The organism is Pseudoalteromonas sp. N1230-9 (assembly GCF_032716425.1).
Lineage (GTDB): Bacteria > Pseudomonadota > Gammaproteobacteria > Enterobacterales > Alteromonadaceae > Pseudoalteromonas.
The window spans coordinates 2,874,115-2,989,457 of record NZ_CP090419.1; the positions used below are offsets into that span (position 1 = coordinate 2,874,115).

A 115,343-nucleotide genomic window follows, 5' to 3' on the forward strand; every position below is an offset into this window, starting at 1 on the left:
AAAACCGAGATGCAAATTTTTGCTCGTAAAGATATTAAAAAGTTAGGTATTGCACCGCTTACAAGTATGTTTTATCACGGTGAAAACAGTACCAAGTTCTTTGATGACTACCGTCCAGAAGTTCATGACTCAGATGGCTTGTTAATGCAATCAGCACAAGGTCAATGGGTATGGCGTGCACTTAATAATCCGAAAAAACTGAGCGTAACCTCTTTTAGTTATGATAGCCCGAAAGGCTTTGGACTCGCGCAGCGTGACCGTGACTTTAACAATTACTTAGACACAGAGGCGCACTACCACAATCGCCCTAGCATGTGGATTGAACCTATCAATGATTGGGGCAAAGGACGTGTAGAGCTTGTTGAAATTCCGACAGACACCGAAACTAACGACAACATTGTTAGCTACTGGGTACCAGAGCAAGCTATGAAGGCTGGCGATAATTTAAGCTTCAGCTATAAGCTATCAACCTTCAATGCAACCCTTGCAACGCAAGATAAAGCGAGTGTGCTAAGAACCCGCATAGGTAGCGCGGCATTACCTGGTGAGAAGAATCCACCGCCTAAAAGTCATCGTCAATTCACCGTCGACTTTAGTGGCGAAAATATTAACCAATTGTCTGCAAACTTCGCACTGATGGCTGATTTAAATATTTCAGCTGGCCAAATCAGCGATAAAACAGTGCAGCAATTACCAAATAATCAAGGATGGCGCGTAGCATTTAAGGTGGCGCCTGAGGGAGATAAGCCCGTTGATATGCGCTTATCGCTAAAACTACGTGACAAAGAAATTAGCGAGGTATGGAGCTATGTCTGGTATCCAAATGACGTCCAATAGTAAAAAACTAACTGCAACTGCAATGCCGTTTAAAAAGACACGTGCTTGGCTTTTTACGTGCCTAGCACTGGCCATAACAGCGTATGGCGTGTGGATCATGTTCGATATTTTAAATTCAAACGGCATGACATTACTTGAGTACGCATTATTAGCATTATTCTCTGTAACCTTTGCATGGATTGTTACTGCCTTTTGTAGCGGTTGTATGGGCTTTATTTTACAGCTTCTACGCATTGACCCATTAACATTGAAACGTCAAAAACCAATCGACGTAAATGCTGATGCTATTGCCCAAACGAAAACAGCCATTGTTATGCCTGTTTATAATGAGGATACAGAGCGTGTTATTGCAGGCTTTGAAGTGAGCCTTCGCTCGCTTGAAAAAACAGGTCAAATGCCACATTTCGATTTTTATTTACTCAGCGATACACAAGATCCAGACATTGCCCGCAATGAACTAAAAGCATGGAATGCATTTACAACGCGCTTGGGTGATTTAGCGAAACACACATTTTATCGTCGCCGTGAAGATAACAAGCATCGTAAAGTAGGTAACTTAACTGACTTTTGTGAGCGTTGGGGTAGCCAATACGAACATATGATAGTACTTGATGCTGACAGCATCATGACGGGTCAATGTATGCTTGAGCTAACATCAAGCATGATCAATAACCCTAACACAGGCCTTATCCAAACGATTCCGATTCCGGTTCGCCAAGATACTTTTTTCGGTCGCTTTTTACAGTTTGCATCAATCTTATATAGCCCAATGCTCGCGACGGGGTCTGCTTTTTGGCAAACAAATCAAGCTAATTACTGGGGACACAATGCGATTATTCGCGTAGAAGCCTTTACACAATGCTGTGGTCTTCCAGTGTTAAAAGGTAATGCGCCTTTTGGCGGTGAGATTTTAAGCCATGACTTTGTGGAGGCGTCACTGTTACACCGCAGTGGCTGGGATGTGCTATTACTAAGCGACGTTGAAGGTAGTTACGAAGAAGTACCCAGTAATATTTTAGACTACGCAATTCGTGATAGACGCTGGGTACAAGGTAATATTCAACACTTAGGCCTGCTCCCTAAGTCGGGCTTGAAGCTGATGAGTAAAATGCACTTTTTATTTGGTGCTACGGCCTATATTTCATCATTAATTTGGCTATCAATGTTGGCATTAAGCACCTTAGATGCGGTAACACGTGCTGTAAACAGTGATGTGTATTTCAACCATGCGTACCAGCTTTTCCCAACATGGCAAATAGCAAAAACTGAATTAATTGACTCGTTATTATTCATCACAATTGGTTTGCTGTTACTGCCAAAGCTACTTGGTATCATTGTCACACTCGTACACCGCAATAAAGCATTTGGTGGCACGATGAAACTCATTGCTGGCGCACTCATTGAAACTGTATTTGCTATTATCATCGCGCCACTTATGATGGTGTTTCATAGTTACTTTGTAGTGTGTGTATTTCTTGGCAAAAAAGTAAGCTGGGATGCACAACCACGTGAGGGACGTATGGTTCCGTGGAAAGAAGCAATTGGCTATACATTATTCTCTACGATTACTGCGTTTATTTGGGGTGGTGTTGCGTATTACTACACACCGACTTTCTTTTGGTGGTTATCGCCTATTTTAGTCGGTCTAATTTTAGCTGCACCAATTGTTCGATACTCAAGCAGTATAGGTCTTGGTGTTAAAATGCGCAAAATGGGGATTTTCCTTTGCCCTAGCGAGGTAATTGATGATGATACTCTCGCAGCACTGCGTGTTCATCAGCAAGAGATTGCCTTACCTGAGGACTCACAGGCAAGTTTTGATGTGCCAGCTTTACCTGACGAGTCACCAACGGTCATGCCTATTCAAAGCTTTAAGGCACCTTCAGGTAAAAAGCGTAAGCAAGTTCGCCGCGCACAACAGCGGCTCAAAGCAAAGCTACTCGCTAAGCTCTAAACTGAAGACGAAAAAAAACCGCTCACTGAGCGGTTTTTTACTATGTCTGTTGGTTGTTACAGAAGGCCTAGCTTTTTAAGTTCAGCCATTGCCATTTTGCCTGAAAGTGGCACATAACCATCTTTCTCAACAATTTTTTGACCATCTACAGAAAGAACCATTTTTAAGAACTCTGCATCAATGGGTGCAAGTGGCTTGTTAGGGTGCTTGTTCACATAAACATACAAGAAACGAGATAATGGGTATTTACCAGTAGCAACGTTTTCTAGGGTTGCGTCAACAAAGTTAGACCCTTTTTTCGCAAGGGGTACTGTACGTACACCCGATGTTTTATAACCGATACCTGAGTAACCAATCGCGTTTAGTGACGATGAAATTGATTGTACTACAGAGGCAGAACCTGGTTGCTCATTCACATTGTTACGGAAATCACCTTTACACAGTGCTTTCTTTTTAAAGTAACCGTAAGTACCTGATACTGAGTTACGACCATAAAGCTGGATGTCTTTAGCAGCCCAGTCACCCGTTAAACCGACATCACTCCAACGGTTTGCTTGTGCGTCAGCGCCACATTTACGAGTAGAAGAGAAAATCGCATCAACTTGGTCAATACGTAAACCTTCAATAGGGTTATCTTTGTGTACAAAAACAGCAAGGGCATCGATTGCTACGCGTACTTCAGTAGGCTTATAACCGTAACGCTTTTCGAATGCTTCAATTTCTTTTGACTTCATACGGCGGCTCATTGGGCCAAAGTTTGCTGTACCTTCAGTCAGTGCTGGAGGCGCAGTTGAAGAACCCGCAGCCTGAATTTGAATGTTTACGTTTGGATAGAAGCGCTTGTACTCTTCAGCCCAGAACGTCATCATGTTTGCAAGTGTGTCAGAGCCTACAGATGAGAAGTTACCCGAAATACCACTTGTCTTAGTGTATTCAGGCATATCTTTGTCAACTGCAGCTGCTTGAGCTGATACAAATGTTGTTACAGCCACACCCATTGCGGCAACGAGGTTTTTGAATTTCATAGGGGTTACTCCGATTTGTTCGTCCCATTTCCTAACTGCCACCTACTTTAATTACACAAGATGACAGTTAGATTACCCTAAAATGACACTTTTATGACTTTGAATTATTTTCTGAAGAGCCTAGCAAACGAACAACTTTATCGCTGCCAAATGCAAACGAAAACGTTGAACCTTCACCGAGTTTACTTTTAATATCTAGGTGACTATCGTGACGTGTAAGCACGTGTTTTGTAATGGCTAAACCTAAGCCTGAGCCACCAGTCGTACGACTACGCGCCTTATCAACACGATAAAACCGTTCGGTTAAACGATTAATGTGTTCACTGGCAATACCATCACCATTATCCGTCACACTAAACGCAGCCAGATTATTTTTAAGCTGCCAATTAACCACTATTTTCCCACCAGGCTTGGTATAGTGAATAGCATTAAAAACTAAGTTTGAGAATGCGCTGCGTAGCTCATCCTCAGCACCTTTAATATCCAGAGTTTCATCCACATTAAATATGAGCTCATGGCCTTTGTCTTGATTAAGTGACTTAGCTTCAGTTTGAATATAGGTAAATAACTGCGGCACATTCACAGGCTTGTCGTTATCTTGACGGCGCGCCCCTTCAATACGCGACAGTGAAAGTAATTGATTGACCAAACTATCCATACGCTTACATTGTTCAAGCATGGTTGTTTGTGCTTTTTCCCACATAGCCGGTGGCGGTAATGTGTCAGCATCAAGCATTTCCAAATAACCAGTCACAACAGTGAGTGGTGTACGCAATTCGTGAGACACATTAGCCACAAAATCTTTACGCATCTGCTCAAGTTGCTTTAAGCGGGTGACATCACGTACCACCATCATCAGCTGTGAACTTGCATAGGGCATAACACGAAACTCTAGCGTTTGATCATAGCTATGGCCACCATCCAGTTCGAGCGGTTCATCAAAACACGCTTTATGCATGTACTTTGCAAATTTAGGATCGCGAATAAGATTATCTAAACGTTGTCCGTGATCGGTTGGCCACTGCAAACCTAATACCTTAAGTGCCAATTGATTACACCAGATAATGCTAAGGTCTTTTTGTAACACCACCACCGCATCTGGAACGGCTTCTGCCCCGTCACGAAAACGACGAATTAAATCAGCCAGCTCATTACGTTTTTTACGATTACGATGTTGTAAATGATAGATCCCTTCAAAGACCTGCTCCCACGCTCCCTCCCCTTCAGGTGGGTTAAAACTACGTTGATTTAGGAGCCAATCGCTAAGGCGATATAATTGATGATAGTGCCAAATTAGTAGTGCAAAAGAGCCTAAAAATAAAAGCAAAAAAGGCGCACCAACTAGTACGCCAACTAATAACAAGGGTAAGAAATACATAAACAGGCGTTTTGCTAACGCCTGTTTATTGACTACTCGATACATACACTCACTTAACCTTAAGTATGTAAATTAGCTAACTGTTGTCGGCTAAGGCACTATAATTTACTAGAAAAACGATAGCCTGCACCGCGAACGGTTTGCACCAAACGGTCATGTCCAAGTGGTGCAATCGCTTTGCGTAAACGACGAATGTGCACATCAACAGTACGGTCCTCTACATATACATTTGTTCCCCATACATGATCAAGTAATTGCTCACGGCTGTAAACACGTTCTGGATGAGTCATAAAAAAGTGAAGTAGTCTAAACTCAGTCGGGCCCATATCTAATTCACTCCCTTGTGATGTAACGCGGTGTGAAATAGGGTCAAGACGTAAGCCATGCACTTCAATGGCTTCTTCTAAAGAAGTAGGAGACACTCGGCGAATAACCGCTTTGATACGCGCCATGAGCTCTTTTGGAGAAAATGGTTTAGTTACATAATCGTCAGCACCCACTTCAAGACCACGCACTTTATCTTCTTCTTCTCCACGTGCTGTCAGCATAATAATAGGGATTTGACGCGTATATTCGTTTTGCTTGAATTTTTTAGCAATTTGAATACCACTCCCACCTGGTAACATCCAATCTAATAAAACCATATCGGGGTATGGCTCAACCATCGCTTCAATGGCAGAGTCGTAATCTTCTGCTTCAATTGCTTGAAAACCATTTTGCTCTAAAACAAAAACCAGCATCTCTCTGATAGGTGCTTCGTCATCGACGACTAGTACTTTACGTGACATTCCAATTTATCTCTTTCGTTAGCGAACTGGTTTCATTATTATGACTAAGTATGACATTTTTATGAAAGTCTAACGAGTAATTCAAAAAGTACCAAAAAATCAAAGTATAAATCTGTATTTTTTAACTTTAAATGAGCTTTAATAACTAAAAGTCATACCTTAATGTGACAGCTAGATGGTCTTGATCGGCGTTATTATCTAGTGAGAATTGCGTATACCACATGTACATCCTTGCCTGTTTTGACAAACTTCGTTCAATACCAATAGACGTACCGGTGCCTGAATCTTTTAACTTACCAAACTCGCCTTCCGCATCTTGATATTGCGCTAATAACTTATATTTATTTAGCTTATAGGAAGCGCTAAATAGAAAGCCATCTTCACTATCAGAGTCTGATATTTTTTCACTTTGTTGGTACATTCCACCTAACGTGAAATCACCTAACTTACCTTGTGCAGTAAACCGTGTGGTGTCATAACCAGCCACTTTGCTGTCGTGGGCTACACTAACGAAAAAAGGTGTCTTTTTAAATTTACTGTCGCCATACATGAGTGCTGCTGATACGCCCGTTTCATCTTTTTGCTTTGAGTTATCTTCGGCAATATAGGTGACCACAAATTGCATATTTCCAACAACAGGCGAGTTGTAATGAAGTACATCTCCAAGGCGGTTTTCACCATTAAAAAGGGCTTTTACATCACCATTAAAATCATTCATTAAATCGATTTTTCCCTGTGATACTTTTAGCGCGGTATCGTGACGCCCTGCGACTATTTGTCCATAACGCCCTTGCAAGCCGACATACTGGTTACGTGCTGTAATATTTTCTTCTGTTTTGCCATCACTATCTTGATCAGCGGCATTTACAGCAAACTCAAACTTATAGATAGCTTTAAAACCATCACTAATATCACCGCTTCCCTTAATTCCTATGCGAGAGCTGTAACTCTCAACGGAAGTGTCACTCCCCTCCCCTGTGTCACTATTTGCAATACCTAAATGGGCTCGGCCATAAATATCAATCGCCTCGGCTGCACTATCAAAAGAAAATAAGCATATAGCAAAGCTCGACAACATAATGACTGGTTTGTTCATAGGACGATCCTTAATTTAAGCAGTAACTTAAAAATCGAACATAAACTGTTATTGGTCAAGATATAAGCAAATATTTAATATAAATATTTCAGATCACTGATCTACTAACTGAAACAGATCAGAATCAGGTTTTTACTAAGTTGATCAGTTTCAGATCAATTTTATACTTACATATCAGGCTAACTTATTGATTTAATGTTAAGGCTCTTAGTATTTCGTTTAAAAGCTGAGCAGAGAACAGGCTAAGATCAGTATTGAACTAGTAAAATAATGATCTGTGTAGTTTAAGGTTAGTAAAACGCTGATCCTAACAAGCTTGAGTAAGTAAATCGCTGATCCAACTTGATCAAAGACAATAAAAAGCCGGCATAGAAGCCGGCTTTATTCATTTAGTATCAATTACTTAATTTTTGGATCAAGCTCACCTGATAAATACTTAAGGTGCATATCATCTAAAGAAATAGCTTTGATCTTACTTGCTTGTCCAGCAGTACCGAATGACTCATAACGCGCTACACAGATCTCTGTCATAGCTTTGGTTGCTTCAGCTAAGTATTTACGTGGATCAAAGTTAGCAGGGTTTAAAGCTAAGTGACGACGAATCGCACCTGTTGATGCTAAACGAAGGTCGGTATCAATATTAACTTTACGAACACCGTATTTAATACCTTCGATGATCTGCTCTACTGGTACGCCATAGGTTTCAGGAATTTCGCCACCGTATTGGTTAATAACTTCTAACCACTCTTGTGGCACTGAAGACGATCCATGCATTACTAAGTGAGTATTTGGGATACGCGCGTGAATTTCTTTAATACGATCAATCGCTAAAATATCGTCTGTAGGCGGACGAGTAAATTTATACGCACCATGTGATGTACCACATGCAATAGCAAGTGCATCTACATGTGTTTTACGAACGAAGTCAGCCGCTTCTTCAGGATCAGTTAGCATTTGCTCTGTAGAAAGTTTACCTTCTGCACCTACGCCATCTTCTTCACCTGCTTCACCTGTTTCAAGTGAGCCTAAAACACCTAGCTCGCCTTCCACAGACACACCGCAAGCATGTGCCATTTCGACTGTTTGACGTGTTACATCAACGTTGTATTCGTAGCTTGAAGGTGTTTTACCATCAGACATTAATGAGCCATCCATCATCACTGATGAAAAACCTAACTGAATTGAGCGCTGACAAACACCTGGTGAAGTACCGTGATCTTGGTGCATTACAACTGGAATATGAGGCCATTCTTCAACGGCTGCTAAAATCATATGACGAATGAAAGGGGCACCGGCATAAGCACGTGCGCCAGCAGAACCTTGTACAATTACTGGGCTGTTTGTTTTATCAGCCGCTTCCATAATTGCACGCATTTGCTCTTGGTTGTTAACGTTAAACGCAGGAACGCCGTAACCATTTTCAGCTGCATGATCAAGAAGTTGTCGCATACTGATTAAAGCCATTTGGTATTCTCCAAATTGTATCGACAGTAGTTTCCTACTATCTAGTTTGAACGGATATGTTAGTTTTTGATGCATCACTGCATCACGAAAAGCCACAGCATTTACTATCGCTGACCGTTATAGCTGAAAATAAAATGAAGGTGAGAGGTATTTTATTAACAGCTAACCAGCATAACCAGACGACTGATTATGCTGGCTTCGCACTAATTACTTAGCACGTTCTTCAAGCATAGCAACCGCTGGCAGCTTTTTCCCTTCTAAAAACTCAAGGAATGCACCACCACCAGTTGAAATATAAGATACTTTATCGGCAATGCCGTATTTATCAATTGCTGCAAGCGTATCACCGCCACCCGCAATTGAGAACGCATTTGAATTCGCAATCGCATCAGCAATAGCACGAGTGCCGTTACCAAATTGGTCAAATTCAAATACACCAACAGGGCCATTCCACACAACAGTGCCAGCTTTAGCAATAATATCTGCAAGCTGCTTTGCTGTATCAGGACCAATATCAAAAATCATATCTTCGTCTGTTACTTCATTAACATCTTTTAATGTTGCAACCGCTGACTCTGAAAACTCATTACCAACAACAACATCAGTTGGTACCGGAATTTCACCGTTATTTGCTTTTGCCGCTGCACTTAATTTGTTTGCTTCATCAATTAAATCAGCTTCAAATAAAGATTTACCTACAGGATGTCCTGCTGCTGCGATGAAGGTATTAGCGATACCGCCACCCGTTACAAGCTGGTCAACGACTGTAGATAATGAATCAAGTACAGTTAACTTAGTCGATACTTTAGAACCACCTACAATCGCCACTAAAGGACGTGCTGGGTTATCAAGCGCTTTACCTAGAGCGTCTAGCTCTGCCGCAAGTAGTGGACCTGCACATGCAACATCAGCAAATAAACCCACACCGTGAGTAGATGCTTGTGCACGGTGAGCCGTACCAAATGCATCCATTACGTATACATCACATAATGCAGCGAGCTTTTTAGACAGTACTTCGTCATTTTTCTTTTCGCCCACGTTAAAACGCACGTTTTCGAAAACAACCACTTCATTATCAGCAACGTCTACGCCTTCTAAGTAGTCTTTTTCAAGACGCACAGTTTGCTCAAGGGCATCATTTAAATAATCGACCACTGGGGCAAGTGAAAATGCTTCATCATATTCCCCTTCCGTAGGGCGGCCAAGGTGTGACATCACCATTACTTTAGCGCCTTTTTCTAACGCTAATTTGATAGTAGGTAATGCTGCACGGATACGTGCATCAGAGGTCACTTTACCTTCTTTAACAGGCACATTTAAATCTTCACGAATTAACACGCGTTTGCCGTTTAAATCTAAATCTGCCATTTTAATGACCGACATGGACTTCTCCTTAGTTAACGATACTAATATTATATTTATAAATTATTGACTTATAGCCACCATCGCACGCGCAGTGTCGAGCATACGATTTGCAAAACCCCACTCATTATCGCACCACACCAACAACTTTATCAGTCGTTTATGACTAACACGTGTCTGTGTGCCATCTATGATACAAGAATGTGGGTCATGATTAAAATCTACCGACACCAAAGGCTCTTCAGTGTAACTTAAAATACCTTCAAGACGGTCTTTAGCTGCCAGTTTAAGTGCTTGATTAACAGCCGCTAAATCAACATCAGAATTAACGGTAACACTCAAATCCATAGCCGTCACATTGATTGTAGGCACACGCACTGCAATGGCTTCAAAGCGACTATGAAACTTAGGTAGTATACGCTCAATACCGCGAGCAAGTTTTGTATCTACCGGAATAATAGACTGGCTAGCTGCGCGTGTACGACGTAAATCATGATGATATGCATCAATCACTTGTTGGTCATGCATCGACGCATGAATGGTCGTAATTGCCCCAGATTCAATTGAAAATGCGTCATCTAATACTTTGATAACTGGCACAATACAGTTAGTCGTGCATGAGCCATTAGAAACGATAGTATGCTCTGCTTTTAATTCATCGTCATTAATGCCATATACTATGGTGGCATCAACATCGGCATCAGCTGGTTGCGAAAATAATACTTTTTTTGCACCGGCATTTATGTGTAGCTCAGCATGCTCTCGTGAGTGATATACTCCTGTGCATTCAAGCACTACATCAATATCAAGGGTTTGCCAAGGCAACTCAGCGGGGTTTTCTTCAGCAAACAGTGCTATAGAGTCATTAGCTACTGTTAGCGTATCTTCACCTAGATTAACAGGAAATGAAAAACGACCATGAGATGTATCGTATTTAAGGAGATGGGCAATGCCCTTTGGGTCGGCTAGTTCATTTATAGCGACAATTTTAATCTGATCTTCAAGCCCTGATTCGTACAAAGCACGGACGATGTTGCGCCCAATCCGACCAAAACCGTTAATTGCAAGTTTGATTGCCATGAAGAAGAAAATCCACTCTAGTTGCTTGCAGATAAAGGCAGCTGCCTTTTAGATGGCGGTATTGTAATCGACCTTTGAAGTTTTTATAAGAGGTCAGCAAAAATAAAAATTGCTTAGCATGTTTTAGATGGCGCTGTTTTGGTAATCGACCTTACACATTATTATAAGAGGTCAAGTGAAATAAAAGTTGCTTAGCATGTTTTAGATGGCGCAGTTTTGGTAATCGACCTTACACATTTTTATAAGAGGTCAGCCAAAATAAAAATTGCTTAGCATGTTTTAGATGGCGCAGTTTTGGTAATCGACCTTAGACATTTTTATAAGAGGGCAAGGCAAATAAAACTACTTTAACAACCCTAGATGGCTCAATTTTGGTAATCGACCTGAAGAGTTTTTATAAGAGGTCAGCAAAAATAAAAGTTGCTTAGCATGTTTTAGATGGCGCAGTTTTGGTAATCGACCTTTGAAGTTTTTATAAGAGGGCGAGGTAAATAAAACTACTTTAACAACCCTAGATGGCACAATTTTGGTAATCGACCTGAAGAGTTTATAAGAGGGCCAAGTAAAAAGAATTTCTTCGTTAGTAAATTACCACTCACCTTAACTCTAATTAAAAAGTAAGTTAGTTGCCCAACCCTCACTCTAGCGCTAACATTTGTACACACAAAAGTCAGGAGTCTAGCATGGATACCAGAATTCAATTTCGAGTTGATGAAGAAACTAAACGACTTGCTCAGCAAATGGCACAAAGCCAAGGTAAAACACTTAGTGATGCTTGTAGAGAGCTCACAGAGCAATTAGCTGAACAGCAAAGAAAATCGCTGTCTCACGACGCTTGGTTAACAGAGCAAGTAAATCAAGCTTTCGATAAATATGAGGCTGGTGAAAGTACTTTTATCGACAACAAAACTGCTAAATCCCGCATGGCTGAGCGTAAAGCAAAAATACGCAATAGAGGCAATCTATGATCCTATGGGAAGATGAATCTTTAAATGATCGTGAAAAAATCTTCGACTATCTTTATCACTTTAACCCAAGTGCTGCAGACAAAACCGATGAGCTCTTCGAAGCTAAGGTAGAAAATTTATTAGCTAAGCCTTTGATGGGCGTAGAGCGTACAGGCATCAAAGGGCGACTGCTCATTATCCTTGAAATCTCGATGATTATTTCCTATTGGGTCGAGGATGGCATAATACGTGTCATGCGTGTTCTACATAAAAAACAAAAATTCCCTCAAGATTAACCCTTTTCAAGTAACGCCTTCTAATCAAACCAACTCCCCTACTTTTAATGGTTTACCCCGGCTGATTTGATGGCATTGGGCTAAGAATAACTCGGCAGTCGCCATGGCATCAGTAAGGGCATGGTGCGAGCTGTAATGCGGTAAATTGTAACGTTTGCGACATTCGCTAAGTGTTAAATCATCATGGCCAATTTCATGGCCTTGTTTATGGAGGCGCTTTTTTTCAATCACAAAGGTATCAAGAATCAGACGCGCTTTTGCCTTTAAACCAAACTTACGACAGGCTTGCTTTAAGAACCCCCAATCCAGCGCCGCATTATGAAATACTAAAATACAGTCATCAAAGTACTGATGTAAGTTAGTCACAATCACTTCTAGGCTTTCACCTGTATCTATATCTTGCTTAGCAATACCGTGATAAATCGGGCTTTGCTCTAAACTTTGCACGTCTTTATTTATTAAGTGCTGAGCGCCGCTGAGTTTAATACATTGATCTTCTATCATCACCCACGCCACAGAGACGATTTCATGCTTGCGAGGGTCAAGACCTGTTAACTCCATATCGATCACAATGTAGCGTTCTTTATAGGCATTAGACGCCAATAATTGCTTGCGTGCTAAATACCGACTTAACCAGCGTTTTACCATTGTGCTCTCCTATAAACTTCCGCGAGCAAATTTAAAGGCAGCAGCTTGCTGTGCTTGTTTAATCAAGTAAAACGCTTCTTTTAATTGGTGACGCTCTAGGGAGTTTAAGGCATTCGGGTTAATGCAGTTACTCGGTAGGCCTTCTTCATTTATTTGCGTGCCTAGGCGCAGCTGCGTTAAAAAACGCCAGCAATCTTTTAGGTTATACAAGTCATTTTTGTTGAGTAATGCAAACTTCATTAAGGCATCGATTCGCTCTTGCGTATTAGCCCGCTGAATACCCGCTTTAAGAGAATATAAGCGCACTATGTCGTTGATGATCACCACACCACGTTTTTTTAAATCAAGGTATTTATGCTGCTTGTCATCTTTTTCTAGCTTAAATTGATTAAACAATCCGATTGGTACAGGTGTATTTTTAATATCACTGGCCATAGCCGCATAGAATAAGTCATTTTTAGAAATACGTTTTAATTGTTCACAGAAGCTTGCATATAAGGTTGTTGAGCCTTCAATAAACCGTAAATCAAAAAATATTTTGCAATTGAGCATGGCCTCTGGCGTGGGTGAGGTAATCCATTTATAGAATTTTTCAGTCCATGCACTTATACCCATTCTGCACTGTGGGTTGCTCGCCATAATATTACCTGGGCAACGTTTAATACCGCACTCAGTCAATTGCTCGCATACAAATTCGCCCATACGCCTGAAGTAATCTTGCTGCTGTTCAGTTAAACCATCTGGCAACAATAAGCCATTGTCTTGATCTGAATGCAGGGTTTGTTCTTCGCGGGCCTGCGAGCCAAAACAAATAAAGCTAAAGCTGGTTGGCGCAGCACCATTATCTTCTTGGAACAAACGAATTAAGCGCGAGGTCAAGGCATCGGTTAAACCACTTAATAATTTACCAATCAGTGAAATATCATCGATATTATTCGAAAAACCTTTTAATAAGCTCGGAATTTCTTGCGAGTAGCGTTTTAAGTCAACCACACTATGCGCTTTATAAATACGACCAATCAATTGCACAGGGTCACTTTTTTGCTGGCGCAATAAATCAGTGCTGGTTAGCATACCCAATGGTTTATGGTGCTCATCAAGCACAGGTAAATGATGGATATTGTATTTGAGCATCAAGTGTAACGCTGAAAACACCCGATTATTCTCAAAGATAAACTTTGGTTTAGCAGTCATAATACTGCTGACAGACTCTTGTGGGTCAACCTCATCGGCTAATACGCGATTACGCAAGTCTCTGTCTGTAACGACCCCCACTAAACGCTCATTTTCTGTGAGCATAATCGACGAGACGCCCTGTTTTTTCATTTTCTTAGCGATTTGTCGAATGCTTGCATCAGGCGCTGAGATGACTGCTTTTCGGTTCATCAACTCCGCTATTTTCTTTTCAGACCAACTCTCATTTTGACTCTTATAGTGAGATGAAAGCAGGCGATTCTTGTGAGCTCGCACAAAGTATTGCTCAAATACTTTGTATTCACGACGCAAATAGTCAAATGCCGCTTGGCCTAACATGTAGACAATGCCTTCCTTTTGCACAGAAATACTATTTTGAATGGCCTCGCCTGTTAGCAATGAGGGAAAGCCAAAGTAATCGCCAGCTGCCAACTTAGCAATCACATCGCCTTTTGCATCAACCAAATCGTAATCACCAGAGCGAATCAAAAACAACTTTGGATTTTCTGAGCTTAACCACTGATTTTGATTCTCACGGGTAAGGTAAATAATATCGAGATGGTTAACAAAGTACTCGCAGGCAGCCATATCAAGCTGATTAAAGGGGGTTTGCTGCATCACAAATTGGGCGACTTCCTGTTGCTCGGTATTCATGGTCATTCTCGCTATTTGATGGGGCAATATCTACACTACTCCCGTTTTAAATAAATAAAAAGCCCGACTTAAGTCGGGCTTTTAACCTTCAAGAGTGTGTTTTTATAAATGGCATTTTTAGTGCGCGTGTGCTGCGCTCGAACCTTTCGGGTTACGAATACCTTCAACCATTTCTTGGATTTCAACTGGCGTTTCAGCCGTTAGTTTAAGTACGATACCTGCCACTACAAAGTTAACAATCATACCAACTAGACCAATCCCCTCAGGAGAGATACCAAATAACCAGTGTGCAGGCGCATTTAACTCAGGGCTTACGAACTTGAAGTAGATAATATAAGCCGCAGTGAAAGTAATCCCTGTCACCATACCCGCAATTGCACCTTCTTTATTCATCTTCTTAGAGAAGATACCCATGATTATAGCTGGGAAGAAGCTCGCCGCTGCTAAGCCGAATGCAAAGGCAACAACCGAGGCCACAAATCCTGGCGGGTTAATACCAAAGTAAGCTGAAATCACAATCGCTATCATTGCCGCTAATCGCGCTGCAAGGAGCTCTTGTTTGTCACTAATATCGGGTTTTAAGGTACGTTTTAATAAGTCATGGGATACCGAGGTCGAGATTACCAATAGTAAGCCTGCAGTTGTTGATAGCGCTGCTGCGATACCACCCGCTGCAACTAATGCAATCACCCATGCAGGTAAGTCTGCAATTTCAGGGTTTGCAAGTACCATGATGTCGCGGTCAACATTCACTTCATTAGCGCTGTTTGGATCATCAATCTTACCTGCTGAGTAGAACATTTTGCCATCACCATTTTTATCATTAAAGGTAATAAGGCCTGTTCTTTCCCAGTTTTTAACCCATGCTGGCGCTTCAGCATACTCTGTACCGCTTCCATCTTTACCATTAATTGTATCAATCATGTTTACACGGGCAAACGATGCAACAGCAGGTGCAGTTGTATAAACAATAGCAATGAAAACAAGCGTCCATGCCGCTGAGATACGCGTGTCTTTCACACGAGGAACAGTAAAGAAACGAACAATTACGTGAGGTAGACCCGCAGTACCAACCATTAACGCACCTGTGATTGCGAATACATCAATCATGCTCTTCGAGCCTTCGGTATATTGCGCAAAGCCGAGTTCAGTACTGAGCCCATCAAGTTTATCAAGTACAAACTGTCCAGAGCCATCGCTAAGCGTTGCACCAAACCCTGTTTGTGGGAAGAAGTGACCCGTCATCATCATTGAAATGAAGATTGCTGGAACAAGGTAAGCAAATACCAGTACACAATACTGCGCTACTTGCGTATATGTAATGCCTTTCATCCCGCCTAATACAGCGTAGAAAAAAACAATCACCATGCCAATGTAAACACCGGTCTCAATATCAACTTCTAAAAAGCGAGAGAAAACCACACCTACACCACGCATTTGACCTGCAATGTATGTGAAGCAAATAAAGATGGCGCATAATATTGCCACAATACGTGCTGCTTGTGAGTAATAACGATCACCAATGAAATCTGGCACTGTAAACTTGCCAAACTTACGAAGGTAAGGCGCAAGACATAAAGCAAGAAGTACATAACCGCCTGTCCAACCCATTAGATATACACCACCATCATAACCCGCAAACGAGATGATACCCGCCATTGAGATAAACGATGCTGCACTCATCCAGTCAGCGGCCGTTGCCATACCATTGGCCAGTGGTGGAACACCGCCACCAGCAACATAGAATTCATTTGTTGACCCTGCACGGGCCCAGATTGCAATGCCGATGTAAAGCGCGAAGCTTAAACCGACAATAATAAACGTGAGTGTTTGAACATCCATTGCTTAGCTCCTATTCGTCTACGCCGTATTTTTTATCTAACGTATTCATTTTGAAAACGTAAACAAAAATCAAAGCAACAAAGGTGTAAATTGCGCCTTGCTGGGAGAACCAGAAGCCGAGTTTAAACCCAAAAAAACGTACTTCGTTCAGTACATCTACCAATAAAATGCCAAAACCAAATGAGACGACAAACCACACTGCTAACAGTTTAAATAGCAGTGAAATATTTTCCGCCCAATAAGCTTTTGCTTGTTCTTCATCTTTAAAAGCCATTTTTATCCCCTTATACATTACCAATGTAATGAGTGGTATTAGTTGTCATAAACTAAGTTAGCAAGGGTTCAGCAATATGGAATTGATACCATAGTCGTAACAACTTGTTTACGTTTACGTAAACTGCAAAATCGCATTTGTAAACAATCAGTAAAAAGCAATATTTAACAAAGAGTTAACCTGTAATTATAAATCTGCAAAATACTGAAAATAGCAAAAACGAATGATCTGCGACATTAGTCTAATAAAAATACAAAAAAACACTAAAGACAATATTTTTCAATAAGTTAAATATAAAACTTTGTATATAGAAAAAATCAACACATCGAAATTATTCATAATTCTGATAAGGTAGAGTTATTACAATAATTACTGAATTTAGACATGACAGCTGCGCTTATTTTTGTTGCACTCGCCTACATTGGCGTGTTGTTCTGGCTAGCTAACTGGGGGGATAAAACCACTCCATTAGCAAAACGTATTAGCCACCACCCATTTGTATACTCATTCTCTTTAGGGATTTACTGTACATCTTGGACTTACTACGGCTCAGTGGGCACAGCTGCTACCAGTAGTTGGAACTACCTCCCTATTTTAATCGGTCCTGCGCTGCTGTTTTTCTTCGGTCAGGGCTTTTTACGTAAACTCGTCTTAGTAAGTAAAAAACAAAATATCACCACTATTGCCGACTTTATTTCAGCCCGCTATGGCAAACGTCAAACTACTGCAATTATGGTTACTATCATAGCCTTACTTGCGACTATTCCTTACATCGCTTTACAACTCAAAGCACTTAGTAGCAGCTTTTTATTATTACAAAATGACAGCCGTATTTCGGGTTCTATGCTGGCACTGTCGGCGACCTTGATCATGGCAATGTTTGCTATCTTTTTTGGCACACGAAAAGTGGATGTAACCGAATATCGCTCAGGGCTGATGCTCGCAGTTGCATTTGAATCTATGGTGAAATTACTGGCTTTAGTTGCCGTTGCGGGGCTTGCTTTATACACATTATTTAATTTAAGTACGGTGCAAGCCGAGCAATTAACAGGCTCTATCTGGCAGCATTGGCATAACTTTGATTTTCTGAGCTTCAATTTTATTGGCCAGTCTTTAATGGCCGCAGCCGCTATAATCTGTTTGCCAAGGCAATTTCATGTAACCGTCGTTGATAACCAAGACAAACGTCACCTTTATACCGCTCGTTGGGCGTTTCCACTTTACTTACTCTTAACGGCGGCAATGATTTTTCCGATTGCGACAGCGGCTATTCATCCAGGCATTGGTAGTGGCTTTTCACCCGATAGCTTTGTATTAGCACTGCCTTTAATACATGAAAATGCGTTTTTAACCACCTTTGTGTTTATTGGCGGTTTATCTGCTGCAACAGCGATGATAGTGGTCGCTACACTGACCTTAAGTACCATGATCTCAAACGATGTGGTTTTACCTTTAATGTTGCGCCGTAAGTTTAAACGTAACCTCATAACAAGTAGTTATAAATCACAGATTTTACTTGTGAGACGCTTCACTATTGCTGGCATTTTGATCTTATCTTATTTCTACCAGCAATGGTTTGGCCATGGTAAAGCGCTGGCAAGTATGGGGTTGGTTGCCTTTTCACTGGTTTCACAATTACTGCCTGCTATCGTCGGCGGTCTATACTGGCGTAAAGGTCATGCTTATGGTGTTTATGCTGGTTTACTTGCAGGTGTTATTTGCTGGATTCTATTTTTAATGCTGCCTATTTTAGATGCGGGTAACAGCCTAGATGCCGAGTTACAGCAAACACTTATAACCCGAGGTACGCTAATCGCATTATTTGCAAATATCGGCTGCTACATTAGCTTTTCACTGGGTGCCGATGAGCGCTTAATAGATAAGATTCAAGCCGCTGCATTTGTAAACCCGAAAGAGCAAGCGGTATTTGCAAGACGCTTAAATAAGAACGTTAAAGCCACGGTGTACGACTTTAAAGTACTATTACAAACCTTCTTAGGTATTCAGCGCAGTCAACAGGTACTTGCGCACTTTGCATTAAGCAATAAACTTGATGACAATAATGCTCACCCAGAGCCAGAGTTTATTGCCTATTGTGAGCGCGCTTTAACAGGCGTACTAGGCGCATCGTCTGCACAAGCACTTATTCATACTGTCGCCTCAGGGAAGCGCATGGCGTTTGAAGAGGTCGTCAATTTCTTTGACGAAACAACGCAAGCACTGCAATTTAATCAAAACCTGTTGTTCACCTCGCTTGAAAATCTCAGTCATGGCATTTCAGTTGTTGATAAAGAACTCAACTTGGTTGCTTGGAATAAGCGCTACGCAGAAATGTTTCACTACCCCGAAGGCTTTTTGGAAGTAGGCCAAGCGATTGAAGAGGTGATCCGTTATAACGCAGAACGCGGAGAGTGCGGCCCTGGCGAAATAGAACGGCATGTAGAAAAACGTGTACAACACCTTAAAAATGGCAGCCCACACCACTTTATTCGTCATCGTCGTAATGGCCAAGTCTTTGAGATGATAGGTAACCCACTGCCTGATGGCGGGTTTGTGACCAGTTTTTCAGATATAACAGCGCATATTGAAACCCAAAACGCTCTTGAGGAAGTCAATATGGATCTTGAAAACCGTATCGAAGCACGAACGCAAGAAATTCGAACGATTAACAAAGATCTGCAAGCGCAAATTGACAGTCGTGTGCAAACTGAGCAAGCACTCACTTTGGCTAAAAAAGAAGCTGAGCAAGCTAATGATAGTAAAACTCGCTTTTTGGCACTGGCCAGTCACGATATTTTACAACCGCTTAATGCTGCTAGACTTTATTTAGCAGCCATTGATGATAAAACACTCTCGAGTAATAACTTAAATAATTTTGAAAAACTCGGTGCAAGTTTAGATTCAACCGTCCACCTAATGTCTGCATTACTTGAAATAGCTAAGTTAGAACAAGGTGCGATGACGCCAACTCCACGCCATTTTAGTATTGACGATATTCTTGCTCCGCTTAAAAATGAGTACGCAATTATGTCGAGCGAAAAAGGTTTGAAACTCACAGTACGCTCTACAGGGATCATTGTACATAGCGACATAACTTACCTACGCCGTATTATTCAAAATCTTGTTTCCAATGCCGTGAAATACACCGATAAAGGAAGAGTATTAATTGCGTGCCGTAAACGAAAACATCATCTTCGTATTGAAGTATGGGATACAGGCCCTGGCATATCACAGTTGGAACAAGCAAAAATTTTCAAGGACTTTTATCGTATTGAAGCAGGTGACAATAAAGGGGTCGGTCTTGGCTTAGGCGTGGTAAAAAGAATGGCAGACTTACTGTCTTTACGCTTAGATGTAAGCTCAAACCTAGGCAAAGGAAGCCGCTTTAGTATTGAAGTCCCTTATGGAGAGAAACAATTTATACAACAAAAACAAACACCGAAAAAAGGCATGGAAAACCGCTCTGCTATGAATATTGTCGCGGTAGATGATGACCCTGAAAACCTTAATGCAATGGCAAGCCTTCTACAAAAGTGGCAAGCTAATTATCAGTTATTCGATAACGTAAACGCGATTATGGCATATGCTAAAGATCATCGTGCCCCAGATGTAATCCTGATGGATTATCAGCTTGGTCACGACTGTGACGGCATTACGTTAATTAAAACATTACGTGAAATTTGGCAAAGCCCTGTTCCGGCAATCTTAATTACCGCTGTACGTGATGAAGCACTTAAACAACAAGCAAAAGCTGAGAACATCCACTATCTCAGCAAACCGGTAAAACCAGCGAAGTTAAAAGCACTGCTTAATCACAGTGCATAACCTACTCTCTATTTAAGGCAAAGCGTGTGGCTTTGCCTTAAATTTTTGAAACAGCCAACTTAGTGCAACCAATGAAATACCTAAGCCAATAAATGACACCGCTCTTAGCAGCCCCGTTAGATTTGCCATGTCAATCAAGAATACCTTCAACACCACTAAAGCCAGTAAACCTAGCCCAAGCTTTTGCAGATCAACTATAGAGCGCAAGTGCCCCGCAATCACCACTAATGCACCTATCAATAACCATATTAACGAATATGTGTATAGTTCGGCGTCTGAGGTCGACTGCGCTAAATTAATAAGCTCACCTTGCCAGCTGTGACGTATTTCAGCATTAATATAAAGTGCAAGAAAAGCACCTGCGAGGCAAATTAATGGCTTAACCAATTTAGTATTAATAGGCTTTATTAACTTTGCAACCCATAAGGTTATTAATGCAGGCACAAACCAGAGCAGTAATAACCAGTTAATAATTGGCCACTGACCTATGTCTATAGGCTCAAAGAAAGGATTCAACGCAGTGAGTAGTTTTAATGCGAATAAACCAGCTAGTGTTAAAAGTACAATCGCACTAGCCTGATAAAGCCTTACCAAATGTTGAGTAAACCTCGAACGCAATAAATACACACAGCCTAACACGCCCCAGTTACAGGCAAGTAGAATGTGTTCATACACCGATAAATTATCAAAATCAGGATAACGTCCCACTAATTGATAACTTGTTTCAGTCGTTATAAACAAAGCGATACAATGTAAAGTTGCGCCTTCTAACCATACTCGAAGAGGCTGTTGATGCCAAAACCTTGCGGCCCAGTAAAACAAACATGCACTGACAGGGTAAACAATGAGACTCCAGTGAACACCAAACAGGTTTGTGTCATTATAATCCACTAACCAAGGGGCTACGCTCAAGCGCGCGAGTAAACCTGCAACTAATGCTTTTAATGGCCAACTTGGCATTGTGATGCTGTGCTTGTTCACATAAAAACTAATCAATAACACTTGCACCGTTAATGCGAGAGTTAAACTACTTCCTTCAAGTAGCATAGTTAGCGCTAAACTAATATTAGCATTAGCACCAAGCCAGTAGCAGAATACCTGTAAAGGATGGTTATTATTTACTGAGAGTTTAAATAACAGCGCACTGACCGCTAACAACACAACACACCATAACGGATAAGCGCTCATTAAAGCATGGTCAGGGGTAATTAAATATAAACTTGCTACAATTACAAAGGTTGATAGTGAAGCTATTAATGTAAACCCTAAACGTTTTGGATACTTGCTTGAAAAGTACCACCCATAACTTAAAAACAACGCACTGAAAAACAGCCCTGCTCCGTAGTTTTGCCTAAAGACAAAAAGCTGCTCTGAAAAATCAACGGTGTTATTTTGTGCAATCAATAGCATTACAACACATGCCAAAGCGAGTAGTAGCCAGTTATCCCATACACTATTTTTTAAAATCAAAAATAGTAATAAAACAACAAATAACAAAGTGCTAAGCTGCCAGACAAGCAATGCATTGGTAGTGCTCATTAATAAAAGCACAGGGGACATAATTGCCAGCAGTAAGGGAGTATCTGGCAGTTGCCTTAGCATTTTTGTAAAGCGATAAGGGCGGTGCTCTACCTGCCTTAGCTTTAACCCTAAACGCGGTATCGCAATCAATAGTAGAATACTCAAAGCTGCATACAGATTAATAAACCATAAAAATTGGCTTGATGCAGTGACAGCCGCTAACCAAAACCAACCTAAGTGGCCAGCCCATAGCAAATACCATAACCAATGGCGTTTCACATAATGAGCCACTAAAGAGGCTGATACAGTAACAAAACCAACATAGGTCAGTAAGGCAATAAAGTCGTTACTTCCTGTACTTACCCAGACCGGTACACTATAGGCGCCAATTATGCCAATAACCGCGAGCAGTGGGCCAAACCTTAATGCCATCCAACTGGCAGCCAGAGATACAAAGGTCAAAATACCAAAAGCAGGTAAAGGCTGTAATAATCCGTAATGTGAATAAGCAAGTAAAGTTAAAGCAAAACAGCTTATAAAGCCGCCACTAGCAAGTGCCGCAGGTATATAGTTACTAAACCCTTCAAAAACAATCCCTTTTCGATGCAACACCTCGGCGACTGTAATTAAACTTACACCAAACACAGCCCCTAAAATAACCCGCATAGACTCTGATAATAAACCTGCTTCAAGTGAATAACGAGCAAGGAAAATCCCACCAAACGCCAGCGCTATAGCTCCTACCCAAGTTAACCAATTGGCTTTAAATTGAGCAATAATTGGCGAAAGATAATCTGGCTTGGGCTGTTTTGAAACGCTGAGTTTAACATTATGAGAATCAACTTTAGGCTGTTCAAGAGTGGTTGAATCGGGCTCTGTGTTAGTGGGTGAAGGCTGTGCATGCTCTCTTAATTGCGATTCAACATGAGCTGATACTTTAGCTTCATCAGCAAGATGCGGCTGATACGACTTTGACGTGATCGTCTTCCTTAACGCTATCACTTCTTTTCTTAAATTTGAAAGCTGAAACAGGGCAACAATACCCGCCACTGATCCAAACAGAATTACTGCAACCAGTAACACTATTAACGCAATACCTTCATCCATACATCATCCTTGTTTCCATAAAGCAAACGCTCTAATTATTTATACAATAAACATTTGCCGTGAGTAAAGCAACGAAGGTACTGCGTCAAACCTGTTAAGATTGTTCGGTGACAGTTCGCTCTAATGTCATTTTAAAGCCTGAATCTGCGGCATCATCATGCTCTATAATCAAAATGTAATTGCCTTCTTTGGTAAAATCCATATCACTTTGTTGGAGTAAAACAATTTGTTGCCCATTATCTTCAAATACAACATAGGTGGTGTAAATCTCATTATCTACGACTTGTTCTTCTTGATCATATTGATCGATACCATCAATAACATTACTCGTGTCTTCAACTGTTTCCCCATTGAGCGTGAAATACACGTCAACCTCATCGATATTCTGCCCTGCGTAACTGTCAATCAAATTCACGACTGTCACAGCATGGCTGTAACTACTTGGAGTTAAGTTCTCTTCAAGTGTCATCATACGCGGGCCGTACTCTTTATCTTTATAAAATACGCCCACAGCACTTTGCTCGCGTTCCAGAGTCAGTAAAAAGTTATCAACGATTTTATCTCCGGCCTCATCTAGCATAGCGATACTGTAGCTATTAGGTGACATATTGATGTAGTTTGAATACTGATCACTTGCAACAACCTCTGTGTTGTTGGTTGTTGTTCCGCGCGTTATCTTAAATTGTGTTTGTGGGTAGTCATCAATTGTATTTATAAAACGCAGCTGACCTTCGGCGTCTTGGTGATTAAGCTGAGTAACAGAGTTACTTGCTGTTACAACATCAAGGGTTATACCATCCTCTTCAGTCGCATAACTTGGGCGTATCATCGCAACATAGCTGGCTTCATCATTAAAATACACAGTAGGCGAGGCAAAAATGACATCTGTACTGCCACTCAAGGTAACATAAAGTGTGTAGTAGCCCTCCTCTAAAGTCGAAAGTTCCGGTACTGTAAGATATGGCGAGGTACTAATGAGCTCTGCTGTATCGAATAGACCATCGTCCGTTGCAATATAAACATCGTATAAATTATCTTCACCCACAATATTGAAAAAGCCGAGATTAAAGTCGTCTTCATCGGCAGATGTTGGAATACTCAGTTCAGTAAAAGTTGGCTCTGCAAAATCACCATTCATAACAACTAACTGAGTATAGTCATTTTTAATATTAATCGTGTCTTCATTAATTGTGATGTAACTATCATTCGCATCAATATATTCAAAGCTCAACTCATATTCACCAGAGCTGTAATTATGACGGGTTGATACATCTCCAAAATTAGTCCCCGATCGCTCGGTATCATCTACAAATAAGCGAGTATAAGGGCTGTTATATGAGCCATTATAAAGTTGTACATAACCACTATCACTGCCACTACTATCGTCACTTGAGCATGCAGTAAGTACACAGATGAGACTAGAGGCCATTATTGTTTTAAGCAAAGTGCTTTTCATGAAGTTTTTCCTTATTATTTTAATGCTCCCTTTGGACTAGAAAAAATCAGGAAAATTTCATATTTTACAAACTATTACCTTGATTTACAGTTACTTACCAAACTGTTAAAAAACGTATAGAAAGATGTGCAAAGCTACGTATTTAATAAAAATTATGGACAAAAAATCACACTTATAAAATAACTACTTCACTTTTCCACAAACAACCAATAATCATTACACTTTGTAATACAGCAAAGAGAGTTCGGCTTTTCTTAAATTAATTATTAGATAGTTAAAATTGCGCTATGCAGCACTTAAAAATTAGCAAATAATAAAGGCCACACAAACGGGATTAGAATGAGGACTATGAACACGATTTTAACCACGCAATGCGATGATGATGTTGGCTTAATTGCCAAAATCACAGGCCTTTGTCATGAGCATAATTTAAACATCACACGTAATAATGAGTTTGTTGATAAAGACGCCAAGCGCTTTTTTATGCGTACTGAGTTAAGTGGCACTGTATCAGATAACTTTTTACCTAGCCTTGCAACCTTACTTCCAGATGGTGCTGAGCTTGCACTGCATAGCAGCGAGAAAACCAAAGTTGTACTGCTTGCCACTAAAGAAGCACATTGTTTGGGTGGTGTTTTACTCAAACAATTTGAAAAAGCTTTGAATATTGAAGTATTGGCCGTTATCGCAAACTATCCAGACTTAGCCCCTTTGGCAGCCGGTTTTGATGTACCATTTCATGTTGTTTCTCATGAGGGGTTGAGCCGTGCAGAGCACGATCAGCAAGTGGGTGACCTAATTGCCAGCTACCAACCTGATATTATTGGCCTTGCTAAGTATATGCGAATTTTAAGCCCTGAGTTTGTCGCTCGCTTTGAAGGGAAAATAATCAATATCCACCACTCATTTTTACCGGCATTTATCGGTGCAAAACCCTATCATCAGGCTTTTGAGCGTGGCGTAAAAATCATTGGTGCAACAGCTCACTTTGTTAATAATGAACTCGATGAAGGGCCAATTATTTTGCAAGATATAACCCATGTTAGTCATGCTGATACCGCAGAAATGATGGCAAAAATGGGGAAAGATGTTGAAAAAACAGTTTTTTGCAAAGCCTTACAGTTAGCCTCTGAGCACAAACTGTTTATTAACGGTAATCGCACCGTGGTATTTGCTTAAGTTATTTTAATGAAGAGGCTAACCGCCTCTTTATTATTTTTATTATCTAATTACGAGTTCGACTCAATAGGATCAAGTTGAAGTTTTGAGGCAATAAGGACCGCTTGAGTACGGTTATATACTCCAAGTTTTCTGAAAATAGCGGTGATATGTGCTTTTACCGTGGCCTCAGAAATATGTAATTCATAAGCGATTTGTTTGTTTAATAAGCCTTCGTGTAAGTACTGCAACACTTTATATTGTTGTGGCGTTAACGATGCCACCTGAGCGGCTATTTCTTTGTCTTCGCCATCAACCGCGGCGACTTTATCTTTAAGCTCTGTGGGTAACCATACATCCCCTTCAAGAATATGGTTAATAGCTATGGCAATATCATCTGATGACGATGATTTAGGTATAAACCCCATCGCACCATATCCCATCACTTTAGAAACAATATTAATGTCTTCACTACCTGACACCACAGCTATGGGTAAGCTTGGATAGTCTTCGCGAATACGAATAAGGCCGTATAAATCGCCATTACCTGGCATGTGAAGGTCTAGCAGTAGAATATCAAGATCTTCTTGTTCGCTAAGCACTTGCAATGTGGTATCAAAGTTTTCCGATTCAAACACTTCTAAATCAGCGAACTTAGCACTCAATGCCCCTTTCAGCGCTTCACGAAATAACGGATGATCGTCCGCTATTAAAAACTGACTCATGGTTCACTCCTAATAAATTCGGCTGACACCTATTTCTAAGTGACAGCCGATATACTACGTTTAGAATCAACTTCTAATCAAGTTTTTAACGCATTTTTAACGATTTAATCTGTTCTCGATTAACTCATCAACCACACTCGGATCGGCCAGTGTTGAAGTATCACCTAACTGTTGATGCTCATTTGCCGCGATTTTACGTAGAATTCGACGCATGATTTTACCAGAACGTGTTTTCGGTAAGCCTGGCGACCATTGGATCATATCTGGTGATGCAATTGGGCTTAGTTCTTTACGAACCCAGTTACGCACCTCTGCTGTTAACTCATCACTGACAGTCACGCCTTCATTTGGTGTAATATACACGTAAATGCCCTGACCTTTAATGTCATGTGGATAGCCAACAACAGCCGCTTCGGCAACTGCTTCGTGAGCAACTAATGCACTTTCGATTTCAGCTGTACCTAGACGGTGGCCTGATACGTTAAGCACGTCATCAACACGACCAGTGATCCAGTAGTAACCATCTTCGTCTCGACGACAACCATCACCTGTAAAATACACACCTGGGTATGCTGAGAAATAAGTTTGCTCAAAACGTTCATGATCGCCATAAACTGTTCGCGCTTGTGAAGGCCAGCTATCTAAAATAACTAAGTTACCATCAACTGCACCTTCAAGCGTATTACCTTCGGCATCATACAATGCAGGGGCAATCCCAAAGAATGGGCGAGTTGCCGAACCTGGCTTCATATCTGTTGCACCCGGTAATGGCGTGATCATAATGCCGCCAGTTTCGGTCTGCCACCACGTATCTACGATTGGGCAATTTTCATTACCAATATGCTCGTAGTACCACGCCCACGCTTCAGGGTTAATTGGCTCACCAACAGATCCCATAATACGTAAACTGGTACGTTTTGATGTGGCCGTTGGCTCGTCGCCTTTCGCCATCAGAGCACGGATAGCCGTTGGTGCAGTGTATAGAATAGTAACATTGTGTTTATCAATTACTTCACCCATACGGCCCGCTGTTGGGTAAGTCGGCACACCTTCAAAAACAACCTGTGTGCAACCGTTAACTAATGGACCATATGCAATGTAGCTATGACCTGTGATCCAGCCCACATCGGCACTACACCAAAATATATCATCTTCTTTTAAGTCAAATACGTACTCGTGGGTCATTGATGCATACACAAGGTAACCGCCTGTGGTATGAACAACCCCTTTAGGTTGACCCGTTGAACCTGAAGTGTAAAGAATGAAAAGTGGATCTTCTGCATTCATTGGCTCAGGTTCACACTCTGGTGGTAAATCTGCTACTAGGTCATGCCACCAAACATCATGGCTATTCCACTCAACGTCGCCACCTGTTAATTGATGCACGATGACATGCTCAACACTGGTTACCGAGTCTTGCGATACAGCTTCATCAACGTTTGCTTTAAGTGGTACACAATTACCTGCACGACGACCTTCATCAGATGTAATTACAACCTTAGCGCCTGAGTCGTTAATTCGATCAGCAATTGCTGACGGAGAGAAACCACCAAATACAACAGAGTGAATGGCACCAATACGCGCACATGCTTGCATTGCATAAATAGCTTGTGGAGTCATTGGCATATAAATCGCGACGCGATCACCTTTAGAAACACCTAACTTTTTAAGGCCATTGGCGAGTTTTGCTACTTCATCATGCAGCTTTTGATAGCTAATGTTTTCGCTTTGTTCAGGGTTATCACCTTCCCAAATAAGAGCCGTTTTGTTTGCATTTTTGGCAAGGTGACGGTCGATACAGTTGTAAGAGGCGTTCAATTGTCCGTCTTCATACCAACGAATATTAATGTGACCTTTATCAAATGACGTGTTCTTCACTTTATTATAAGGGGTCGACCAATCAAGACGTTTACCGTGCTCTCGCCAGAATCCTTCTGGGTCATCAATAGATTGCTTATACAGTGTATTATATTTATCGTTATCAACGAGTGCTGCATTCTTGATATGCGCTGGAACTGGATAGATACTTTGTGACATTGTTGTCGTCTCCATGTTAATTACTTGCCAAAGGCTTACTTCAAGGATCACTCAGCAAAGCGACTTAAAATATTAGACCTTAGTTGTATATCTCACCAATAAACAAAAAACTTCGTAATCACCTTCTATAATCAAGTCCAATGTACTAATACATCTGACTAACTACCTTAATTTAAACAAACTTTGTTGCTCATTAGTATTAGTACCACCTTAGTCTAATAGACCAATAGATAATTGAGAGAAATCACTTCTTAAACAACAGTGATACAACAACATACAAGTAGCTTTGACAGGAATACACATTATGACAACAACAAAAGTAACAGCCCTGAAGACATTAACTGCATCAGCAGTACTTTGTGCGCTGACAGGCACAGCACACGCAGCCACCATAGGTAATACTGATATCACCTATGGCGGTTATGTAAAACTCGATGCAATGTGGAGTGATTACTCATCAGGTATCCCTGATGGTTCAAGCGTTGGTCGCGATTTTTACGTGCCAAGTACGACTCCTGTTGGACCTGATACAGACAATGATGCTGTCTTTGATATGCATGCTCGCCAATCTCGCTTCAACTTTGGTACCGCAACCAAATTAGATAACGGAAAAACGATAAATACAAAAATTGAGATCGACTTTTTAGCATCTGCACCAGGTGGTAATGAGCGCGTTACTAATTCATATGCACCACGTATCCGACAAGCCTATGTCACGTATGACGGTTGGTTATTCGGTCAAGCATGGTCGAACTTCCAAAACGTAGGAGCTCTTCCAGAAACCCTTGATTTTGTTGGCCCAGCAGAAGGTACTGTGTTTGCTCGCCAAGCTCAGGCAAGATACACAACGGGTAGTTGGTCTTTTTCAATCGAAAACCCTGAAAGTACCATTACCACTCAAGGTGGTGCTCGCGTAGCAACCGATGATGCCGCAATGCCTGATTTTACAGCCCGTTATACTCACAAAGCGGACTGGGGTGAGTTAGTTGTGACAGGTCTTGCACGCCAATTAACCTATAAAAAGAATGGTATTGATGCCGATGAGTCTTCATTTGGTATTAGCGCGTCTGGTAAAGTAAACTTTGGTCAAAACAACCTTAAATTTATGCTTACACAGGGTTCAGGCTTAGGTCGCTACGTGGGGTTAAATGTTGCTCATGGTGCCGTGCTTGATGGTGATGATCTTGATGCCATTGATTCAACATCAGGCTTTATTGCCTATCAGCAACATTGGAATAGCCAATGGCGTTCAACTTTCCTTTATTCATTCTTCTCTGCTGACAATAATAGTGACTTATTTGCAATCTCTGGCGACCCTACAGAAACGAGTCAAAGCTATAGTGCAAACATCTTATACTCACCTGTTAAAAAGCTTACGTTTGGTGTTGAATATAAACATGCTGAGCGTGAACTAGAAAGTGGCACAGATGGCGATATGGATCGTTTGCAGTTCTCTGCAAAATACGTTTTTTAATCCCTAATCAGTTTTACTTCCTGAAGCGGCCTCGGCCGCTTTTTTTGTTTATTTTAAGCCAACACCGACAAACCTAATTGCAAACCATTTTCATTTAGATTACATTACGCATTAATTTACAATCTGAATTGAACTATTTGGGAATTTGCATGTCATCAACTAAATTTTTGCGCCTTTCACAATTGAGCTTAGTGACTTCAGCACTATTAAGTGGTCACGCTTTCGCTGCACAAGAAAAAGAACAACCTATTGAAAAAATAGCTGTTTATGGTCAGCACCATAAAAACTACATCACTGAAGAAGCGCAATCTGCAACAAAACTTGGGCTAACAATAAAAGAAACTCCCCAGTCTATCTCTGTTGTATCTCGTGCATTAATGAATGACTTTTCACTTGATGATCTGAACTCAGTTCTTGAAAGTACACCAGGTGTCACTGTTGAGCAAATTGAAACTGATCGTACCTACTTTAAAGCACGTGGTTTTGAGATAACAAACTTTCAGGTTAACGGCATGGGTATGCCACAAGACAACGGCTCTATCCAGGGAACTTTAGATACTTCAATTTTCGATAGCGTTGAAATTGTCCGCGGCGCCAATGGTTTAATGACAGGTGCAGGTAACCCGTCTGCAACTGTTAATATGGTTTTAAAACGCCCAACTTATCAAACACAAGTCAATGCATCTGTATCGTACGGCTCTTGGGATAGCAAACGCTTAGAGCTTGATGCATCAACTGCACTAAATGAAAATCACGCTGTGCGTGCTGTATTTACCAAACATAAAGCAGAGTCTTATCTTGACCGCTATGAGCAAGATAAAACAATTTACTACCTTGCTTACGAAGGCCAATTGACAGATAGCACGGTAGTAACAGCTAACTATGTTAACCAGAAAAAAGATGCAGATAGCCCATTATGGGGTGCACTCCCTCTTTATTATAGCGATGGCTCAGCAACTAACTTTGATGAATCAACCAGTACAGCATCTGACTGGTCTTACTGGAACAACACAACAGAGCAGTTGTTCTTATCAATTGAACAAGCAATTACGAATACTTGGTTCTTAAAAGCAAGCTATGCCCACTTAGAAAATGAGCAAGATTCAGAGCTTTTTTATGTCTATAAAACACCTGATAGAGAAACAGGTTTAGGCTTAATTGGTTACGCAAGCGAGTATGACCATAAAGATAAGCACGATATTTTAGATATCTATGCAACAGGTAAGTTTAATTTATTTGGCATGGAGCACGACCTATCGTTTGGTGTAAATCAAGCGGATATGGATAACGATGATATGTCTCTTTATGATAATGAAAATGGCTTCCCTCGCATGCCTGAACTAGGGGGTTGGGATGGCACAGCACCCACACCGACATTTGATGATGGTTTAACAGGTGCTGATATTACAAGCCGTCAGCGTTCTGCTTATATTTCTACACGAATTCGTGCCACAGACTCACTGAGTTTCTTAGCGGGTGTTAGCCATGTAAACTGGGAAACTGAGGGCGAGTCATATGGAAAAGCGAAAGATAAAGACAGTGATCAAACTGTACCTTATTACGGTGTAGTGTATGACATTAACGAACGTTTCTCTACATATGCAAGCTACACAGAAACTTTTGTACCACAAACAGAGCGTGATATTAACGGAGATTACCTAGATCCAATCACAGGTAAAAGCAGCGAAATCGGCTTGAAAGCACAATTACTTGATGACAACTTATTCGTCACCTTTGCGTATTTCGATGCTAAGCAAGAAGGCCTAGCTATCGCTGTTCCTGGTTCTCAACCAGATGACACACGCTACTATGGTGCAGATGGTATCAATAGTGACGGTTTTGAAATAGAAATGAGTGGCCGACTCAGCGACACGCTTAGTGCTAGCTTTAGCTATAGTAACTTAAATATCGATGGTGATGAATTAGTAAAAGATTACACACCAGAGAATCAAGTTAAACTTGCTTTAACCCAGAAAGTACCTCAAATAGATGGCCTAACCTTTGGTTTAAATTACCAATGGCAGGATGACACGCAACGTGTGCAACCGACACAACCTTCAGGTGTGGTGCCGGTTACAAAACAAGATGCCTATGGCTTACTAAACCTGATGGCAACCTATGACATTAATGATAATGTGAGTGTTAACTTTAATATCAACAACGTAACCAATGAGAAATACCTTCACAGCTTGTTCTGGGAGCAAGGTTACTACGGTGCACCACGCGGTTATGCTATGTCATTAAACTGGCAGCTATAATCTAACTTTAGCGTTTTTAATAATCCTATTAAACGCGCTATAAAATCGCAGCTACGCTCCCGTAGCTGCGGGTTTACCCCGCGACAACCCAAAAAAGCCCAAGCTAAAGCGCGATACAAAATCGCGACTACGCCATCTTGTAGCAGCGGGTTTACCTCGCAACAATCCAAACACAACTAAACCTTAAGCGCGATACAAAGTCGCGACTACGCCACCTTGTAGCAGCGGGTTAACCCCGCGACAACCCAAAAGTAACTCAAGCTAAAGCGAGATATAAAATCGCAACTACGCCACCTTGTAGCAGAGGGTAACCCCGCGACCAATCAAATAAACAACACGCGACCACAGACTATTTCAACCATAAAAAAACCGCTACACAGGGTAGCGGCTTTCTTTTGTTAAGTGCGGGTCAAATCACGCTTAACGATACTCTTTAAAACGATTTATAGCTCATCTTCTGCGATTAAGCCTGCATCTTCACCATCTTCTGGTTGTACAGTGGCTTGCAGTAATAGCATCTCGCGTAGTTTGCCTTCGATTTCATCTGCGATCTCAGGGTTATCTTTTAAGAACTTAATTGAGTTAGCTTTACCTTGGCCGACTTTATTACCATTATAGCTGTACCAAGCACCTGACTTTTCAACAAGTTTATGCTTAACACCTAAATCAATTAGCTCGCCATGTTTAGAGATACCTTCACCGTACATAATGATGAATTCAGCCTGTTTAAATGGCGGCGCAACTTTATTCTTAACGATTTTCACGCGGGTTTCATTACCAACAACTTCGTCACCTTCTTTCACTGAACCGATGCGACGAATATCTAAACGTACTGAAGCGTAAAACTTAAGTGCATTACCACCCGTAGTTGTTTCTGGGTTACCAAACATAACACCAATTTTCATACGGATTTGGTTGATGAAAATACACAGTGTATTTGAGCGTTTAATATTACCCGTTAACTTACGAAGTGCTTGCGACATTAAGCGAGCTTGTAAGCCCATGTGTGAATCACCCATGTCGCCTTCAATTTCAGCTTTTGGTGTCAGTGCAGCAACCGAGTCAACAATCACTACATCTACAGCACTTGAACGTACTAACATGTCACAAATTTCTAATGCTTGTTCACCCGTATCTGGTTGAGAAACAAGTAACTCATCAATGTTTACACCTAGTTTTTGTGCGTATACAGGATCAAGTGCATGCTCAGCATCAACGAACGCACATGTTTTACCTTGCTTTTGAGCTTGAGCGATAACTTGTAAAGTAAGCGTTGTTTTACCTGATGATTCAGGACCATATACTTCAACGATACGGCCTGTCGGTAAACCACCTATACCTAACGCAATATCAATACCAAGTGAACCTGTCGAGATAGCTTCAATATCAAGGGCTTTATTATCACCCAATTTCATAATTGAACCTTTACCAAATTGACGTTCAATTTGTGATAAAGCAGCGTCCAACGCTTTTTGTTTGTTATCGTTCATTCTGTTCTCCAAATCCGGCTAATGCAGACAGTATACTGTATGAAATCACAGTATCAAGCTAATTTTCTGATTTTATCAATTCAATTACTTTTTCTATAGCATAAACAATAGCTTGCTCTCTAACATTTGCTCTATTCCCAGAAAAAACCTGCTTGCTCGAATAGTTTTTCCCTGCAAAATGAATACAAAACCACACTAATCCCACGGGCTTATCCAGTGTTGCACCTCCAGGGCCTGCAATGCCAGAAACAGCAATCGCAATATCAGCTTTTGCTGCTTTTGCAGCTCCCGGTGCCATTTCAAGGACCGTTTGTTCACTTACGGCACCGTAGGTGTTTAATGTTTGCTCGTTAACACCAAGTAGTTCATGCTTTGCCTGATTGCTGTAGGTAACAAAAGCACGGTCAATATAATTAGAACTTCCAGGCGTATCTGTAAGCGCATAACTCACCCCCCCACCCGTACATGATTCAGCGGTAGTGATCCATAAGCGTTTATCCGTTAAAATAGCTCCTAATTTCGCAGCAAGTGTTTTAATCTCTTGATGTAATTCCATATTCAGCCTTTGGGTAAGTACATGTCGTTTGATCTTTATGCACCGCACACTATAAAACAACAAACCCCTATGATGCAGCAGTATCTTAAAATAAAAGCAGAGCATCGAGATATTTTGTTGTTTTATCGAATGGGTGACTTTTATGAACTGTTTTTTGATGATGCCAAACGTGCCGCACAATTACTTGATATTTCTCAAACTCACCGCGGCAAAGCCGGTGGTGCTCCAATCCCAATGGCCGGTGTCCCTTATCACGCTGTAGAAAACTACCTAGCCCGCTTAGTGCAAATGGGCGAATCCGTTGCTATTTGTGAACAAATAGGCGACCCTGCGACAAGTAAAGGCCCTGTAGAGCGCAAAGTTGTGCGCATTGTTACGCCTGGCACAATTTCTGATGAAGCCTTACTGCAAGAACGTCAAGACAACTTATTAACGAGTGTGTGGCAAAGCAACAAGGGTGTTTACGGAATAGCTTACCTTGATATCAATTCAGGGCGCTTTAATATTCTTGAAGTCAATACTGATGAAGCATTTAGCTCAACATTACAACGTTTAGCGCCTGCTGAGCTGCTTTATAGTGAAACATTTGCAAATGTACACCTAATTGAGCATATAAAAGGCGCGCGTCGACGCCCTGAGTGGGAATTTGATTTAGATACTGCCCAACACTTATTGTGCGACCAATTTGGTACTAAGGATTTAGTAGGGTTTGGAGTCGATAAAGCTCATAACGCACTCATTGCTGCTGGGTGTTTAATGCAATATGTTAAGGATACTCAGCGCATTGCCCTGCCCCATATTCGTGCCATTACTCTTGAACAAAATGAGCACGCAGTGATCCTCGACGCTGCAACTCGTAAAAATTTAGAGCTCACGGTGAATCTTTCTGGCGGCTACGAAAACACCCTCGCGCAAGTGCTTGATAGAACAGCAACAGCAATGGGTTCTCGCTTACTAAAACGCCGTATTCACACTCCAGTGCGCAGCAAAACTGAGCTTAACTCTCGTCTCAATGCGATAAGTGCGATTATTGATGCACAACTATGCGGTGAGCTACAAGAGTCATTAAAGCAAATTGGTGATATTGAACGTGTTATTGCTCGCTTAGCACTTTGCACTGCAAGACCCCGTGATTTAACGCGCTTGCGCAGCGCTTTGCAAGCTTTGGCACCACTGCACGAACTACTAATGGATGCCAACAATCCACGTATTAGTCAGATCATCGCAAACTCGCAACAATTGCCTGAACTGCAGGATTTACTAGAACGTGCTGTTATAGAAACTCCGCCTGTACTTATTCGTGATGGTGGCGTTATTGCCCCAGGTTATAATAGTGAACTTGATGAATGGCGTGCACTGAGCCAAGGTGCGACTGATATTCTTGAAAAACTTGAAGAGCGTGAACGTGAACGCACAGGTATTAGTACGCTTAAAATTGGCTATAACAAAGTACATGGTTTTTTTATTGAAGTTAGCCGTGCCAATTCACATTTAGTGCCTGCGGATTATATTCGTCGCCAAACGCTTAAAAACAATGAACGTTACATCATTCCAGAGCTAAAGGAGCACGAAGATAAAGTACTGGGTAGCCAATCAAAAGCATTAGCCCTTGAAAAGCAACTTTACGAGCAGTTATTTGAATTTATTGCCCCGCATATCGAGCAGCTACAAACCATGGCTGCTGTGTTAGCTGATTTAGATGTATTAAATAACTTAGCAGAACGTGCACAAGCACTTAATTACGCTAAACCAACACTTTGCGATAACGACAATATTAGCATTAAGCAAGGCCGCCACCCTGTTGTTGAGCAGGTCATGAAAGACCCGTTTATTGCCAACCCAGTAGAGCTCAATAATGACCGTAAAATGCTAATCATTACTGGTCCAAATATGGGTGGTAAATCAACTTACATGCGCCAAACCGCGCTTATCGTACTAATGGCACATATAGGCTCTTACGTACCGGCAGATAGCGCCGAAATCGGTAACATTGACCGTATATTCACACGTATTGGCGCAAGTGATGATCTGGCATCTGGGCGCTCGACCTTTATGGTTGAGATGACAGAAACAGCCACAATTTTGAATAATGCTACCGCACAATCGTTGGTGCTGATGGATGAAATTGGTCGTGGTACGTCAACCTATGATGGCTTGTCACTCGCTTATGCTACTGCAGACTATTTAGCCTCAAAGATTGCAGCTAAAACCCTATTTGCAACTCATTACTTTGAATTAACAGAACTTGCTGAACAGCAACAAGGACTGGTTAATGTGCATTTAGATGCCATTGAGCACAACGACACCATTGCCTTTATGCACACAGTACTTGAAGGGGCTGCAAGTAAGAGCTTTGGCTTGCAAGTTGCTGCACTTGCCGGTGTGCCAAAAGCGGTGATTCAACAAGCAAAACAAAAGCTAAAAATGCTCGAAAATCATCAGCCGGTCACAGCTCCTGTGCAGCAACAGCAAGCACTGGCTTTTGATAATGAGCCATCAGAGCTTGAATTAACTTTACAGCAGCTTGATCCTGACAGCCTCACACCAAGGCAAGCACATCAGCTGTTATATCAGTTAAAAGATTTACTTTAATTACACAATAAAAAAGCTGACGTTACGTCAGCTTTTTTGTGTGTTCTGAACCCGTAGGTTCTATACCCTTGATCAGGTATGCATTGTTGTCAAATTAAGTGAATTGGTCGAACAGGCTATCAGTGCTTAAACCTTCGTGTTGCAAAATATCTTTTAAGCGACGTAATGCTTCCACTTGAATTTGTCTTACACGCTCACGTGTTAAGCCAATTTCACGACCAACATCTTCAAGCGTTGATGGTTCGTAGCCAAGCAAACCAAAGCGGCGTGCTAATACTTCACGTTGTTTTGGGTTTAATTCACCAAGCCAATCAACTATATGCTTGTTGATATCATTATTTTGTACTTCGCCCTCAGGGCCAGAGCCTTTTTCGTCAGCAATAATATCGAGTAAGGCTTTATCGTTCTCACCACCAATTGGTGTATCAACTGAGGTGATTTTTTCGTTTAGACGCAGCATTTTTGTTACGTCTTCAACAGGTTTATCTAAACACTCTGCAATTTCTTCTGCTGTTGGTTCATGGTCTAGCTTTTGCGTTAATTCTCGTGCGGTTCTTAAATAAACGTTCAGCTCTTTAACAACATGAATTGGTAAGCGAATAGTACGGGTTTGATTCATGATGGCACGTTCAATAGTTTGACGAATCCACCAGGTTGCGTAAGTTGAAAAACGGAAACCACGTTCTGGGTCAAATTTTTCAACGGCTCGGATAAGACCAAGATTACCTTCTTCTATTAGATCAAGTAATGCAAGGCCACGATTGTTATAGCGACGAGCAATTTTCACCACTAAGCGTAAGTTACTTTCGATCATTCGTTTACGAGAGGCTTCACAGCCTTTCAACGCCTTACGAGCAAAGTATACTTCTTCTTCTGCACTGAGCAGAGGAGAGAAACCAATTTCACCGAGATATAGTTGCGTTGCATCTAAATTCTTGGCGACTTCATCCTTTGCAAAAATATCTTCTTCGTTATCCACTTCCTCTAGTAAATCAGAAGATTCTTCTTCGACTACTGTATCGTCAAATTTATCGTCAATCGTTTCTGTTGTTTTCTCAAGTTTTGCTGTGTGACCCATAAGCGTCCTCCCGAGCAAATATGTGATTGAGCTAAATCACTTTATCAATACCCGTGGCTAAGGTAGATATTTAGCAGGGTTGACTGCTTTTCCTCGATAACGAATTTCAAATCTCAAAGCCGTTACTGAAGAGTCGGAACTGCCAATTTCTGCTATTTTCTGACCCGCCTTTACTTCCTGTTTTTCCTTTACGAGCAACTTGGAGTTGTGTGCGTAAGCACTTAGGTAATCATCATTATGTTTCAAAATAATTAAATTACCGTATCCCCTTAATGCGTTGCCAGCATAAACCACCGTTCCGTGTGCAGCAGCTAAAACAGATGCCCCTTTTTTATTAGCGATTTGTAAACCTTTATAACCATTTTCTTTAGTAGAAAAACGGCGAGTGACCTTACCTTGAGCGGGCCAACTCCATATTACTTTCGTACTAGATTTACTACTTCTTACACTAACTTTTTTGTTGGCTTGTTTTTGAACATACTCTCGTTGTTTTGGCTGATCAAGCTCTTTTTTTAATTTTTTGTTATCTTTTTGTTTCGAAACAGTAGACTTTTTACTCCATTTCGTATATTTTTTCGTCTTTTTTGGTTTTTCCGCTGCTTTTTTGAGCAAAATGCGTTGTCCAGGGTAAATTGTATAAGGTGCTGGAATACGGTTTATTTTTGCCAGAGAACGGAAATCTTTCTGAGCGCTAAACGCAATTGAGTACAACGTATCGCCTTTTTGTACTCGATAACTTGAACCCGTGATAATCACTTTACGGGTAGTGAGATTAATTTGATTATCTAAACTACTGACCGGCGCGGGCGCATTGCGAGAGGAGCAACCAAAGAGCAAAATATTAAGAAACAAAGCAACATAGACTGTTAAATGCTTTCTCACCGTAAAATGCTCCTTGAAATGCTAATTAAAGGTTTTAAGTGCTATCGTAATAAAAAGTATGCAACCACAACTAAAATAACTAAACCCCAGCCAAGTGCTTCAACATATTGACGTAATTTTTGCTCCATTTTAACCCCACCCCATTTCATTAAAGCGGAAACCAAGAAGAATCGTGCACCACGACCAATGGCTGAGGCAATTAAAAAGGGCAAAAAGGCCATCTGCATTAAACCAGCTCCTATCGTAAATACCTTATAGGGGATAGGCGAAAATCCAGCGATAAATACAACCCAAACTCCATAGGTTTCAAACCAACTAAGTGCTAAGTCAAACTTTGCTTGCCAACCCATTTGAGCAATAAAAGGCTCTACAACAGGCTCAAATAGCCAATAACCTAAAAGATAACCTAAAACACCACCAATGACAGACGCAATGGTAGTAAAGCTTGCAAAACGCCATGCTTTGCTTGGTTGTGCAAGCGACATTGGCGCCAGCATGACATCGGGTGGCACCGGAAAAAAAACAGATTCGGCAAAGCTCATCCCTGCTAAATAGCGCTCTGCGTGGCGGTGCTTCGCCCACACAAGTGCCATATCATATAACTTAGTAAATAACTTCAAAGTATGACGTCCTATTCAATGTCACCAGGTACCAAAGGTACAAATCGTACTGGTGCAACTACATGTTCACTAAATGTATCGCCATTTCTGACAACCATCATTAATTGCTGGTCTTGCTCGCCCACAGGGGCAATCATGACTCCGCCATCAGCTAACTGTGCTAATAACCCTTTTGGCATTGTTGCAGCCGCAGCTGTCACAATGATGCCTGAAAATGGTGCTTGAGACTGCCAACCTTGCCAGCCGTCACCATGTTTCATTGTTACATTATATAAATCGAGTTTGTGTAAACGCCGTTTTGCTTGCCATTGCAGTGCTTTAATTCGCTCAACAGAGCAAACTTTGCTAAATGTTTTGGCAAGTATTGCTGTTTGATAACCAGAGCCAGTGCCTATTTCAAGCACTTTGTCTTTAACGCCAGCCAAACGTAATAGCTCGGTCATCCGTGCAACAATATACGGTTGTGAGATAGTCTGCCCTTGGCCAATGGGTAATGCGGTATTCTGATACGCTTTGTGCTGCAATACATCATCAACAAATAAGTGTCTGGGTGTTGTTGCTATTGCTTCAAGTACGATAGAGTCCTCTACCCCTTCTCGCTTTAATAATTCAGCCAACGCTAATGCACTGCGATTATAATTAGTCAGCACTATTAATCTCCATATTTGCCAACCAGCTATCAACTGCTTGCAAGCTTTCTTTCGCTGTCATATCAACACTTAATGGTGTCACCGATGCATAACCATTGTTGATGGCATAAAAGTCAGTGCCTTCACCTGCATCGCTTTCAGCGCCTAGCGTGCCATACCAATATATATCACGGCCCCAAGGGTCTTGCTGCTTAGTCATGGTTTCAGCTTTATGGCGAGAACCCAAACGCGTCACCTTCACACCTTTTAATTCTGTTAGAGGAATATCGGGAACGTTCAGATTAATTATTTGATCTTTTGGTAATGGATGAGAAGCCAGCTCTTTAATAATGCTCACGGCAACGGCCGCTGCTGTTTCAAAATGGTTGCCTTCTTTAGAACATAACGAAACAGCAATGGCTGGTAATCCTAAATGACGTCCTTCAGTTGCTGCTGCTACCGTACCAGAATAAAGCGTATCATCACCTAAATTAGCACCATGATTAATACCAGCTACAACTAAGTCAGGCAGCTCGTCAGTGAGCTCATTTACACCTAAATGAACACAATCTGTCGGTGTGCCATTAATCGAAATAAACCCATTATCTAATGTAGTCGCTCGTAATGGATTCATTAATGTGAGTGAATTACTTGCGCCACTGCAATTGCGATCAGGCGCAACTAACGTTACCTCTGCGATTTGAATCAAAGCTTGGTGCAAAACTGCAATCCCTTTAGCATTGACCCCATCATCATTACTTAATAAGATTTTCATTTACGCATCCTTTTGTTTTTGTTCTCTCGGGCTTGCATCTTGATAGTCCACCAGCTCCCGTAACAGAGCGGTTGCAAAACAGCCTTTAGGTAGACCAAAGCTGAGCTTCAATGTGCTCTCATCTATGGTTTCTACTGCTAATGAATCAGGTATTAAGCGTAACATTCTACGCTCATTCTTTAGACCTAATTCAGCAAGTCCATCAATCCACGACTGATAAGGTGTAAGCCATTTTTTTTCAGTCTCGGTCAGGCCTTTTTCACCTTTACCTACCATAGGCGCCGACATGACAATATCACCAGACGCTAAGCGTGCAATATTGTCATCGCTTATGTTGTCTTCAAAAAAGGCATTACTGCCGCTAAGCATAAACACTTCGCGATGCATTGTTTTAGCAAGGCCATGCTCAGCAACACGCATACTCACTATTTCGTTAAACACATAAGAACGCGCAGCTGAAATCACTAAGCCACGCAGTTTTTTATCGCGAATGCGCTCTCCCGCAAACATTCGTTTAGCCATCTCAAGGTTATGACCGCCATGACCAAAGCGCTGCTCACCAAAATAATTAGGTACGCCTGCACGCACAGCATTGATACGACACAAAATATCCAGCGGCTCAGTCACATTACGTAACGTAATAGTAAAGCGATTGCCTTTATGACAGCCGGTTCTGAGCTTACGGTTATGGCGCTGTTGCGATATTACAAAAAACTGTTCGTTATTCAGTTCACTAAATTCTATGTGCTTTTTAATTGGTACTGGCACGCTAAACCACTGGGTACAAACACCGTGGCGATCTTTTAGACCCGCATAGCTTACATCGCGCGGTGATACACCTGCTTTTTCGGCAATGCGTTTAGCAATAAACTGAGTATTTTCGCCTTTTTTTACAACCTGTAAGCAAACATGTTCACCAGAACCTGTAAACTCAATACCCAAGTCTTCATCAACCATAAAATCTTCAGCAAACGTTTTAAAGTCAGCCTTAGAAAGAGGTTTACCGTAAAGGTAGTTTAACTCGCTCATGAATTGTGTTTACTCATAATAACGACTGCGTGGCTTGAGATGCCCTCTTTGCGTCCTTCAAAACCTAACTTTTCGGTGGTTGTCGCTTTCACGTTAACCTGTGAAATGTCAGCCTCTAAATCTGCGGCTAAGTTTTCACGCATTGCTTGTATATGTGGCAGCATTTTTGGCGCTTGTGCAACAATCGTAACATCGGCATTGCCAAGTACGTACCCCTGCTGTTTAGCAAGCCCAACCACATGGCGTAATAAAATACGACTGTCGATGTTTTCGTATTCACTGGCTGTATCAGGAAAGTGCTTACCAATGTCACCCATAGCCAAAGAACCTAATATCGCATCACACAATGCATGAATAGCCACATCACCGTCTGAATGTGCTAAGAACCCTTGTGGGTAATCAATTTTTTCACCACAAATAACCAGCGGGCCTTCGCCGCCAAATTTATGAACATCGAAGCCATGGCCAATTCGAATCATGGGGTACTCTCATTTTGTTGTTTATTTAGTAGGAACTCAGCTAAATCTAAGTCTTCTGGCGTGGTGATCTTAATATTGTCACTACGACCTAGCACCAATTTAACAGGCTGCTTAGCCCACTCCATTGCAGATGCTTCATCCGTGATGGTTACACCATTTTTAAGCGCATTTGTAAGGGCATCTGTCAGCGCTTGATAAGGGAAGAACTGGGGGGTAAGTGCCTGCCATAAATCATCACGCGGCACTGTTTGCTTACAATGCGTCTCACCACGCTTTATGGTGTCCTTTACTTTAGAGGCTAAAATACCGCCTTCATTCGTAGCAACACAGTCTGCAATTAAGCGCTCGATATCAGTTAAACATACCAGCGGCCTTGCAGCATCATGCACCAAAACCCAATCAGGAGGATTATCAGCAAGTGATAACAAGGCATTCAACACTGAGTCAGCGCGCTCTTTCCCCCCCGTTACTCGCTCTATACGGTTATCCATGTGCGGTAAATCAGCAAAATAGCCGTCACCATCGCTGATTGCGACTTTAATAGTGCGAAGGAGGTTAAGTTCAGCAAGCTTGCTAAGGGTATGTTCTAAAATCGTTTTGCCAGCAAGTTCAATATATTGCTTAGGCGTGGAATGTTGCATGCGGCTACCAACCCCTGCGGCAGGGACGATAGCGGTAATTATTTGCTTATCTTTCATTATTTTGTTGTCTAGGTAACACTCGAATAAATGTTTCACCTGGTTTAATCATTCCTAACTCATTCCTTGCACGTTCTTCAATTCCCTCTTGGCCGAGCTTTAAATCTTTTATATCAGCTTTAAGTACTTTATTTCGCTTCAAAAGCTTGGCATTGGTATCTTGATGAGACGTAACCGCTTGCTTAAGGCGAGTGTAATCCTGTACCCCATTATGGCCAAACCATAAACGGTACTGAATAAATAGCGCCAAACATAACAAGGCGAATTGAAAAACCCGCATTGAACACTCCTTCGCGGTTAAATTAAGTCTTTGGGCGCTTTAGGTTGCGCCAATTTATATTGCTTGCTAATAGCATTTCTCTTAAAGATAAACGCTTAGGTGTTACTCGTTTATTAAACTGCCATTGGTGACCACAGCACGCCGCTATCATTATCGTTTTTGAAGGCTTTAATAATTGAGCGTGCGTGTCTTCCAATGACTCACCCGAATGATTAAACCAGCCAAGCTCATTGCAATGTACCTTATTGTCGCTTACTTGATCTAAGCTGTCTATGCGAACTGTGGTACATTGACCGTCATTAATTAACACGGGAACAATTAACCCGCGCTTAGCGTATTGACTAAAAAAACGCGCTGACTCATTTTTACTATGCACAGGAGGCTGCGTTTTTTGCTTCTCGAGCCAACTACCATTTTGTGAATCAAGTTGTAGAGGCGCATCCCCACTCACAATTCGTATAGCAAGCCGTTCAATATAAAAAGGTAAACTGGCTAATAATCGTCTTAATCTTGCCGCATCTGGCTCTTCAACTAAACGTGGAATTTCACGCGCATAAAAAGCATTACACAACTGAGCATACAAAGCCCGCTCGGCATCAGTTTGCCAAATTTCGGCTTGTTGTAACGATTTGCTCTGAGAGTTTGAAGTTGACAATGCGCGCTCTTATAAAACAATTGCTTGACTGTTTTATAGCATAGAGCGTTAATTGAGCGCTACTTTACTGCGCCTTTTTTACCCAGTTTGGCATTACCTGACTCTAAAAACTGCACAACAGCATCGCGTTTTTTGCCCATTAACAAACTGCCATCAGCTAAAAACATAAAGTTTTGCCAACAACGTTTAAAGACAGCAAAACTAGTTTCGATGATATTGTCGCGTGCCATGCAAAAATACACTGTCGTGTTTGCTTCCCAATCAAGGTGCGCCAAAATAGCCTCGGGGAGTTGCTCTTCGCCGGCTTCCCATGCGTTTTCCCAATTAAGTGTCTCGATAAAGCTCTCTTCTTTGCCGCACCAATCTGTTTTATCAAAAAAATCTGGGTGGTCATGCTCGCGGCTGACCATGGTAGTCCAAAGCACTGCAGCGCGTTCACTTGTCATTGGCTTAATTTGCAGTGCATCATCTGCGCTGATAGGCATGTCTTTATGGCGAAAAACCCATGCTTTCTTGTATTCATCTAACGAAATATAATTCATAGTGTTGGCGATTTATTTAGCATTAAAAAGTGCAAAACGTAATTATACAAGAGATCAAAACATGACTACAGCAATAAAACCTCATCCTCTCAAATCAGGTATATATCAACACTACAAAGGCCCAAAATACAAAGTTGAGTATGTTGCCACCCACAGTGAAACCGAAGAGCAACTTGTTATTTACCAAGCACTGTATGGTGAGTTTAGTATGTGGGCACGCCCACTTAGTATGTTTTTAGAAACCGTTGAAATCGATGGCAAAACTGTGCCGCGTTTTGCATACCTTTCAGACACAGAATAACTATGGCATCATAACGTTATTAATCTCTGCTCAGACCAGATAAGGTGACATCGTGCTTTTTAATTCAACCGATAACTACATTGCAAGTTCTGCATTAAAACAAGCCGTTAACGCGGCCATATTGCTCGAAAAACCGCTGTTGATAAAAGGCGAGCCAGGCACGGGTAAAACCATGCTGGCCGAGGAGCTTGCAAAAAGCTTAGACACCCCCCTCATTCAATGGCACATCAAATCAACCACCAAAGCGCAGCAAGGCCTTTATGAGTATGATGCGGTATCACGTCTACGCGACAGTCAGTTAGGCGATGAACGAGTTCACGATATCGGCAATTACATTGTTAAAGGAAAACTATGGCAAGCCTTTACCTATGGTGAGCAACATAATAAACGCCCAGTGCTACTGATTGATGAAATCGATAAAGCCGATATCGAATTTCCCAACGACTTGTTATTAGAGCTCGATAAAATGGAGTTTCATGTTTATGAAACCGGTGAGCGCGTTATTGCTAAGCAACGTCCGATTGTGATCATCACGTCGAATAACGAAAAAGAGCTACCAGATGCTTTTTTACGTCGTTGTTTTTTCCACTACATTGATTTTCCGAGTAGTGAAGAAATGGCGCAAATTATCGATGTGCATCACCCGCATGTTAAACAAGACCTAGTACGCCAAGCACTTGAGGTGTTCTTTAATCTACGTGAAGTTAATGGCATTAAGAAAAAACCATCAACAAGTGAATTACTTGATTGGTTAAAATTGCTGATGGCTGAAGATATTGACGCTAAAACACTGCACGACAAGAGCCAAAAAGGTGGCCTAATGCCCATGTTTGGCGCGCTATTAAAGAACGAGCAAGACATTAGCTTAATCGAAAAACTTGCGTTTATGAGCCGCCGTTAAGATGTTAATTGCGTTTTTCTTTAAGCTTCGCGAATACCGCTTACCAGTAAGTTTGCGAGAGCTACTTGATTTGATCAATGCGCTCAAGCAAGGAGTTATTTTTGCCGATGTAGACGCGTTTTATTACTTAGCGCGTACCATCATGGTGAAAGATGAAACCCATTTTGACCGCTTTGATAAAGCCTTTGCTGATTACTTTAGCGGAGTCGCCGACCTTGATCTGCTCGAAAGCTTAAAACAGCAACATGCATTGCCTGATGATTGGCTACGCAAAGAGTTTGAAAAGCACTTAAGCGACGAAGAAAAAGCGCAATTACATGCCATGGGTGGCCTTGACAAACTTATGGAAACCCTCAAGCAACGCCTTGAAGAACAGCAAAAACGCCATGCAGGCGGCAACAAGTGGGTTGGCACAGGTGGCACTTCGCCGTTTGGCGCCTATGGTTATAACCCTGAAGGTGTGCGCATTGGTCAAGACGGTAACCGACATCGCCGTGCGGTAAAAGTATGGGATAAACGTAGCTACCGTAACCTCGATAGTGACCGTGAAATCGGCTCGCGCACCATAAAACTTGCCCTCAAAAAGCTGCGTAAATTTGCCCGCACTGGCGCTAGCGATACACTGGATTTAACCGAAACCATCCGCGCAACCGCAAAGCAAGGCGGCATGCTCGATGTAAAAATGGCACCTGAACGCCACAATGCGGTAAAAGTGTTGATGCTGTTTGATATAGGTGGCTCAATGGATGATTACATTCATACTTGCGAAGAGTTATTTAGCGCCGCCCACAGCGAGTTTAAACACCTTGAATTTTACTATTTTCATAACTGTTTGTATGAGCATGTTTGGCAAGACAATGAACGTCGTCACTCTAACGTAATTGATACCATGACCTTGATTAACAAGTTCACCAGCGACTACAAGGTGATTTTTGTTGGCGATGCCACCATGGGTCCCTACGAAATCGCCTACCCCGGTGGCAGCGTTGAGCATTGGAATGAAGAGCCAGGCAGTGCTTGGCTAAACCGTATCACCAACCATTTTGATAAAGTCGCTTGGCTCAACCCACAACCCGTTGAACACTGGCGCTATTATCAATCGATAGATTTTATAAAGCAGTTAATGGATAACCGTATGTATCCACTCACGCTAGATGGGATTAGTAATGCAATTAGGGAATTGAGTTAATAAGCCTCAAGTACCTCTTGAGGCTTATTATTAGTTATTTTGCGTAATACTTACCACTAACTAACTTTTTGAACATTTGCTCATAAGGCTGAGCTTTTCTCTGAGTTGAAAACTGACGATTTTGCGCTGAAGTATACAAAATTAAGTCATCTTCAAACTTATTCACTTCGACAATTTCAACAGCCCCTGTTTCACTTACAACCAAATCAAATACATGCCACAAATCCTCGACACCACTACTCGGAGGTGTAAACACACGGCGTTGGTTGTTTATAACAAGCTCTACTTTTGCTGTGGTGCTGTCAATCTCTGGTGTATTTGAATAATTGTGTACTTTATAGGTGTAAGTTCCAGGTAGCGGAAATTCTGGGATTGAAATAACCTCAGGGCCATAACTTGTTATGTCATCAACGTCTAAAAACATAATAATATCGTTTACAGTCGCTGTATCACTACCAAAATAAATATGGAACTGTTCACCTTCTGTCGCTGTTGGGCCCCATAAATGAGAATCTAGATCCGATGGAGTCGCCCCCCAGTTAAGCTTAATTTTGGTAAATACTTCATCTAACACAATACATTCATCAAGAGTTAAATCGGTTAAATTCGTTTCGACAGAGAATGTGCGGCTCAAACCACCTGAAGTTGATGAAATTAAGACGGTACTGTCCATCTTAACAGGAATCGAAAAGTCTCCGTTAATGTCTGTTACAGCAGATGATGACCCGATGTAATCACGTCCTTGGGAGTTCACTAAAGCACCCGCGATTCGATTTTGGTTATTATCTTCTAAGCAACCATGAATAAATACCGTTTCATAAATTCGGTCGGCATTCCAAGTAGTAAAGTGCGAAACGGAACCTGTGTAGAAATTACCTTCTGCGCTGTTAACAAGTTGGGCTTCACCTTCTTTAACCCATAAACCTGTCTGCTCATTGTAATAGTAAAGTGGCACGGTACTCGCTAGCTCTCCTACAGCAGGAATATTGATAATAGCTTGGCTATTTTCAGCAAGATTTAGGGTTTCACCATTTTCATCTTCAAATGTGACAGTTATAGCTCCAAATGATTCGATTGGTTTTATTTCTCCATTCTCATCCGTTGTGAGCATTTCACCCGGCATCAAATACACATCAACCGCAGGATTAATAATCGTTAACTCTGCGCTCACTGGCCCTGTTACTAGCGAGTTGTCAGCTCTAACTAAACTATTCGCTGGTAGTTCAACCAACACAGCATCTTCTACTTGTAAGTTGCTGGCAATGGTGGGATCAAATGTTACTTGCGCATGTATAGGTTGCAATAAAATATCAGTGGGTAAAGATAAACGTGTTTCGTTTAATAGTGCAGCCATTTCTGCATAACCATTAGCATCACTTGTTATAACCATATGGTTAGTAATTGTTATATCTTGGACTGAAAAAGATACCTCACCGTTACCATCGGTAGTTCCTGTTGCCAATATCCCATTACCGTTTGTTATCGATGCGGTTGCGTTAGAGATAGCATCTTCTGTGTAGTAGTCTTTAATTCGCGCAGTAACATCTACAAAATATTGAGCATCAAGATTGAAAGACGCGGTTGCAGCACTTGCATTATCTTCACCGCCATCATTTATTTTAATATTTACGTTATAGGCTGTTGTTTCAGTATTATTGGCTTGATAGCTTAATAAGCCAGTGTCAGAAACAGCCATGCCTTCAGGACCAGACAATAATGTGAAACTTATTCCACCTTCAATAGTATCATCAGGATCTGTTACATTAAGCTGGTAATTAAATAACTCACCATTTTTGATAATCTGATCTTCGATATCAGCAACCATAGGGGCATCATTGACTGGTGTCACCGTAATTTCGAATGTTTGAGTCACCTTATCGTTGTGATTATCACTAACACTTACGATCACCTCACCTGAAGTTAAAACGCCTTCTGTAGGCAGCCACTCAATCTTACCCGTTTGAGATATGGTCATGCCTGTAGGTGCTGTATCTAATGCAAAACTTAACTCAGAGTCGTCGTCTTGAACTAAAACCGTGTAGCTATAGTTTTCGTCTTCAGTCGCTGTAGTTACTGCTTCTGAAGTGATGGTTGGGATAGTATTACCAGATGATGTGTCTTTATCATCATTTGAGTCTGATGAGCCACATGCTGTCAAAAAAGCAAAAGCGGGTACGATAACAAAAGGTTTGAGCTTGAATATCCTTTTCATAGGAATTTCCTTATACAATTACAAATCGAAACACATGTTAACCAAAAAGTACCACTTTTGGCAACACATAAGAAACACCTAATTCTCAAGCTATTTTATTATTGAGTAGTCAAATCTTGAACTTTATAGTTGTGTAGCCTTAAACCACAATATTCCTTACGCATAGTTAAATGCCAAGTAATCTACATTACCTTCCAAACCAAAAACACTAGCGCAAAGCCCACCAAATAAGCTAAGCCTAACCAGCTCAATATGCGAAGTAAGGTTGAGTGATGAATACTGGCTTCTGAGCGAACTAAACTAAAGTTCAGCCACGCAAAGACAGGGGTCGTGACAAAAGCGAGGGTCATTGCAAAGGTAAGCATTGGCCCAAGGGCTGATTTAAAAAATAAAATCACTGCCATGCCAGCAAATGCTTGTAATAATAGCCACATATTCAAGCTATGTTTTGACTGTTTAACGGGTAGCAATTTATGCGACTCATTTAATGTTCTGGCGTAGCCGTCAAGCACGGTCAGCGTGGTACCAAACATACATAAAAAAGCGATACCTGAAACCAGCGGCCTTGCCCACTCCCCCATGGTGAGTGCATACATATCAATCAACTGTTTGGCAAACGCCACGCCACCTAATTGAACTGCCTGCACGTGACCATATTGCACCAACACACCTAATGAAAAAAACACTAACGCCAGTGCTGCGGTAAGCCAGTAACCCAAATTAAAATCAAACAAGCCTTGTTGTTTTGTCACCGCTTGTTGATGTTGCTTCTCTTTTAGCCATAACGAGCTAATCGCTGAAATTTCGATAGGTGCTGGCATCCAGCCCATAAGTGCTACCATAAAGCCAAGCATGGCAAGTTCATACGGCGATGGGCCCACATAGTCAGCAGGCGCCACTGCTGCATGGTTTATAGCACCATTGTTAATAGCTACAATCAACGCAGCCACGGTTGTTACAGTAAGCAGCCCCATAATAAGCTTTGAAACATTATCGAGCGCCTTAAAGTGCCCCAATAGCAAAATAAGCAAACACACAGCCAAAATTAGCCAGCACAGCAGTGTAACTGAAATACTTATAGGTAACGCGTAGTGCAATAAGCTGGCCGTTAATAGTAATACCCCTGCGGTATTCACCACAGCCGCAACAATATTCAGCGCAATAAAACTATAAAAGTAGCCTGGCCCTTTTTGCTTATAACCCTCAACTAAACTTTGTTTAGTGGCTAAGGTGTATTCCATACCAAATCGAAAAAATGGGTACTTTAATACATTTACTACAATGATTAGCCAAAATAGCTGCCAACCAAATAATGATCCCGCTTGTGTTGACGCCACTAAATGCGAGCCACCAATTGCCGCTGTAGCCATTAAAATACCCGGCCCTAATGCATTTAATTTAGATTGCCAATTTGATACTGCTGATTGCATAAGTTGTGTGTGTTTTATTCTTAGTAACAAGCAACTTACAGCGTTTTAGATGAGATTGGAAGTTGGATAAGGTAGAAAGTAAAAACCAAAAAAGCCAATCGCTGTGAAGCGGTTGGCTTTTCAATTTTAGTATAGGCTAGCCATTTCAGGCTAGCACATTGTAATTAGCTCAGATCCATTTCTTGAATGATTTCGTGGGCGATTTCCGGCGTGGTACTGACCGGTTTTTCATGTAATTTGGCTTTCATTTGCCCTTTTCGATGTTTAAGTGATGCATCGAGTTTTTTAGCCGCGCTTGCGATAGCCGGATACATCACGTCATCTTCTCCTTTAACCGATAAACGCGTACCTTCATAAGTGGTACTGATCTCAGCTTGATACTTGTGATGTTCTTTTGAAAGAATAATATCGAGTGATATTAATGATGGAAAATGGCTAGCAATTTTCGAGAATTTCTCGTTGATGTGAGCTCTAACAGCCTCAGTAACGTCAACATGATGACCAGAAATATTAATCTTCATAGGGTATCCTTTTTTCTTGTTACCTCACAGTTAGTATTGGGGGCGAATTGAATTAACACAAGCGAAAATTACAGATAATTAGTAATTGATTGTAACCACAGATGATTTAGATCATGCGTTGCAGATAAAATATGCAAAAGCCCGCATCGCACGGGCTTTTCACAGAGGTTAACAACTGCTCACTAAGCGTACGAACAACAGTAATCTGCAAACTCACTCACTTTTACTAAAAAGGTGACATTCGCATCAACCGTGAATGACTCCCCTGCTTGCATTGTTTGCCATTCGCTCTCATCAGGTAATAGCACTTGCCAACTGCCGCCGTTAAGTTCCATTAACTCTTTTTTACTCGTAGCAAACTCAAACTCACCCGGTTGCATAAAGCCTAAGGTTTTCGTGCTGCCATCAGCAAATACCACTGTACGGCTAGACACTTTACCATCAAAATACACATTGGCTTTTTTCAGCACACTTACATTATCAAACTGAGACATCCTCACTCCTGTTGTGTTTTGTTATTAAGCTACAGACAGTGCCAGTTGTCGGTTTAGCATTCAAGGGGAGCTGAGTGAGAAATAATCAAGTCCGGTTAGCCGTAGTTAGCCATAAGCCGATCTTGCAAGCAAGGTCGTGCTTTAGCGCGTCAATTGTACGGGAGATTTAAAATGTCGTTTGTGAGTCATAGCGCTCAAAGCAGCGGTGCGTAACATCCGACGGTCCCCTAATTATTAAGTTATTTCATATCGTTGCTTTAATAGCGGCCTTCTGGATAAAAATCGTTCTATCTCAAACCCAGACCAAGTTTCAATATTTATTCCACGTCTATCAGAGATTCCATCAAGACGATCAAAAAGTGTAGAGTCAATGTAGCAATTACACATCAAACCATAACCATCCGCTCTATACTGATCTATAACGTCAGATACCGAGCCTACATTTGAAGTATTAATTGATTTTTCTCGCCCAGATAATTTGCATTGGAATATATATTTCTTTGGCTTCTCTCCAAAAGTAGATTTAGTAAATACAACTATAGGTTATACTAGCGCTAAGTGCCAAGCCAGCTGTTAATTTTGCCAATTAAGTATACAAAATTAAGCAACTTGCTATATGCACGCTACTCATTAAGTCTTCGTTCTTTTTCTGCTTCTGGTAATTTATCCCACAGAATTTCGTAGTAAAACTTTCTAATTAGAGGATAATTAGCCTGAGCAAATTCTTTTACTTTATCAGGATCAGAATACTTTGTTGATTGATGAAATAACTCGTTAGCCTTTTCCATGAGTTCAAATAACTCTATGAAATCATTTTGGGATAATCTAATGGAAGGTAAATCATCTAAAATTTCAAATTCAGCGTCTTTTGAATCAAAAATTTCCAACCAAATTGTACAGCCATCACTGTCGCAACACTCAAGCTCAAAAGCTCCATCATAAACATCCACAATAGTAGCAACATCACCAACGCTGGGAGAGCGTGTACCCATGTGACTTTCATTAAATGTGAACTCTCGATTCAACTTTTTAATTCTAACAATTGAATACTGTTTCATCAGTGACCTTAGTGCAATTCACAATTAATGAGCTAAAAAGGGCGAAGCAATAGCCCAACGCTTTTAACTCTATTAAATTGCTTGTTATATTTTGATACAAAAGGCTTTTAGCCTGAAAAAGTTAATGATGAATTAAAACAAAATACTGGTTCTAGATCTATATAAGGTTCAGGAGCCCAACAAGTGCTTCTAAACTTTTCATAAACATCTCTGAAGGGAGATATGATTAATTCACTTTCATCCATCATTATTTTAGAAAAATCTTTCGATTTGATAACAATATAGATATATTCAAATTCGTCACTTTTCTCATAAAATACGGAATCCCAAAAGTAGCCTTTTTGCTCCATTTCACTTTTTGGAAACTCGATGTTTTCACGCATATAAGTGATTAAAGTATCTAAATCACTTCGAGAATTGGGATTCAACTTGATTTTTAACAGCTTAGATTCCACTCATACCTCACGAAAAACATAAAAGCTTAATAATTAAAATGCGTATAACACCTTTCAACCTTGAATCTCTAAACGCAGTTTCAATTAGTTTAAAATTAAACAACTCTATAAACTTAACCCTTGATTAATTAGAGCGCAACAAGAGTTCTAGCTTTTTCGCGCGAAATAAATTTCACGCCTACGGCCAAGTAAAAAGCCATAAAAAAGCCCGCGCTGTGGTTATACAGCGCGGGCTTTTAAGTTTAGCGGTTAAAGCTTAGAACAAAGCGTTTGCTTTGTTTACGATGTTTTCAACAGTGAAACCAAAGTGCTTGAATAACTCGCCTGCAGGTGCAGACTCACCGAATGTCGTCATACCAACTACTGCGCCATTTAGACCTACGTATTTGTACCAGTAGTCTGCAATGCCCGCTTCAATTGCTACGCGGCGTGTTACGCTTGCTGGTAGTACGCTTTCTTTATAAGCAGCGTCTTGCTCATCAAATAAATCAGTTGAAGGCATAGAGACCACACGTACTTTCTTACCTTGTGAACGAAGTTCTGCAGCGGCATCTTGTGCAAGCTGTACTTCAGAACCTGTTGCAATAAGGATAAGCTCTGGCTCACCGTCACAGCTCAGCACGTAACCACCTTTTTTCACGTCGCTTAACTGCTGTGCAGTACGCGTTTGTTGCTCAAGGCCTTGACGAGTGAAAATCAGTGATGTTGGGCCGTCTTTACGCTCAATCGCTTGTTGCCATGCAATCGCAGACTCAACTTGGTCACATGGGCGCCAATTAACTAGGTTTGGCGTTAAACGCATGCTAGCAATTTGCTCTACCGGTTGGTGCGTCGGACCATCTTCACCTAGACCGATTGAATCGTGCGTATAAACGAAGATGCTTGGCTGCTTCATCAATGCGGCCATACGAACTGCGTTACGTGCATATTCCATAAACATTAAGAATGTAGCACCGTAAGGAATAAAGCCTTTGTGCAGTGCAATACCGTTCATAATTGCCGACATACCAAATTCACGTACACCGTAGAAAATGTAGTTACCACTTGCATCGTTTGCTTCTAAGCCTTTTGAGCCATCCCAAAGTGTTAAGTTAGAACCCGCAAGGTCAGCAGAGCCGCCCATGAATTCTGGTAATAATGGGCCAAATGCGTTTAATGCATTTTGTGATGCTTTACGTGTTGCTGGGTTTGCTGGGTTTGCTTGTAACTCTTCGATGTAAGCTTGTGACTTTTCAGCCCAATCAGCTGGTAATTCACCGTTGGTACGACGTTTAAACTCAGCAGCAAGTTCAGGGTGCGCACTTGCGTAAGCGGCAAATTTTTCGTCCCAGCTTGCTTCTAGTTGCTTACCTTTTTCTTTGCCATCCCACTCGCTGTAAATATCAGCAGGGATTTCAAATGCCTCGCCAGTCCAACCTAAGAACTCACGAGATGCTTTAATTTCATCTTCACCGAGTGGTGCACCATGGCAGTCATGGCTACCTGATTTATTCGGTGAACCGTAGCCAATCACTGTTTTACAACAAATAAGTGATGGTTTATCGGTGATGCTACGCGCTTCTTCGATAGCGGCGCGAATTGCATCAGGGTTGTGCCCATCTACATCGCTAACTACGTGCCAGCCGTATGCTTTGAAGCGCGCTGGTGTGTCATCGCTGAACCAACCTTCTACTTCACCATCAATTGAGATGCCGTTGTCATCCCAAAACGCAACAAGTTTACCTAGGCCTAATGTACCCGCTAATGAACAAGCTTCGTGTGAAATACCTTCCATTAAACAGCCATCGCCCATGAACGCATAGGTGAAGTGGTCAACAATATCGTGACCTTCACGGTTAAACTGTGCAGCAAGTGCTTTTTCGGCAATCGCCATACCAACCGCATTTGTGATCCCTTGACCTAATGGGCCCGTAGTGGTCTCAATACCTGGTGCATACCCATACTCTGGGTGGCCTGGTGTTTTTGAGTGCATTTGACGGAAGTTTTTAATTTCTTCTAACGGCAGATCATAACCACTTAAATGTAGAAGAGAATAGATCAGCATTGAACCGTGACCATTTGAAAGAATAAATCGATCGCGGTCTGCCCACTCTGGATTCGTTGGGTTGTGCTTTAGATAATCGCGCCATAGTACTTCTGCGATATCTGCCATGCCCATAGGGGCGCCAGGGTGACCAGATTTGGCCTGTTGTACTGCGTCCATTGATAAGACGCGAATAGCATTTGCAAGTTCTTTGCGTGATGGCATGAATTCTCCTACCTTTATGTATTTGCGCTGGTTGTGTGTAAGGCACCATTCTTACTTAATGTAAGGGTACAGTGCAATTAAAAATCCGTATTAAATGCACCTATTATTACTGTTTATTAAGAACGAAATGTTATTAGTAATTTTAAATAGACGTCTAGGCGTAAAATTACTATGCAAACATATTTGTTTTAGATAAAATACGCCCCTTAATTTTTTAGCGCTATTACCGACGTATGTGAAGCGCAATATTTGTGAGCAGAAATACAATGGCAAAACATTTATTTACTTCTGAATCAGTTTCTGAAGGTCATCCGGATAAAATCGCGGACCAAATCTCTGACGCGGTTCTAGATGCTATTTTAGAGCAAGATTCTCATGCCCGTGTTGCATGTGAGACTTACGTTAAAACCGGTATGGTGATGGTGGGTGGTGAAATCACGACTAGCGCTTGGGTTGATATCGAAGAAATCACACGTAAAACAGTACGTGAAATCGGTTACACACACTCAGATATGGGATTCGATGCTGACTCGTGTGCAATCCTAAACACAATCGGTAAACAATCTCCAGATATCAACCAAGGTGTTGACCGTGCTCGCCCTGAAGAGCAAGGCGCTGGTGACCAAGGTTTAATGTTTGGTTATGCATGTAACGAAACTGACGTGTTAATGCCTGCACCTATCACGTATTCACACCGTTTAGTTCAGCGCCAGGCTGAAGTTCGTAAAAGCGGTGAGCTTAACTGGTTACGCCCAGATGCAAAATCTCAAGTAACGTTTGCATACGAAAATGGCAAGCCTGTTGGTATTGATGCTGTTGTTCTTTCAACTCAACACTGTGATTCAATCTCACAAAACGACTTAGTTGAAGCAGTAATGGAAACGATCATCAAGCCAGTTCTTCCTGCTGAGCTTATCTCAAGCGCGACTAAGTTTTTCATCAACCCAACTGGCCGTTTCGTAATCGGTGGCCCAATGGGTGACTGTGGTCTGACAGGTCGTAAAATCATCGTTGATACATACGGTGGTATGGCTCGTCACGGTGGTGGTGCTTTCTCTGGTAAAGATCCATCAAAAGTTGACCGCTCAGCTGCATACGCTGCACGTTACGTTGCTAAAAACGTAGTTGCTGCTGGCCTTGCTGACAAGTGTGAACTACAAGTTTCTTACGCTATCGGTGTTGCAGAGCCAACATCTATCAGCATCGAGACATTTGGTACAGGTAAATTAGAAGAAGCGCGTCTAATCGAATTAGTACGTGAGCACTTCGACCTTCGCCCATATGGCTTAATCCAAATGCTTGACCTTGAGCGTCCTATTTATCAACCGACAGCGGCTTACGGTCACTTCGGTCGTGAAGAGTTCCCTTGGGAGCGCACAGACAAAGCAGACGCACTTCGCGCAGCTGCTGGTCTGTAATAGGTTATATAAGATGAAAAAGCGCCTTTTGGCGCTTTTTTTGTTTAAAACTGCATCATTATCTTTTCATAAATTGCCACTGCCCAAACCAGTAGCAAAATAATTAATGCCAACGTCACTGCCGCTGAGGCCATATCTTTAGCTCGCCCCGACAATACATGGTACTCAATACCGACTCTATCAGTCAGCGCCTCTATTGCTGAGTTGAGTAGCTCAACTATCAACAATAATAAGTAAGGAATAAATAGCATCAGCCAATGGCTTAATGATTGGGCAAGCAACACTGATAACGGAAATAATACCAGGCCTAAATAGGTTTCAGTGCGAAATGCAGATTCTTCTTTAAATGCAGCTTTAAAGCCTTTGATTGAGCATTTGGTGGCTTTTAAAACACGCCCTACCCCAATACCATTTGGTTTGTTCACCAAGGGAATTTTTGGCTCTTTCATTTTCTTCCTACGACTAAATAGACTAATAAAAGGTATTATGCCTTCAAGAAGCACACTTCCCAGGCACGCTTGGTGTGTTTAGGCGCGTAAACCTATTATAGCTGAGCTCCTTACGTAGTGACTGTAAGGTCTCAAACACACTTTTTAATGATACCTTGTTACTCAACCAATGTGGAATAGAACCCGCAGGGTCTGCATAAGCTTGATGACTAACCAGTAAGTCATTTTGCTGATGTGTTAAGCGCCAAAAAGCGGTTAAATCTTTAATACGCACTACACCATTTACTGCCGGTTTTGCATGGGGCTGACTAATAATTTTAAGCTCAGTTTTGTGCTCACTCAGACGGTGGTAACACGAATAGCTAACCAAATCGCGATCTGAAACAGGCCAAGGCGAATTAAAGTGTGTGTACACAAGCGTTTCAGAAGGGCTTAAACGCTCCATTAAGGTGACACTTTTCACATTTTCGAGCCAATCAGGCGCATTGTCAGTATCGCTCAATAGCACCATAAAGTCATGGGCTTTCGCATTTTTTACCAGCACCGAGGCACTTATTTCTATAATACCGTTTTGATGCGTTTTGTAAGTGACGCTTATGCCATCTTGCTGTTTGTAAGTTTGCCATTCGGTTGAGTTAGCAAATGCCGATATACTCAACATCGCTAACCCTATCCATAGGCAAACAGGCACAGGCTTACAACCAATATGGATCAGTATTGAAAGACGCGTGACGGCTTTGCTCCATTGCACTGACCAAAAAGTCAGATTTCTGATCTAACCAAGCCTGAATTTTAGCAAGCTCTTGATCATCTTGACCTGCGCATAGCTGTTTTAAATAATCAAGTGTACTAAGCTCATAAATACCGTGGGAGATATCTAACCATGGAATTCGAAACTCATTTCTATCATCAGTATTAAATAGGGCACCCAAGCAGTTACCACTTAATAGTGAATTTTCAAGGCGAGTTCTAAGTGATAAATAGTCTTTATCTGTAAACACTTGCTGCTCAGGAATAAGCTCGTGCATATCGTGCCAGTCTTTGGCAAATAAACGCTTAGCGATTTCAGCAACCGGTTTTTCTGCGGCTTGAAACTCCGCTTGGCCCCATGATTTACGCCACTGTTTTTCAATTAGCCATGTTGTAAGTTGCAACAACAAACGATTGTATCGCTTGCTGTGAAACAGTTCTTGTACATCTTCAATACTTGGCTGTAATTCTTTTAAATCGTTGATGACTTGAGTCAGCTCAGGGGCGCTATTAATCTTTTTGTAATAGGCATGTCGCTTCGAGGTATAGGTTTTTAGCTGTATAGCATTTTCAACCCAAGCAAGCTCACTTAAAAGCCATTTTAGCTCTACTCGTAATGAGTCCGTATCATCTTTACTGACAATATCATCAAATAACCAAAATGCATGACGGATAAGTCGAATACCATCCGTGACTCGCTTTAAGGTTTTTAAGCTTGGTTTAATGAAGTAACACGCTTCATGTTTTTGTACAAAACGAATAGCATAGTTAATGCTTGCCACTAATGCTTGTTCTTGTGTCGCGCCACTGTTTAGCGGTACAAAGCCTATCGATTTACTCGCTTTCAAAGGCGTGTTATCAGCAAGGCGGTAACCACGCGCAGCCTTTGAATAAAGTCCTAAGCGCACATGACTTTCACTGACCAGCTTATCTGCTAAAGCAAATAACTCTTGGCGGCTACCTTCTAATAACTCAATTTCAAGCTCAGAAATAAGTTCAACCTGACCAGAGGCCGCTATTTCCCCTTTATCTAACACCACTTCGATTTTAGCGCCGCTATCGGTTTCAATTAACCACGTGCGACGAATAAAGTTAGTGCTAAAAATAGGGTAAAGGTTATCGGCTATCGCATTAACTTGCATTGCGTGAGGCCAGATTGACGCATCAAAGGCCAATAAATCAGGACGATTACCTTCAAGAGGCAAGTTATATTCAGGGCGTTGATGCAACCCCCCCACCACTTCACCGGCTAACTTAATAGTTTGCTCACAGTCGGTATCGCTGCAGCGTGTACGTAAGCCTATATCAAGTGCACGTAACTCACGACTCGGCGTGTCGTAATAGGCATTTTGTAGGCTGCGTGACGGTTTGTTGGTAACGGTTTTTGCAAATTGGGTAATTAATGCGGGGATCAGTGGAACAACGGCATCTGACACCAAAAACTTCAGTTCTATCTCAGTATCCATTCGCTTTGCGGAGTACATTTAAAATAAATAAGTGGTCAAAATAAACAAAGCAGCTACTTAATGCAAATTTTTTCCTGATTTTTGCGATTAAGCTCATACACGGATTACAATATCAGCCTTGCTATTAATAGTTGAAATCCCTACTATCTCTATACATAAAGAAATTATAAATTTAGCCACTTCTCGGCAAGATCACATTAACAAGGTAGATTGATGTTAAAACAGTGTATTTTTGGGTTGCTCCTTGCGGCCACCTCTTTTATTAGCTACGCAGAAGAAGCGCCAAGCAGCAACAACGAAAACACCGCCTACATAGTCGATAACCTGTACACTTTTATGCATTCAGGTCCGAGCAAAAACTACCGTATTTTGGGCTCTGTTGATGCAGGTACACAAGTAGAATTATTATCAGGTGAAGATAATGGCTACTTTAAAATTCGTGATGATAAAGAGCGTGAAGGTTGGGTAGAAGCAAAGTTCATCACTGAAAACGCTGGTATTCATCAACAGTTTCAAGCGCTGAATAACGACATGACATTAATGCAAGAGCAGTTACGTCAAGCCGAAATAGAATTACCACAGCTACAAGAGCAAAACCGCTCTCTTAACGAACAAAACCAAGCCCTGACAGCACAAATCGATAAGCTTAAAAATACTATCGAGTCTGAGCGTAATGCTAAACAAGCAGCCAGTGCTAAAGAAAAGCGCCAATTACTTACATATGGCGGCGCAATTGCATTTATCGGCTTATTGTTGGGTATTATTTTAACGATTATGTTGTCTCGCCGTAAACGCTATGACGGCTGGGCTTAGTTCTAAACTTCCCATTTTAGATTAAAAAGAAACCCTGCTTAGCAGGGTTTCTTTTTTTAGACTTAACCACTTTTACTACCAACATTGCTTTAGGGAGATTTTTGCTTAAGTGTATTAAGCACTTCTCGCTTAAGCACTAAAAAGCCCCCTTTATATCCTAAAATAAGTAGCAATAACATCAGCCCCCCTGGTACTAGTACGGCAATAAGTAAGGGGCCTAAAATAAAGCTATAAAAGAAAATACCTGGTAAAAATAATACATAGCCAATAAAGCGTTTTAATATGTCCATGGTGCTAACCTTTTATTAATTGAGCACGCTCATTTTAAACTTGAGCGCGCTCAATTTACAATAGTCTTGATTGAGATTTTTTAAATTTCTGGTTAAATAGCATAAAAATTGGAGTGTGCAGTGACTAAGAAAGAGCAAACAAAACAGCAGATACTAACAGCCTCATGGCAGTTGTTTTCAGAGCAGGGTTATCATCAAACGAGTACGCGAGATATTGCAAAGGCAGCCAATGTTGCCAATGGCACCGTATTTAGTCACTTTGCGACTAAGGTTGCGATACTCAAGTACAGCTTTGAAAATGAACTGACAGACATTCTAAGCACCGCAGAGAGTTTAGATACCAGTACAACAGCCACAGATAGAATGTACCACTACGCTCGCTTTCTCTATGCTTTTTACTTGGCGAAAAAAGAATTTAGTCGAGAGTTGTTCAAAGAAATTATGTGGCAACAAAATGAACTTGAACCACAACTAAATGCTTTTAAGAAACGCTTGATAAATGATAATGACGCTACCCCTACAGATGCAGATATCATTATTGACCTTTACTTTATGACGCTGATGGAAGGACTCAGTCATGCTGATAGTTCTGTCGATTCAATGCTTGCGACTCTGAAAAGAAAACTCGCTAAAATTAATATCAATTAGGCTGGTAATGGGAAGGCTTATGAGACTCCAACATTCGCTGTTTACTCTTATACTGAAGTCTCTTTTTAAAATACAAAAAAGGAAACCACGTAGGTTTCCTTACATTAAATATCGAATCGAAGCCCTGTGTCCTGTTTAATTTTTTCAATCACCATATAAGTATGATGTGTGCCAACCCCAGGTATATCGACTAAATCCCCTAAGACTTGGCGATATTCGTCCATATCAGAGACACGCACTTTCAATAGATAGTCATATCCTCCTGCAACCATGTCACATTCAACGACCTGAGGAATATTTAAAATATACTCTCTGAAAACTTTAAAAACAGAGGTGTTAGAAGTAACCAAAGACACCTGCACATGCGCTAATAAGCTTTGATTAAGCTTAGCTTCGTTAAGCTTGGCATAGTAGCCTTCAATATAGCCCTCTTGTTCTAATCGTTTAACACGATCAAGACACGGGCTCGGGCTCAAATTAACCTGTTTTGCGAGGTTTACGTTTGAGATTCTGCCATTTTTTTGCAGAGCGTCTAAAATTGCTAAATCAATGCGATCTAACATGCGTAATCGATTCGGGCTGGTCATAACAGAATTTTATGCGGCTAAGTTCAAGGTATGCCCTGTAAATTATCGTAAATTGAAAAATTTAACCAGCATATTCTGCTGGAATTTAATTAGAATGCACGAATTATATCAATGGTAAGAAATGCTTTTTTGGCGTTTCTAGACTCCACATACCAGAGGGTTACATATGCTATTTAATGGCGATTTGACAACTGAGTGTCCAATAAGACAAAAAATCCGTGATTTCTACCGTATTGACGAAAATGCGGTTATTGATCATATCTTACCGCTGGCTGAAGTAGGCGTAAAAGCACGAAGCCGTGCATGGGAACGTGCCCGTCAAATGGTTTTAAATATCCGTCGCGATCAAGATGGTCAAAGCGGTGTTGACGCACTGTTAAACGAATTCTCACTTTCGACAGAAGAAGGTGTGGTTCTAATGTGTTTAGCTGAAGCACTTTTACGTGTACCAGACAAAGCGACTCAAGACTCACTTATTCGTGACAAACTAGCAAAAGGTGATTGGAGCTCGCATTTAGGTAGCAGCGATTCTTTATTTGTGAACGCATCATCTTGGGGCCTACTAGTAACCGGTAAAATGGTTAACTACAGCGACAAATCGAAAGAACAGCAATTTGGTGTACTTAAGAAAACCATTGGCCGTCTAGGTGAACCCGTTATTCGTAAATCTGTGAACTTCGCGATGAAGATCATGGGTAAGCAGTTCGTAATGGGTCGTACCATTGACGAAGCGATTGAGCGAGCTGCTGATAAAGAACAAAAAGGCTACGTATATTCGTACGATATGCTAGGTGAAGGCGCACGCACTATGAAAGATGCAGAGCGTTACTTCCAAAGCTACATGACTGCTATCCACGCAATTGGTAAAGCAGCAAATGGCCGTGGCCCTATCAAAAGCCCAGGTATCTCTGTGAAAATTTCTGCAATACACCCACGTTATGAGTTCACTCATCGTGAACGTGTGATGGCAGAAATCGTACCTAAGCTAAAAGAACTTGCACTTGCTGCGAAAAGCTACGACATCGGCTTCACTGTTGATGCTGAAGAAGCTGACCGTTTAGATATTTCATTAGATATTATCGAAGCCGTATTCAGCGATGATGAACTAGGTAACTGGAATGGCTTTGGTTTAGCTGTGCAAGCATACCAAAAGCGCGCTATTTTTGTAGTTGAATGGGTTGCTGACCTTGCGCGCCGCGTGGGCCGTAAGCTAATGGTTCGCCTCGTAAAAGGTGCTTATTGGGATACCGAAATCAAAACCACTCAGCAAGATGGTTTAGACCACTTCCCTGTGTTCACACGTAAAGCAACAACAGACGTATCTTACAAAGCATGTGCTATCAAACTACTAGAAGCCCGCGATGTACTTTACCCGCAATTTGCAACACACAATGCTTACACTGCGGCAACGATTTTAGAAGTTGCTAAAGGTGACCACGATGGATTTGAATTCCAACGTCTGCATGGCATGGGTGAGTCTTTGTTTGACCAAATTGTTGAACAAGAAAAAATTCAGTGTCGTGTATACGCACCGGTAGGCCAACACGAAGACTTACTTGCGTACTTAGTGCGTCGTTTATTAGAAAACGGTGCTAACTCATCATTCGTTAACGCAATTGTTGATACCTCTAAGCCGGTTGAGTCATTACTGCCAGATCCAGTTGAAACTTTGCAAGGTTTACGCAACAAGTTCAATACACAAATTAATATGCCAATTGATTTGTACGGTGACGAACGTGCAAACTCAAAAGGGATGGATTTAACTGATATTAATGTTATTACTCCATTCAAAGAGAACTTAGATGCATGGTTTGAAGAACACCGAATTGAATTAAGCGATGTACCTGAAGGTTCATTGCCAGTGAAAAACCCGGCAAACCACAAAGAAGTTATTGGTCATGTGAAACTTCAAACATCAGAAGATATGACATCACTTCTAGAAAATGCAGAAAAAGCATTTGAGTCATGGTCACAAACACCTGTAAAAGAACGTGCAAACCTGCTACGCCGTGTTGCTGACATTTTAGAGCGCCACCACGATGAGCTAGTTGCTATTTGTATTAAAGAAGCGGGTAAAGTTGCACAAGATGGTATTGACGAAGTACGCGAAGCCGTTGACTTCTGTCGTTACTACGCTGCACGTGCAGAAGAATTATCACAAGACGAGCGCTTTGAAGCCCGTGGTGTGATCTTATGTATCAGCCCATGGAACTTCCCACTGGCTATCTTCTTAGGTCAAGTTGCTGCTGCTATCGTGACTGGTAACACGGTTATTGCAAAACCAGCTGAGCAAACAAGTTTAATCGCTCTTCGTACGATTGAACTGATGCTGTCTGTCGGCTTACCTGAGCACGTAGTGCAACCTGTTATTGCCCGTGGTAGCGAAGTAGGTAAAACAATTGTACCTGACGAGCGTATTCAAGCGGTTATGTTTACAGGTTCAACTGAAACAGGCACATTAATCTCACAAACACTGGCTGCACGTAACGATATCCAAGTACCGTTAATTGCAGAAACAGGTGGTCAAAACTGTATGATCGTTGACTCAACAGCGCTTCCTGAGCAAGTGGTTGATGATGTGATCAGTTCAGGTTTCCAAAGTGCTGGCCAACGTTGTTCTGCGCTACGTGTATTGTTTATTCAAGAAGACGTTGCTGATGGCATTATTGAGATGATCAAAGGTGCGTTAAAAGAGCTTCATGTTGGTGACCCTTCGCTACTTTCAACCGATATCGGTCCTGTTATCGATGAAAAAGCGTTAAAGAACTTAAATGAACACGTTGAGTATCTTAAAGGCAATGCAACACTTCATTACGAGTGTGCTATTCCTGATAACAACGAGAATGGCGCTTATTTCTTTGCTCCTCGTTTGTACGAAATCAAAGACTTATCTGTGCTTAAACGTGAAGTATTTGGTCCATGCGTTCACATCATTCGTTTCAAAGGCTCAGAGCTTGATAATGTGATTGATCAAATCAATGGCACAGGCTACGGCCTGACAATGGGTGTTCACTCACGCATTGAAGAGCGTTGTGAGTACTTAGCAAAGATGTCTCGTGCAGGTAACGTATACATCAACCGTAACATGATCGGTGCAATCGTAGGTGTTCAACCTTTCGGTGGTCGTGGCCTTTCAGGTACTGGCCCTAAAGCAGGTGGCCCTAACTACTTGCAACGTCTTGTGAAAGAGAAAGCGTCACCAGACAACGTACAAATGACGAACCTATCACCTGATGAGCTAGACACTCACCACTATTCAGGTGCGGCTGAGCAAGTTGCTAAGTTAATGGAAAACTCATTACGCGATGAAAAAATCTGGCGTGCGACACCACTAAATGACCGTGTTTCTGCTGTTCGTCAATTACTAGCAAAAGTTGCAACGGTTGAGATCATCGACGAGCTTGCTGATGACTTAGCATTAACATTGGCTGATGCACGTGCGCAGCTTAACCGCCTTGAAAAGCACATGCGTAAGCACACTGTATTACCTGGACCTACAGGTGAATCTAATACGCTCCACCTTGAGCCACGTGGTTGTGTGGTTTGTTATGCCGATAAGAGTACATCATTTAACTTCTGGGCAATTTCTATTATCACAGCACTTGCTGCGGGTAATACGGTAATCACTGTAGCCTCTGAGTTGTTCTATGAGGAAGCTGTTGCGTTTAGAGATAAGTTTATCTCAACGGGTATTGCTGAAGGTGTTTTCCAAGTTGCTAAGCCTAATCAGTTGCAAGCTATCTTAGCGCACCCTCACCTTGCAGGTGCGGTTGTTGCAGCTCGTTCATCACGTTTAGGCTACTTCAGCCAGCAGCTAGCACAACGTAAAGGTGCAATACTGCCGGTTATTAGCTCAGAGTACTATGATACGCTGATCAAACGTTTACTTACTGAGAAAACAATCAGTATCGATACAACAGCATCAGGTGGTAACACATCACTTATGACGCTTGTAGAAGATGACGAGTAAACTTTAAGAACACTTTCTTAGTTAAATTTTATAAGCCTCTACAATTTTTGTAGGGGCTTTTTTATTAAACCACATTAAACCGTTGAAAATTTTCTGCTTTCAGTTCAAAAAACATACTTATTACCTAAAAACTCACCTTTATTATTATTTACTCAGATACGAAATATCTGCTAATTTTATAGTAATGTATTCAACTTGAAGTAATGTCCTTGAAAACACTTCCTATCAATCAACTTAAACTCGGCATGTTTGTGCAAAGCGTGACAAAACAAACAGGCAAGATCCGCATCAAAAACCAAGGCTGGGTAAAAACGCAAGGAAGTATAGATAAGCTAATAAAAGCTGGCATTCTAGAAGTTGAAATTGATCCTGACAAAACACTCACTTTAAACGAAGAAAACAAAGTGGTGCAGAAAAAAGCCAGCCCCCTACCTGCGACTGAAAAAGTTGAGCAACATAACCCGTGGCACACGACACACAGTGTTAGTGCGGAAATGACAAAAGCCAACAGTTTATACACTGAAGCCAAGTCATTGCAGAGCAAAGCTTTCGATGATATTCGAGCGGGCAATAAAATTGATGTTGCGCCATTTCAGGAGCTAGCAAGTGGCTTTATAGACTCAGTGTTTCGTAACCAAGATGCCCTAGCCTGCATTACGCGTATGCGTGAAAAAGACGCCTACCTACTAGAGCATTCAATCAATGTGTCTATTTTAATTAGTATTTTTGCTAAACACTTAGGTATTGATAGAGACATCATTCAAGAGATAGCAACAGGTGCCCTGCTGCATGATATTGGCAAAATTAATATTCCAGATAACATTCTTAATAAGCCTGGAAAATTAACAGATGAAGAATACCAAGTGATCCAAAACCATGCCCGTTTTAGTAAAGAGATCCTCGAGGAGTCTGGGCTAAGCGGAATAGCGGTTGAAATTGCAGCTTTTCATCATGAACGCTTAGACGGCAGCGGCTATCCTTTTGGTAAACATGCCGATGAATTGAGCTTATATGTGCGTATGGCTTCAATCGTCGATGTATATGATGCCCTCACCGCCGAACGGGTTTACAAAGCAGGTATGGAGCCGATTAAAGCATTCAAAATACTCAAAGATGGATGCCCTGATAGCTTTGATGGTGATTTAGTGACTAAATTTATCCAATGTATTGGCATTCATCCTGTCGGTACTTTAGTTAAATTGGAAAGCCAAAAATTAGCTGTGGTTACACATAGTAACCCGACAAGTCCATTAAAGCCGCAAGTTAAAGTGTTCTACAATGCAAAACATTCTCGCTATACAGAAGTACATGATATAGACCTTGCGAACAGTCGTTGCCATGAGAACCTTGAGGCAGCCATAAAACCAACTGATTTTAATATTGATTTAATTAAGTTTTTTAAACATTCAATTTTACCTTAGAAGTTATTCCCAAAAATATCCCTTCATTCGTTAATAGATTTAAAGCAGCCATTTGCTGCTTTATAAAAAACAACAATGAAGGGAATAAAATGAAAAAACACACACCTCGCTATAAAAAGCATTTACTAGCATTGGCAATCGGAAGTGCCTGCTTGAGCTTAAACCTACAAGCAGCTCAAAATTCTGAACAAGAAACTAAACCTGCATCAGAAAAGAAAAAACTTCTCGATCTTGAGCGAATTGTCGTGACCGGTAGTGGTGGCCGTGGCCAAACCAAACTCGAATCATCCGTATCAATTACCACACTAGATGCCGAGCAACTCGCTAGAGAGGCCCCGCTAGGTACCGCCGATTTGCTCGAAACTGTACCAGGGTTTTGGGTCGAAGATTCTGGCGGTGAAACCAATAACAATGTGGCTCCAAGGGGCTTACGTGGCGGTGAAGGCTTTCGTTATATTGGTGTTGAAGAAGACGGCTTACCGGTTGTTTATGACGGTGTGTGGGTCGACTTTTATCAACGCCAAGACATCACGATTGAACACATGGAAGCTGTGCGCGGTGGTACATCAGGCCTATTAACAACCAATGGGCCTGCAGCCTTGGTTAACTTTATTACACGAAAACCTGATAGTGTCGAAGAAGCAACCATTCGCCTAACTACGGCGGATTATGGCCTATACCGCAGTGAGTTTTTCTATGGCACACCTATTAGTGAAAACTGGAAAATGTCTGTCGGTGGTTTTTATCGTCGCTCTGATGGCGTAAGGGATACAGAATTTACGGCAGATCACGGCGGACAACTGAGATTAAACCTTGTGCGCGAGTTTGATAAAGGCCAACTTACACTCTCTGCCAAGCATTTAAATGATCACACCACGTTTTTTGTACCTATTCCTCTACAAGATCAAAAAAATCCAGAAGGGATCGCAGGTGTGGATCCACAGCATGGAACCTTAATCGGAAATGGCCAACGCCTTTTAAATTACCTGCAAGAAGATGGTAGCTACAAAACACGCGATCTTAAAGATGGGCAGCATACTAAGTTTACCACTTTGGGCTATAACCTTGATTGGGAACTAAATGATCGTTGGCTGTTAAATACAACAGGCCGTTATTCAAGCTTCGAAAACGACATGTACATTCTACTTAATTTCGATAACTCCACTTTAGTAAATGCCAACGATAGACTTGGTCAACAAGATGTACTCTCCATGCTCGACCAATTTGCAGCTGACGGCGCTGTTGCAGCTAAATATCAATATGTTGATACAGGCGAAATACTCAACGATGTAACAAACTTAAACGGCAATGGTTTAGTGACCACAAGCTATCCACTTTATTCACGATATGATGCCGAGCAATTCGTCAATAAACTCAATTTTACTTACGAAGGTGATCGCCACACACTCACTATGGGCTGGCTATTCGCATACGTTGATGCAAACTCGCTACCCGTTGATAAATGGGAGTCACAGTTCTTAACTGAAGTGAAAGATAATGCACGACTTCTTGATATTGTTGCTCTGGATGACAACCAGCAAGTGGTCGGTCAGTTAACCGACAATGGTTCAACAGGCTATGCACTTGGCTGGGGCCAAGCCACTGCATTTGGTACAAGCACATCACACTCACTGTTTATCAATGAGCAATTTCAAGCCACAGATAGTCTTCGTATTGACGGGGGCATTCGTATTGAGTGGTTAGAATTGGATAGTACCGCATCAGCAACCCAGTTTGCCGTGCCAGTGGATGGTGCTTTCGATGCCAATGGCAATGACGTTGATAACAACCTTGCCAATAACTATGTTGATACCCCCTCGAACAACTACTTATCAAAAACCCGCGATGAAACTGAAACAGCATGGACGATTGGCTTCAACTATAAATTTTCTGACAGTGTCTCAATGTTTGGCCGCTATGCAGATGCGTTTGAGATGCCACGCTTAATGAGCTATGGACAAAATATACATGCCGGAATTGATGCAGACTTTAATGACAGTGTAAACCTTACCTTCAGTGAGTTTGGTGGGCGCTATTCTGGCGACACACTCGGCGCGTCTGTAACTTTATTTAGAACAAAGTTCAATGACCTAGTAGAGCGTAACTTTACCGGTAGTAATGGTGAAGTGGCTAATCAAACTATCGATACCGTCACCGACGGTATTGAATTTGAAGCCGTTTGGCAAGCACACGAAAACATCCAACTGGATTTAACGGGTGTGTTGCAAGATCCTAAAATGGAAGGCTTCACCGGTGCTTTTAAACATTGGGAAGGCAAGCAAGTTAAACGTACACCAAAAATTCAGCTACGTTTAACTCCCACCTATTATTTTGATGATGGTGATGTTTATTTAACCGTACACCACTTAGGTGAACGTTATTCAGATGGCGAGAATAAGTTTGAACTCCCTGCTTACACAACCGTCGATATGGGCGTTAATTATCGCTTTAATGACAGCGCTGCCGTTCATTTAAAAGTAACCAACCTAACTGACGAGTTAGGCTTAACTGAAGGTAATCCGCGTGCCATTAACGATGTTCAAGCTGGTTTCGACTATTACTACGCGCGTCCTATTTTAGGCCGAACCATTAGTGCTTCGTTAACCCTTAATTTTTAACCTACCCCTTGCTAATTTGCACTATGCCCAGTGCTGATTAGTTTATCCAAGCCCGCAAATGCGGGCTTTTCTTAGGAAATAACAATGATTAAAAATGCTTTTTACCAATACTTGCGAAGCAGCTTTGTGTTATTCATTCTGCTATTAGCTCCTTATTATGTCAGCGCTAACATCACACCAAAGCCAACAAGCAGCCAATATGGTGAAGATCACTTTCACTTAATGCACAACACACAGATTAGCTATAACCACCAAGATGCAAAACAAGTGGCTCTACAACTTGCTGAGTTTCTACGCCCACCAACCGGCTATGAATTACCTGTATCACACGCAAAAAATACGATGAAAAACACCATCGCTTTTAACATTACCGACTCAGTAGTGGCTGAGGAAGGTTATCAATTAATAGTAAGAAGTGGTTTTATTGAAATAAAAGCCAGCACAACAAAGGGGTTATTTTGGGCAATGCAATCACTCAGGCAACTGCTCCCCATTGAAATAGAATCGCGTATGCCAATAAACCAACGAAGCTGGCTCATTACCAATGCAGAAATACTCGACGAACCTCGCTTTACTTATCGTGGTATGCATTTAGATGTCAGCCGCCATTTCTTTGATGTGAGCTTTGTAAAACAATACATTGATTGGCTCGCAATGCATAAGTTTAATGTTTTTCAATGGCATCTAACCGATGATCAAGGCTGGCGTATAGCCATAGATGCATACCCTAAGCTTACAGAAATAGGCGCTACACGCCCTCATACTGTTGTTGGTCATACTTATGATTACAAACCTTTGTTTGATAATCAAAGCGTTTCAGGTTTCTATACAAAAGCACAAATCAAAGAAGTCATAGAGTATGCTAAAGCACGTCACATCGAGGTGATCCCTGAGATAGATATTCCAGGGCACAGCACGGCATTACTGGCTGCTTATCCTGAGATGTCTTGCCACCAGCAGGCTGTCGACGTACAAGCACAATTTGGTATTTTTGAAGACGTGTTATGCCCTCGCGAGGATGTGTTTGAGTTTTTATCTGTCGTTTACAAAGAAGTAGCAGCACTTTTCCCTAGTAAATACATCCATATAGGGGGTGATGAAGTAATAAAAAAACAATGGTTAGAAAGCCCCGTTGTGAAAAAATTAATGCAGCAACATGACCTCACTACACCAGAGCAAGTACAAAGCTACTTTATTAAGCGAGTTGCTAAAATAGTGCAAGATCTTGATAAAACAGTCATCGGCTGGGATGAAATTTTAGAAGGTGGAGTTGCAGATGATGCTGTCATCATGTCTTGGCGAGGAACCGAAGGAGGCGTGCAAGCAGCAAAAATGGAACATCAAGTCATTATGAGCCCATACCAGTATATCTATTTTGATGCCTATCAATCTCGTAACCTTGATGAACCCAAAGCAATTCATGGACTATCGAGTTTAAAAAATGTCTACCAATACGACCCTGAACCTAGCCATTTAACTTCACAGCAGCGCGAATACATTATAGGTGCTCAAGGCGCACTCTGGACTGAGTATATAAAAACACCGCGTCATGCTGAATACATGCTATTCCCTAGACTCAGTGCGCTGAGTGAAACCTTGTGGTCAAACAAAGAAAGTAAATCATGGCATGATTATAGTCAAAATCGCTTACCTCGCTTATTAAAGCGCTATCAAAAAATGCATATCAATACCGCTAAAAGTAGCTATAAACCGATTATTAGCAGCACTGTGCAAAACAATAAACTACTTGTCACTATAACCACTGATATCGCAGATACCGCTATTTATTATACGCTTGATGGCAGCGAACCCACTTTAGCCTCTAATAAGTATCAAGCACCTATCACGATTCAATCAAACACCCAAGTCCGTGCTCGTAGCTATGTGAAATCACAAGGGCAACTTATTGGCGATGCACGCCTTACACTTAGCCCTCACCTAGCACTGGGTAAAAGCATCACCCTAACTTACCCTGCAGCTGAGCAATCAGCGCATAAATTGCAAGATGGTCAGTTTGCATTTGATCAGTTCTATAGTGTCGAAGATTACGCTATTTTTTATGACACCGATCTTGAGGCCATTATTGATTTTGAATCACCGACTTTAGTTAAACAAGTGCAATTAGGCTATAACAGTGGTCGTCACCGTCAGTTGCATCCGCCAACAGAAATAGTCATTCTCGGCTCTGATGATAAGCAGCAATGGACAACACTGGCAAAAGTAACCTCACCGCAAGGCCCTATGTCGGTGTTATCTTTTCAGCCGACAACATTACGCTTTTTAAAAGTGATCGCTATCAATAGCAAGAAATCTCAGGATATTCAGATCCCTAAACTTCCTTTATATATTGATGAAATTGCAGTTCATTAACGTGCTCAGCCCTAATACAAAAGCAGTATTTAGGGCTTTTTTTAAATTTTAATTCCCAAATTTTCTTCTTAAGACGTTTATAAAATTAGAGTCAACTTGCGGTACCAGCTCTATCTATACAATAACAATGTCTTAGGAGCCACCATGTTTGCAAAGAAGCACACAATTACAACAACACTATCGAGCTTAGCACTACTCACAGCAAGCCAATTTAGCATTGCACAACCTCACCCCGATAACCTTGCTTTAAGTTGGCAAGTCATTGATCACGGGATTGGTGAAAATATTTTTCTTGGTAGTTTAACAATCACCAACAATGGCTTAGAACCATTAGGTGAATCAGGCTGGTCGTTATTTTTTAGCTCAGTAAGACCACCAGCCAGTGTTCTGCCTGACTCTGACCCAAACGGACAATACGCGCGCCAACATATTGCCGCACAAAAACTAAGCCTAGAAAATGCAGATGCCGCCAAAAGCGGTGATTACTTTGTTTTAAAACCTATTGCAGGTTTTACGCCTATTCAACCTGGGGAGTCACGTGAAATTGAGATCATTGCTCAATACTGGCAAATGCTGAAAAATGACTCTCCTTCTGGCTTTCATATCAGCTATAACGGACAAACACCTCAAGCTGTACTTGTTGATGTGTTTATGGACCCTAGTGATCCTAAACAAACGACACAGGCCACAAATGATGTGATGCCCGTGCAAACCACCGCATTAAGATATGCTGAAAATAATGCATCGATTCTCTCATTGCCATTAAAAAACCAGCTGGTTCCACAACCTCATTCAGTCGTTACAATCGACAATGAGTTTTTAACATTAATGAGTCAACTAACAACGATTTCTGCACCAGCATCACTCAATAAAGAAGCGGCTTTTTTACAAACTGCTTTAAGCGACATATTAAGTGGCACATTTGCACTCAATACAACAACTCAAAATGGCCCAAATCATATCAAGTTACAACTTGATCCACATTTAGATACTAATCAAGATAATCAAGCTGATAAAAGTGCCTACAAACTAGAAGTAGATCCATTTACAGGTATTACAATTACAGGCAGCGATGAGCAAGGTGTATTTTACGCAATACAAACACTACGCCAGATGATCCCCACATCGGTGTATAAAAACGCAAAAAACTCAAGCACCTTATCCGACAACACCATTCTACCTGCCACGACGATTTTAGACGCTCCTCGATTTGAGTACCGCGGCATGATGCTTGATGTTTCTCGTAACTTTCAGTCTAAGGAAACTGTGTTTAAGCTGTTAGATTTAATGGCTTTTTACAAACTAAATAAGTTTGAGATTAATGTCGCCAACGACGAAGGCTGGCGATTAGAAATTCCTGGTATTCCTGAGTTAACTGAATTTGGTGCTAAGCGTGGCTATGACCTCAATGAAACATCTATGCTGCATACATTTATGGGCGCAGCCAATGAATTTGCTCATGGTGATGGCATTGACAATAAACCAAGTGATAAAACAGCTGCGAATTTAGGTACCCCGCCCAGTTTTCAAGGGTTCGAAATCGCGCAGCAAAACTACCTAGGTAAGGGCTGGGGTTTTTACACTGTTGAAGACTTTAAAGAAATTTTGCAATACGCAGCCGACCGTCATATTGATGTTATTATTGAATATGATTTTCCTGCTCATGCCCGCGCAGCAATTAAAGCGATGGAATATCGCTACAATAAGTACAAAAATACAGACCCAATCGAAGCGTCTAAATATAGATTAATCGACCCACTCGACCAGTCTCAATATTACACACCACAGTTTTACACTGACAACTTTATCAATCCATCCCTAGAGAGCACGTTTACTTTCTTAAATCATGTTATTGAGCAAACACGTGCAATTTATGATGCAGTACCTGATGCAACCATCACACGCCTGCACGGCGGGGGCGATGAATTGCCTCACTTAGGTCCAAATGAATGGTGGGCACAATCTCCTGCAATACAACAAAACCCTGCCACAGCAGGAAAAACAGATGCTGAAATTTTTGATTACTTTTTTCTTCGTTGGAAGCAAATAATTAATCAACACGGCTTCGATATGGCAAGTTGGGGAGACGTGTTATCTCACAACGGCACAGGCAATGTTGACTACGGCGATATCTACCCTGTGTTTTGGAATAATGTCTGGGGCTGGGGAAATGAACATCAAGCTTATAAGTTCGCAAACCAAGGTAAAAAAGTAGTACTTGCTCATGCAACTAACTTGTATCTTGATTTAGCTTACAACAAGCACCCTGATGAAATTGGTTATCATTGGGCTGGCTATACAGACACGAAAAAGACATTTGAGTACCGCCCATTTAATATTTATGCCAACGCGGTAAAAGACAAACTTGGCAACCCTGTGCCATGGGATCCTAAGTGGGTTTTACTCAGTGAAACGGGTAAACAAAACGTGCAAGGTATTCAGGCACAGCTATTTGGTGAAAACCAAAAATCACCCGAAATACTAGACTACATGACATTTCCTAAGTTACTCGGCGCAGCAGAGCGAGCTTGGGTGCAAGATATGCCAGCCGAAGGTTTAGCCATTGAACAAGCATGGCATACATTTACAAACACATTAGGGCAACATGCCTTACCACTATTGGACTACTACCAAGTTGTCGATATTAATGCTCAAATGCCTAAACAGTTTGGAGTAAATTATCGCATCCCACTTCCTGGGGCAACGATAGATAATGGCCAGTTAATCGTTAATACACGATTTGTTGGCATGCAGACCCAGTACTCATTAGACAATGGAATGACATGGCATGACTATACAGGACCCGTAACATTAACAACATCAGCTGCTGTTCAACTAAGAACAGTGAGTGATTCAGGCAAAGTGAGCCGAGTGGCCACCTTGAATTAATAGTCAACACTGACGAGCCGACTATGTTCGGCTCGCTACATGCAATACAAATGGAAGAGTAGGATGCGGATTCATGCCACCGTTATTATCTTTTAGACGCAAATCCATTGATTCAGTCGATACCGAATCAGACTGTCAGCGTAGTCGCCGCCAGCAAGTTGAGCAGTTGTTTTTAAAGCAACAGCAAAAACTGATACGTCATATCATGAGTAAAGGATTAGACAAACGTGAAGCAGAAGATGTTGCGCAAGAAGCCTTTGTTAAGCTGCTAGGTTTAGAGCAAGAAAAAATAAGCAATTACATCGCTGCTTACCTGTATAAAATAGCAACAAATTTAGCAATAGATAAATTGAGACGTAAAGCACGCAGCCCATTTGATGAGTTTATCTCTGATACAGATAACAGCACGCAACCTGTCAGCTCTATAAACCCAGAGAAGACACATCATAATAATGAGTTGCTAAAAGAAATGGAAAAATCTCTCATTAGTTTGCCTGATAAATGCAGACTGGCATTCTTGTTATATAAAATACGAGGACAAAGCTACGAAGAAATAGCTTTAACCTTACAGATTTCACCCAGTATGGTAAGAAAATATGTTTTACGTGCAGTTCGTCATTGCTACCAGCAATTGCAACATGAGCTTTAGTCATGAGTTTTAAGGATCTTAGCATGAACCCATCACCGAACGACTTAGCAAATATCGAAGAGCAAGCTGCTGAGTGGTTACTTGTATTAGATGAAAAGTTTACTGAAAGCGAAACAAACCGCTACCCTGACGAGCTTAACGATTGGCTAGCTCAAAGCACAGTCCATCGTGAAGTGTTTGAAAAAATGCAGTCGCTTTGGACGGCATCAACCACATTAAGTGATGAGTTTGTGACACAACAATTGGCTGAGCTTGATGCTGTTACCTCTAACAAAACAAATTCTAAATATCGCTCTATCACAAGCTATTTAGCCATAGCAGCAAGCTGCTTGCTATTTGGTTTTATTTTTTTAGTAAATCAAGAGTCGCCTTTAAAAACAATGAGCACTGTGAGCCCCCAAGCAAGTGCAAATGACAAAGTATCAAATGAATTTTTTCATACCACAATTAATGAACATCGCTCTTTTACTTTAGACGATGGCAGTCAAATAGATTTAGGTGCGAATACTCAACTTGCCGTTCGTTATAGCAGCGCATCTCGCGAACTAATTTTATACCAAGGCGAAGCACTATTTAACGTCAGTAAAGATAAACAAAGACCCTTTGTTGTACGTTATCAAAACAGTGAAGTAACAGCGTTAGGCACCGTATTTAATGTACGAGCAAATCCAGCCTCTATTCGTGTTGATGTACTAGAAGGCAGTGTCTCTGTAGCTCAACAAGACGCTGTCACACTCACTCAAGGACAAGCTGTCGAAATGACAAAGGCGGGTAAAGTCACACACACTAAAGCACAAGGTGACTCGCTGACTATGAGCTGGCAAAAAGGCTATTTAGTCTACCAAAACGCGCGCTTGGGTGATGTGCTTAATGATGTTGCAAGGTACAGTGAAGTTCAGGTTAACTTAAGCGATAAAAAACTAACTGAACTCACCTACAACGGCACGTTCTTAACAACCGAGATTGAAGGTTGGTTAAGTAGTTTAGAAAAAATTTACCCTATTACAGTGACTCAAAAAGGCCGTGTTTTTACATTGACAGCAGATTAGCTAAAAGTGTCATAGCGAAAATAAGCTAAAAGTGGTACAAAGTTTAAACAATAATAAAAATATCTAATTAAACTATGTTGTTAAGACTATTAGCCACAACACTAATATGGTTAATATTATTTACTAGCAAAGCACATGCTACCACTGACTATGCATTCGATTTAGCTGAAGCAACCTTGCAACAGCGCTTGCTTGATATTGCAACGCAAAGTGGCTGGCAGCTCAGTGCTGCCTCAATCACTGAGCATAGCGTGCTTCCACCTTTACAAGGGGACTTCACGTTGAGTGAAGTACTCACTGACGTCCTGCAAGACTCTCGCTATCAGTTCACACTCGCTTTGACTGAGCAGCGCATCTTTGTCACGTTATCAAAGCAAACGCACACTGATGATTTTGAGCGCATCATTGTAACAGGCGTCAGTGGTAAAAGTCGTAATATCTTAAATTCTTCCATTTCTATTACACAACTATCCAGCTCTAAGCTTGAGCAACAAACACCTTATTCAAGCGCTGAGGTGCTTAAAAATGTCACCGGTTTTTGGGTTGAAGACTCAGGCGGCGAAACAAACAATAATGTCTCACCAAGAGGCTTAAGAGGCGGTGAAGGGTTTCGTTTTATTAGTTTGATGGAGGATGGCTTACCCATTACGTACGATGGAATATGGGGGGATTTTTTCTTACGACCCGATCTGACCCACCAAACCATCGAAGCTGTACGTGGTGGTAGCAGCGGTATTTTTACCCTTAATGGCCCTGCGGCTATGGTGAACTATATAACAAGGCAAGGCTCTGCAATACCATTTAACCTAATCAAATTAAGTCATGGCATCAGCTATGATTACACACGCTTTGATGGTGTCTTTACGGGCCCTTTAACTGATGAACTGTTTTATACAATCGGTGGATTTTACCGTACCTCAGATGGTATTCGTGAGCCTGGCTATAAAGCGGATAAAGGAGGCCAATTAAGTGCAAAAATCAGTTGGTTAACTGACAGTTTTGAGTTTGACTTTAGCTACAAACACCTAAATGATAAAACCAGCTTTTATGCTCCGCTAATTTTAGAAAATAAACAAAAAATTCAACAACTCGATAGCCTTGCCTATGACGATGGCACGCTATTAAGTGACGATTTAAAATTATTAGCGTTTCGCACTCCTGAAGGCACGCTTGTTCATGATCTGGGTGATGCTCAGCACACACAAATGAATAGTTACACGTTAGTATTTAAAGCGCCACTGAGTGACAAAGTAAATATCACTAACCGCACTCGTTACGCCAAGCTAAACAATGAACTTTACACGCTTATGAACTTAGGCAACCAAACCATTGTTGATGCCCAAAGCCGTTTACAACAACAAGATATAACCGACTTTAAACACTCTTTTGAAGATACAAATTTAACCGCGCAGTACCGACGGGTTAGCGACCAAAAGTTAATCGATGCCCCTAGCCGCCTCAATGAAAATGGCTTAGTCACCTCCAGTTTCCCACTGCACTCACACTACAAACAACAACAGTTAATTAACCACTTTCGAATCAATTACCTTGATGATCACTGGTCACTCAGCTTAGGGCATATTTATGCGCGCAGCGACTTTAGCTCATTACCCCTTGACCAATGGTTTGGTGAATTACTCACTGATGTAAAGCATCAACCTGATCGTTTAGAAATTGTACTGACAAATAATCAAGGAGAAGTTGTTGGTAACTTCAATGAACAAGGCTTTTTATCGTATGCAGGTCCTGTGTATTTAAAAGGAGTAGGTTTATCTGAGTCCCATTCTTTTTATGCTAATTTTGATTGGCAAATCACAGACAGCCTTAGGTTTGACCTTGCGCTTCGTAATGAAAACCTCAACTTAGACAGCACCCTATTTGAAGGCGCAATATCACCAACCGATTCGCTAAAGCCTTATTACTCGCATTACCTTGCCCCAAGTTCATTACATGACACATTTAACCAAACAGCGTTTAGTGTTGGCGCTAATTATCAGATACAGCAACACCTTGCGGTATTTGCTCGCTACTCAGACGCTTTTGAAATGCCTCGATTAATTAATTTTGGTAATGCGCGTGGTTGGGCTTCCAACAATATTGAGCGAGACCAGCAAAACTTTGGCAAGCCAATACGTTTAACCTTGGGTGAAATTGGTTTACGACTGCAAACATCACAATGGCAATTTAGTGGGGCTTTATTTGATACTAATTTTGACCCGCTCCCTTTTACTGTTTATAGAGGTGCAACAGGGCCACAAAAGGCAATTTTAATTAACACACAAACGCAGGGGTTAGAATTTGAATTCAGCTACCAATACAACGCATCTTGGCAATTCAAAGGCGTTGGGGTATGGCAAGATGCAGGGTTCTACGGGATCCCATCATACCTTCCTCAGAGCGAGTTTAATGGTAACCAAATAACCCGTACACCCGAGCTACAGTTTAGGCTAACACCTGAGTATAAGTCAGACAATTTTCAAGCTGCAATCACATGGGCTTACATCGGCAAGCGATACTCAGATACCGCCAATCAATTCGCATTGCCTGCTTATCAAACATGGGATTTTTTCAGTGAGTTCACCATGAATGAGCAATTAAGCTTACAGCTAGAAATTAAAAACCTCACCAACACACTTGGTTTAACAGAAGGCAATCCCAGAGATGATTTAAACCACCAAGATCCCCTATTTTATGGGCGACCTATATTTGGTCGTAATATAAAAGTCGCCCTAAGCTATCAGTTTTAGTAAACCTATTCAGGCCAATCTTGTAGTGCTTTCAAGGTAAACTCGTGACCATCGTAACTGAGTAAACTTTGCTCTGGCGTAATCTCGATCACTGACAGCACACCTATACTGTCACCTTCATATAATTCACGGCCATTTAGCTTAATCCAACGTTTTGATATTTCTGACGCATAAATATGTGCCTGATACTTAATCGTAGGTAACTGATTTTGTAGCGATACAGGTAATAGCTCTATGGGCTCGGCATACGATGAGTTTTTCGTACTGTGAGTGACTTCTGAAAAATGCTGGCTATCAACATCCTGCACCGCTTTAGCAAATGCATCTTTCAACGTATCGGGCACATCTTTAAGCTCGTCATTGTCGGGGGTTTGCTGAGGGGGTGCTGATGGCTCGCTATTTAGCGGCTTACCCAATACCTTATATTTACTTAAATCAATACCTTGGTCGCTTACCTGTTGCGAGCTATTATTTTGCATCATTTGCACAGGCTGTGAAAACTGTGGCTGTGTTTGATAAACCGGTTGGCCTTGATAAATTGGCTGCTGATAAACAGGCTGCCCCTGATTAACATACACAGGAACTGAATTTACAGGTACCTGAACCCATTGATATTGTTGCCCTTGCACTGGCATTTGTTGCATTGAAGGTTGCGGGGGTTGTGTTGACGTTACAGCCGCATTTATTGCGTGTGGCTGAGCAGTCGTTTGCGCAGCATCAGTGGCAGCTTGTTCCGCCTTTTCCACTACCTCGTTTTTATCAATCGTTTGCTGCGTGCTTGTAGCAACTGCGCTATCCAATGACTTATTGTTTTGTAGCCATTTGCCAATCGAAAACCCTGCCATTAGCGTCAAAATTGCAGCTAATAAAAGCCCAAATGACAAGGCTAGGCGTCTGTAACGAGTTAATTCCTGCTGCTGTTTTAATTGTAATGCAGCTTGGTCATGCTCAGCGGCGGTTTGCTCATGCTGACCAGATTGTTTAATTGCATCTAAAAGTAATGACATAAATGAGCACTCTTTATATTAGGTAGGATAAACCAATACCCACACCTAATACGACTAAAAATGAAACAGGGTAAAGCCAAACATAATTGGATTGTGTATTGGCGGTTGCTGTAATGACGGTGCTACTTGGTGGCAAAGCTTCCTCAGCAGAACGCATCACCAGTTCACTATCTATGCTCAACTTTTGTTGAGAAAAAGCACCCACTAAACAGCGTTCACACAATAAGTTAATCAACCTCGGAACGCCCTGCGTCACTTGGTAGATAGCCTTTAGAGCATCCCTGGAGAACAACGCTTGTTCGGTTCCTGCTTTAGACAAACGATGTTTAACATACGCAAATACTTGCCCTTCAGTTAGCGGTAATAGGTGATAGCGTGCTGTTATACGCTGTGCCAATTGCCTAAGTTCTGTGCGTTTAAGTAATGCTTGTAGCTCTGGTTGTCCCACTAAAACGATTTGTAATAGCTTTTTATGATCCGTTTCTATATTGGTCAATAAACGCAATTGCTCAAGTACATCAGGAGCAAGTAATTGCGCTTCATCAATAATTAAAATAGTGTGGCCACCAGCGCTATTATTTGACTCCAAGTGCTTTTTGATCACATCGGTTAATGTTTTCAACGTCGCATTATTGCTGTCGTAAGTAATATTTAGTTCATCACAAATACTGGCCAGCAATTCAAGTTGCGATAAGGCAGGGTTATGAATTTGTGCAACTTGTGTATTTTCTGGAAGCTGTTCTTGCAGGCTTCTTGTTAATGTTGTTTTCCCTGTACCAACCTCACCTGTCAGCAATACAAACCCTCCCGCTTCTCCTAGGCCGTAAGTTAGATGCGCTAACGCTTCTTTATGGCGCTCACTGAGAAATAAATATTCAGGGTTCGGAGCAATCGAAAAAGGTTTTTCTGACAAGCCGAAATAGCTTAAATACACCGTGATATTCCTTGCGTTTAAAATCACGGCCTATAATGGCAAAAAAAAACGCCACTTAAAACCTTGTTCGCATTTTAATAGATAAATAACGTAAAATACCAAAAAGGCAAAATAGCAGGTGAACTATGCAGGTTTATTTAGTGGGTGGTGCAGTCAGGGATGCCCTACTTGGTCGTCAGATAAAAGAGCGTGATTACGTTGTGGTTGGTGCGACACCAGAAGAACTACTTAAGCAAGGCTATCAACAAGTTGGTAAAGATTTTCCTGTTTTTTTACATCCAAAAACAAAAGAAGAATATGCACTCGCTCGCACAGAGCGAAAACAAGGAGAAGGTTATACTGGCTTTATCTGCGACTTTACCCCTGATGTCACCTTAGAAGAAGATTTAATACGCCGTGATCTGACCGTTAATGCGATTGCTCAAGCGAAAGACGGCACATTGTTCGATCCCTTCAACGGCCAAAACGATATTAAAAACCGTGTTTTACGCCATGTGTCCGATGCCTTTAGTGAAGATCCTTTACGCATTTTACGTGTTGCTCGCTTTGCAGCCCGTTATCATTACTTAGGCTTTACCATTGCACCTGAAACTAACCGTTTGCTTGTGTCCATGGTGGCCAATGGCGAGCTTGAAACGCTCACCGCAGAACGTATTTGGCTAGAATGCGAAAAGTCATTAAGTGATGGAGCCTTTGCTGAATTTTTGAATGTATTATTCGACATTAAAGGCTTACACGTAATAAGCCCTTCACTTGAAAAGCAGTGGGACAGTGCCTTATATCGAACCTTACAAGCTCGTTTTAATTATGCGCAACAACGTGGAATTACCAATACTGCATTACTGTTTAGCCAAGTAACACTTTCGCTCAGTGAAGAGGCAATTAAAACGCTCGCTCTGAAAATTCGTTTACCCAATGAAGTACGAGATTTAGCATTAAACACGCAAGCACACAGGCAAACACTGTGTGCTAGTCAATTAGATAGCGATGCAGTTTTGAGCTGCTTTAATCAGCTTGATTTGTGGCGACGCCCAGAGCGTTTCGAGCAAGTTTTAGAAGCGCTTGAGATCAGTGAACAAAAACCACTTAACTTTGCTAATGAACTTAAACAGACTGCCAAGCAGGCACGCGCTGTAAATCCTCAGCAGTTTATTGCTCAGGGAATAAAAGGGGCTGATATAAAAACCGCGCTTGAAAAAGCGCGGCTAGAAATAATTCAACGTTACTTTTCGTAACGAACTAGGCGTAAATACAGATCCGACGTTTTCGCATGTAAGCTATTTACGCCTTTATCAAATTGATAAACCCAAGCAAGATCAGTTCGTTCTTTACCTGAGGTACTGCTCCAGTAGTTTTGTAATTTGGTGGCATAGAAAACTTGTTCATTAATGCTCGGTTGAACACATTGATGTTCTAAAATACTCGCCAATTCTTTTATGTTTGGTACATGCCAGTCGTTATACTGAGCATAATCACTCATCGTTGCGCCGCGTAATGCCTCACCCCATGATAATTGTTGGCTAGTTCCTTCACAGTTTAATGTTTCTGTATTATAGCTTTGACCAAAGCTACAGCGTTGCCACATTAACCCTGTTTTACTATCACTTACCGTGCCATCGTCATTAATAACAAACCGCGTTGTTGGCGTCGTTTCTGCGACACCGTCATAACACACTTGTGCTTGAGCAACACCGGCTGATGCTGCAAATAATCCTACCGATACTAGCAAAGATAATTGACGCATTTTACTCTCCTGGTGTTCTGACTAAGCGAACAAACGCTGTATTGTTTTTTGGATACGCTAAATCGTTCGCGCTACTCATATCAATAATATAGGCCTGCGATAAACTCGTACCATCAGCAGCAGTTTGTGATGTCCAGTACGGCATAAATGCGGCACTATTACTGCTTAACTGGGTCGCATCAGGTTGATTTGGGAAAAACTCACTACTCAGTAAGCTTGCTTCACCTTGTTTAGAGTAATCGAGCAAGCCTTGCAACTCAGTATAAGTAGGCACTCGCCAGTTTGTGCCCCCGCAAAAATCAGTGGCATTAACTTCTTCTACATAAGTTTGTAAACCACAGGCGGTATTACTTGGACATGTTGAGTTTGGCGCACCTTGCACACTTCCTGTTTGTGCTCCATTTCCCTCATCTAAATACCAAGTGTAGTGATTTGTTGAGGCACGGACAGTCGTTGCCGGCGGCAGTGCTGAACTTGCCGCTTTTACTTCCCAAATCAGCCCCGTAACATTATCTCGAACGCAGCTAAAGTTTGTGGCGTCATCGGGCAACTCATCTGCAAATTGGTTTAATTTTGTGAAATCAAATGCCAAGTCACCTTGCCCTACCTTATCAAGCTGATTAGCAACACTGTCTCTGCCTAAATCAGCATCTTGATTTGGGAAATCGTCACTGTTGCAATTAATTTTTTGCGAATTGTTATAACAATCATTCATGCCCGTATCGTTAATGTAACCAAGTGGTTTAGGCCTGATATCAATAACAACTGTATCATTATCACTGCGTGACTTACTATCCGTTACAGTGACTTCAAAACTGAGTGCTGTATCCGTATCAACATCTGGAGCTGTGAATGAAGTAATACATTGATTTTGATTTGCAAGTGTCACAACGTCGCCCGTTAACTGCTGCCAAAAACATTGTTTGGTAGTGGTGACAACCTCACTATTAGTCGCATCAAGTGTTACGGTATCAAACTCAATAACTTGCTGATCTTGTCCTGCATTTGCAACGATGATCTCGTTCGTTTTATTTAACGTGAACGTTTGTTCGATACTTGCAGAGCCCCCTTCGTCATCAGTGACAGTCAACTGCCATGTCATTTGTGTATTCGCTTCAAGCAGAGGGTGATTAAAGCTGATTGTTTTATCTGTATAGCTATTGATAACGAGATCTGGGCCTGACAGTTGTGACCAAAGATAACCGTTTATTGAACCATTTTCGTCAAGATCGAACGATTCTTCACCACTTAAAATAATTTCATCATTATACTGAGAAGGGAGTTCTTCAGGGGCGATTTGTGTGATTACAGGTTGTGGAAGCTGATTATTAGAGCTGATTAAAATGCTCACTTCATCGCTCACTAACTGCCCATCGGTTGTTTGGTAATCTACACGAAGTACAAGTTCTGAATCGAGCTTAATATCAGGAGCTGTTAAAGACTGCTCAGCACCGTCAGCAGGAAACCCTTCTATAGCGGGGCCACTCACACGCTGCCAAGTAAAGGTACCATCTGCTGGCGAGCCTTTTGCAACGACAGTAAATTCACTTTTTTCTATTATTTGTTGATCTGCGCCTGCGTTAACTGTCGCAGCAGTAGAGGTATTGTCGCTATCACTACCACCACCGCCGCCACATGCTGTTAGTGTTGTAATAACAATAGCAAGAAGGGGCACTCGTCTCATGTTTATCACCTTAGAAAACAAAGCCAGACTCATTTCCAGCCGTCAAATTAGTGAATACCAAGCAAGTAAAGTGCCAAATTAAAGAAGGGCTTAGAGATAGCTATCCTGATGAATACGCACAAATAGCTTAGTGCCTACTTTACTGTAATCCACCTTATACTCTCGTCCATCTAAAGATTGAATAAAGAGCAAACGCTTTTCTTCTGCGAAAACATCTGCACTAGTAATATAAACCATTTCAAGGTAGCGCTCTTTCGCTTCACGACGATTTTTTGGCAGTTCTTCTTTAAAGGGTTCAAGCCCGTTTTGGGTCACCTTAATTCGTGGGTGGTTTTCGCCATTCACGATAACTAGATCGAGCTTTCTATCTTTATGAATTATCGTGTTTCGACCACTTTTAATAAAAGAACGTTCTTGACTCATAGCCTTATCCTGCTTACTACCACCTAACGATTCACATTTTTGTGTAATTGAGTATTTATAAACTCATTAGGGTTTAATTTCCAACGATTTAAATATGCACTAAATTGCCAAATATCAGTATCGAGTACATTGGCAGGTAACAGTAGATCATACCCTGTCAATTGACCAAGATGCCGCGTTCGATTGGCAAACATAGCTATCAATCCTTTGTAACGCTGCCCGCTTGGAGCCGTGTATTGCGTATCCTCAATTAACCATTCTGATGGGCAATCCCCATTTTTGCAATGTTTTTGAACTACTTGCATAAATAGGTGACGCTGTTCAATCAATAATCGCCCTGCGATTCTTGGCTGGATCTGCATCAAAAACTCATCTATGTTATTGAGTTTAATACCAACTGCATTTAACTCAAGGTATTCTAAGCCTTGTTCCACTTTTGGTATACCACTATGATGAAAATTCTCTCTATTTAACTGCCAATATCCGACTTTATGACGATAAATGAGCGCATCTTCGCAGAAAGTGAAACTAAAGTAGGGTTCCTGCGTTTTTAAATAACCAATGAATATTGCTGCAATGCAGCTACTTGCAAGAAAAATCTCGATAATGCTAATTTCGCCAGGCCTTAGCAAATTAAATAACATAATAAATGTTAGCCCAATCCCACCCACAAGCAAAAATTCGATACCATGACGGGATGCATGAGCACGAATATTCAAAATATCAGACATATTAACCGTACACAGAAAAATAAAATACGAACATAACGATCCCCACTAACACGACTTTTCGTAACATCAGGCAGTAGTTACATTTTGACTCTTTACTCATAGCAAATACTCACTTTTAGTTACATTTCAGGAACAAACTCAGCCATTTTTTTACTTTTACGCCAAATGCACAAATTTACGGGATACCTGACATACTCGACACGTACTAATTTTGTACACTACACTCAACTAATTCTCTGGTAACACAATGATGTATTCTACACAATCTGGCAAAGCGCTTTTTCCTTTTATTATTACCCTGTTATTAGGGTTATGTGTTTATTTGTACTTACCTTCAAGCCAAGGTGAACAAACTGGCTTTGGTGATACTGCAACTCAGGTCAGCGCGCACACCGTTACCTCAGAAGAAAATGCGGTACTTATCGAAGCAATAGGTAGTGCTCGCGCTAACCAAGCCATTTATATTCGTAGTGCCCAAAGTGATTATGTGACTGATATCTACTTTAATGATGGCGACTTGGTCAGTAAAGGTCAAAAACTCGTACAACTACAGTCACAAGAAGAACAACTGACCGTTAAAGAACTCAGTATTAACCTCAGAGAAGAGAAACGCCAACTAGAGCGCTTAACTGAGCTTTCACGCTCACAAGCAACAGCTAAATCATTACTTGAAGAGCAATTATCACGTGTAGATGCAACCGAAGCTCAGCTTGAAAGTGCAAAAACAAAATTAGCCGAAATGACAATTACAGCGCCATTCTCGGGATTGTTAGGTAAACGTGAGATATCTATTGGTACCTATGTAAGTAGCGCCACAAATATTACCACCCTTGATGACATCAGCATTATTAAAGTTGATTTTAAAGTGCCTGAAAAATACCTAGCACAATTACAGCTAGGTATGAAAGTTATGACTCAAAACGATGCCTACCCAGAAAAAACCTTTAATGGCAAAGTGACCCACATTAGTTCACGCATTGATTCTGTAACACGCAGCGTTGAAGTAACAGCCAGCTTTGTAAATAGTAGCCGTTTACTACGCCCTGGTATGTTATTAAATACCGCCTTACAGCTTAGTTCAAACCAAGCGCTTATGGTGCCAGAAAAAGCAGTTATTCCTCAGCAAGATAAACACTATGTTTTCCAAATTGAAGACGGTGTAGTGAACAAGGTTGAAGTGCACGTTGCTGGCCGTCACAATGGTTGGGTTGCTATTGATAAAGGCCTTGAGAATGGCCAACAAGTTGTCACCGAAGGGATCATTAAAATCCGTACCGGCAGTAAAGTTAGTATCAAGGGCTAAAGCATGAAAATTACAGATACTAGCGTTAAACGTCCGGTCTTTGCGATCGTAATAAACTTATTGCTGCTTACCTTTGGTCTCGTTGCATTTTCAATGCTACCACTGCGCGAATACCCTGATATTGAAACGCCAATTGTGAGTGTAAGCACTGAGTACACAGGTGCCAGCGCAGAGATAATCGAAACCAAAATAACCCAAGTACTCGAAAACCGCATATCGGGTATTGAAGGTATCAAAAGTATTAACTCATCAAGCCGCAATGGCCGTTCTAACATCACCATTGAATTTAATATCAGTCGTGATATTGATGCCGCATCAAATGATGTTCGTGAACGTGTAGCGAGAGCACTTGATAGCCTACCAGAGCAAGTTCGCCCACCCGAAGTATCAAAATCAAATAGTGATGAAAGTCCGATTGCTTGGTTCGTACTAAACAGTACAACGATGGACTCATTACAGCTCTCTGACTACGCACAGCGTTTTATTGTCGACCGTTTAGCCGTTGTTGACGGTGTTTCAAACGTTCGTGTAGGTGGTGAGCGTAAATACGCAATGAAAATTTGGCTAAACCGCAAAGCCATGGCTGCTCGAGGTATCACCAGCAGTGACATCGAAAATACCCTTCGTACAGAAAACGTAGAACTTCCTGCAGGTGAAATTGAATCGATTGACCGTGACTTTACCGTTCGTACTGCCCGCAGCTATAAAGACCAACGTGATTTTAGAAACCTTGTTATTAAGCGTGGTGATGACGGCTACTTAGTTCGCCTTGGCGAAGTTGCAGATGTTCACTTAGAAGCGGCCGACGACGAAAGCCTATTTCGTGGTAATGGTCGAAATATGATTGGTTTGGGTATCGTAAAGCAAGCCAAAGCGAATACCTTAACTGTGGTTGATAACGCTCGCGCTGAGCTTGAAAAAATCAAACGCAACTTACCTGAAGGTACCACCATTGAAGACAGTTATGACTCGTCTGTTTTCATCAAAGAGTCGATTGATGAGGTGTATCGTACCCTTGCAATTTCAATGGCACTCGTTGTATTAGTTATTTACTTATTCCTTGGCAATATTCGCGCAACCTTAGTGCCAGCTGTAACAGTACCTGTGGCACTTGTTGGTAGCTTTATGTTCTTACTTGCAATGGGCTACTCAATCAACTTACTTACCCTGCTCGCTTTAGTGTTAGCTATCGGCCTAGTGGTAGATGACGCCATTGTTATGCTTGAAAATATCCACCGCCGAATTGAGCTTGGCGAGCCGCCTTTACTTGCAGCATTTCGTGGTGCCCGTGAAGTAGGATTTGCTATTATTGCCACCACACTTGTGCTTATTTCTGTATTCGTGCCGTTGGTATTTATGGATGGCCGAATTGGCGCGTTATTTACCGAGTTTGCTATGGCGGTGAGTGCTGCAGTGTTCTTTTCAAGTATCACAGCACTAACACTGTCTCCCGCTTTATGCTCAAAAGTACTTAAAGCCTCAGAGAAAGAAAGTAAATTTAGCCAATGGATGGATCGCTCGTTTAGCAAAATAGAGAATGCCTATCGCAACTCATTGCAATCGAACATGAGCCGTAAATGGGGTCTATTATTTACCATGATCTTAATGGGTGTTGTCAGCTTTATGCTATTTAAGCAGGTACCATCAGAGCTCACTCCAAAAGAAGACCGCGGCACTTTCTTTATCATGATGAGCGGCCCTGAAGGTGCAAGTTATGAGAATAACGCAGCAAACATGGCCAAAATTGAAGAACGTTTAATGCCTTACTCTGAATCAGGAGAACTAAGCCGCGTACTTATTCGTGTGCCTGGCTGGGGCGGCCAAGGTGGTGTAGCAATCGTTGGTATGGCCGATTGGGATAAACGTAAGCGTTCAACATGGGAAGTGATGGACGAAATTAGCGGTAAAATGACCGAAGTGACAGATATTAGAGCATTTGCAATTATGCGCCGCGGTATTGGTGGCGGTGGCTCATCGCGTCCAATTGAGTTTGTATTACAAGGTAACGATTATGATCAACTCGCCAAGTGGCGTGATCGCATCATAGAGCGTGCAGAGAAAAACCCTGGCCTTGTGCGTATTGACCATGATTATAAAGAAACGTTTCCACAGTTTTTAATCAACATAAACAAGAATAAAGCCGCAGATTTAGGCGTATCCGTTTCCGATGTAGGCCGCACTTTAGAGACCATGTTAGGGCAACGACGTGTCACAACCTTTATCGATCGTGGTGAAGAGTATGACGTAATTCTCAAGGGGACCAAAGAAGACTTTGCTAACCCAACAGATATCTCAAATATCTACTTGAAATCGCGCAGTGGTGAACTCGTTCCACTGGACAGCCTTATTACCTTAAAAGAGGAAGCAACCGCATCGCGATTAAACCGTTACAACCGTATGCGTGCAATCACGTTAAGTGCAAACTTAGCTGATGGCTACACACTAGAAGAAGCACTTAATTTCTTAAACCAAGTAGCCGCTGAAGAGAATGACATTGATGGAGCCATTGATTACAAAGGTGAATCGCAGTTGTTTTACGAAGGTGCATCAGCGATGACCTATGTGTTCATTCTTGCGCTCACAGTGACCTTCTTAGTACTTGCAGCCCAGTTTGAAAGCTTTGTACATCCATTTGTGATCATGCTAACCGTACCACTTGGCCTAGTTGGCGCGCTCTTTGGTTTATGGTTTACAGATCTGACGTTAAATATTTACAGCCAAATAGGTATCGTGATGTTGATTGGTTTGAGCGCCAAGAACGGTATCTTAATTGTTGAATTTGCTAACCAACTACGTGACAAAGGCGTTGAATTTAACGAAGCCATTACCCAAGCGGCAACACAACGCTTACGCCCTATCATCATGACGTCACTCACCACTGTGATGAGCTCTGTTCCGCTTGTACTTGCAAGTGGCCCAGGTGCAGAGAGCCGAATGGTTATTGGTGTTGTGGTATTTACCGGTGTTATTGTAGCTACGTTACTAACATTATATGTAGTTCCCGCAGCGTACACAGCGCTTGCCCGTAATACTCAGTCACCCGAATACTTACAAGGTAAACTTGAACAGCAAGCGAAAGACAAACCGCTGGAAGACATTTAACGAGTCTTTAGCGATAATAAAACGCCGTCTTTACGGCGTTTTGTTTTTTCAGCTATAGTCAGCAAAAAGGTGAGGAAATTAAAATGGAAAACAACATACAAATAGCCACTTTTGGCGGTGGTTGCTTCTGGTGTATTGATGCCGCATTTAGACGTGTTAAAGGTGTGCTAAACGTCAGCTCTGGTTATGCTGGTGGTGACATTGAAAACCCGAGCTATCAGCAAATTTGTACTGGCTTAACCGGTCACGCCGAAGTCGTTCAGCTTGATTTTGACAGCAGTATTATAAGTTACCACAGCTTACTTGAAATGTTTTTTACTTTGCACGATGCCACGCAACTAAACCGTCAAGGTAATGATGTTGGCACCCAGTATCGCAGTGTTATTTATTACCACGATGAACAACAAAAAGTGGCGGCTGAGACAATGATTGCTAACTTACAAAAGCAAATTCGCGAGCCAATAGTCACTGAAATAAGCCCACTCACTAACTTTTACCCTGCGGAGCAATACCATCAAGACTACTACACCGAAAACCCTAACCAAGGCTATTGCAGTATTCTTATTGCACCTAAACTTGAAAAATTCGCTCAGTATTACGCAGATAAACTAAAATAAAAAAAGCCCGCTAAGTAGGTAGCGAGCTTTTAGACGCAGAACTAATAATTTTCTTTATTAGAACTGATAACGGGCACCTACAAACAAGCGACGCTCAGCCGTGTTGTAGTAATAAAGCTCGTCGTTGATGAAGTCACCATCTAAGTCAGTGCCATAGGCATCAACGGCGTTGTACTGTTTATCGAACAGGTTTTCTACGCGAAGTGATAAGGTTAAATTATCAGTTGCTTGGTAGTGACCTACAAAATTCCACAGAGTATATGAAGGCAAGTGCGTGAGTTTACCATCGCGGTCTCCTCGGTACTGCATATCAATACCCGCATCAAAGTCACCCCATGCTTTATGTAGTGACCAGTTCACGCTTTGTTTTGATACATAAGTCAGCGCTTCACCTGTTTCAGTATCTTCTGCTGATAGGTAAGTAAAGTTAACGCTATGATCAAAACCAAATACTTGGTTTTCGAAACTAAACTCTATCCCTTCGTGGCGAGCTTCATTGATATTTGTTGGCTGCCAATTACCTGATGCATTTGGTGCCCACGCAATTTTGTTATCTATTTCATTACGGAAAATCGCAATATCCAGGCTAATGTCATTTACATTTAATGATAAGCCTAACTCTTGGTTATCAGATGTTTCAGGCAATAAATTGGGGTTGCCAGGGCTTGGTTCAGGGAAATATAAATCATTAAATGTGGGCGATTTAAAGCCAGTGCTTTGGCTTACACGGAATGTTGCGATGTCGTTTAAGTGATAACCCACAGCAGCAGTATAAGTTGTTTCGTCGCCGAACTGTTGGTCATCATCTTGGCGTAGCGTTAAATTAGCAAGTACTTGTTCATCATCATAATAAGCACCAATAAATGCTGCAAACACTTCGCGGCTATCTTTTAAGTAAGTACCAGAGTTAGTATTAACTTCATCTTTATACCAATTTAAACCGCCGCTTAGTGTCAGCGCTTGATTGAAAAAGTATTGACCGTTGTAATCGATTTGCTTACGTTCAGTTTCAAACTTATCAACCACAGCAGCACCTGTATAGTCGATACGTGAATCGTCTGAGCTGTCGCTTGAGATTGCAATATCAATCGCATGGCTGTGTTTTTCAAAGGCCTTTTTCCAACCTAATGAAGCCTGGTAGTTTTCGAATTCGCCTTTTTCTACCGTGCTATCCGCAGGACTAAAAGAACTATCGTACTGCGCTTCACCTTCTGAGTACTGACCTTGTAATAAAAGTTCCCCTAGTTGCTCATTTTGATAGCCTAGGTTAAAGCCAAGGTTTTTATTTTCATAGCCATCTTCATCGGGTGCTACGCCTTGCAATACATCAAAGCCATCTGTTTTTTCATAACCAGCATTAACAGCAATATCAACACCAGCAAACTGACCACCAGTAGCCACTTGGTACTCTTGGTAAGAATCAGAACCAAATGTAACATCTAAGGTCGTGTTTTGTGCTTTGCGAGTAATAATATTAATCACACCCGCTAATGCATCAGAGCCATACACAGCAGCGCGAGAACCTTTAATAACCTCAACACGTTCAATACTGTTTAAAGGAATATTGCTAATGCCTTTATAGCCAAGCGTTGCAGACCCTGTGCGCACACCATCAATTAAGATAAGTGTATGACGTGTGCCTGAACCTCGCAGCGAAACACCTGCGTTTTGACCAAAGCCACCATTGGCATTGATTTGAAAGCCTGCACGGGTAGCAAGTAAACTTGGTAGGTCTCGCGCATAGCTAGCTTCAATATCTGTGCGGTTAATGACAGTTACGCTGGCCAATACATCATTAATTGATTGTTCGAATTTATTCGCCGTGACTGTAATATGTTCGATTGACTGCTCATCCGCAGACACAGAAAAAGACAACGCAGCAGCAACCGCTACGCCTAAGGTAGATTTATTTAGCATGATATCCCCTAGCCTGTGCCCACCGCACACGCAAATAGTAAGTTACTCCAAGGCCGGTCTCCGGACTTTGCGTATGCAGGGCACACACATTACCGTTGCGGGGGCAGTGTTGGCATTGTTTTCTCCATGAAAACGCACCAGCTTCCCGATTATCTTGCTGCTACTTCAACCTTTGAAGTATAGGTACCTTAGAAGGTACAGCAAGCACCTTGAAAATAGGCCGCTATTGTGATGATTTTAGGGATAAAAGTCAATGGACGGCTATACCGCTAAAGGCTTTTTTATCAACAAAAAAGCCAAACGAATAGACCGCTTGGCTCTTTAGTGAAATTTAATTCATTTTTCATGCACTAGATTACGTATATAGTGCAAACAGCGAATTAATCGCGGAAGTTCTTAAATTGAAATGGCTGACCTAAATCAGCAGTACGCACAACTTGCATCGCTTCTTGTAAATCATCACGCTTTTTACCCGTAACACGTAATTCTTCACCTTGAATTGCTGCTTGCACTTTGATCTTTGAATCTTTGATTAACTTAACGATTTTCTTCGCTACGTCTTTTTCAATACCTTGCTTAAGTGCAACATCACGCATAACGTACTTACCACTGCGCGACTCATCTTTAAGCTCAAGGCTAGATACATCTAAACCACGCTTTGAAATTTTCGCAGCGAGAATATCAAAAAGCTGCATAACTTGTTGTGGTGCTTCAGCTTTTAGCTTGATTACTTTATCACTTAATTCGATTGATGCATCAACACCACGAAAATCAAAACGCGTCTCAAGCTCACGCTTGGCGTTGTCTACTGCATTTTGCGCTTCGTTCATTTCTACTTCAGAAACAATATCAAATGAAGGCATGAGGTTCTCCTAACAAATTTTCAAAATTAATATGGCAAGGATTATAACGTCAATTTTATAAATCTTTACATATTTCTGCACGCCGTTCAGGTGCGATAATAATTATGTTTGATATACTGCGGGTTCATTTTTAAACGACTTTTAGGATTTTTTCGTGACAAGGCGCGTTTACCAAGTTCTTTTTTTAATAAGTATTATCGGCTTCACTTTCTTATTCGCCAAAGAAATTAAAGGCGTCGGTAGCCTTTTTCCACATATAGATAAAGTCGCACATTTTGGCATTTTCTTCGTGCTCGCTATGGTAATGGATAAAGCATTTAAACTCCCTCTTGTAGTTCAAATTCTGCTACTTGCAGGCTATGGTGCTGCTATTGAATTTATGCAAGATATGCTACCTTACCGACAAGCTTCTGTTGGTGATTTTGTTGCTGACTTTATTGGTGCTGTAAGCTACTTTGTTATAAAGCTTGGTTTTCACTTAGGTAATAAGCAACGCAATGGCTAAGACTCTCATTGTTGGTGATGGCGCAATTGGCTTATTATTTTGCTATTTTTTATCCACGCAGCATGACATCACATTACTTACCCGAAAACCAACCCTGACCACCCGCTTCTACCAAACGAGTAATGGTAAATCACACCCTATTAAAGCTCGTCTTATTAATCATCAAGAGCTTGCAGGGTCTGCCCCCTTTGACTTGGTGGTGATCACTGTTAAAGCATTTCAGGTGCAAGCGGCTTTTAAGCAAATAACACCTTACCTCAGTAAAGAGTGCCAGATCGTTATCTCTCATAATGGTATGGGTAATGTCGATGAACTCAATGCCCAGCTGTTAGCTACTCAGGGGTTAGCGTTTTTAACAACACGTTTAGCTGGGTTTAAAGTAACACCTTATAGTGTAAACCATACTGGAAATGGTGAAAGCGTGCTGGGTGCATGTAATATAGCTGCAAGTGAAAAGCTCAATGAACTTAAACACCTATTTAGCAGCCTACCGCACTTTTCTGTAAGCGATGATATTCACGCATTGCGCTGGCAAAAACTGTTAGTGAATATTGCTATTAATCCATTAACAGCCATTCATAACGTTAAAAATGGTCAGTTACGTGCACCGCAATTTAATACCCGTATCATTAATTTGCTCAGCGAAGCTTGCCTTGTGGCTAATAAACAAGGTATCAAAGTAAAGCTCAACGAGGCACTGGATCAGGCCTATTGTGTGATGACTGCAACCGCTGAAAACTTTTCATCTATGCAGCAAGACATCAGCCATAATAGAGAGTCTGAAATTGATGCTATTTGTGGTTATGTATGTGAGCAAGGTGCAAAGCTGGGTGTAAAAACCCCTCATAATCAAGCAATGCTCAGTTTGATAAAAACCAAATCAGCTGAGTTTTCATAAAAAGTAAGCACGCTTCAAGGGAAAAAGTAAACGGCGCGTAGGCATGAGCGCCAAATAAGTAATTCCACCAGCCATTAAAAAAGCGCGAACGTGTCGCGCTTTTATCAGTATCCTTTATGGGCGATACACTTTTACATTACTGTAGCCTTCTTCGTGCAGGATCAGCGCTTGCAGCTGGCTCATTACCCCTTTCGCACAATATAGGTAATATTCTTTATCTTTTGGTAAGTCGCCAAATTTAGTGGCTAAACGGAAGAAAGGTAAATGCACAACGTCAATACCTTCCAGCTCCAGTGGATTGGCATCTTCTTCCTCAGGTGAACGAATATCTACAACAACCGCCCCCTCTGGTAAGTCAGATACAGATTCGGCCTCTTTCACTTCTTCTTTTGCTTCGGTGTCGATATCACGGATATCCATCACACGCGCATTTTCAACGACCGTATTTAGCACGTCGAAATCAAACTTAGCTTCTTCGGCAAGAATCGTTTTGATTTTAGCTTTAACTGTTGGCTTTTTAGAGATCACACCACAGTATTCAGGCATGCTTTCTGCCATTTCAGCCGTACCAATTTGACGCGCAATATTAATAATATCTTGCTTGTCGTGTTGGATTAACGGACGAATGATTAAAGTTTCAGTCACACGGTCAATCACACTCAAATTCGCAAGTGTTTGACTTGAAACTTGACCAATACTTTCACCCGTTACAAGGGCTTGTACACCTAGTTTTTCTGCAACTTGGCTACCGGCACGCATCATCATACGTTTAAGAACCACACCCATTTGGCTGTTTTCTACGTTTTCAAGGATTTCAGCAACAACAGGTTCAAAATCAACAGTCACAAACTTAACTTTATGAGTAGAGCTGAACTGTTTCCAGATATAATAGCTTGCTTGCTTAACACCGATTTCGTGTGCAGCACCGCCTAAGTTAAAGAACAAGAAGTGAGTACGCGCACCCTTACGAATCATTTGATAACTGGCAACACCAGAGTCAAAACCACCTGACATAAGCGACAGTACATCTTCTTGTGTTGGTAGCGGGAAGCCCGCTATACCTAAGTGAGTTTGGGTAACGATATAGGCTTTATCGTCACGCACTTCTAAACGTACTGTAACTTCAGGGTGAGATAATTTAACGCGCGCCCCTTCAACATGCTGGTTTAAACCACCACCTACGTAGCGCTCTACATCGCTCGATGTGAAGTCATGCTTACCTGAACGCTTACAACGCACGCAGAATGTTTTGCCTGCTATAGTGTGGCCAATTAGTTCAAGTGCTTTTTGGTAGATATCGTCGATTGAGTCGAATTCTGTTTCTGTTACTTCAATAAACTGTACGATACCAGGAATGCGTTTTAAGCCATCAATAATATCTAAGCGAACTTGCTCAGAGTCTAGGAGGCTTACTACTGAGATATTGTCCCAGTTATTTCTAACCTGCACTTTTTCGTCAACGCGACGTAAAACGATCTTAATGTTATTTTCTAATAACTTGGTGAAACGCTTACGAACAGACTTACTCTTAATAGCGATTTCAGGATGTAATTTGACGATAAATTTAAGCATAGTTCACTCTTAGACAGTGGGATTCACACGGCCCGAGGCATACCAACCTCAAGGGCGCGCGATTATAACAAAAATTATAGCGTCTAGGAAATAAACTGCTTTGTAGGATTATTGTTCGCTTTGCTCAGTGTCAGCAAGTGCTAAGTACTTTGCTCTTAATTTGTTTACTTGTGCCAAATGTTGCTCTGTACAATGAGCTTTTAATAGCAATAGTACTTTTAAAATACCGTTATAAATATCTTCTCTGGCAAGCTCACCACTCAAGCGGCGGGCTTTAATGTAAGGTGTCCAAAAGCTCACTGTCATTTTAAGCATATGGGCAAGTTCTGTTACATCGGCGTCATCAATAGTAATAATGCCACCTGAACGTAATGCAAATAACACCTCTTTTACCTGCTCTAACAGCGCAGCTTGAAACTCAATATAGTCTTTTTTCAATACTTCATCACGGGATAAAATATCACCCAAATTATCGTAAAAAAATTGAAATCGCCACATCAGTTCAAACAAAGAGTCTAAGTACCCTGCTAAGTTTTCAAGCGCATTGTCTTCAGGTTTTAGTGGTTTAAAGTGCGTATGGAGGTGTTCACTGTATAAAGCAAAAATGTGACGAATGATGTCTTCTTTATTTTTAAAGTGATAATACAGATTGCCAGGGCTAATACCCATGTGCGCAGCAATGTGATTGGTCGTAATAGCACGCTCTCCATGGAGATTAAATAGCTCAATGCTGGTATGTATGATTTTATCCTTTGTGCTCATATGCTGCTTACTCTATTTTTATATTTATTACGATCTGAAGTTCATTTTCAGCCAAGCAGTATAAACAAATGCGTGGCAATAAAATACTACCTTGAAAAATTCTAACTTCAATCGGCTTAGTACCTTATATAAAACCAAAAAATCTAATAGGATGCTCTTACTTCAAAGCTGCATACGAGTGAAAACACTGTTACTATAGCAAGCAAATTTTTAACTAGCTGATAGATATGAACGTTACTGCAATCTACCCAGGTACCTTTGACCCGCTAACGAATGGGCACACAGACCTCATCCATCGAGCAGCTAAAATGTTCGACAAAGTCATTGTGGCTATTGCTCATAACCCAAGTAAACAACCCTGTTTTACACTAGAAGAACGCGTAGAGTTAGCAAATACAATTTTAGCCCACCTTAAAAATGTAAGCGTGATCGGCTTTTCTGGTTTATTAGCTGACCTTGCCCGTGAGCATAAGGCTGAAGTACTCATTCGTGGTATTCGTGCTGTATCTGACTTCGACTATGAGTTTCAGCTAGCAAATATGAACCGACGCCTAAACCCTGATTTAGAAAGTGTGTTTTTAACACCCGCTGAAAAAAACTCGTTTATCTCCTCGACGCTCGTTAAAGAAGTTGCCCGTCATCATGGTGATGTGAGCGAATTTGTTAACCCTATTGTCGCCACCGCATTACAGGAAAAAATACACGGATGAAACTAAAAAAGTTCATTAGCTTAAGTGCTTTACTAATGATCTCTGCACCAAGCTTTGCTGAGCCATGGATAGAAAGTGATGACCCTTTGTTAAGGGCTTCTATAGAGATGCTATTTAACCAAGGAATTATAAAACAACCTATCAATAGTTACCCGCTTATGTGGCAAGGTATTGCAGGTGATTTAGCAGCTATCGACCCTAACAATTTACAGGAACGTAGTTTTTTCGCGTATCAGCACGTTAAACACGCTCTTAATAATGCCAAACGAAAAAACAGTTCTGGGGTGCGCTTTAATTACAATAGTGAACCCGAGACACAACAAGGCTTTACGACACGCGATCAGCAAAAAAGTGGTATTAACAGCTATGGTTCAATAACCGGTAAGCGAGTAAGTGCCAAAGTAAGCGTGAACTATGCTGACGAGTCACTCGATGGAAAATACACAAATTATCATGGCAGTTATCTAGCCGTGTTAATGGGTAACTGGTCAATCAGTGCAGAGCAAGTAAGTCATTGGTGGGGCCCGAGTAACGACAACGCCTTGTTACTATCGAATAACGCTGCTCCGATGAAAGGCCTGCGCTTTTCACGTGCAAACAGTCAATATATTGGCCCTAGTTGGTTATCATTTATTGGTAATTGGCAATTAACAGGTATTTACGCTAAACAAAAACCATTTTTAAATAGCAGTGAAGAAGGCGATTATTGGGCTTTAAGGTTTGCAAGTACACCATTAAAAGGGCTTGAAATTGCAGTAAATACGGCAAGTTCTGATTATCTTACCGATGAATATATCGATTCAGTTACACTCGAAAGCCAAACATCAACCCATCGCCTAACAAGTATTGATGTTAAATACTCAACATCCATAGCACAGCAACCTGTTGCATTTTATGCTGATGTAATGGGGCGTAATGAAAGTGGCCTTGCACCAAGTGATCCTTTTTATACTGTGGGTATTGAAAGCTACTTTGGTTCAAATGACAGTTTACTGAAAACCTATTTTGAATACTCAAATACAGAGCAACAATGTAGCCTTACAGCTGATTGTGTATACGGCTCGGGTAGCTACACACAAAAACAAAGACTTATTGGCAGCTCTGTGCCTAAGCAAAGTAAATCGGCTGTGTTAGGTGCTTATTACCATACTCTAGATGGTTATGGAGGTCATGCAAAGCTACGTTGGATTGACAGTGAAGCGGAAGTTGAAGAAACACGTGCAGATATGACGCAGTTACAATTAGAACTTGGTTATCAACAATCTTTATTTAGTGGTCTTTGGAAAGTAACCGGACTTGTATCAAGGGATGAAATAGGCAATGACTCTGACACAAATACTGGCTTAAGAACAAGCTGGGAATTTCGTTTTTAAATCACTATCACGGGTCAAGTTAGCTTTGCTTGACCCCGACCCCATCTATACAACTTAACAAACCCCAGAAAGTCTTTGTTACATAAAAGCGCAATTATCATCATTATATCCATCGTATTAACTGTCACGGTGTACACATCCCAAAACCACCAATGACCAGTAAAGTGGGCGTAGTTGGTGTCGTAGTACATTGCCAGAAACAATAAAATATTCACCGAGAGTCCTATAAAAATATATAATTTTGCAGGAACCTCATTTAAGCTTTTTTTACAGGTAACAAACCAAATGAAAGACAACATAATTAAGTCTGACGCAGCCCAAATTAAATATGCAAGTGTCGTATTGAGGATGTTGTAGCCTAAAGTAGCGTTAAGGAGTGGATCACTAACCATATAAGATAAAAACATTGCCAATGCTATCCACATCACCGTTTTATCTCCACCCCCTACCGATGAAGACTTTTTTACCATGTTGTACAAAAAGGCCATCAAAAAGCCCCACATGATAAAAGTGGCGAGATACACACCTAAGTATTCTTGGAGATATTCAAGCATACAATAAACCTCTAGCAGGCTTTGGCTTTAATATGACTAACAAGTGCTCCAAGCTTTAAGAAATCTTTGTTCAATAATAAAGCTAAGATCATCATTATATCGATACTATTTACGCCAAGAGAGTATATTGTCCACAATAGCCATGGGGTTGTATTATCGTATACAAAAATATCAATGTAGATTGAGAGCATGAGAAATGAGTTCAGAAGTAAACCTATTAAAATATAAATTGCCGCATAAAAAATAGGATGCTGTTTCAGCTTCAACCAGGCAACAATAATAATAATCGTTACCAAATCATAGTATAACCAGTTCAAATAATGAAAAGAAGATAACTCTAAAACACCACTCAAAAAGTATGAGAGCATCATAATAAAAGCTAAAATTAAAGGACGACGATCATTCTTATTGATACTCATAGCAAGGTTGAAGAGAAAAGCCATTAAAAAGCCCCACTCTATAAACGTACCAATTAAACCACCTAGGTAGGCATTTATATACATCTGCTATTTTCAAGCTAATTTTTTATTTTTAAAAGAATGGCGAATTAACTTTTTCAACTTATTCAGTCCAAGGATGTCTCGGTCGACAATTAATGCCACTATCATGGTGAAGTCTACGACATTAACACCTAGCGAATAGATATCCCACAAGATCCAGTGTGTTGTATTTTTATACACTTGAACATCTAAATAAACAGACAAAAACAGAATAGTATTAATGATTAAACCAAAAACTAAATAGCTAAAGGAAGGAGTTGTACGTTTTACTACAAGGAATGCAAGAATTAAGAAGACTAAAGTGGCTATATCGTACAATGCCCACTCAAGAAAGGTTACTGCAGTATAGGAGAGCCAGCTAAAAAAATAATCTCCAGCGATATAGGAGACCATCATTATAAATGAACTTAAGAGCAAAGTGGTTTTTCGTTTATTTTCATTTACTGCGTAGACAAAAATATTAAAAAAAAATGCCATTAAAAATCCCCAAGCACTCATAGCTGAAAGGGAGAAAAAACCAAGTTGCTCAGTAAAAAACATTCAGTACCTATTGCTCTTTCTTACTTGGTGGGAACATAGCACCACCACCGCGCTGAAGCTCTGCATCACCCGATAGTGACAGTGCTTGACTAGATAAAGTTACTGTATCAGATTGTAAGGTTTTATTACTAGTAGTTTGTTCTAGTGCAGGCTTTGTTTGTTGCATTTGGCTGTAAGCTTGCATCTGTAATTGGCTATTATTTGAAATTTGCATGATTTAAATCCTTTAAGTTTAAATTGTAGTTAACGTGTGACGAATCACAAACGTACTCAGCGCTCTCGTTTTATTGACGCTTTCTGTACATTTTTGCAGCATTTTTGCTACATATCAAACTAAGCAACTAACGATCCAACTTTTCGCTTAAACAGATCTTTTTGATCAACTCAGCAAATTTCAGGCATAAAAAAACGCACAGGGGTAACCGTACGTTTTTACTATCCAGGGAAATTAAGCTACGTTTTTACACGGGATCACCGCATTCTCACGAGGCCTTAAAATAAATTCCATTGCGACTTCATCGCAATTGTCTTTGCGAAGGCAAAGCTCACAATCTTTCATGACTTTTTCCGGTAAGCTATCTTTACTGCAACAGCTGAAGCCTTGTTTTTTAAAAAAATCTGGCACGCGCGTTAATACAATGACACGGCTAAGCGCCAACTTTTTGGCTTTAACTAATAAGTGCTCAACTAATTGCCTGCCTTGGCCTTTGATACTCATCTTTGGATCAATCCCTAAAGATCGGATCTCTGCAAGTCCTGTATCGTAAATATACAATGAGGCGCAGCCTGCAACCTTGTCTGCAACCTCCGTGACTGCAAATTCATTGATTGAATGAATCATGTCACTTTTAGCGCGAGGTAAGTTCTCACCATTCATTGCCCAGTATTGAATTAGCTGAGCAATGCTCTCAACGTCATTTAAATTTGCATCACGTACTTTTATTTGCCGTTTTTTTTTGCATATTTAATTGCACTAGAGACTTGCTCAACAGAGGTGCCACCTAATGCCTGACGTGCTTTTATACATGCGTCTATTTCTAATACAGGATAGACATCTGACTCGAAAATGCTATGCACAGATTTAAATTGTTCTAAACTTAAATCTTCTAAGTTATTCCCTTTAGAAATAGCCATTTGCACTAAGGTACCAACAATATGGTGCCCTTCTCTAAAGGGGATACCTTTAGCCACTAAATAGTCAGCAAGCTCAGTCGCATTTGAGTGACCGCCTTTTGCAGCAGCAAGGGTTTTATCTGCATTAACTTTAATACCTTTGATGCACGCTTGCGCCATATGAATACACGCAAGCCACGTTGGCATCGCATCAAATAAGCCTTCTTTGTCCTCTTGCATATCTTTATTGTAAGCAAGCGGCAGTGCTTTAAGTGTCATCATCATGGCGCTAAATGCACCAAATACACGCCCCGTTTTACCACGGATTAACTCAAGTGCATCTGGATTTTTCTTTTGCGGCATTAATGATGAGCCTGATGTTACCCCATCAGACAGCTCTATAAAGCCTGCTTCGCCTGAGTTATAAAAAATCAGATCTTCGGCCATACGCGACAAATGAATCATTGAAATTGACGCGCAGCTTAATAGCTCAACCACAAAGTCACGGTCAGATACAGCATCTAAACTGTTACGTGTTGCTGCGGTAAAACCTAACCCTTCGGCAAGAGTTTGCCTATCTATTGGGTACGCCGTTCCAGCTAAAGCACCGCTACCGAGTGGGCAATAATTCATACGATTTTTGGCATCGGTTAAACGGCTTTCATCACGCTCAAGCATTTCAACATAGGCCATACACCAATGACTAAATAACACGGGTTGTGCACGCTGTAAGTGTGTGTAACCCGGTAAAATAGTACCAAGTTCACGCTCAGCTAGGGCAATAAACTCACCTTTGAGCTCTGCAATTGCTTCAAGAATATGCTCGGCAGTATCACGACACCATAAACGGAAATCTGTCGCTACTTGGTCATTACGACTACGACCCGTATGAAGCTTTTTAGCAAGGTCGCCCACTTTATCAATCAGTGCTGACTCAACATAAGAATGAATGTCTTCATGCCCTGCTCCAGCCACTGCTTGTGGATTTGCTTTTACTTCATCTAACAGCTTATTCAGTGCTGCAACGAGGTCATCATACTCTTGCTGATTTAACACATTAACCTGCTTAAGCGCTCCCGCCCAAGCAACCGAACCAATAATGTCTTGCTCTGCAAGTTGATAATCAAAAGGAAGAGAATCGTTAAATTGCTTAAACGCTTCATCTGGCCCCGTAGAAAAACGTCCGCCCCATAATGCCATTGAACTGCCTCCAAACTCGGCGATTGCCCCGCTTTGCAGGGCAATAATTAAATTACTTTTTCGTTAGTGCTGAGATTCTGCTAGATAGCGAGAATAAACGAATGAAGCCTTCTGCATGTGATTGGTCATATACATCATCTTCGCCGAAGGTTGCGAAATCTTCACTGTATAAGCTATTCGGTGATTTTTTCTGTACCGCAGTGACTTGACCTTTATAAAGCTTAAGCACCACTTCACCAGTTGCGAGTTTAGACAGAGATTCAGCCCCTGCTAGAATCGAATCTTTCAATGGTGTAAACCAACGGCCGTCATAGACAAGGTGTGAAAACTCACCACCCAGTACTTCTTTCCATTTACGGCTTGATTTATCGAGCACGAGTTCATCAACCGCTTGTAATGCGGCCATGATCACTGTGCCCCCTGGTGTTTCGTAACAACCACGCGATTTCATGCCAACTAAACGATTTTCGACGATATCAACACGACCCACACCGTGTGGCGCAGCAATGTCATTTAATTTAACTAAACAGTCATAAGGTTTAAGCGTCTCACCATTTACCGCAACCACTTCACCTTCAACAACATTTAATGTCACGTATTCAGGTTCGTTTGGTGCTTGCTCTGGCGAGTTAGTCCAGGTCCACACTTGCTCACTTGGTTGGCACCATGGATCTTCAAGCTCACCACCTTCGTGTGAAATGTGCCACGCATTAGCATCACGGCTATAAATTTTTGTAGCAGACGCTGAACACGGAATATTACGCTCAGCCAAGTAATCAAGTAGTGATTCACGGCTTGATAAATCCCACTCACGCCACGGTGCGATTACTTTTAGATCTGGTGCAAGGGCTGCGAAACATGACTCAAAACGCACCTGATCGTTACCTTTACCAGTACAACCATGCGAAAGTGCATCAGCACCTACTTTACGGGCAATCTCTACTTGGGCTTTTGCAATGATTGGGCGCGCCATAGACGTACCGAGTAAATAAGTGCCTTCGTAAATAGAACCCGTTTTTAAGGTTGGATAAATATAGTCACTGACCATTTCGTCTTTTAAGTCAACCACATAACATTCAGATGCGCCTGAAGCGATTGCTTTTTCTTCTACGCCTTCAAGCTCTTCAGCGCCTTGACCTACATCAGCAACGAATGCGATAACTTCACAGCCGTAGTTTTCTTTTAACCATGGCACGATTGCCGATGTATCTAGACCACCAGAATAGGCTAATACGACTTTTTTGATTGAACTCATTGGTGTTCCTTAAACAAAATTTGGATTTAATAATGTGACAAGCAGTGCGTTTTGCGCGTGCATACGGTTCTCTGCTTGTTGAATAATTTTTGATGCTGGGCCATCCATTACCTCAGAGGTAATTTCAAACTCACGATGAGCCGGCTGGCAATGCAACACAGTTTGTGCACCAGTTTGCTCAAGTAGTGCTTGATTTAACTGATACGGCATATATTTAGCTTTCACCTGCTCAAGCGGTGTTTTATCGCCCATCGATACCCACGTATCAGCATAGACTGCATTTGCACCCACTGCCGCTTCAATTCTGTCGCTAACCATGACAGACGCTCCATTCATCGCTGCAATTTGCTCTGCTTGCTTAAGAATTTGCGAATCTGGCGAACTGCCTTTCGGGCACACAGCGACAAAATCAGTCCCTAAAGTAGCAGCTAATAACATTAGAGAGTGTGTGACATTGTTACCTTCACCTAAGTATGCAAGCTTTAGTTTGCTGACATCACCATGCACTTCTTGCAGCGTTAAAAAGTCAGCGAGTGCTTGGCATGGGTGGTATAAATCGCACAGACTATTCACCACAGGGACTGACGAAAACTCAGCAAGGGTGGTTAATGTTTTATGTGCAAATACGCGAGCAACAATGCCATCAGCCCAAGTTGAAATATTTAAAGCAAAATCTTTTACTGACTCACGCGCACCCATTGCGCCATTTTGTGAATCTAAATAAACAGCATGACCACCCAATTTATTAATACCAATATCAAATGATAAACGGGTACGTAAGCTTGGTTTTTCGAATAAGGTAACCACTGATTTACCCGCTAAAGCTTGGCTAAAATCGACTGGGTTTGCTTTAATTTTTTGCGCTAAATCGAGTAATTTAAGCGCGCCTTTTTGGTCTAACTCAAGACCAGATAAAAAGTTAGTTAACATGTAATACCTATGGTGTAATTTTCGTTCCTACGTGCTCGCCTTGTAATAAAGCGACTAAGTTTTCTGGTTTTAGCCAGCTTGAGATATACACACCACGTCGTAAATGTTGGGCAGCAAGAAGGCTGGTCTTAACTTTGACCTCCATCCCGCCCTGAATAACTCCTTCAAGAATTAATGCATCTATTTGCTGCGTATTAAGTTGATGTAGGGGTTGTTTGTTTGCATCAAGCACCGCTTCTACATCAGTCATAAAAATAAGTTCAGCATCAAGTTCTTTTGCAATCGCTGCTGCTGCTTCATCGGCATTAACGTTGTACCAAAGTCCATCTTCACCAAAGCCAATAGAGCTCACTAAGGGTAAGCGGCCTTGCGCAATTAAACTTGGTAAAATACTGTCGGTGCTATCAGCGCATTGTCCAACTTGCCCAAGTGCTTTTAATTTTTGCTTAACCACAACGCCCGCTTCATAGAGACTCATCCCCACAGGCTTGTGCCCTGAAACAATTGCTTGGCTCATTAGCTGTTTATTCGCACAGCCTGCCAGTGCCCCAACAATATAAGGCATTTGTTCTTTTGGACTGATACGTAAACCTTGGTGCTTCGCACTAGCAAACCCAGCGTCTTTAAGCCATGCATCAACTAATGCACCACCACCATGAACAATCACAAAGTTGGCCTGTTGCTGTGATACAAGAACGTCAAATAAAGCTTTTGCGGCATCGGCTGTATTTAATACTGCACCGCCTATTTTAATTACCCATGTTTTCATCATAACGCTCCTACTAATCCGGTATGATGAGGAAGTCCCATCGCTAAATTAATACATTGCAATGCTTGCCCTGCGGCCCCTTTTAATAAGTTATCAATGGCCGACATAACAATCAGTTGCTCACCTTTTTGTTGCCATGCAATATCAACAAATGGTTGTTTAGCCACGCCTTTGATGCTTGGAATTTTATTTCCGAGTAAACGAATTAAGGGCTCATTCGCTAGCACTTGATATGCCGCACTCACTTGCTCTGCTGTCACACCAGGCTTTAATTGCACATAAATAGTTTCTAAAATTCCGCGAGGGAAATTACCTAAATGCGGGGTAAATAACACAGGGTGACCAAGGTGCTGCTCAATTTCAGGCGTGTGTCTGTGGTTAAATAAGCCATAAGGGGCAAGTGACACTTCACAAAAATGCGTATTCACACTGGCCTTTCTACCCGCACCGGTTACGCCAGAGACAGCATTAACAATGATGGTTTGCTCAGCTAATAAACCCGCTTCTTTAAGTGGCTTTAAAGAATTAAGTGCAGCTGTTGGGTAACAACCTGCTACGGCAACAAGGTTTGCTTTACTAATCGCATCGCTATTCCATTCAGCTAAACCATAAGCCGCTTGCTCTAAAAGCTCAGGATGTTCATGCGCGAAACCATAATAAGTTAGGTAATCCTCATTCCCAGCTAAACGGAAGCCGCCCGATAAATCGAAAACTTTTTTGCCCATGGCTAAAAATTGTGGCGCAAGATCAACACTCACTTTGTGATCAGTACATAGACACACATAATCAGCAGTGTTATTTATTTCCTGAAAAGCCTCAGCTGTTAGCGGTTGCAGCGGGTACGCTAACAAGCCTAAGTGCTCGGGGTATAAATCGCTTAATAATTTATTTTTATCTAAGCTTCCTTCAGACACATAACACGCTTGTAGAGTCAGTTTTGGATGCTTTGCAACTAAACTTGCTAGCTCTGCGCCGCTATAACCACTTGCGCCAATAATCACTACTTTCATTGCTTACTTTTACCTATTAAATCTATTTATCGATACGCCTAAAATTACTCGCCTAATTGCGAATAAAAACACTGTCTAAAGTAATGAAATCAGGTTATCGTCGTTTTGTGTTCATAGTGCCGCTTTAAAATATATTTATGCTTAAAAAGTGAATTGATATTCATCATAAATACTTTTATATTGTTATGCAATTAGATTGAATAATTATTTTTGGATTTTTTTATGTCATTTCCCTCTTTTTTATCTATGTATCAGCAGCTAATTGCTGCCCCCTCAATCAGTTCGATTGAAGACTCTCTGTGCATGAGCAATAAAGAGGTGATCACCTTGCTCGCTACTTGGTGCGAAAGCCTTGGTTTTACATGTGAAATAACAGAGCTCGAAAACGGTAAAGGCCGCTATAACTTATTAGCGAAGCGTGGTGAGGGAGATGGCGGTTTAATGCTTGCGGGTCATACCGACACGGTGCCTTTTGATGATAGCCGCTGGAACTATAACCCCTTTCAACTCAGTGAGCATGACAACAAACTTTATGGCTTAGGCAGTATTGATATGAAAGGCTTTTTTGCCTTTGTATTGCAGGCAATTAGCGAGCTTGATGCAACGAAGCAAACAGAGCCACTATTGATCCTAGCCACTGCTGATGAAGAAACCACGATGGCAGGTGCGCAACAAATTTGTCGCCATCCTAATTTAAAACCGGCACGCTGTATTATAGGTGAGCCAACAGATATGACCCCTGTGTTCACTCACAAAGGCCACATGAGCACTGCGATTCGTGTGATTGGTCGCTCAGGTCATAGCTCAGATCCAGAACGTGGTTTAAACGCCATTGAAGTAATGCATAAAATGATTGCAAAATTGTTAATCATTAAAGAAGAATTAAAGAATAAATATTCAATTGAACATTTTCAAATCCCGTACCCGACTTTAAACCTTGGCCATATTCATGGTGGCGATAATGCAAACCGTATTTGCGGCTGCTGTGAAATGCACATAGATATGCGACCTTTACCTGGTTTAAGTGTGCAAGAACTGCAAGCGATTTTGCTAACTGCTGCTGAAGAAATTAATGCCCACTACCCTAATGCGGTGAGTGTTATTGACTTACACGAGCCTATTCCAGCATTTAGTGGCAGTACAGATACTGCGCTTGTTAAACTTGCCGAACAAGTATCAGGTCAACCTGCCGTTGCAGTAAATTACTGCACTGAAGCACCGTTTATTCAACAGCTTGGCTGTGAAACAATTGTCATGGGGCCAGGCTCAATAAATCAAGCCCACCAGCCCGATGAGTTTTTAGCGATGGAAAAAATCAAACCTTCACAAGAAATCATCAGCAAAATGATTAAAGCAAGTTGCTTTCGTAATGAGTAAAAAGGGAGCTTGATGCTCCCTTTTCTAATTCACTCACTAATCCATATATTTACTTAAGTACTTTTTAAAAACAGGATCGGTTTTCGCTAGGGCTTTTTGCTCCGCTAAAATATCTTTGAGAATTGTTTTAGAGGTTAATGGATTAGCTAATACAACCCTAAACACAACCGTTGGTTGATGGTCATATTTTGCAGGTGTTAAACGTGTACGCGATACAAAAGAGCGTCCTGCTTCACGCTGACGTTTTTGCATACTTGCGGTAAAACGATTCAACGAAGCGTAAATATCTAATTTAGTTTCTTCGTCAGCATCTTTAAGCTTAGCTTGGATTTCTTTTGGTACGTAGCGATAGGTTAATAGGCAAAGCTCAGGCTCTGAGATTAATTCAAAGTCTTCATCCTGCTTAATCATGTCGGCGAAAGTACGAGCTTTGACAATACTACGGTCAATCAACATTTCGTAGCCTTTACGGCCAATAACACGTAAGCAAGCATGCACTAACATTGCCATACCTGGGCGACTGCCCTCTAAAGTATGACTGCCTAAATCTTTAGAGCCTTTACGAAGAATATATTCCGCATGGTGCTCTATTGCATCTGTGGCAGCAGGGTCTTTAAATAACACAAGGCCTGCGCCCATTGGCACATACATTTGCTTATGGGCATCAATGGTGATTGAATCAGCGCGTTCGATGCCACTTAATAAATGACGGTAATTTTTAGATAATAAAGTTGCCCCGCCCCATGCCGCATCAACGTGAAAATGACAGCCAAGCTCTTCGCTTAAATCGGCCATTTCGTTAAGTGGGTCTATACTGCCGGTTTCAGTCGTTCCAGCAACCCCAACTAGCGCCATAACTTTAATGCCAGATGCTTCAAGTTCATGGGCTTTTTCACGCATGGCTTGAACATCAACCTTGTTGTTTTCACCTGTTTTAATAGCAACAATGTTATCGCGCCCAATGCCAAGTAAATCAACCGTTTTACCAAGCGAATAGTGGCCTCGCTCTGAAACGAGTACAGCAAGCCCTTTATAGCCATAGTGCAGCATGCCAGCAATTAAACCTTGTGCTGCAATGCCTTTATAGTCGCCATCGGCTTTTAATAAACGGTTACGGGCAATCCATAAGGCGGTAATATTGGCAACGGTTCCCCCAGAACAAAACGCCCCTAGAGATGTTTTTGCGCTATGCATCCACTTATTATAAAACGCATCCTCTTCACCATACGCTAAATGGTGCATCATCCCTAAAACTTGTCGTTCTAGTGGCGTAAATGCTTTTGACGTTTCTATCTTTACTAGGTTTTGGTTTAGACCCACCATCAATTTTGATAGCGGTAACACAAAATGTGGCAAAGCGGATGTCATGTGACCAATAAAGCTTGGTGCAGCTGTGTGAACTGAGTGTGCAACTAACTGCTCCATAATGTCTTGCGCGTAGTCAGAGACAAAAGTGGGCTCTTCTGGGATATTTGCCGACTGAAAATCTTTTTCTATCTCATGCAATGGCTTTTCAATTGCCGCAATATTCTCATTTAAGAATCCTGCAAGATTGCTTGAAATCTCTGATTCTATTCTACTCAACGTTGAGTCCGGTGCTTCAGGCACCGTAAAAATACGAATCAAACTTTCTTTAGAGGCGACGGCACAACGCTTTTGATCCATCTTAATACCCATTATAAGCAGCTAAAATGAACCCAATGCAGGAACATTAAGGTCTGAGTTTTAGCGGCACTGTTGCTACGAAATTGGCTAACTTTACTGGAATATCACAAAAATGTCTCGTTTAAAGCTAAAAAGCCACAGATTCGATGACAAAAAAATGATGTATCAATGAAATTTGCGCTAATTTTCTACTATCAGCCAGTTGTTTTTTAAGTATAATCATTACACCACTGATAAAGGAATAATTATGTCCAAAGGAATGCAAAAGACCGGTTGGCTGCTTTATGGATTTGCCACTTTTTTTATCAGCTTATTTGGTTACATCTACTACACCTATGAAACCGCTCGTAGTGAAATAATGGCTGGTATTGATTCAAAGCTCCTCAATGCGGCTGTAAGTGTTAACCATATTTTAGGCAAGGATTATCACAATCAAGTCAACGCCGGCATACCGATTTCTTCGGCTGTTTATAAGCAAAAAATGAGAGCGCTCTCAGAATACGCCAAGCAAATGGACTTAGCGTATGTTTATTCTATGGTACTACGTGACGATACCGTTTTTTTTAGCGCATCGAGTTATACCCAAAAAGATCAAAACGGCGGCCGCATCACGCAGTTTATGGATCCCTACACCGAAGCAACCAAGATAAATAAAGACGCTTTTTTTTCTACAGAGCCTGTATTCGAAGTTTCAAAAGATCAATGGGGGCACTTTAAAAGTATTTTTGTTACTTTCATCGATGAAAATGGCCATACTTATCTTACTGGCGCCGACATTACAATTACTGATCTAAACCAACAGTTACAACAAAGCGTAACACGCGCGACTATCACTGGGTGCTTCTTCTTTTTTATTGCAGCCTTAATTGCAGGGCTTTATTTTTTACAACTTAAGCGTTCTCTTTCTACGGATGCCCGTACAGGCTTTGCTAATCACGTAGCGCTGGAATATTACATTAAAAAAAGCACCAAACACCGTATGGAGCTTGCAGTTGTTACGATTAATGAAGTCGAGGATATTAGTAGCTTTTATGGTACAGAAGTAAGCGACAAGGTAATGGCCAGTTTATTGAGCTATTTTCAATCTCGCCTACCCAACGAAGCGCTGGTATTTCGTCTTGCTACCAATAAAATAGCGCTGTTACATACACGCGGTGCAGAGCAAGATTTTGATGACACTATTAACGCCTTTAATCAATCAATCCCTGTACTTAACGAGCCGTTTATTTATGTTAGTTTGCATGCAGGCATTGCCTCAGGTAATAAGCTAATGCTGATTGAAAACGCACATATTGCTCTTCAACAAGCAAAATTAAACAATCAACGTATTATTCGTTACGAGAATGTCTTTAAACAAGTAGAAGAACAGTTTAGGTACAATGTAAAGCTGGCTAAAAAAGTAAAAGAAGCGTTTGATAACAATCGTATCGTCCCCTATTTCCAACCCATTTATGATACGCAAACACAACAGGTGACTCATTACGAAAGCTTAGCAAGAATGGCATCAGCACAAGGGCGCATCTATACACCAGATTACTTTCTAACTGTTTTGAAACGCTCTCGAATGGACGGATTACTAACACGTACCATGTTTACTCGCTGTATTGAGCAATTTCGAAAAACTTCAATTAGCTGGAGCATTAATATTACAGCGCAAGATATTCTGGATCCCAGCTTAAGTGAGTTTTTAGAACAGCAGTTAAGACGCTACCCACAACCCAACAATATTATTTTTGAGTTTCATGAAACAGAAGCAATTGCCTACTTTAGTGAAGTAAAGGCATTTATTAGCTTACTTAAAAATAAAGGTGCGCAGGTTATGATTAACGAATTTGGTGCAGGATATTCAAACCTCTCAAATATCTTAAAGCTTGAAGTTGATGGCCTAAAGCTAGACCGTGGCTTAGTTAGCCAAGCACACACCAATGATGACAGCTATATGTTTATTGAACATTTAGTGAAGTACGCCAAACAACTTAACCTTGATGTCGTTGCCGAACAAGTCGAGAGCGAGCAAGTGGCTGAAGCACTTTCTAAAGCAGGTATTACACTAATGCAAGGAAACCACTTCGCGCCACCCACGCCTTATGTGCCTCAGTCATAATACCAAGGCCACAGTGCGTGTTATAGGTTTATAACTAAGCGATGACTCTGTTGGCCACTAGCCCAATATTTACGCTCAAATGGTGTAATAGCGGTATCGCTTTCATACAACTCAACATCGCACTTATGCCCTGCAAGCTCAAGCGAGCGAGCAAATTCCTTTACGTAAATATCCCAGTTGCTTCTAAGCTCTAAACGCCCACCTAATTTAATAATAAATGGGAATATAGCAGCACCGTGCCAGCGCCTTTGTAGGTGTTTGGCTTTTGGCCAAGGGTTTGGATACAGCAAGTAATGGTGCGTGGGCTGCCAGTTAGCAGCCACCGCTAAACGCCAAAAGTCGTTTAAATCAGCTTGCACTAAAATGTACTGGCCTGCATCGGTTTGCTTGTACTCTATATCATGCTTATCTAAACGATGAGATGATTTATCAATGCCAATCACTAACGCATCTGGGTGATGCTTTGCTAAGTTAGCGGTACTTTCACCCACACCACAGCATGAATCAAGAATGAGTGGCCCAGCAAACGCCTGCACCTTTTCATTTACCTGATCAAAAGCCGCTTGCGTATGCTCTGCAATCGGCTTTTTAAATTCAGCACTTAGGTGTTTTAAAACAATTTCATCTAGCTTTTCATGTAAGCTAGGTTGATTCGATACAATACTTCTCGAATTTGCATCCGTCATTAGTGTCTAAGCCCCACACCACGTTTAATAAGGGTTAATGCTAACGTAAATAAACCCACAATAAATAAACCAAGTACACCAAATGCCACCGATAAGTCGACATCTGACACACCTAAGAACCCATATCTAAATGCATTTACCATATAAATAATTGGGTTTACTTGCGATACGCCTTGCCAAAATTCTGGCAATAAAGTGATAGAGTAAAACACCCCACCAAGATAAGTCAGCGGTGTTAAAATAAAGGTCGGGATAATACTAATATCATCAAAGCTATTAGCATAAATTGCGTTGATAAGTCCGCCTAACGCAAACACTGCCGACGTTAAAATAACCGTTGCCATGATCACAAAAATATTGTGAATTTGAATATCTACAAACAACAAAGAGACACAGGTAACAATCAAACCAACTAACATACCGCGCGTCATACCACCGCCCATGTAGCCAAGTACAATGATGTAATTGGGCACTGGCGCTACTAAGAGCTCTTCAATACTTTTTTGAAATTTAGTCGAATAAAAGCTTGAGGCCACATTCGAGTAAGAGTTGGTGATCACCGACATCATAATCAGGCCCGGTACAATAAACTCCATATAAGTAAAGCCGCCCATATCACCGATACGAGAACCGATCAGATTACCAAAAATCACAAAATACAGGCTCATCGTGATTGCTGGCGGTACTAATGTTTGCACCCAAATACGTAAAAAGCGAATACACTCTTTGATCCAAATACTTTTTAGCGCTACACCATATTTAAACATTATTCGCCTCGCCCCTGTTCTAATAATCCAACAAACAGCTCTTCTAAACGGTTTGCTTTATTTCGCATACTAAGCACTGTGTTACCTTGCTCGGTTAGCGCACTAAATACCTGATTTAAGCCCTGAGACTTTGCCACTTCAACTTCTAAAGTATGATCATCAGTCTGTGTGTAGTTGTAGCCTTCAATGCTAATTGGCTGCACAGGCTGCTTTAAATCAAGTACAAAGGTTTCTTTATCAAGCTTGGCAAGTAACGCTTTAATAGTGGTGTTTTCAACAATCACGCCGCTGTCGATAATTGCGATGTTTTTACATAACAGCTCAGCTTCTTCGAGGTAGTGAGTAGTCAAGATGATGGTGACACCTTGTTTATTTATCTCACGAAGAAAGTCCCACATTGAGCGGCGTAGCTCAATATCCACACCCGCAGTTGGCTCATCTAAAATAAGTAATTTAGGTTCATGCATCAGTGCACGAGCAATCATTAAACGGCGTTTCATACCACCTGAAAGAGTGCGCGCTTGCTTATCTTTTTTCTCAAATAAACCGAGCTGCTTTAAATACTTTTCTGCGCGTTCATGCGCCAGCTTTCTTGGTACACCATAATAACCCGCTTGGTTAACCAAAATTTGGTTAAGCGTTTCAAACTGACTGAAATTAAATTCTTGCGGCACTAAACCGAGTTCAGATTTAGCGGCTTCAAGGTGAGTATCAATGTCGTGACCAAATACCTCTACGCGACCAGCGCTTTTGTTCACTAACGATGAGATAACACCAATGGTGGTTGATTTACCAGCCCCATTTGGGCCAAGCAAAGCAAAGAAATCGCCTTGCTGAACTTGTAAATCAATGCCTTTTACAGCTTCAACACCATTTTTATAAACCTTTTTTAGGCCTTCAATATTTAATGCGATCGTTTTTTCGCTCACTGTTTGCCCTCTCCATAACCCCAACGTTTCGTCAAAGTATGTTCAATGTTTAAATGATCTAAAATTCGCGCCACCATAAAATCAACCAGATCTGAAATCTGCTCAGGCTGGTGATAAAACCCGGGTGCCGCAGGCATAATGGTTACGCCAA

96 protein-coding genes, 1 pseudogene and 1 riboswitch (2 of these 98 only partly in view) are annotated in these 115,343 nt (G+C 41.3%); of the genes and pseudogenes, 33 read left to right on the forward strand and 64 right to left on the reverse strand.

Annotated elements, in window-relative coordinates:
- Together LY624_RS13385 and mdoH are read left to right on the forward strand one after the other, a co-directional pair.
- Positions 1-837, forward strand: partial view of a glucan biosynthesis protein gene (locus LY624_RS13385; protein ID WP_130149563.1) — the 3' portion only. 828 nt of this gene lie to the left of the window's left edge; 837 of the gene's 1,665 nt are visible here — the last part of the coding sequence; its start codon lies beyond the left edge, outside the window; the stop codon is at positions 835-837.
- Positions 809-2,791 (forward strand): glucans biosynthesis glucosyltransferase MdoH, encoded by a 1,983-nt coding sequence (mdoH, locus tag LY624_RS13390; RefSeq protein ID WP_130149562.1) that lies wholly within the window; start codon positions 809-811, stop codon positions 2,789-2,791. Before LY624_RS13385 ends, mdoH begins: the two co-directional genes overlap by 29 nt.
- 56 nt (positions 2,792-2,847) lie before the next feature.
- Here the strand turns inward: mdoH and LY624_RS13395 are convergent, their stop codons facing one another.
- The 7 genes from LY624_RS13395 to epd all read right to left on the reverse strand — a co-directional run bounded on the left by LY624_RS13395 (position 2,848) and on the right by epd (position 10,984).
- Positions 2,848-3,816, reverse strand: coding sequence for a PstS family phosphate ABC transporter substrate-binding protein (locus LY624_RS13395; RefSeq protein ID WP_130149561.1), 969 nt, complete (start codon positions 3,814-3,816; stop codon positions 2,848-2,850).
- Positions 3,817-3,907: 91 nt separating this feature from the next.
- On the reverse strand, positions 3,908-5,239 hold the full coding sequence (phoR, locus tag LY624_RS13400) for a phosphate regulon sensor histidine kinase PhoR (RefSeq protein WP_341803191.1): 1,332 nt from the start codon (positions 5,237-5,239) through the stop codon (positions 3,908-3,910).
- 53 nt (positions 5,240-5,292) lie between these two features.
- A complete protein-coding gene (gene phoB / locus LY624_RS13405; protein ID WP_130149560.1) occupies positions 5,293-5,982 on the reverse strand; it encodes a phosphate regulon transcriptional regulator PhoB in 690 nt (229 codons plus the stop codon).
- Between the two features lie 145 nt (positions 5,983-6,127).
- A complete protein-coding gene (locus LY624_RS13410) occupies positions 6,128-7,078 on the reverse strand; it encodes a porin (RefSeq protein ID WP_130149559.1) in 951 nt (316 codons plus the stop codon).
- Between the two features lie 399 nt (positions 7,079-7,477).
- Entirely contained in the window at positions 7,478-8,542 is a 1,065-nt protein-coding gene (gene fba / locus LY624_RS13415; protein ID WP_062569512.1) for a class II fructose-bisphosphate aldolase, read from the reverse strand.
- A 207-nt stretch (positions 8,543-8,749) separates the two neighbouring features.
- Entirely contained in the window at positions 8,750-9,925 is a 1,176-nt protein-coding gene (locus tag LY624_RS13420) for a phosphoglycerate kinase (RefSeq protein ID WP_341803192.1), read from the reverse strand.
- Between the two features lie 42 nt (positions 9,926-9,967).
- Entirely contained in the window at positions 9,968-10,984 is a 1,017-nt protein-coding gene (epd, locus tag LY624_RS13425; protein ID WP_130149557.1) for an erythrose-4-phosphate dehydrogenase, read from the reverse strand.
- A 683-nt stretch (positions 10,985-11,667) separates the two neighbouring features.
- On the opposite strand from epd, the gene LY624_RS13430 reads away from it, so the two are divergent.
- Positions 11,668-11,952 carry a type II toxin-antitoxin system RelB/DinJ family antitoxin gene (locus tag LY624_RS13430; protein ID WP_062569509.1) on the forward strand — a complete coding sequence of 95 codons (285 nt, stop codon included), beginning with the start codon at positions 11,668-11,670 and terminating at the stop codon, positions 11,950-11,952.
- Positions 11,949-12,227 carry a type II toxin-antitoxin system RelE/ParE family toxin gene (locus tag LY624_RS13435; protein ID WP_341803193.1) on the forward strand — a complete coding sequence of 93 codons (279 nt, stop codon included), beginning with the start codon at positions 11,949-11,951 and terminating at the stop codon, positions 12,225-12,227. The genes LY624_RS13430 and LY624_RS13435 overlap by 4 nt, the downstream gene beginning before the upstream one ends.
- 24 nt (positions 12,228-12,251) lie before the next feature.
- On the opposite strand, the gene LY624_RS13440 is transcribed toward LY624_RS13435, so the two are convergent.
- From LY624_RS13440 to LY624_RS13455, 4 genes are all read right to left on the reverse strand, one after another.
- Positions 12,252-12,875, reverse strand: coding sequence for a 3'-5' exonuclease (locus LY624_RS13440; protein ID WP_341803194.1), 624 nt, complete (start codon positions 12,873-12,875; stop codon positions 12,252-12,254).
- A 9-nt stretch (positions 12,876-12,884) separates the two neighbouring features.
- Complete coding sequence (locus LY624_RS13445; protein ID WP_341803195.1) at positions 12,885-14,723, reverse strand: DUF294 nucleotidyltransferase-like domain-containing protein; 1,839 nt, start codon at positions 14,721-14,723, stop codon at positions 12,885-12,887.
- A 117-nt stretch (positions 14,724-14,840) separates the two neighbouring features.
- Positions 14,841-16,565 carry a sodium:solute symporter family protein gene (locus tag LY624_RS13450; RefSeq protein ID WP_130149553.1) on the reverse strand — a complete coding sequence of 575 codons (1,725 nt, stop codon included), beginning with the start codon at positions 16,563-16,565 and terminating at the stop codon, positions 14,841-14,843.
- A 10-nt stretch (positions 16,566-16,575) separates the two neighbouring features.
- Positions 16,576-16,839: a DUF4212 domain-containing protein gene (locus tag LY624_RS13455; RefSeq protein ID WP_004586074.1), complete on the reverse strand. Its 264-nt coding sequence runs from the start codon at positions 16,837-16,839 to the stop codon at positions 16,576-16,578.
- A 384-nt stretch (positions 16,840-17,223) separates the two neighbouring features.
- Here LY624_RS13455 and LY624_RS13460 point away from each other — a divergent pair, with 384 nt between their 5' ends.
- Entirely contained in the window at positions 17,224-20,664 is a 3,441-nt protein-coding gene (locus tag LY624_RS13460; RefSeq protein ID WP_341803196.1) for a PAS domain-containing hybrid sensor histidine kinase/response regulator, read from the forward strand.
- A gap of 12 nt (positions 20,665-20,676) precedes the next feature.
- Here the strand turns inward: LY624_RS13460 and LY624_RS13465 are convergent, their stop codons facing one another.
- Both LY624_RS13465 and LY624_RS13470 read right to left on the reverse strand, forming a co-directional pair.
- Complete coding sequence (locus LY624_RS13465) at positions 20,677-23,292, reverse strand: DUF2339 domain-containing protein (protein ID WP_341803197.1); 2,616 nt, start codon at positions 23,290-23,292, stop codon at positions 20,677-20,679.
- A 94-nt stretch (positions 23,293-23,386) separates the two neighbouring features.
- Entirely contained in the window at positions 23,387-24,748 is a 1,362-nt protein-coding gene (locus LY624_RS13470) for a hypothetical protein (RefSeq protein WP_341803198.1), read from the reverse strand.
- Between the two features lie 348 nt (positions 24,749-25,096).
- Here LY624_RS13470 and purU point away from each other — a divergent pair, with 348 nt between their 5' ends.
- Positions 25,097-25,927, forward strand: a complete 831-nt coding sequence (purU, locus tag LY624_RS13475; RefSeq protein ID WP_062568809.1) for a formyltetrahydrofolate deformylase — start codon at positions 25,097-25,099, stop codon at positions 25,925-25,927.
- A gap of 50 nt (positions 25,928-25,977) precedes the next feature.
- On the opposite strand, the gene LY624_RS13480 is transcribed toward purU, so the two are convergent.
- Both LY624_RS13480 and acs read right to left on the reverse strand, forming a co-directional pair.
- Entirely contained in the window at positions 25,978-26,631 is a 654-nt protein-coding gene (locus LY624_RS13480) for a response regulator transcription factor (RefSeq protein WP_130149549.1), read from the reverse strand.
- Positions 26,632-26,727: 96 nt separating this feature from the next.
- On the reverse strand, positions 26,728-28,668 hold the full coding sequence (acs, locus tag LY624_RS13485; protein ID WP_130149548.1) for an acetate--CoA ligase: 1,941 nt from the start codon (positions 28,666-28,668) through the stop codon (positions 26,728-26,730).
- 304 nt (positions 28,669-28,972) lie between these two features.
- Between acs and LY624_RS13490 the strand changes: the two genes are divergently transcribed.
- Both LY624_RS13490 and LY624_RS13495 read left to right on the forward strand, forming a co-directional pair.
- A complete protein-coding gene (locus tag LY624_RS13490) occupies positions 28,973-30,142 on the forward strand; it encodes a DcaP family trimeric outer membrane transporter (protein WP_130149547.1) in 1,170 nt (389 codons plus the stop codon).
- Positions 30,143-30,291: 149 nt separating this feature from the next.
- On the forward strand, positions 30,292-32,400 hold the full coding sequence (locus LY624_RS13495; protein ID WP_341803199.1) for a TonB-dependent siderophore receptor: 2,109 nt from the start codon (positions 30,292-30,294) through the stop codon (positions 32,398-32,400).
- Positions 32,401-32,843: 443 nt separating this feature from the next.
- Here LY624_RS13495 and recA read toward each other — a convergent pair whose 3' ends face one another.
- Positions 32,844-33,890, reverse strand: a complete 1,047-nt coding sequence (gene recA / locus LY624_RS13500; RefSeq protein ID WP_130149545.1) for a recombinase RecA — start codon at positions 33,888-33,890, stop codon at positions 32,844-32,846.
- 58 nt (positions 33,891-33,948) lie between these two features.
- Positions 33,949-34,446, reverse strand: coding sequence for a CinA family protein (locus LY624_RS13505; RefSeq protein ID WP_341803200.1), 498 nt, complete (start codon positions 34,444-34,446; stop codon positions 33,949-33,951).
- A gap of 21 nt (positions 34,447-34,467) precedes the next feature.
- Here LY624_RS13505 and mutS point away from each other — a divergent pair, with 21 nt between their 5' ends.
- Positions 34,468-37,038: a DNA mismatch repair protein MutS gene (gene mutS, locus LY624_RS13510; protein WP_341803201.1), complete on the forward strand. Its 2,571-nt coding sequence runs from the start codon at positions 34,468-34,470 to the stop codon at positions 37,036-37,038.
- Positions 37,039-37,132: 94 nt separating this feature from the next.
- On the opposite strand, the gene rpoS is transcribed toward mutS, so the two are convergent.
- Genes rpoS through LY624_RS13565 form a run of 11 tightly spaced genes read right to left on the reverse strand, consistent with a single transcriptional unit; the run spans position 37,133 to position 44,705 of the window.
- The gene (gene rpoS / locus LY624_RS13515) at positions 37,133-38,116 is read right to left on the reverse strand and encodes an RNA polymerase sigma factor RpoS (RefSeq protein WP_062568801.1); all 984 of its coding nucleotides are present in this window, start codon (positions 38,114-38,116) and stop codon (positions 37,133-37,135) included.
- Between the two features lie 57 nt (positions 38,117-38,173).
- Positions 38,174-38,998, reverse strand: coding sequence for a peptidoglycan DD-metalloendopeptidase family protein (locus tag LY624_RS13520; RefSeq protein ID WP_341803202.1), 825 nt, complete (start codon positions 38,996-38,998; stop codon positions 38,174-38,176).
- Positions 38,999-39,039: 41 nt separating this feature from the next.
- On the reverse strand, positions 39,040-39,618 hold the full coding sequence (locus LY624_RS13525; protein WP_062568799.1) for a YqaA family protein: 579 nt from the start codon (positions 39,616-39,618) through the stop codon (positions 39,040-39,042).
- Between the two features lie 11 nt (positions 39,619-39,629).
- Positions 39,630-40,268, reverse strand: a complete 639-nt coding sequence (locus LY624_RS13530) for a protein-L-isoaspartate(D-aspartate) O-methyltransferase (RefSeq protein ID WP_062568831.1) — start codon at positions 40,266-40,268, stop codon at positions 39,630-39,632.
- A complete protein-coding gene (gene surE / locus LY624_RS13535) occupies positions 40,258-41,022 on the reverse strand; it encodes a 5'/3'-nucleotidase SurE (protein ID WP_130149540.1) in 765 nt (254 codons plus the stop codon). The genes LY624_RS13530 and surE overlap by 11 nt, the downstream gene beginning before the upstream one ends.
- Positions 41,023-42,051, reverse strand: coding sequence for a tRNA pseudouridine(13) synthase TruD (gene truD / locus LY624_RS13540; protein ID WP_341803203.1), 1,029 nt, complete (start codon positions 42,049-42,051; stop codon positions 41,023-41,025).
- Positions 42,048-42,530 (reverse strand): 2-C-methyl-D-erythritol 2,4-cyclodiphosphate synthase, encoded by a 483-nt coding sequence (gene ispF / locus LY624_RS13545; RefSeq protein WP_062568796.1) that lies wholly within the window; start codon positions 42,528-42,530, stop codon positions 42,048-42,050. Before ispF ends, truD begins: the two co-directional genes overlap by 4 nt.
- Positions 42,527-43,228, reverse strand: a complete 702-nt coding sequence (gene ispD, locus LY624_RS13550; RefSeq protein ID WP_341803204.1) for a 2-C-methyl-D-erythritol 4-phosphate cytidylyltransferase — start codon at positions 43,226-43,228, stop codon at positions 42,527-42,529. The genes ispF and ispD overlap by 4 nt, the downstream gene beginning before the upstream one ends.
- Positions 43,218-43,508, reverse strand: coding sequence for a cell division protein FtsB (ftsB, locus tag LY624_RS13555; RefSeq protein WP_237119906.1), 291 nt, complete (start codon positions 43,506-43,508; stop codon positions 43,218-43,220). The genes ispD and ftsB overlap by 11 nt, the downstream gene beginning before the upstream one ends.
- A 22-nt stretch (positions 43,509-43,530) precedes the next feature.
- Entirely contained in the window at positions 43,531-44,163 is a 633-nt protein-coding gene (locus LY624_RS13560) for a hypothetical protein (protein ID WP_341803205.1), read from the reverse strand.
- A 59-nt stretch (positions 44,164-44,222) separates the two neighbouring features.
- A complete protein-coding gene (locus LY624_RS13565; protein ID WP_237119908.1) occupies positions 44,223-44,705 on the reverse strand; it encodes a DUF2947 domain-containing protein in 483 nt (160 codons plus the stop codon).
- 61 nt (positions 44,706-44,766) lie between these two features.
- On the opposite strand from LY624_RS13565, the gene LY624_RS13570 reads away from it, so the two are divergent.
- The 3 genes from LY624_RS13570 to LY624_RS13580 are packed head-to-tail and all read left to right on the forward strand — an operon-like array spanning position 44,767 to position 47,096.
- Positions 44,767-45,006, forward strand: coding sequence for a DUF1653 domain-containing protein (locus LY624_RS13570; RefSeq protein WP_341803206.1), 240 nt, complete (start codon positions 44,767-44,769; stop codon positions 45,004-45,006).
- Positions 45,007-45,058: 52 nt separating this feature from the next.
- Entirely contained in the window at positions 45,059-45,907 is an 849-nt protein-coding gene (locus LY624_RS13575) for an AAA family ATPase (protein ID WP_341803207.1), read from the forward strand.
- A 1-nt stretch (position 45,908) separates the two neighbouring features.
- Positions 45,909-47,096, forward strand: coding sequence for a vWA domain-containing protein (locus LY624_RS13580; RefSeq protein ID WP_237119910.1), 1,188 nt, complete (start codon positions 45,909-45,911; stop codon positions 47,094-47,096).
- A 34-nt stretch (positions 47,097-47,130) separates the two neighbouring features.
- Here LY624_RS13580 and LY624_RS13585 read toward each other — a convergent pair whose 3' ends face one another.
- The 7 genes from LY624_RS13585 to tkt form a co-directional block, all read right to left on the reverse strand.
- Entirely contained in the window at positions 47,131-49,308 is a 2,178-nt protein-coding gene (locus LY624_RS13585; RefSeq protein WP_341803208.1) for a putative Ig domain-containing protein, read from the reverse strand.
- Between the two features lie 182 nt (positions 49,309-49,490).
- The gene (locus LY624_RS13590; RefSeq protein WP_130149531.1) at positions 49,491-50,738 is read right to left on the reverse strand and encodes an NRAMP family divalent metal transporter; all 1,248 of its coding nucleotides are present in this window, start codon (positions 50,736-50,738) and stop codon (positions 49,491-49,493) included.
- Positions 50,739-50,902: 164 nt separating this feature from the next.
- On the reverse strand, positions 50,903-51,259 hold the full coding sequence (gene hpf / locus LY624_RS13595; protein ID WP_062568786.1) for a ribosome hibernation-promoting factor, HPF/YfiA family: 357 nt from the start codon (positions 51,257-51,259) through the stop codon (positions 50,903-50,905).
- 182 nt (positions 51,260-51,441) lie between these two features.
- Positions 51,442-51,753 (reverse strand): pyrimidine/purine nucleoside phosphorylase, encoded by a 312-nt coding sequence (gene ppnP, locus LY624_RS13600; RefSeq protein ID WP_341803209.1) that lies wholly within the window; start codon positions 51,751-51,753, stop codon positions 51,442-51,444.
- Positions 51,754-52,376: 623 nt separating this feature from the next.
- Entirely contained in the window at positions 52,377-52,811 is a 435-nt protein-coding gene (locus tag LY624_RS13605) for a hypothetical protein (RefSeq protein ID WP_341803210.1), read from the reverse strand.
- A gap of 107 nt (positions 52,812-52,918) precedes the next feature.
- A complete protein-coding gene (locus tag LY624_RS13610) occupies positions 52,919-53,266 on the reverse strand; it encodes a DUF6176 family protein (protein ID WP_341803211.1) in 348 nt (115 codons plus the stop codon).
- A 256-nt stretch (positions 53,267-53,522) separates the two neighbouring features.
- Entirely contained in the window at positions 53,523-55,514 is a 1,992-nt protein-coding gene (gene tkt, locus LY624_RS13615; RefSeq protein WP_341803212.1) for a transketolase, read from the reverse strand.
- A gap of 266 nt (positions 55,515-55,780) precedes the next feature.
- Here tkt and metK point away from each other — a divergent pair, with 266 nt between their 5' ends.
- Positions 55,781-56,932, forward strand: a complete 1,152-nt coding sequence (gene metK / locus LY624_RS13620) for a methionine adenosyltransferase (protein ID WP_062568781.1) — start codon at positions 55,781-55,783, stop codon at positions 56,930-56,932.
- A gap of 44 nt (positions 56,933-56,976) precedes the next feature.
- Here the strand turns inward: metK and LY624_RS13625 are convergent, their stop codons facing one another.
- Genes LY624_RS13625 through LY624_RS13635 form a run of 3 tightly spaced genes read right to left on the reverse strand, consistent with a single transcriptional unit; the run spans position 56,977 to position 59,597 of the window.
- Entirely contained in the window at positions 56,977-57,381 is a 405-nt protein-coding gene (locus tag LY624_RS13625; RefSeq protein ID WP_130149527.1) for a diacylglycerol kinase, read from the reverse strand.
- Between the two features lie 43 nt (positions 57,382-57,424).
- A complete protein-coding gene (locus LY624_RS13630; protein WP_341803213.1) occupies positions 57,425-58,042 on the reverse strand; it encodes an START domain-containing protein in 618 nt (205 codons plus the stop codon).
- 34 nt (positions 58,043-58,076) lie between these two features.
- Positions 58,077-59,597, reverse strand: a complete 1,521-nt coding sequence (locus LY624_RS13635; protein WP_130149525.1) for a CYTH and CHAD domain-containing protein — start codon at positions 59,595-59,597, stop codon at positions 58,077-58,079.
- A 213-nt stretch (positions 59,598-59,810) separates the two neighbouring features.
- Between LY624_RS13635 and LY624_RS13640 the strand changes: the two genes are divergently transcribed.
- Complete coding sequence (locus LY624_RS13640; protein ID WP_062568777.1) at positions 59,811-60,410, forward strand: TIGR04211 family SH3 domain-containing protein; 600 nt, start codon at positions 59,811-59,813, stop codon at positions 60,408-60,410.
- An 89-nt stretch (positions 60,411-60,499) separates the two neighbouring features.
- Here LY624_RS13640 and LY624_RS13645 read toward each other — a convergent pair whose 3' ends face one another.
- Complete coding sequence (locus LY624_RS13645) at positions 60,500-60,700, reverse strand: hypothetical protein (RefSeq protein ID WP_062568776.1); 201 nt, start codon at positions 60,698-60,700, stop codon at positions 60,500-60,502.
- Between the two features lie 120 nt (positions 60,701-60,820).
- Here LY624_RS13645 and LY624_RS13650 point away from each other — a divergent pair, with 120 nt between their 5' ends.
- Positions 60,821-61,348, forward strand: coding sequence for a TetR family transcriptional regulator (locus LY624_RS13650; protein ID WP_165381448.1), 528 nt, complete (start codon positions 60,821-60,823; stop codon positions 61,346-61,348).
- A gap of 104 nt (positions 61,349-61,452) precedes the next feature.
- Here the strand turns inward: LY624_RS13650 and LY624_RS13655 are convergent, their stop codons facing one another.
- Entirely contained in the window at positions 61,453-61,935 is a 483-nt protein-coding gene (locus LY624_RS13655; protein WP_062568774.1) for a winged helix-turn-helix transcriptional regulator, read from the reverse strand.
- Positions 61,936-62,101: 166 nt separating this feature from the next.
- Here LY624_RS13655 and putA point away from each other — a divergent pair, with 166 nt between their 5' ends.
- The 8 genes from putA to LY624_RS13695 all read left to right on the forward strand — a co-directional run bounded on the left by putA (position 62,102) and on the right by LY624_RS13695 (position 79,648).
- On the forward strand, positions 62,102-65,905 hold the full coding sequence (gene putA / locus LY624_RS13660; protein ID WP_237119919.1) for a bifunctional proline dehydrogenase/L-glutamate gamma-semialdehyde dehydrogenase PutA: 3,804 nt from the start codon (positions 62,102-62,104) through the stop codon (positions 65,903-65,905).
- A gap of 209 nt (positions 65,906-66,114) precedes the next feature.
- Positions 66,115-67,326: an HD-GYP domain-containing protein gene (locus tag LY624_RS13665; RefSeq protein WP_341803214.1), complete on the forward strand. Its 1,212-nt coding sequence runs from the start codon at positions 66,115-66,117 to the stop codon at positions 67,324-67,326.
- 89 nt (positions 67,327-67,415) lie between these two features.
- Complete coding sequence (locus LY624_RS13670) at positions 67,416-69,944, forward strand: TonB-dependent receptor (RefSeq protein WP_341803215.1); 2,529 nt, start codon at positions 67,416-67,418, stop codon at positions 69,942-69,944.
- 84 nt (positions 69,945-70,028) lie between these two features.
- Entirely contained in the window at positions 70,029-72,314 is a 2,286-nt protein-coding gene (locus LY624_RS13675; protein ID WP_341803216.1) for a beta-N-acetylhexosaminidase, read from the forward strand.
- 144 nt (positions 72,315-72,458) lie between these two features.
- On the forward strand, positions 72,459-75,203 hold the full coding sequence (locus LY624_RS13680) for a family 20 glycosylhydrolase (RefSeq protein WP_341803217.1): 2,745 nt from the start codon (positions 72,459-72,461) through the stop codon (positions 75,201-75,203).
- Positions 75,204-75,276: 73 nt separating this feature from the next.
- Positions 75,277-75,852 (forward strand): RNA polymerase sigma factor, encoded by a 576-nt coding sequence (locus LY624_RS13685; RefSeq protein WP_062568768.1) that lies wholly within the window; start codon positions 75,277-75,279, stop codon positions 75,850-75,852.
- Between the two features lie 23 nt (positions 75,853-75,875).
- Entirely contained in the window at positions 75,876-76,901 is a 1,026-nt protein-coding gene (locus LY624_RS13690; RefSeq protein ID WP_341803218.1) for a FecR family protein, read from the forward strand.
- Between the two features lie 74 nt (positions 76,902-76,975).
- Positions 76,976-79,648: a TonB-dependent receptor gene (locus LY624_RS13695; RefSeq protein ID WP_341803219.1), complete on the forward strand. Its 2,673-nt coding sequence runs from the start codon at positions 76,976-76,978 to the stop codon at positions 79,646-79,648.
- 5 nt (positions 79,649-79,653) lie between these two features.
- On the opposite strand, the gene LY624_RS13700 is transcribed toward LY624_RS13695, so the two are convergent.
- Both LY624_RS13700 and LY624_RS13705 read right to left on the reverse strand, forming a co-directional pair.
- Positions 79,654-80,655, reverse strand: coding sequence for a general secretion pathway protein GspB (locus LY624_RS13700; RefSeq protein WP_341803220.1), 1,002 nt, complete (start codon positions 80,653-80,655; stop codon positions 79,654-79,656).
- A 13-nt stretch (positions 80,656-80,668) separates the two neighbouring features.
- The gene (locus LY624_RS13705; RefSeq protein WP_062568764.1) at positions 80,669-81,589 is read right to left on the reverse strand and encodes an ExeA family protein; all 921 of its coding nucleotides are present in this window, start codon (positions 81,587-81,589) and stop codon (positions 80,669-80,671) included.
- Positions 81,590-81,714: 125 nt separating this feature from the next.
- Here LY624_RS13705 and LY624_RS13710 point away from each other — a divergent pair, with 125 nt between their 5' ends.
- Positions 81,715-82,824, forward strand: coding sequence for a tRNA nucleotidyltransferase (locus LY624_RS13710; RefSeq protein WP_341803221.1), 1,110 nt, complete (start codon positions 81,715-81,717; stop codon positions 82,822-82,824).
- Here LY624_RS13710 and LY624_RS13715 read toward each other — a convergent pair.
- The 4 genes from LY624_RS13715 to LY624_RS13730 form a co-directional block, all read right to left on the reverse strand.
- Positions 82,812-83,333 (reverse strand): Lcl C-terminal domain-containing protein, encoded by a 522-nt coding sequence (locus LY624_RS13715; RefSeq protein ID WP_341803222.1) that lies wholly within the window; start codon positions 83,331-83,333, stop codon positions 82,812-82,814. The genes LY624_RS13710 and LY624_RS13715 overlap by 13 nt on opposite strands.
- Position 83,334: 1 nt before the next feature.
- Entirely contained in the window at positions 83,335-85,017 is a 1,683-nt protein-coding gene (locus LY624_RS13720; RefSeq protein ID WP_341803223.1) for an Lcl C-terminal domain-containing protein, read from the reverse strand.
- A 90-nt stretch (positions 85,018-85,107) separates the two neighbouring features.
- On the reverse strand, positions 85,108-85,440 hold the full coding sequence (locus LY624_RS13725) for a hypothetical protein (RefSeq protein WP_237119930.1): 333 nt from the start codon (positions 85,438-85,440) through the stop codon (positions 85,108-85,110).
- Between the two features lie 23 nt (positions 85,441-85,463).
- Entirely contained in the window at positions 85,464-86,171 is a 708-nt protein-coding gene (locus LY624_RS13730; RefSeq protein ID WP_130149511.1) for a DUF2982 domain-containing protein, read from the reverse strand.
- Between the two features lie 250 nt (positions 86,172-86,421).
- On the opposite strand from LY624_RS13730, the gene LY624_RS13735 reads away from it, so the two are divergent.
- The 3 genes from LY624_RS13735 (at position 86,422) to msrA (ending at position 91,193) form a co-directional block, all read left to right on the forward strand.
- Entirely contained in the window at positions 86,422-87,474 is a 1,053-nt protein-coding gene (locus tag LY624_RS13735) for an efflux RND transporter periplasmic adaptor subunit (protein WP_130149643.1), read from the forward strand.
- A gap of 3 nt (positions 87,475-87,477) precedes the next feature.
- Positions 87,478-90,576: an efflux RND transporter permease subunit gene (locus LY624_RS13740; protein ID WP_341803225.1), complete on the forward strand. Its 3,099-nt coding sequence runs from the start codon at positions 87,478-87,480 to the stop codon at positions 90,574-90,576.
- An 83-nt stretch (positions 90,577-90,659) separates the two neighbouring features.
- Positions 90,660-91,193 (forward strand): peptide-methionine (S)-S-oxide reductase MsrA, encoded by a 534-nt coding sequence (gene msrA, locus LY624_RS13745; RefSeq protein ID WP_193987771.1) that lies wholly within the window; start codon positions 90,660-90,662, stop codon positions 91,191-91,193.
- A gap of 57 nt (positions 91,194-91,250) precedes the next feature.
- On the opposite strand, the gene LY624_RS13750 is transcribed toward msrA, so the two are convergent.
- Both LY624_RS13750 and LY624_RS13755 read right to left on the reverse strand, forming a co-directional pair.
- Entirely contained in the window at positions 91,251-93,110 is a 1,860-nt protein-coding gene (locus LY624_RS13750; RefSeq protein ID WP_341803226.1) for a TonB-dependent receptor plug domain-containing protein, read from the reverse strand.
- Between the two features lie 34 nt (positions 93,111-93,144).
- A riboswitch (cobalamin riboswitch) is annotated at positions 93,145-93,316 on the reverse strand.
- 174 nt (positions 93,317-93,490) lie between these two features.
- A complete protein-coding gene (locus LY624_RS13755) occupies positions 93,491-93,973 on the reverse strand; it encodes a YajQ family cyclic di-GMP-binding protein (protein WP_054551104.1) in 483 nt (160 codons plus the stop codon).
- Between the two features lie 154 nt (positions 93,974-94,127).
- Between LY624_RS13755 and LY624_RS13760 the strand changes: the two genes are divergently transcribed.
- Positions 94,128-94,478 carry a VanZ family protein gene (locus LY624_RS13760; protein ID WP_130149507.1) on the forward strand — a complete coding sequence of 117 codons (351 nt, stop codon included), beginning with the start codon at positions 94,128-94,130 and terminating at the stop codon, positions 94,476-94,478.
- Positions 94,471-95,376 (forward strand): ketopantoate reductase family protein, encoded by a 906-nt coding sequence (locus LY624_RS13765; protein ID WP_341803227.1) that lies wholly within the window; start codon positions 94,471-94,473, stop codon positions 95,374-95,376. The genes LY624_RS13760 and LY624_RS13765 overlap by 8 nt, the downstream gene beginning before the upstream one ends.
- A gap of 114 nt (positions 95,377-95,490) precedes the next feature.
- Here LY624_RS13765 and thiI read toward each other — a convergent pair whose 3' ends face one another.
- Both thiI and LY624_RS13775 read right to left on the reverse strand, forming a co-directional pair.
- Entirely contained in the window at positions 95,491-96,948 is a 1,458-nt protein-coding gene (gene thiI, locus LY624_RS13770; protein ID WP_341803228.1) for a tRNA uracil 4-sulfurtransferase ThiI, read from the reverse strand.
- A 108-nt stretch (positions 96,949-97,056) separates the two neighbouring features.
- Positions 97,057-97,710, reverse strand: coding sequence for a TetR/AcrR family transcriptional regulator (locus tag LY624_RS13775; protein WP_341803229.1), 654 nt, complete (start codon positions 97,708-97,710; stop codon positions 97,057-97,059).
- 227 nt (positions 97,711-97,937) lie between these two features.
- Here LY624_RS13775 and coaD point away from each other — a divergent pair, with 227 nt between their 5' ends.
- Together coaD and LY624_RS13785 are read left to right on the forward strand one after the other, a co-directional pair.
- Entirely contained in the window at positions 97,938-98,420 is a 483-nt protein-coding gene (coaD, locus tag LY624_RS13780; protein WP_062568751.1) for a pantetheine-phosphate adenylyltransferase, read from the forward strand.
- Positions 98,417-99,793, forward strand: coding sequence for a capsule assembly Wzi family protein (locus LY624_RS13785; RefSeq protein WP_341803230.1), 1,377 nt, complete (start codon positions 98,417-98,419; stop codon positions 99,791-99,793). Before coaD ends, LY624_RS13785 begins: the two co-directional genes overlap by 4 nt.
- Before the next feature lie 14 nt (positions 99,794-99,807).
- Here LY624_RS13785 and LY624_RS13790 read toward each other — a convergent pair whose 3' ends face one another.
- The 9 genes and pseudogenes from LY624_RS13790 to argC all read right to left on the reverse strand — a co-directional run bounded on the left by LY624_RS13790 (position 99,808) and on the right by argC (position 107,664).
- Positions 99,808-100,347, reverse strand: a complete 540-nt coding sequence (locus LY624_RS13790) for a hypothetical protein (protein ID WP_341803231.1) — start codon at positions 100,345-100,347, stop codon at positions 99,808-99,810.
- A gap of 11 nt (positions 100,348-100,358) precedes the next feature.
- Positions 100,359-100,850, reverse strand: coding sequence for a hypothetical protein (locus LY624_RS13795; RefSeq protein WP_341803232.1), 492 nt, complete (start codon positions 100,848-100,850; stop codon positions 100,359-100,361).
- Between the two features lie 9 nt (positions 100,851-100,859).
- Positions 100,860-101,387, reverse strand: a complete 528-nt coding sequence (locus LY624_RS13800) for a hypothetical protein (RefSeq protein ID WP_341803233.1) — start codon at positions 101,385-101,387, stop codon at positions 100,860-100,862.
- A 7-nt stretch (positions 101,388-101,394) separates the two neighbouring features.
- Complete coding sequence (locus tag LY624_RS13805; RefSeq protein ID WP_062568746.1) at positions 101,395-101,601, reverse strand: hypothetical protein; 207 nt, start codon at positions 101,599-101,601, stop codon at positions 101,395-101,397.
- 234 nt (positions 101,602-101,835) lie between these two features.
- A pseudogene (argH, locus tag LY624_RS13810) lies at positions 101,836-103,700 on the reverse strand (argininosuccinate lyase).
- Positions 103,701-103,752: 52 nt separating this feature from the next.
- Positions 103,753-104,955, reverse strand: a complete 1,203-nt coding sequence (locus LY624_RS13815) for an argininosuccinate synthase (RefSeq protein ID WP_062568744.1) — start codon at positions 104,953-104,955, stop codon at positions 103,753-103,755.
- A 9-nt stretch (positions 104,956-104,964) separates the two neighbouring features.
- The gene (locus tag LY624_RS13820; protein ID WP_130149498.1) at positions 104,965-105,885 is read right to left on the reverse strand and encodes an ornithine carbamoyltransferase; all 921 of its coding nucleotides are present in this window, start codon (positions 105,883-105,885) and stop codon (positions 104,965-104,967) included.
- A gap of 7 nt (positions 105,886-105,892) precedes the next feature.
- Entirely contained in the window at positions 105,893-106,654 is a 762-nt protein-coding gene (argB, locus tag LY624_RS13825; protein WP_237120079.1) for an acetylglutamate kinase, read from the reverse strand.
- Positions 106,654-107,664: an N-acetyl-gamma-glutamyl-phosphate reductase gene (gene argC / locus LY624_RS13830; RefSeq protein ID WP_130149497.1), complete on the reverse strand. Its 1,011-nt coding sequence runs from the start codon at positions 107,662-107,664 to the stop codon at positions 106,654-106,656. Before argC ends, argB begins: the two co-directional genes overlap by 1 nt.
- A gap of 222 nt (positions 107,665-107,886) precedes the next feature.
- Here argC and argE point away from each other — a divergent pair, with 222 nt between their 5' ends.
- Positions 107,887-109,041: an acetylornithine deacetylase gene (gene argE, locus LY624_RS13835; RefSeq protein WP_341803234.1), complete on the forward strand. Its 1,155-nt coding sequence runs from the start codon at positions 107,887-107,889 to the stop codon at positions 109,039-109,041.
- A gap of 36 nt (positions 109,042-109,077) precedes the next feature.
- On the opposite strand, the gene panP is transcribed toward argE, so the two are convergent.
- A complete protein-coding gene (gene panP / locus LY624_RS13840; protein WP_130149495.1) occupies positions 109,078-110,706 on the reverse strand; it encodes a pyridoxal-dependent aspartate 1-decarboxylase PanP in 1,629 nt (542 codons plus the stop codon).
- Between the two features lie 247 nt (positions 110,707-110,953).
- Between panP and LY624_RS13845 the strand changes: the two genes are divergently transcribed.
- On the forward strand, positions 110,954-112,810 hold the full coding sequence (locus tag LY624_RS13845; protein WP_237119940.1) for an EAL domain-containing protein: 1,857 nt from the start codon (positions 110,954-110,956) through the stop codon (positions 112,808-112,810).
- Between the two features lie 20 nt (positions 112,811-112,830).
- Here LY624_RS13845 and trmB read toward each other — a convergent pair whose 3' ends face one another.
- The 4 genes in view from trmB to LY624_RS13865 are tightly spaced (each overlapping or abutting the next) and all read right to left on the reverse strand, a layout consistent with a single transcriptional unit that may run on beyond the window.
- Positions 112,831-113,496 (reverse strand): tRNA (guanine(46)-N(7))-methyltransferase TrmB, encoded by a 666-nt coding sequence (gene trmB / locus LY624_RS13850; RefSeq protein ID WP_237119941.1) that lies wholly within the window; start codon positions 113,494-113,496, stop codon positions 112,831-112,833.
- Complete coding sequence (locus tag LY624_RS13855) at positions 113,496-114,263, reverse strand: ABC transporter permease (protein ID WP_054551083.1); 768 nt, start codon at positions 114,261-114,263, stop codon at positions 113,496-113,498. Before LY624_RS13855 ends, trmB begins: the two co-directional genes overlap by 1 nt.
- Positions 114,263-115,192, reverse strand: a complete 930-nt coding sequence (locus LY624_RS13860) for an ABC transporter ATP-binding protein (RefSeq protein ID WP_130149492.1) — start codon at positions 115,190-115,192, stop codon at positions 114,263-114,265. The genes LY624_RS13855 and LY624_RS13860 overlap by 1 nt, the downstream gene beginning before the upstream one ends.
- Positions 115,189-115,343: the 3' portion of a flavin prenyltransferase UbiX gene (locus tag LY624_RS13865; protein ID WP_062568736.1), read on the reverse strand. The gene runs 469 nt beyond the window's last position; only the last 155 of its 624 coding nucleotides appear in the window; its start codon lies beyond the right edge, outside the window; the stop codon is at positions 115,189-115,191. Before LY624_RS13865 ends, LY624_RS13860 begins: the two co-directional genes overlap by 4 nt.

Bases quoted from the DNA above. Each gene is read 5' to 3' on its own strand.
- recA (WP_130149545.1), bottom strand. From the start codon at position 33,890: ATGAACGATAACAAACAAAAAGCGTTGGACGCTGCTTTATCACAAATT.
- LY624_RS13420 (WP_341803192.1), bottom strand. From the start codon at position 9,925: ATGTCGGTCATTAAAATGGCAGATTTAGATTTAAACGGCAAACGCGTG.
- LY624_RS13470 (WP_341803198.1), bottom strand. From the start codon at position 24,748: ATGAAAAGCACTTTGCTTAAAACAATAATGGCCTCTAGTCTCATCTGT.
- LY624_RS13750 (WP_341803226.1), bottom strand. From the start codon at position 93,110: ATGCTAAATAAATCTACCTTAGGCGTAGCGGTTGCTGCTGCGTTGTCT.
- LY624_RS13655 (WP_062568774.1), bottom strand. From the start codon at position 61,935: ATGACCAGCCCGAATCGATTACGCATGTTAGATCGCATTGATTTAGCA.
- fba (WP_062569512.1), bottom strand. From the start codon at position 8,542: ATGGCTTTAATCAGTATGCGACAACTTCTTGATCATGCAGCTGAAAAT.
- panP (WP_130149495.1), bottom strand. From the start codon at position 110,706: ATGGATCAAAAGCGTTGTGCCGTCGCCTCTAAAGAAAGTTTGATTCGT.
- LY624_RS13395 (WP_130149561.1), bottom strand. From the start codon at position 3,816: ATGAAATTCAAAAACCTCGTTGCCGCAATGGGTGTGGCTGTAACAACA.
- LY624_RS13765 (WP_341803227.1), top strand. From the start codon at position 94,471: ATGGCTAAGACTCTCATTGTTGGTGATGGCGCAATTGGCTTATTATTT.
- argE (WP_341803234.1), top strand. From the start codon at position 107,887: ATGTCATTTCCCTCTTTTTTATCTATGTATCAGCAGCTAATTGCTGCC.
- mutS (WP_341803201.1), top strand. From the start codon at position 34,468: ATGTCGTTTGATCTTTATGCACCGCACACTATAAAACAACAAACCCCT.
- LY624_RS13755 (WP_054551104.1), bottom strand. From the start codon at position 93,973: ATGCCTTCATTTGATATTGTTTCTGAAGTAGAAATGAACGAAGCGCAA.
- acs (WP_130149548.1), bottom strand. From the start codon at position 28,668: ATGTCACAAAGTATCTATCCAGTTCCAGCGCATATCAAGAATGCAGCA.
- LY624_RS13855 (WP_054551083.1), bottom strand. From the start codon at position 114,263: ATGTTTAAATATGGTGTAGCGCTAAAAAGTATTTGGATCAAAGAGTGT.
- LY624_RS13460 (WP_341803196.1), top strand. From the start codon at position 17,224: ATGACAGCTGCGCTTATTTTTGTTGCACTCGCCTACATTGGCGTGTTG.
- LY624_RS13710 (WP_341803221.1), top strand. From the start codon at position 81,715: ATGCAGGTTTATTTAGTGGGTGGTGCAGTCAGGGATGCCCTACTTGGT.
- trmB (WP_237119941.1), bottom strand. From the start codon at position 113,496: ATGACGGATGCAAATTCGAGAAGTATTGTATCGAATCAACCTAGCTTA.
- LY624_RS13735 (WP_130149643.1), top strand. From the start codon at position 86,422: ATGTATTCTACACAATCTGGCAAAGCGCTTTTTCCTTTTATTATTACC.
- phoR (WP_341803191.1), bottom strand. From the start codon at position 5,239: ATGTATCGAGTAGTCAATAAACAGGCGTTAGCAAAACGCCTGTTTATG.
- metK (WP_062568781.1), top strand. From the start codon at position 55,781: ATGGCAAAACATTTATTTACTTCTGAATCAGTTTCTGAAGGTCATCCG.
- LY624_RS13635 (WP_130149525.1), bottom strand. From the start codon at position 59,597: ATGGATACTGAGATAGAACTGAAGTTTTTGGTGTCAGATGCCGTTGTT.
- phoB (WP_130149560.1), bottom strand. From the start codon at position 5,982: ATGTCACGTAAAGTACTAGTCGTCGATGACGAAGCACCTATCAGAGAG.
- LY624_RS13680 (WP_341803217.1), top strand. From the start codon at position 72,459: ATGTTTGCAAAGAAGCACACAATTACAACAACACTATCGAGCTTAGCA.
- LY624_RS13625 (WP_130149527.1), bottom strand. From the start codon at position 57,381: ATGAAAGAGCCAAAAATTCCCTTGGTGAACAAACCAAATGGTATTGGG.
- LY624_RS13695 (WP_341803219.1), top strand. From the start codon at position 76,976: ATGTTGTTAAGACTATTAGCCACAACACTAATATGGTTAATATTATTT.
- LY624_RS13440 (WP_341803194.1), bottom strand. From the start codon at position 12,875: ATGGTAAAACGCTGGTTAAGTCGGTATTTAGCACGCAAGCAATTATTG.
- LY624_RS13685 (WP_062568768.1), top strand. From the start codon at position 75,277: ATGCCACCGTTATTATCTTTTAGACGCAAATCCATTGATTCAGTCGAT.
- LY624_RS13845 (WP_237119940.1), top strand. From the start codon at position 110,954: ATGTCCAAAGGAATGCAAAAGACCGGTTGGCTGCTTTATGGATTTGCC.
- LY624_RS13465 (WP_341803197.1), bottom strand. From the start codon at position 23,292: ATGGATGAAGGTATTGCGTTAATAGTGTTACTGGTTGCAGTAATTCTG.
- msrA (WP_193987771.1), top strand. From the start codon at position 90,660: ATGGAAAACAACATACAAATAGCCACTTTTGGCGGTGGTTGCTTCTGG.
- coaD (WP_062568751.1), top strand. From the start codon at position 97,938: ATGAACGTTACTGCAATCTACCCAGGTACCTTTGACCCGCTAACGAAT.
- LY624_RS13490 (WP_130149547.1), top strand. From the start codon at position 28,973: ATGACAACAACAAAAGTAACAGCCCTGAAGACATTAACTGCATCAGCA.
- epd (WP_130149557.1), bottom strand. From the start codon at position 10,984: ATGGCAATCAAACTTGCAATTAACGGTTTTGGTCGGATTGGGCGCAAC.
- LY624_RS13455 (WP_004586074.1), bottom strand. From the start codon at position 16,839: ATGGCTTTTAAAGATGAAGAACAAGCAAAAGCTTATTGGGCGGAAAAT.
- LY624_RS13820 (WP_130149498.1), bottom strand. From the start codon at position 105,885: ATGTTAACTAACTTTTTATCTGGTCTTGAGTTAGACCAAAAAGGCGCG.
- LY624_RS13795 (WP_341803232.1), bottom strand. From the start codon at position 100,850: ATGTATATAAATGCCTACCTAGGTGGTTTAATTGGTACGTTTATAGAG.
- LY624_RS13630 (WP_341803213.1), bottom strand. From the start codon at position 58,042: ATGTTGAGTATATCGGCATTTGCTAACTCAACCGAATGGCAAACTTAC.
- surE (WP_130149540.1), bottom strand. From the start codon at position 41,022: ATGAAAATCTTATTAAGTAATGATGATGGGGTCAATGCTAAAGGGATT.
- LY624_RS13430 (WP_062569509.1), top strand. From the start codon at position 11,668: ATGGATACCAGAATTCAATTTCGAGTTGATGAAGAAACTAAACGACTT.
- LY624_RS13675 (WP_341803216.1), top strand. From the start codon at position 70,029: ATGATTAAAAATGCTTTTTACCAATACTTGCGAAGCAGCTTTGTGTTA.
- LY624_RS13565 (WP_237119908.1), bottom strand. From the start codon at position 44,705: ATGAATTATATTTCGTTAGATGAATACAAGAAAGCATGGGTTTTTCGC.
- rpoS (WP_062568801.1), bottom strand. From the start codon at position 38,116: ATGGGTCACACAGCAAAACTTGAGAAAACAACAGAAACGATTGACGAT.
- LY624_RS13785 (WP_341803230.1), top strand. From the start codon at position 98,417: ATGAAACTAAAAAAGTTCATTAGCTTAAGTGCTTTACTAATGATCTCT.
- LY624_RS13605 (WP_341803210.1), bottom strand. From the start codon at position 52,811: ATGAAACAGTATTCAATTGTTAGAATTAAAAAGTTGAATCGAGAGTTC.
- LY624_RS13480 (WP_130149549.1), bottom strand. From the start codon at position 26,631: ATGAGTCAGTTTTTAATAGCGGACGATCATCCGTTATTTCGTGAAGCG.
- LY624_RS13640 (WP_062568777.1), top strand. From the start codon at position 59,811: ATGTTAAAACAGTGTATTTTTGGGTTGCTCCTTGCGGCCACCTCTTTT.
- LY624_RS13585 (WP_341803208.1), bottom strand. From the start codon at position 49,308: ATGAAAAGGATATTCAAGCTCAAACCTTTTGTTATCGTACCCGCTTTT.
- LY624_RS13690 (WP_341803218.1), top strand. From the start codon at position 75,876: ATGAACCCATCACCGAACGACTTAGCAAATATCGAAGAGCAAGCTGCT.
- LY624_RS13720 (WP_341803223.1), bottom strand. From the start codon at position 85,017: ATGAGACGAGTGCCCCTTCTTGCTATTGTTATTACAACACTAACAGCA.
- argC (WP_130149497.1), bottom strand. From the start codon at position 107,664: ATGAAAGTAGTGATTATTGGCGCAAGTGGTTATAGCGGCGCAGAGCTA.
- thiI (WP_341803228.1), bottom strand. From the start codon at position 96,948: ATGCTTAAATTTATCGTCAAATTACATCCTGAAATCGCTATTAAGAGT.
- LY624_RS13790 (WP_341803231.1), bottom strand. From the start codon at position 100,347: ATGCTTGAATATCTCCAAGAATACTTAGGTGTGTATCTCGCCACTTTT.
- LY624_RS13800 (WP_341803233.1), bottom strand. From the start codon at position 101,387: ATGTTTTTTACTGAGCAACTTGGTTTTTTCTCCCTTTCAGCTATGAGT.
- truD (WP_341803203.1), bottom strand. From the start codon at position 42,051: ATGAGCGAGTTAAACTACCTTTACGGTAAACCTCTTTCTAAGGCTGAC.
- LY624_RS13450 (WP_130149553.1), bottom strand. From the start codon at position 16,565: ATGGATGTTCAAACACTCACGTTTATTATTGTCGGTTTAAGCTTCGCG.
- LY624_RS13570 (WP_341803206.1), top strand. From the start codon at position 44,767: ATGACTACAGCAATAAAACCTCATCCTCTCAAATCAGGTATATATCAA.
- LY624_RS13580 (WP_237119910.1), top strand. From the start codon at position 45,909: ATGTTAATTGCGTTTTTCTTTAAGCTTCGCGAATACCGCTTACCAGTA.
- hpf (WP_062568786.1), bottom strand. From the start codon at position 51,259: ATGAAGATTAATATTTCTGGTCATCATGTTGACGTTACTGAGGCTGTT.
- LY624_RS13670 (WP_341803215.1), top strand. From the start codon at position 67,416: ATGAAAAAACACACACCTCGCTATAAAAAGCATTTACTAGCATTGGCA.
- LY624_RS13740 (WP_341803225.1), top strand. From the start codon at position 87,478: ATGAAAATTACAGATACTAGCGTTAAACGTCCGGTCTTTGCGATCGTA.
- LY624_RS13815 (WP_062568744.1), bottom strand. From the start codon at position 104,955: ATGAGTTCAATCAAAAAAGTCGTATTAGCCTATTCTGGTGGTCTAGAT.
- ppnP (WP_341803209.1), bottom strand. From the start codon at position 51,753: ATGTCTCAGTTTGATAATGTAAGTGTGCTGAAAAAAGCCAATGTGTAT.
- purU (WP_062568809.1), top strand. From the start codon at position 25,097: ATGAACACGATTTTAACCACGCAATGCGATGATGATGTTGGCTTAATT.
- LY624_RS13495 (WP_341803199.1), top strand. From the start codon at position 30,292: ATGTCATCAACTAAATTTTTGCGCCTTTCACAATTGAGCTTAGTGACT.
- LY624_RS13730 (WP_130149511.1), bottom strand. From the start codon at position 86,171: ATGTCTGATATTTTGAATATTCGTGCTCATGCATCCCGTCATGGTATC.
- argB (WP_237120079.1), bottom strand. From the start codon at position 106,654: ATGAAAACATGGGTAATTAAAATAGGCGGTGCAGTATTAAATACAGCC.
- ispF (WP_062568796.1), bottom strand. From the start codon at position 42,530: ATGATTCGAATTGGCCATGGCTTCGATGTTCATAAATTTGGCGGCGAA.
- mdoH (WP_130149562.1), top strand. From the start codon at position 809: ATGTCTGGTATCCAAATGACGTCCAATAGTAAAAAACTAACTGCAACT.
- LY624_RS13410 (WP_130149559.1), bottom strand. From the start codon at position 7,078: ATGAACAAACCAGTCATTATGTTGTCGAGCTTTGCTATATGCTTATTT.
- LY624_RS13645 (WP_062568776.1), bottom strand. From the start codon at position 60,700: ATGGACATATTAAAACGCTTTATTGGCTATGTATTATTTTTACCAGGT.
- LY624_RS13700 (WP_341803220.1), bottom strand. From the start codon at position 80,655: ATGTCATTACTTTTAGATGCAATTAAACAATCTGGTCAGCATGAGCAA.
- ftsB (WP_237119906.1), bottom strand. From the start codon at position 43,508: ATGCGGGTTTTTCAATTCGCCTTGTTATGTTTGGCGCTATTTATTCAG.
- ispD (WP_341803204.1), bottom strand. From the start codon at position 43,228: ATGAAAGATAAGCAAATAATTACCGCTATCGTCCCTGCCGCAGGGGTT.
- tkt (WP_341803212.1), bottom strand. From the start codon at position 55,514: ATGCCATCACGCAAAGAACTTGCAAATGCTATTCGCGTCTTATCAATG.
- LY624_RS13445 (WP_341803195.1), bottom strand. From the start codon at position 14,723: ATGAATACCGAGCAACAGGAAGTCGCCCAATTTGTGATGCAGCAAACC.
- LY624_RS13775 (WP_341803229.1), bottom strand. From the start codon at position 97,710: ATGAGCACAAAGGATAAAATCATACATACCAGCATTGAGCTATTTAAT.
- LY624_RS13715 (WP_341803222.1), bottom strand. From the start codon at position 83,333: ATGCGTCAATTATCTTTGCTAGTATCGGTAGGATTATTTGCAGCATCA.
- LY624_RS13590 (WP_130149531.1), bottom strand. From the start codon at position 50,738: ATGCAATCAGCAGTATCAAATTGGCAATCTAAATTAAATGCATTAGGG.
- LY624_RS13805 (WP_062568746.1), bottom strand. From the start codon at position 101,601: ATGCAAATTTCAAATAATAGCCAATTACAGATGCAAGCTTACAGCCAA.
- LY624_RS13725 (WP_237119930.1), bottom strand. From the start codon at position 85,440: ATGAGTCAAGAACGTTCTTTTATTAAAAGTGGTCGAAACACGATAATT.
- LY624_RS13435 (WP_341803193.1), top strand. From the start codon at position 11,949: ATGATCCTATGGGAAGATGAATCTTTAAATGATCGTGAAAAAATCTTC.
- LY624_RS13505 (WP_341803200.1), bottom strand. From the start codon at position 34,446: ATGGAATTACATCAAGAGATTAAAACACTTGCTGCGAAATTAGGAGCT.
- putA (WP_237119919.1), top strand. From the start codon at position 62,102: ATGCTATTTAATGGCGATTTGACAACTGAGTGTCCAATAAGACAAAAA.